At 60.3% G+C, this 115,343-nt stretch carries 88 protein-coding genes and 2 riboswitches (1 of these 90 running past the window's edge); of the genes, 43 read left to right on the top strand and 45 right to left on the bottom strand.

The window, feature by feature from the left end:
- The 4 genes in view from RE4_RS16795 to RE4_RS16780 are tightly spaced (at most 29 nt apart) and all read left to right on the top strand, a layout consistent with a single transcriptional unit that may run on beyond the window.
- On the top strand, positions 1 to 804 hold the 3' portion of the coding sequence (locus RE4_RS16795; protein ID WP_060938993.1) for an alpha-ketoacid dehydrogenase subunit beta. It extends 174 nt beyond the left edge of the window; only the last 804 of its 978 coding nucleotides appear in the window; its start codon lies off the left edge, out of view; its stop codon occupies positions 802 to 804.
- Positions 801 to 2,036 (top strand): dihydrolipoamide acetyltransferase family protein, encoded by a 1,236-nt coding sequence (locus tag RE4_RS16790; protein ID WP_020970089.1) that lies wholly within the window; start codon positions 801 to 803, stop codon positions 2,034 to 2,036. The genes RE4_RS16795 and RE4_RS16790 overlap by 4 nt, the downstream gene beginning before the upstream one ends.
- Before the next feature lie 10 nt (positions 2,037 to 2,046).
- Entirely contained in the window at positions 2,047 to 3,252 is a 1,206-nt protein-coding gene (locus RE4_RS16785; protein WP_020970090.1) for an MFS transporter, read from the top strand.
- 29 nt (positions 3,253 to 3,281) lie between these two features.
- Positions 3,282 to 3,935, top strand: a complete 654-nt coding sequence (locus tag RE4_RS16780; RefSeq protein ID WP_060938992.1) for a hypothetical protein — start codon at positions 3,282 to 3,284, stop codon at positions 3,933 to 3,935.
- A gap of 375 nt (positions 3,936 to 4,310) precedes the next feature.
- On the opposite strand, the gene RE4_RS16775 is transcribed toward RE4_RS16780, so the two are convergent.
- From RE4_RS16775 to RE4_RS16765, 3 genes are read right to left on the bottom strand one after another with little or no spacing between them, the layout of a single operon-like run.
- On the bottom strand, positions 4,311 to 5,738 hold the full coding sequence (locus RE4_RS16775; protein ID WP_020970092.1) for an NAD(P)(+) transhydrogenase (Re/Si-specific) subunit beta: 1,428 nt from the start codon (positions 5,736 to 5,738) through the stop codon (positions 4,311 to 4,313).
- Positions 5,738 to 6,061, bottom strand: coding sequence for an NAD(P) transhydrogenase subunit alpha part 2 (locus RE4_RS16770; RefSeq protein ID WP_003941319.1), 324 nt, complete (start codon positions 6,059 to 6,061; stop codon positions 5,738 to 5,740). The genes RE4_RS16775 and RE4_RS16770 overlap by 1 nt, the downstream gene beginning before the upstream one ends.
- Positions 6,061 to 7,170 carry a Re/Si-specific NAD(P)(+) transhydrogenase subunit alpha gene (locus RE4_RS16765; RefSeq protein ID WP_047889211.1) on the bottom strand — a complete coding sequence of 370 codons (1,110 nt, stop codon included), beginning with the start codon at positions 7,168 to 7,170 and terminating at the stop codon, positions 6,061 to 6,063. The genes RE4_RS16770 and RE4_RS16765 overlap by 1 nt, the downstream gene beginning before the upstream one ends.
- Before the next feature lie 273 nt (positions 7,171 to 7,443).
- Between RE4_RS16765 and RE4_RS31955 the strand changes: the two genes are divergently transcribed.
- Positions 7,444 to 7,680 carry a DUF488 family protein, N3 subclade gene (locus tag RE4_RS31955; protein WP_372448798.1) on the top strand — a complete coding sequence of 79 codons (237 nt, stop codon included), beginning with the start codon at positions 7,444 to 7,446 and terminating at the stop codon, positions 7,678 to 7,680.
- A gap of 15 nt (positions 7,681 to 7,695) precedes the next feature.
- On the opposite strand, the gene RE4_RS16760 is transcribed toward RE4_RS31955, so the two are convergent.
- A complete protein-coding gene (locus RE4_RS16760) occupies positions 7,696 to 9,234 on the bottom strand; it encodes an AMP-binding protein (RefSeq protein ID WP_060938991.1) in 1,539 nt (512 codons plus the stop codon).
- Positions 9,235 to 9,425: 191 nt separating this feature from the next.
- Here RE4_RS16760 and RE4_RS16755 point away from each other — a divergent pair, with 191 nt between their 5' ends.
- Together RE4_RS16755 and RE4_RS16750 are read left to right on the top strand one after the other, a co-directional pair.
- Positions 9,426 to 10,244, top strand: a complete 819-nt coding sequence (locus RE4_RS16755) for a maleylpyruvate isomerase family mycothiol-dependent enzyme (protein ID WP_060938990.1) — start codon at positions 9,426 to 9,428, stop codon at positions 10,242 to 10,244.
- A 34-nt stretch (positions 10,245 to 10,278) separates the two neighbouring features.
- On the top strand, positions 10,279 to 10,920 hold the full coding sequence (locus tag RE4_RS16750; protein WP_060938989.1) for a Type 1 glutamine amidotransferase-like domain-containing protein: 642 nt from the start codon (positions 10,279 to 10,281) through the stop codon (positions 10,918 to 10,920).
- Positions 10,921 to 10,959: 39 nt separating this feature from the next.
- Here RE4_RS16750 and RE4_RS16745 read toward each other — a convergent pair whose 3' ends face one another.
- Positions 10,960 to 11,286: a hypothetical protein gene (locus RE4_RS16745; protein ID WP_003941297.1), complete on the bottom strand. Its 327-nt coding sequence runs from the start codon at positions 11,284 to 11,286 to the stop codon at positions 10,960 to 10,962.
- Between the two features lie 575 nt (positions 11,287 to 11,861).
- On the opposite strand from RE4_RS16745, the gene RE4_RS16740 reads away from it, so the two are divergent.
- Together RE4_RS16740 and RE4_RS16735 are read left to right on the top strand one after the other, a co-directional pair.
- Positions 11,862 to 12,131 carry a GNAT family N-acetyltransferase gene (locus tag RE4_RS16740; protein ID WP_020908356.1) on the top strand — a complete coding sequence of 90 codons (270 nt, stop codon included), beginning with the start codon at positions 11,862 to 11,864 and terminating at the stop codon, positions 12,129 to 12,131.
- A gap of 212 nt (positions 12,132 to 12,343) precedes the next feature.
- Positions 12,344 to 13,528, top strand: a complete 1,185-nt coding sequence (locus tag RE4_RS16735; RefSeq protein ID WP_238077057.1) for an MFS transporter — start codon at positions 12,344 to 12,346, stop codon at positions 13,526 to 13,528.
- Here the strand turns inward: RE4_RS16735 and RE4_RS16730 are convergent.
- Positions 13,521 to 15,089: a carboxylesterase/lipase family protein gene (locus RE4_RS16730; RefSeq protein ID WP_060938987.1), complete on the bottom strand. Its 1,569-nt coding sequence runs from the start codon at positions 15,087 to 15,089 to the stop codon at positions 13,521 to 13,523. The two genes, RE4_RS16735 and RE4_RS16730, sit on opposite strands and share 8 nt — an antisense overlap.
- A 130-nt stretch (positions 15,090 to 15,219) precedes the next feature.
- Positions 15,220 to 15,315, top strand: a riboswitch (TPP riboswitch).
- Here RE4_RS16730 and RE4_RS16725 point away from each other — a divergent pair.
- The 7 genes from RE4_RS16725 (at position 15,303) to RE4_RS16695 (ending at position 21,765) form a co-directional block, all read left to right on the top strand.
- A complete protein-coding gene (locus tag RE4_RS16725) occupies positions 15,303 to 16,046 on the top strand; it encodes a TenA family protein (protein WP_019749242.1) in 744 nt (247 codons plus the stop codon). It overlaps the preceding riboswitch by 13 nt.
- Positions 16,046 to 17,074 carry an ABC transporter substrate-binding protein gene (locus RE4_RS16720; RefSeq protein ID WP_060939032.1) on the top strand — a complete coding sequence of 343 codons (1,029 nt, stop codon included), beginning with the start codon at positions 16,046 to 16,048 and terminating at the stop codon, positions 17,072 to 17,074. The genes RE4_RS16725 and RE4_RS16720 overlap by 1 nt, the downstream gene beginning before the upstream one ends.
- Positions 17,052 to 17,855 (top strand): ABC transporter permease, encoded by an 804-nt coding sequence (locus RE4_RS16715; RefSeq protein ID WP_060938986.1) that lies wholly within the window; start codon positions 17,052 to 17,054, stop codon positions 17,853 to 17,855. Before RE4_RS16720 ends, RE4_RS16715 begins: the two co-directional genes overlap by 23 nt.
- Positions 17,852 to 18,658, top strand: coding sequence for an ABC transporter ATP-binding protein (locus RE4_RS16710; protein ID WP_060939033.1), 807 nt, complete (start codon positions 17,852 to 17,854; stop codon positions 18,656 to 18,658). Before RE4_RS16715 ends, RE4_RS16710 begins: the two co-directional genes overlap by 4 nt.
- Before the next feature lie 342 nt (positions 18,659 to 19,000).
- Positions 19,001 to 19,558 (top strand): LysM peptidoglycan-binding domain-containing protein, encoded by a 558-nt coding sequence (locus RE4_RS16705; protein ID WP_020908363.1) that lies wholly within the window; start codon positions 19,001 to 19,003, stop codon positions 19,556 to 19,558.
- A gap of 165 nt (positions 19,559 to 19,723) precedes the next feature.
- The gene (locus tag RE4_RS16700; RefSeq protein ID WP_020970103.1) at positions 19,724 to 20,206 is read left to right on the top strand and encodes a hypothetical protein; all 483 of its coding nucleotides are present in this window, start codon (positions 19,724 to 19,726) and stop codon (positions 20,204 to 20,206) included.
- A 212-nt stretch (positions 20,207 to 20,418) separates the two neighbouring features.
- Positions 20,419 to 21,765: a T3SS (YopN, CesT) and YbjN peptide-binding chaperone 1 gene (locus RE4_RS16695; protein ID WP_060938985.1), complete on the top strand. Its 1,347-nt coding sequence runs from the start codon at positions 20,419 to 20,421 to the stop codon at positions 21,763 to 21,765.
- 20 nt (positions 21,766 to 21,785) lie between these two features.
- Here RE4_RS16695 and RE4_RS16690 read toward each other — a convergent pair whose 3' ends face one another.
- From RE4_RS16690 to RE4_RS16680, 3 genes are all read right to left on the bottom strand, one after another.
- A complete protein-coding gene (locus tag RE4_RS16690; RefSeq protein WP_060938984.1) occupies positions 21,786 to 23,153 on the bottom strand; it encodes an acetamidase/formamidase family protein in 1,368 nt (455 codons plus the stop codon).
- A gap of 113 nt (positions 23,154 to 23,266) precedes the next feature.
- Positions 23,267 to 24,385, bottom strand: coding sequence for a methyltransferase (locus RE4_RS16685; RefSeq protein ID WP_060938983.1), 1,119 nt, complete (start codon positions 24,383 to 24,385; stop codon positions 23,267 to 23,269).
- A 129-nt stretch (positions 24,386 to 24,514) separates the two neighbouring features.
- On the bottom strand, positions 24,515 to 25,630 hold the full coding sequence (locus RE4_RS16680) for a Glu/Leu/Phe/Val family dehydrogenase (protein WP_060938982.1): 1,116 nt from the start codon (positions 25,628 to 25,630) through the stop codon (positions 24,515 to 24,517).
- A 219-nt stretch (positions 25,631 to 25,849) separates the two neighbouring features.
- Here RE4_RS16680 and RE4_RS16675 point away from each other — a divergent pair, with 219 nt between their 5' ends.
- Both RE4_RS16675 and RE4_RS16670 read left to right on the top strand, forming a co-directional pair.
- A complete protein-coding gene (locus RE4_RS16675) occupies positions 25,850 to 26,362 on the top strand; it encodes an Lrp/AsnC family transcriptional regulator (RefSeq protein WP_003941343.1) in 513 nt (170 codons plus the stop codon).
- Positions 26,363 to 26,408: 46 nt separating this feature from the next.
- The gene (locus RE4_RS16670) at positions 26,409 to 26,870 is read left to right on the top strand and encodes a 6,7-dimethyl-8-ribityllumazine synthase (RefSeq protein WP_003941401.1); all 462 of its coding nucleotides are present in this window, start codon (positions 26,409 to 26,411) and stop codon (positions 26,868 to 26,870) included.
- Between the two features lie 56 nt (positions 26,871 to 26,926).
- Here RE4_RS16670 and RE4_RS16665 read toward each other — a convergent pair whose 3' ends face one another.
- The 4 genes from RE4_RS16665 to RE4_RS16650 all read right to left on the bottom strand — a co-directional run bounded on the left by RE4_RS16665 (position 26,927) and on the right by RE4_RS16650 (position 28,694).
- Positions 26,927 to 27,133, bottom strand: a complete 207-nt coding sequence (locus tag RE4_RS16665) for a hypothetical protein (RefSeq protein ID WP_238077044.1) — start codon at positions 27,131 to 27,133, stop codon at positions 26,927 to 26,929.
- Positions 27,134 to 27,261: 128 nt separating this feature from the next.
- On the bottom strand, positions 27,262 to 27,762 hold the full coding sequence (locus RE4_RS16660) for a DUF3558 domain-containing protein (protein WP_238077041.1): 501 nt from the start codon (positions 27,760 to 27,762) through the stop codon (positions 27,262 to 27,264).
- Positions 27,763 to 27,785: 23 nt separating this feature from the next.
- The gene (locus RE4_RS16655) at positions 27,786 to 28,100 is read right to left on the bottom strand and encodes a hypothetical protein (protein WP_238077037.1); all 315 of its coding nucleotides are present in this window, start codon (positions 28,098 to 28,100) and stop codon (positions 27,786 to 27,788) included.
- Positions 28,101 to 28,199: 99 nt separating this feature from the next.
- Positions 28,200 to 28,694, bottom strand: coding sequence for a DUF3558 domain-containing protein (locus RE4_RS16650; protein WP_081098387.1), 495 nt, complete (start codon positions 28,692 to 28,694; stop codon positions 28,200 to 28,202).
- Between the two features lie 213 nt (positions 28,695 to 28,907).
- Here RE4_RS16650 and RE4_RS16645 point away from each other — a divergent pair, with 213 nt between their 5' ends.
- From RE4_RS16645 to RE4_RS16635, 3 genes are all read left to right on the top strand, one after another.
- Positions 28,908 to 30,584, top strand: coding sequence for an NAD(P)/FAD-dependent oxidoreductase (locus RE4_RS16645; RefSeq protein WP_060938980.1), 1,677 nt, complete (start codon positions 28,908 to 28,910; stop codon positions 30,582 to 30,584).
- A gap of 9 nt (positions 30,585 to 30,593) precedes the next feature.
- On the top strand, positions 30,594 to 32,030 hold the full coding sequence (locus RE4_RS16640) for an ATP-binding protein (protein ID WP_060938979.1): 1,437 nt from the start codon (positions 30,594 to 30,596) through the stop codon (positions 32,028 to 32,030).
- Between the two features lie 70 nt (positions 32,031 to 32,100).
- The gene (locus tag RE4_RS16635; protein ID WP_003941317.1) at positions 32,101 to 32,454 is read left to right on the top strand and encodes a UBP-type zinc finger domain-containing protein; all 354 of its coding nucleotides are present in this window, start codon (positions 32,101 to 32,103) and stop codon (positions 32,452 to 32,454) included.
- 1 nt (position 32,455) lies between these two features.
- On the opposite strand, the gene RE4_RS16630 is transcribed toward RE4_RS16635, so the two are convergent.
- The 4 genes from RE4_RS16630 to RE4_RS16615 form a co-directional block, all read right to left on the bottom strand.
- On the bottom strand, positions 32,456 to 32,782 hold the full coding sequence (locus tag RE4_RS16630) for a hypothetical protein (protein ID WP_060938978.1): 327 nt from the start codon (positions 32,780 to 32,782) through the stop codon (positions 32,456 to 32,458).
- Between the two features lie 43 nt (positions 32,783 to 32,825).
- Positions 32,826 to 33,317, bottom strand: a complete 492-nt coding sequence (locus RE4_RS16625) for a DUF3558 domain-containing protein (protein WP_230091180.1) — start codon at positions 33,315 to 33,317, stop codon at positions 32,826 to 32,828.
- A gap of 68 nt (positions 33,318 to 33,385) precedes the next feature.
- On the bottom strand, positions 33,386 to 33,739 hold the full coding sequence (locus RE4_RS31605) for a hypothetical protein (protein ID WP_232816907.1): 354 nt from the start codon (positions 33,737 to 33,739) through the stop codon (positions 33,386 to 33,388).
- Positions 33,740 to 33,769: 30 nt separating this feature from the next.
- Positions 33,770 to 34,264 (bottom strand): DUF3558 domain-containing protein, encoded by a 495-nt coding sequence (locus RE4_RS16615; RefSeq protein ID WP_051296052.1) that lies wholly within the window; start codon positions 34,262 to 34,264, stop codon positions 33,770 to 33,772.
- Positions 34,265 to 34,440: 176 nt separating this feature from the next.
- Here RE4_RS16615 and RE4_RS16610 point away from each other — a divergent pair, with 176 nt between their 5' ends.
- Complete coding sequence (locus RE4_RS16610; RefSeq protein ID WP_060938977.1) at positions 34,441 to 35,496, top strand: 2,3-butanediol dehydrogenase; 1,056 nt, start codon at positions 34,441 to 34,443, stop codon at positions 35,494 to 35,496.
- Here RE4_RS16610 and RE4_RS16605 read toward each other — a convergent pair.
- The 3 genes from RE4_RS16605 to RE4_RS16595 form a co-directional block, all read right to left on the bottom strand.
- Positions 35,486 to 35,809 carry a 4Fe-4S dicluster domain-containing protein gene (locus RE4_RS16605; RefSeq protein WP_007726052.1) on the bottom strand — a complete coding sequence of 108 codons (324 nt, stop codon included), beginning with the start codon at positions 35,807 to 35,809 and terminating at the stop codon, positions 35,486 to 35,488. The genes RE4_RS16610 and RE4_RS16605 overlap by 11 nt on opposite strands.
- On the bottom strand, positions 35,806 to 37,395 hold the full coding sequence (locus RE4_RS16600) for an FAD-dependent oxidoreductase (protein ID WP_060938976.1): 1,590 nt from the start codon (positions 37,393 to 37,395) through the stop codon (positions 35,806 to 35,808). The genes RE4_RS16605 and RE4_RS16600 overlap by 4 nt, the downstream gene beginning before the upstream one ends.
- Before the next feature lie 124 nt (positions 37,396 to 37,519).
- Positions 37,520 to 37,765, bottom strand: coding sequence for a hypothetical protein (locus RE4_RS16595; RefSeq protein WP_020908376.1), 246 nt, complete (start codon positions 37,763 to 37,765; stop codon positions 37,520 to 37,522).
- A gap of 223 nt (positions 37,766 to 37,988) precedes the next feature.
- Here RE4_RS16595 and RE4_RS16590 point away from each other — a divergent pair, with 223 nt between their 5' ends.
- A complete protein-coding gene (locus RE4_RS16590; RefSeq protein WP_003941392.1) occupies positions 37,989 to 38,369 on the top strand; it encodes a helix-turn-helix domain-containing protein in 381 nt (126 codons plus the stop codon).
- Here the strand turns inward: RE4_RS16590 and RE4_RS16585 are convergent.
- The 5 genes from RE4_RS16585 to RE4_RS16570 all read right to left on the bottom strand — a co-directional run bounded on the left by RE4_RS16585 (position 38,366) and on the right by RE4_RS16570 (position 44,158).
- The gene (locus RE4_RS16585; protein ID WP_060938975.1) at positions 38,366 to 40,159 is read right to left on the bottom strand and encodes an AMP-dependent synthetase/ligase; all 1,794 of its coding nucleotides are present in this window, start codon (positions 40,157 to 40,159) and stop codon (positions 38,366 to 38,368) included. The genes RE4_RS16590 and RE4_RS16585 overlap by 4 nt on opposite strands.
- Complete coding sequence (locus RE4_RS16580) at positions 40,156 to 40,599, bottom strand: MarR family winged helix-turn-helix transcriptional regulator (RefSeq protein ID WP_007726042.1); 444 nt, start codon at positions 40,597 to 40,599, stop codon at positions 40,156 to 40,158. The genes RE4_RS16585 and RE4_RS16580 overlap by 4 nt, the downstream gene beginning before the upstream one ends.
- Before the next feature lie 103 nt (positions 40,600 to 40,702).
- The gene (locus RE4_RS31455) at positions 40,703 to 40,834 is read right to left on the bottom strand and encodes a putative transporter small subunit (RefSeq protein WP_003941363.1); all 132 of its coding nucleotides are present in this window, start codon (positions 40,832 to 40,834) and stop codon (positions 40,703 to 40,705) included.
- Positions 40,835 to 40,861: 27 nt separating this feature from the next.
- Positions 40,862 to 42,514: a sodium:solute symporter family protein gene (locus RE4_RS16575; protein WP_174531771.1), complete on the bottom strand. Its 1,653-nt coding sequence runs from the start codon at positions 42,512 to 42,514 to the stop codon at positions 40,862 to 40,864.
- A gap of 387 nt (positions 42,515 to 42,901) precedes the next feature.
- The gene (locus tag RE4_RS16570; protein WP_060938973.1) at positions 42,902 to 44,158 is read right to left on the bottom strand and encodes a plasmid pRiA4b ORF-3 family protein; all 1,257 of its coding nucleotides are present in this window, start codon (positions 44,156 to 44,158) and stop codon (positions 42,902 to 42,904) included.
- Between the two features lie 381 nt (positions 44,159 to 44,539).
- Between RE4_RS16570 and RE4_RS16565 the strand changes: the two genes are divergently transcribed.
- The 4 genes from RE4_RS16565 to RE4_RS16550 all read left to right on the top strand — a co-directional run bounded on the left by RE4_RS16565 (position 44,540) and on the right by RE4_RS16550 (position 54,773).
- Positions 44,540 to 45,145 carry a T3SS (YopN, CesT) and YbjN peptide-binding chaperone 1 gene (locus RE4_RS16565; protein WP_060938972.1) on the top strand — a complete coding sequence of 202 codons (606 nt, stop codon included), beginning with the start codon at positions 44,540 to 44,542 and terminating at the stop codon, positions 45,143 to 45,145.
- A gap of 675 nt (positions 45,146 to 45,820) precedes the next feature.
- On the top strand, positions 45,821 to 51,733 hold the full coding sequence (gene proA, locus RE4_RS16560; RefSeq protein WP_238077034.1) for an anti-phage protein ProA: 5,913 nt from the start codon (positions 45,821 to 45,823) through the stop codon (positions 51,731 to 51,733).
- Positions 51,734 to 51,874: 141 nt separating this feature from the next.
- Positions 51,875 to 53,755 (top strand): DNA/RNA helicase domain-containing protein, encoded by a 1,881-nt coding sequence (locus RE4_RS16555; RefSeq protein WP_367187211.1) that lies wholly within the window; start codon positions 51,875 to 51,877, stop codon positions 53,753 to 53,755.
- A gap of 106 nt (positions 53,756 to 53,861) precedes the next feature.
- The gene (locus RE4_RS16550; RefSeq protein WP_024488206.1) at positions 53,862 to 54,773 is read left to right on the top strand and encodes an HNH endonuclease; all 912 of its coding nucleotides are present in this window, start codon (positions 53,862 to 53,864) and stop codon (positions 54,771 to 54,773) included.
- A 3-nt stretch (positions 54,774 to 54,776) separates the two neighbouring features.
- Here the strand turns inward: RE4_RS16550 and RE4_RS16545 are convergent, their stop codons facing one another.
- Positions 54,777 to 55,862: an HNH endonuclease gene (locus RE4_RS16545; RefSeq protein ID WP_238077031.1), complete on the bottom strand. Its 1,086-nt coding sequence runs from the start codon at positions 55,860 to 55,862 to the stop codon at positions 54,777 to 54,779.
- 101 nt (positions 55,863 to 55,963) lie between these two features.
- Between RE4_RS16545 and RE4_RS16540 the strand changes: the two genes are divergently transcribed.
- The 8 genes from RE4_RS16540 to RE4_RS16505 all read left to right on the top strand — a co-directional run bounded on the left by RE4_RS16540 (position 55,964) and on the right by RE4_RS16505 (position 77,768).
- Positions 55,964 to 56,674, top strand: coding sequence for an 8-oxoguanine DNA glycosylase OGG fold protein (locus tag RE4_RS16540; RefSeq protein ID WP_060938968.1), 711 nt, complete (start codon positions 55,964 to 55,966; stop codon positions 56,672 to 56,674).
- A 126-nt stretch (positions 56,675 to 56,800) separates the two neighbouring features.
- The gene (locus RE4_RS16535; RefSeq protein ID WP_060939026.1) at positions 56,801 to 60,967 is read left to right on the top strand and encodes a protein kinase domain-containing protein; all 4,167 of its coding nucleotides are present in this window, start codon (positions 56,801 to 56,803) and stop codon (positions 60,965 to 60,967) included.
- On the top strand, positions 60,967 to 64,551 hold the full coding sequence (pglX, locus tag RE4_RS16530) for a BREX-2 system adenine-specific DNA-methyltransferase PglX (protein WP_060938967.1): 3,585 nt from the start codon (positions 60,967 to 60,969) through the stop codon (positions 64,549 to 64,551). Before RE4_RS16535 ends, pglX begins: the two co-directional genes overlap by 1 nt.
- A complete protein-coding gene (locus RE4_RS16525; RefSeq protein WP_238077028.1) occupies positions 64,551 to 68,462 on the top strand; it encodes a DUF6079 family protein in 3,912 nt (1,303 codons plus the stop codon). Before pglX ends, RE4_RS16525 begins: the two co-directional genes overlap by 1 nt.
- The gene (gene pglZ / locus RE4_RS16520; protein ID WP_060938966.1) at positions 68,459 to 71,260 is read left to right on the top strand and encodes a BREX-2 system phosphatase PglZ; all 2,802 of its coding nucleotides are present in this window, start codon (positions 68,459 to 68,461) and stop codon (positions 71,258 to 71,260) included. The genes RE4_RS16525 and pglZ overlap by 4 nt, the downstream gene beginning before the upstream one ends.
- Complete coding sequence (brxD, locus tag RE4_RS16515) at positions 71,257 to 72,549, top strand: BREX system ATP-binding protein BrxD (protein ID WP_024488153.1); 1,293 nt, start codon at positions 71,257 to 71,259, stop codon at positions 72,547 to 72,549. Before pglZ ends, brxD begins: the two co-directional genes overlap by 4 nt.
- Positions 72,546 to 74,645, top strand: coding sequence for a DEAD/DEAH box helicase (locus RE4_RS16510; RefSeq protein WP_024488152.1), 2,100 nt, complete (start codon positions 72,546 to 72,548; stop codon positions 74,643 to 74,645). Before brxD ends, RE4_RS16510 begins: the two co-directional genes overlap by 4 nt.
- A 93-nt stretch (positions 74,646 to 74,738) precedes the next feature.
- The gene (locus tag RE4_RS16505) at positions 74,739 to 77,768 is read left to right on the top strand and encodes an RNA-directed DNA polymerase (RefSeq protein ID WP_081098382.1); all 3,030 of its coding nucleotides are present in this window, start codon (positions 74,739 to 74,741) and stop codon (positions 77,766 to 77,768) included.
- A 216-nt stretch (positions 77,769 to 77,984) separates the two neighbouring features.
- Here the strand turns inward: RE4_RS16505 and RE4_RS16500 are convergent, their stop codons facing one another.
- The 6 genes from RE4_RS16500 to RE4_RS16475 form a co-directional block, all read right to left on the bottom strand.
- A complete protein-coding gene (locus RE4_RS16500) occupies positions 77,985 to 78,476 on the bottom strand; it encodes a hypothetical protein (RefSeq protein ID WP_060938964.1) in 492 nt (163 codons plus the stop codon).
- Complete coding sequence (locus RE4_RS16495; RefSeq protein WP_003940667.1) at positions 78,473 to 79,327, bottom strand: ParA family protein; 855 nt, start codon at positions 79,325 to 79,327, stop codon at positions 78,473 to 78,475. Before RE4_RS16495 ends, RE4_RS16500 begins: the two co-directional genes overlap by 4 nt.
- 33 nt (positions 79,328 to 79,360) lie before the next feature.
- Entirely contained in the window at positions 79,361 to 82,285 is a 2,925-nt protein-coding gene (locus RE4_RS16490) for a Z1 domain-containing protein (RefSeq protein ID WP_060938963.1), read from the bottom strand.
- Positions 82,282 to 83,799: an ATP-binding protein gene (locus tag RE4_RS16485; RefSeq protein WP_060938962.1), complete on the bottom strand. Its 1,518-nt coding sequence runs from the start codon at positions 83,797 to 83,799 to the stop codon at positions 82,282 to 82,284. Before RE4_RS16485 ends, RE4_RS16490 begins: the two co-directional genes overlap by 4 nt.
- Positions 83,792 to 85,915, bottom strand: a complete 2,124-nt coding sequence (locus tag RE4_RS16480; protein WP_238077026.1) for a hypothetical protein — start codon at positions 85,913 to 85,915, stop codon at positions 83,792 to 83,794. The genes RE4_RS16485 and RE4_RS16480 overlap by 8 nt, the downstream gene beginning before the upstream one ends.
- Before the next feature lie 109 nt (positions 85,916 to 86,024).
- Entirely contained in the window at positions 86,025 to 87,125 is a 1,101-nt protein-coding gene (locus RE4_RS16475; RefSeq protein ID WP_058227726.1) for an LLM class flavin-dependent oxidoreductase, read from the bottom strand.
- A 296-nt stretch (positions 87,126 to 87,421) separates the two neighbouring features.
- Between RE4_RS16475 and RE4_RS16470 the strand changes: the two genes are divergently transcribed.
- Entirely contained in the window at positions 87,422 to 88,423 is a 1,002-nt protein-coding gene (locus RE4_RS16470) for an MBL fold metallo-hydrolase (RefSeq protein WP_060938960.1), read from the top strand.
- 42 nt (positions 88,424 to 88,465) lie between these two features.
- Here RE4_RS16470 and RE4_RS16465 read toward each other — a convergent pair whose 3' ends face one another.
- Positions 88,466 to 89,386 carry a universal stress protein gene (locus tag RE4_RS16465; RefSeq protein WP_060938959.1) on the bottom strand — a complete coding sequence of 307 codons (921 nt, stop codon included), beginning with the start codon at positions 89,384 to 89,386 and terminating at the stop codon, positions 88,466 to 88,468.
- Entirely contained in the window at positions 89,383 to 90,828 is a 1,446-nt protein-coding gene (locus tag RE4_RS16460; protein WP_060938958.1) for an amino acid permease, read from the bottom strand. Before RE4_RS16460 ends, RE4_RS16465 begins: the two co-directional genes overlap by 4 nt.
- Positions 90,829 to 90,988: 160 nt before the next feature.
- Here RE4_RS16460 and RE4_RS16455 point away from each other — a divergent pair, with 160 nt between their 5' ends.
- The gene (locus RE4_RS16455; protein ID WP_060938957.1) at positions 90,989 to 92,782 is read left to right on the top strand and encodes an alanine racemase; all 1,794 of its coding nucleotides are present in this window, start codon (positions 90,989 to 90,991) and stop codon (positions 92,780 to 92,782) included.
- Positions 92,783 to 92,813: 31 nt separating this feature from the next.
- A complete protein-coding gene (locus tag RE4_RS16450; protein ID WP_060938956.1) occupies positions 92,814 to 93,656 on the top strand; it encodes a hypothetical protein in 843 nt (280 codons plus the stop codon).
- Here the strand turns inward: RE4_RS16450 and RE4_RS16445 are convergent, their stop codons facing one another.
- The 5 genes from RE4_RS16445 to RE4_RS16425 all read right to left on the bottom strand — a co-directional run bounded on the left by RE4_RS16445 (position 93,657) and on the right by RE4_RS16425 (position 99,852).
- A complete protein-coding gene (locus tag RE4_RS16445; protein WP_060938955.1) occupies positions 93,657 to 94,631 on the bottom strand; it encodes a TauD/TfdA dioxygenase family protein in 975 nt (324 codons plus the stop codon). It abuts the gene before it with no gap.
- 63 nt (positions 94,632 to 94,694) lie between these two features.
- Positions 94,695 to 96,395 (bottom strand): dipeptide ABC transporter ATP-binding protein, encoded by a 1,701-nt coding sequence (locus RE4_RS16440; protein ID WP_060938954.1) that lies wholly within the window; start codon positions 96,393 to 96,395, stop codon positions 94,695 to 94,697.
- Between the two features lie 33 nt (positions 96,396 to 96,428).
- Positions 96,429 to 97,283, bottom strand: coding sequence for an ABC transporter permease (locus RE4_RS16435; RefSeq protein ID WP_060938953.1), 855 nt, complete (start codon positions 97,281 to 97,283; stop codon positions 96,429 to 96,431).
- The gene (locus tag RE4_RS16430) at positions 97,280 to 98,239 is read right to left on the bottom strand and encodes an ABC transporter permease (RefSeq protein WP_020970152.1); all 960 of its coding nucleotides are present in this window, start codon (positions 98,237 to 98,239) and stop codon (positions 97,280 to 97,282) included. The genes RE4_RS16435 and RE4_RS16430 overlap by 4 nt, the downstream gene beginning before the upstream one ends.
- A gap of 8 nt (positions 98,240 to 98,247) precedes the next feature.
- A complete protein-coding gene (locus RE4_RS16425) occupies positions 98,248 to 99,852 on the bottom strand; it encodes an ABC transporter substrate-binding protein (protein ID WP_060938952.1) in 1,605 nt (534 codons plus the stop codon).
- Positions 99,853 to 100,233: 381 nt separating this feature from the next.
- Between RE4_RS16425 and RE4_RS16420 the strand changes: the two genes are divergently transcribed.
- The gene (locus RE4_RS16420; RefSeq protein ID WP_060939025.1) at positions 100,234 to 100,659 is read left to right on the top strand and encodes a nuclear transport factor 2 family protein; all 426 of its coding nucleotides are present in this window, start codon (positions 100,234 to 100,236) and stop codon (positions 100,657 to 100,659) included.
- A 3-nt stretch (positions 100,660 to 100,662) separates the two neighbouring features.
- On the opposite strand, the gene RE4_RS16415 is transcribed toward RE4_RS16420, so the two are convergent.
- A complete protein-coding gene (locus RE4_RS16415) occupies positions 100,663 to 100,896 on the bottom strand; it encodes a hypothetical protein (protein WP_019749279.1) in 234 nt (77 codons plus the stop codon).
- A 280-nt stretch (positions 100,897 to 101,176) separates the two neighbouring features.
- On the opposite strand from RE4_RS16415, the gene RE4_RS16410 reads away from it, so the two are divergent.
- Positions 101,177 to 102,670, top strand: coding sequence for a stealth family protein (locus RE4_RS16410; protein ID WP_020970156.1), 1,494 nt, complete (start codon positions 101,177 to 101,179; stop codon positions 102,668 to 102,670).
- 51 nt (positions 102,671 to 102,721) lie between these two features.
- On the opposite strand, the gene RE4_RS16405 is transcribed toward RE4_RS16410, so the two are convergent.
- From RE4_RS16405 to RE4_RS16395, 3 genes are all read right to left on the bottom strand, one after another.
- Positions 102,722 to 104,089 carry an NtaA/DmoA family FMN-dependent monooxygenase gene (locus RE4_RS16405; RefSeq protein WP_060938951.1) on the bottom strand — a complete coding sequence of 456 codons (1,368 nt, stop codon included), beginning with the start codon at positions 104,087 to 104,089 and terminating at the stop codon, positions 102,722 to 102,724.
- Positions 104,090 to 104,109: 20 nt separating this feature from the next.
- Positions 104,110 to 105,456 carry an LLM class flavin-dependent oxidoreductase gene (locus tag RE4_RS16400; RefSeq protein ID WP_155716984.1) on the bottom strand — a complete coding sequence of 449 codons (1,347 nt, stop codon included), beginning with the start codon at positions 105,454 to 105,456 and terminating at the stop codon, positions 104,110 to 104,112.
- Positions 105,439 to 105,552: riboswitch (SAM riboswitch) on the bottom strand. It overlaps the preceding gene by 18 nt.
- Positions 105,553 to 105,630: 78 nt before the next feature.
- The gene (locus RE4_RS16395; protein ID WP_060938950.1) at positions 105,631 to 106,536 is read right to left on the bottom strand and encodes a phosphodiesterase; all 906 of its coding nucleotides are present in this window, start codon (positions 106,534 to 106,536) and stop codon (positions 105,631 to 105,633) included.
- Between the two features lie 339 nt (positions 106,537 to 106,875).
- On the opposite strand from RE4_RS16395, the gene RE4_RS16390 reads away from it, so the two are divergent.
- The gene (locus RE4_RS16390; RefSeq protein WP_003940669.1) at positions 106,876 to 108,249 is read left to right on the top strand and encodes a dicarboxylate/amino acid:cation symporter; all 1,374 of its coding nucleotides are present in this window, start codon (positions 106,876 to 106,878) and stop codon (positions 108,247 to 108,249) included.
- Between the two features lie 92 nt (positions 108,250 to 108,341).
- Here RE4_RS16390 and RE4_RS16385 read toward each other — a convergent pair whose 3' ends face one another.
- Positions 108,342 to 109,460, bottom strand: a complete 1,119-nt coding sequence (locus RE4_RS16385) for an alpha/beta hydrolase (protein ID WP_060938949.1) — start codon at positions 109,458 to 109,460, stop codon at positions 108,342 to 108,344.
- 112 nt (positions 109,461 to 109,572) lie between these two features.
- Here RE4_RS16385 and RE4_RS16380 point away from each other — a divergent pair, with 112 nt between their 5' ends.
- Both RE4_RS16380 and RE4_RS16375 read left to right on the top strand, forming a co-directional pair.
- Complete coding sequence (locus RE4_RS16380) at positions 109,573 to 112,755, top strand: DEAD/DEAH box helicase (protein WP_060938948.1); 3,183 nt, start codon at positions 109,573 to 109,575, stop codon at positions 112,753 to 112,755.
- Positions 112,756 to 112,868: 113 nt separating this feature from the next.
- The gene (locus RE4_RS16375) at positions 112,869 to 113,444 is read left to right on the top strand and encodes a TerD family protein (protein ID WP_003940660.1); all 576 of its coding nucleotides are present in this window, start codon (positions 112,869 to 112,871) and stop codon (positions 113,442 to 113,444) included.
- Between the two features lie 82 nt (positions 113,445 to 113,526).
- Here the strand turns inward: RE4_RS16375 and RE4_RS16370 are convergent, their stop codons facing one another.
- On the bottom strand, positions 113,527 to 114,846 hold the full coding sequence (locus RE4_RS16370) for a plasmid pRiA4b ORF-3 family protein (protein WP_238077022.1): 1,320 nt from the start codon (positions 114,844 to 114,846) through the stop codon (positions 113,527 to 113,529).
- Positions 114,847 to 115,343: the final 497 nt, after the last annotated feature.

Here is a 115,343-nt window from a genome sequence, read left to right as displayed (position 1 = left end):
GCCGAATCAGGGATCGTGGGAACAGCTTTCGGTCTTGCCTTGCGCGGATATCGGCCTGTCTGCGAAATTCAGTTCGACGGGTTTGTCTACCCGGCTTTCGATCAGATCGTCTCGCAGGTGGCCAAGATCCACTACCGCACCCGAGGCGCTGCCTCTGCGCCACTGACGATTCGGATTCCCAGTGGCGGCGGAATCGGTGCGGTGGAACATCATTCGGAGTCGCCGGAAGCGTACTTCGCTCACACGGCGGGACTGCGGGTGGTGTACCCGAGCAATCCGATCGACGGTTTTCACATGATCCGCCAATCCATTGCGGCCGACGACCCGGTGATATTCCTCGAACCCAAACGGCGCTACTGGGATACCGCCGACGTGAATACCGATGCCGCGCCCGAGCTTCCGCTCCACCGTGCCCGCGTCGCTCGCCCTGGAGACGACGCGACAGTAGTTGCGTACGGATCCATGGTCGCCACCGCGCTCGACGCCGCGCGGATCGCCGAAGAAGAAGGCCACGATCTGGAGGTCGTGGATCTGCGTTCACTCTCCCCCATCGACTTCGACACGATCGAGGCGTCGGTGAACAAGACAGGCCGGCTGGTCGTCGTCCACGAGGCGCCGAAGTTTCTCGGCGTCGGCGCCGAAATCGCAGCACACGTCGCGGAACACTGCTTCTATCAGCTCGAGTCACCGATCCTGCGGGTCACCGGATTCGACATCCCCTACCCGCCCGCCAAGCTCGAGCGATTTCACCTTCCGGACGCCGACCGGATCCTCGCAGCACTCGACCGGACGCTGGCAGCATGAGTACCGGGCACGAATTCCGGTTGCCGGATCTCGGCGAGGGCCTGACGTCCGCCGATCTGGTCGAGTGGACGGTCGGCATCGGCGACAAGGTGAAACTCAATCAAGTTCTCGCCCAGGTAGAGACAGCCAAAGCTCTCGTCGAACTGCCGTCGCCCTACGTCGGCGTTGTCAGAGAACTCCTCGTCGAACCTGGCTCTACCGTCCCGGTCGGCACTCCGATCATCCGTATCGAGGAGCCTGCAGATTCACCGACTCCAAGTGATTCACAGTCTCCGAGCGTGCTTGTCGGATACGGACCCGCGGCCGAGAGACCGAGCCGACGACGGAACAGGATTACGCCACACTCGCAAACCGCGGCGAGTACCGAGCGTCGGCCCGCAACACCCTCGGCGCGGCGCGCGGCCCGCGAAGCCGGCATCGATCTGAGCGAAATCACCGGAAGTGGATTCGACGGTGCCGTCACGGCAGCGGACGTCGCAGACGCGCTTCGTTTGAAGGCCGCGTCGAATGGAGCTCCGCGGCCGGCCGAATCCGGTATGCAGAAACAGCCGGTCTCGTCCGGCATGCGGAAACAGATGGCGTCGGCGATGGTCGCCAGTACCCGTGCCCCTCAGGCCAGCGTCTTCCTCACCGCCGATGTCACGCCTTCGATGGAACTACTCGGCAGGCTCCGTCCCTCGGACGCATTCACCGGGCTTTCTCTCACTCCGCTGACTCTCGCGGCCAAGGCCTTGGTTACGGCGATCTCGTCGCACCCGATGGTGAACGCGCATTGGGACGAGGCCCGCGGCGACGCCGTCATCGACGATCACGTGAATCTCGGCATCGCCGTCGCCTCCGAACGTGGACTGTCCGTGCCCAACATCAAAAGCGCCGAGACGCTGAGCCTGGTCCAACTTGCACGCGCGGTGACCGAACTGACCGTCGCTGCCCGCGCGGGAGTGACCGACGTCCATCACCTGACCGGCGGAACCGTCACGATCACCAATGTCGGAGTCTTCGGCGTCGACGGGGGCATTCCGCTCCTCAATCCGGGAGAAGCCGTCATCCTTTGCCTGGGCACAGTGAGCGAGCGTCCCTGGGTAATCGAGCGCAAGATCGAAGCGCGGAGCGTCGCGACACTGACGTTGACGTTCGACCACCGGATACTCGATGGTGAGCAGGCCGCGAGATTCCTCTCATTTGTCGCACAGATGCTCGCGGACCCGGACCTGTTGCTGTCTCACCTGTAAAAAGGAACGAGTGAGCGTCAACCCCACCGACCGAGTAGTCCCCACCTCCGCCCTGGTACGCGCCCGGGCCGGCATCTTCGGCATCTTCGGCATCAACGGATTTCTGCTCGCGATGTGGGTCGTCCACATTCCGTCCATCGAACACCGTGTGGGAATCAGTCACTCGACGCTCGGCTCACTGCTTCTCCTTCTTGCTGTCGGAGCCATTGCCGGTATGCAATTGAGCGGTCCGCTCGCCGATCGATACGGCAGCAGGCGCATGGTCATCCTGGCGGGTAGCGGGCTGGCATTCGCCACTCTCGGCCCGGGATTTGCCACGAACACCTGGCAACTGGGCGCTGCACTTGTTGTATTCGGCTTCGCGAACGGCGCGTTGGACGTGTCGATGAACTCGCAGGCTGTCGAGGCCGAACAGTTGTACCGGCGCCCGATCATGGCGGCCTTTCACGGCATGTTCTCGGTCGGCGGCGTATTAGGGTCCGTCATCGGATTCGGCACTCTCGCACTGGATCTTCCGCCGTACGTCACGCTCAGCATCGCGTCGGCAATCGGCTTGCTCGCGGTCTGGTTGTGCTCGCGACCCCTGCTCCCTCTCGTCGACGTGCATGCCGAAACCGCGTCGACTACCGGAAAGACACACGGCAGATTCTCGGCTCGCGTACTTGCCCTCGGAACCCTCGCCTTTGTTCTGATGCTGGCCGAGGGAGTGGCAAACGACTGGAGCGCACTGCAGGTCAAGGAAGATCTGGGTGTCTCGAATGCCGTTGCTGCACTGTCGTTCGGTGCATTCTCCGCCATGATGACCGTCGGCCGATTCACCGCGGATCGGATCAGCGCGGCAGTCGGCCCGGTGGCAGTGGTTCGCTACGGTGCGTTGCTCTCGTCCATCGGAATGCTGACCGTCGTGGTGTCGGGCTGGCTACCACTGACGTTGCTCGGTTGGGCCCTGTTCGGCGCCGGCCTGTCGGGATGCATTCCGCAGATCTTCACAACGGCGGGAAATCTGGGCTCAGGTTCGGCCGGCACCAACATGTCTCGCGTCGTCGGCATGGGATACATCGGATTCCTCGCCGGTCCGGCAACCATCGGCTGGGTCACCACGCTTGTGCCTCTCACCACAGCAATGTTGATCCCGTTTGCATGCGTCCTGGTCGCAGCGGCTTGTGCGGGTGTCGTTCGGCGCGATTCTCCGACCGCCTACAGACCTCACAGCTGATCCTCACGATCGGCACAGACTCAACAGGGATGCTGGTACTCGTGACCGTCTCGACCTCCACCCAGCACCCCGCTCCCTCCACAACCACTCGCTTCCTCGTCTTTGCTGCGATCGCCGTCGTAGCGCTGGGCGTCTTGTATTTCGTGCGACCCACCTCGCCTGGGGTGAGCGTCCCCGAACAGGTGCGCGCACTTGCCGAGTGGACGGTAGGCCGATTCGACGTCACCGCTGTACTCGCAGCCACTACTGCTCTGGCCGTCGTCTCGATGGTCCGCGGACTGCCATACGGCATCGGCGCGATCCTGCTCCTCGGAATGGGCGCCAATCTCACCAATGCGGCATTCGGTTCCTGGCTCCCCGATGTGCCCCAGGACCTGTTGCCCAGCGGTCATGTGGCAGCGGCGACCGCGCTGTACTGCTCGGCGATCTTGATCTCCGCCCCGCAGTGGCGTCCGGTGGTCGCCGGTCTCGGATTCGTGGGGGTTGCTGCGATCGGTGCCAGCGCACTGGCCGCCGAGATGAGCGGCCTTTTCGGAGTGATAGCTGGCGTTCTGATCGCTCTGGTATGGGCCTGTGCTGCAGCCATTTTGATGGCGCGATCGCCCATCGCCGCGAAACGTGAAGCGCTACGCCCGGATACGGCAGCAATCGCGTTCTCAAGGCACCGGAGCATCCGACTTTAGTCCTAAATCTTTGTGATTCAGAGATTCTCGCCGTTAAGCCCTCCCGCGACGGCGGGGCATGACGTATGTTCTGAAATGTCCGAATCAAGTAGTTCCACAGCGAAGGAGTCTTTACCGTGAGCCTCGAAGATCTGAACCCGCTCGAACTGATCCAGAAGTTGATCGAACTACTTTCCGGCTTCTCTTCCGACCCCGAAACCCCCGAGGTCCCGTAAAACGTCGCCAGAGGCGCCTGTTCCGAGTTTCGTCTCGGACCAGGCGCCTTCGTCGTTTCAGCACAAGAAGCCGTTTCAGCACAGGAATCGTTGCAACACAGGGACACGAAAAAGGCGCCCACTCGTGGTTACGAATGGACGCCCCTTCCGAGCTCGAGCGCTACAGCGCCTTGAGTTCCTCGGTTACTTCGGAGACCGACTTCTTGGCATCACCGAAGAGCATCGAGGTGCCCTCGGCGAAGAAGAGCGGGTTCTCGATACCGGCGAAACCGGAGTTCATCGAACGCTTGAGCACGATGACCGACTTCGACTGGTCGACGTTGAGGATCGGCATTCCGTGAATCGGTGAGCTCGGATCGTTGCGCGCCGCCGGGTTGGTGACGTCGTTCGCGCCGATCACCAAGGTGACATCGGTACGAGAGAACTCGTCGTTGATGTCGTCCATTTCCTTCATCGCGTCGTACGAGACATCCGCCTCTGCGAGAAGAACGTTCATGTGACCTGGCATACGGCCGGCGACCGGGTGAATGGCGTACTTGACCTCGACGCCCTTCGACTCGAGCAATTTCGCCATGTCCTTGACCGCGTGCTGAGCCTGCGCGACGGCAAGTCCGTATCCGGGTACGACGATGACCTGGTTGGCGTAGGCCATCTGGATAGCCGCGTCGGCGGCCGAGGTCGCCTTTGCCGTGCGCACGACGCCGTCGGAGGACGGCGCTTCGCCGCCGCCACCGAAGCCGCCGGCCACGATGGCCGGGATGGACCGGTTCATGGCCTTGGCCATGAGGTTGGTCAAGATGGTGCCCGAAGCACCCACGATCATGCCGGCGACGATCATCGCCTGGTTGTTGAGCGCCAAACCTGCAGCAGCAGCTGACAAACCGGTCAGAGCGTTGAGCAGCGAGATGACGACGGGCATGTCCGCGCCGCCGATGGGCAGCACGACCATCAGTCCGAGGATGCCCGAGAGTACGAGCACGCCGACGATCCACAGTGAGCTGGTTGGGCCTTCCGGTGAGATCGCCTTGATACCGATGATTACCGAGAATGCGACGGCGGCAATGAGCAGCAGCGCATTGAGCGGCTGCTGGAGCTTACCGATTCCGATCGGACGACCAGGCAGAGTTTCCTGCAGCTTCAGGAACGCGATCACGCTGCCCCAGAAGGAGATCGATCCGATCACCGCAGCAAAGAGCGAAGCGATGACGATGTGCACCGTCGGCGACTCGCCGTGCTGGAAAGCGGTGAACCCGTCCGAGTCCAGGAATTCCGCGTACGCGATCAACGCGACCGTGCCGCCGCCGACACCGTTGAACAGTGCCACCAACTGCGGCATGGCCGTCATCTTCGTGCGCAGCGCCGGCGGGACGCCGAGCACGACACCGATGACAAGGCCGGCAGCGATGAGGATCCAGTTCCCCATCTCCGCATCACGAATGGAGATCAGAGTTGCAACGACGGCGATGAGCATGCCGACCGCGGCGATCTGGTTGCCGCGGACTGCGGTCTTCGGGCCGGTAAGGCCCATGAGGCCGTAGATGAACATCGAGAACGCGACAATGTAGAGCGCATTGACCAGGTATTCCATTACTGGTCACCATCCTTCGACACAGACTTGGCGGCCGGCTTGGCCTTGAACATCGCCAACATGCGGTCCGTGACCACAAAACCACCGACAACGTTCACGGTTCCGAAGACGAGCGCGACGAACAAGATGATCTGCAACCCGATCGAGGGATCGTGCACCTTGCCCAGGACGACCAACGCACCCAGGACGACGATGCCGTGGATGGCGTTCGTGCCGGACATCAACGGGGTGTGCAGGGTGTTCGGAACTTTGGAGATCACAGCGAAACCGACGAACCCGGACAACACCAGGATCGCGATGTTCGCCAGAAGTGATGTGTACATCAGGCGCCCTTCTCTTCACGGGTGACGCACGCACCGGCCAGAACCTCGTCGGAGAAATCAGGCGCCAATGCACCTTCGACGAGCATCAGTTCGATCAGCGCGGAAATGTTCTTCGAGTACAACTCGGACGCATGCTCAGGCATGGACGCCGGCAAATTCAGCGGAGAGCAAATGGTCACGCCGTGCTTGACGACGGTTTGACCCGGCTCGGTCAGCTCGCAGTTACCGCCGGTTTCACCCGCGAGGTCGACCACGACACTGCCCGGCTTCATGCCTTCGACCGCGGCAGCGGTGACCAGGCGCGGCGCCGGACGACCCGGAACCAGAGCAGTGGTGATCACAACGTCGAAGCCCTTGATCGCATCTTCGAGTGCCTGCTGCTGCTTCGCTCGCTCGTCGTCGGTCAACTCGCGGGCGTATCCACCCTCGCCCGCCGCATCGATTCCGAGGTCGAGCCACTGTGCACCCACCGAACGCACCTGGTCGGCGACCTCAGGACGCACGTCGTACCCGGTAGCGCGGCCACCGAGGCGCTTGGCTGTCGCCAGCGCCTGCAGACCTGCCACACCCACTCCGAGCACCAGAACGGTCGCAGGCTTCACCGTGCCTGCAGCGGTGGTGAGCATCGGGAAGAACCGCGTCGACTCCGATGCTGCCAACAGAACAGCCTTGTACCCGGACACGTTCGCCTGCGAAGACAACGCGTCCATCACCTGCGCGCGGGAGATACGAGGAATCGCCTCCACGGCGTATCCCTCGATGCCGGCGGCCTTCAACTCGGCGATGCGGTTGTCCGCATTACGCGGATTCAGGAAACCGATGAGCTTCGCGCCGGTACTGATCCGGGCGATCTCTTCTGTCGACGGGGGCGCAACCTTGACCACGACGTCAGCAGTCCACGGATCGCCGATCTTCGCGCCGGCAGCGGTGTACAACTCGTCGGGAATCAACGCCCCGAGACCGGCCCCGGACTCGACGACCACGTCGACGCCCTTGCCGATCAAAGCGGACACAATTTTCGGCACCAATGCGACCCGACGCTCACCATCACTCGATTCTCGAGGGACGCCGACCGTCGGACGCACTTGTGCGCTCTTCGATGTTTCCATTTTCCATTACCTTCTGCGGTTGGTGGTTCGCCTGCTGCGACGAGCGGCAACCAGCATGTGATGAGCGGAAGATGACCCGCTTTTGGGTGAATGGTGACTGATAGTAGCCAGAGTTACCGCGGCGTAGGGAAACCGACGACGCACTTTCTCCATCTGAATCGAGTCCGAACAGTATGTTTGGACATACCTTGAGAAGCCTACTGTGGCGCCGATCACACTCGAATGGCGGGCTATTCCACTATTTGAAACGGCCGAAAGACGAAAAGGCATGAAATGACGCGCCGAATAATCACCGTCGAGGGAGTTTACGAACCGGCTTCCGAATGTAACGCCGTCGGGCTTCTCATCGACCAACTCTGGCCGCGCGGCGTCAAACGCGAAAACCTGCAGTACGCATCGCACGGCATCGGATTCTCGACCCGTTGTTCTACTGACAGCAAGCAAGGACCTGCCATACAGCCACGCGCAGGTCCTTGCCGACTATCTCGCAGAATTACTCTGATGTCCTAGTATTTCATCGGAGGATCAACTGCTCACATATTGAGACCGCAACTTGTGCTTTACGAGCTTTCCGGTCGCGGTCCTAGGCAATTCGTCGGCAAAGTCGATGCTTCTCGGAGCTTTGAAATGTGCAACCTGGCTGCGAACGTATTCCAGCAATTCCTCGGCGACATGGGCACTCGGCTCGACTCCCTCCGCCAGTTGGACAACCGCCTTGACCTGTTCGCCCATTTCTTCATCGGGAACACCGATGACCGCCACGTCGAACACTTTCGGATGCAAGGTAAGGATGTTCTCGGACTCCTGCGGATAGATATTGACGCCACCAGAGATAATCGTGAATGCCGCACGATCGGTCAGATAAAGGAAACGCTCGGAGTCGATATAGCCGATATCTCCACTCGTTGTCCATGTCGGATGATCCGGATGCTGCGCGGCAGCCGTTTTCTCGGGGTCGTTGTGGTACCGGAATGGCAGAGTCTCCCGCTCCCAGAACACGGTACCGACCTCGCCGACCGGAAGATCACGCCCGGCGTCGTCACAGATGTGCACGATCCCCATCACTCCGTCACGACCGACGGAACCCGGATGCGCCAAGGCCTGCTCGCTGTTGATGAAGGTGGCGCCCGAACCCTCGGTCGAGGCGTAGTACTCGTGGATCACCGGCCCCCACCAGTCGATCATTGCCGTCTTCACTTCAGGCGGGCAGGGAGCAGCAGCGTGAATGGCGACCTTCACCGTCGAGACGTCGTAACGATCGCGGGCCTCCTTCGGAAGTTTCAACATTCGAACGAACATCGTCGGCACCCACTGGCTGTGTGTCACAGCGTGTTTACCGATCAACTCCAGCGCGGTTTCGGCTTCGAATGCATCCATCAAGATCACGGTTCCGCCGACCGAATTGATCACGCCACAAAAGCGCAGGGGCGCCGCGTGATAGACCGGAGCCGGGCACAAATAGACTGTGTCGGAATCGAACCCGTACATCGGCGCGAACACCGCGGTGTACGGATCCATGGTGGTGTCCACCTCGCCCTCCGGAAGGTCTCCCTTGATCCCCTTCGGCCTCCCAGTGGTTCCTGACGAATACAGCATGTCAGCCCCACGTGGCTGCGAGTCGAGTGGATCGGCGGACTGAGCATCGACCGCATCCTCGTAGTCGTCGAAACCCTCGAGGGCGCCGCCGTACACCAATCGGTGGCGCACGCGCGGAATCAGCTTCTCGTCCAACGGAACTGCTGCCGACGCCTGCCCCGACGCCACCAGAATTGTCGCCTCGCAGTCGTCGACGATGTAGGCGGTCTCCGCAGCCGTGAGATGCCAGTTCACCGCAGTGATGTAGAGACCTGATCTCAATGCTGCCCAGTACACCTCGAACGCCCGGAGATCGTTGTTCGAGATGAGAGCGACGTGGTCCCCAGGCTTGGCACCGACACTTCGGAAGTATCGCGCCAACTGCGTCGACCGTTCGTCGAGTTCCCGATAGGTGATGGACTCACCCGTCGCCGGGCGAATGACGGCGGGCTTGTCCGGCGTGGACTGGACAAAATTTCCTGGAAACACGAAGACTCCTCTGTCGGTGACGACAACGCCGCGTGAGCCTGCTTCGGCGTCGACAATCCTGGTCTACCACAGGAACTCTGCCTCCCTCGGATGTTTGGCAACACCGACTCGAAGCATGGGAATGCCCGCTCACTTATCCGGCGCGACATACAGTGAGGAGAACCGCACCGTCCGAAACAGGAGATGTCCGCATGAGTGGTTGGCCCCAGGACGCAGTAGTCGACGCGTTGACCGAGGAATGGACAGTCATCGACGCACTGCTTGCCGAACTCGACGGTGACCAGTGGTTGGCACCGTCCAACCTTCCGGGGTGGACGGTCCATGACATCGTGTCCCACCTGATCGGTACGGAATCACTGCTCGCGGGCATCAATCCGCCGTCGATCGACCTGGACGTGCACGCATTGCCTCACGTCCACAACGAGATTGCGGCGTTCAACGAGCGCTGGGTCGAAGGCCTGAGGCGGACACCGCACGCGGACTTGTTGGCCCACTATCGCGATATCACTGCCACGCGAGCCGACGCTCTTCGCTCGATGACGGGCGCAGACTGGGACGCCGAGACACAAACACCAGTCGGTCTTGCGCCCTATGGCCGGTTCATGCGCATTCGGACCTTCGACTGTTGGATGCACGAACTCGACATCAGAGATGCAGTCGGCATTCCGGGCGAGGAAGGCGGATTGCGCGCGGAGACTGCATTCGGCGAAATCACCAGCGCGCTCGGATTTGTCGTCGGGAAACGAGGAAAGGCACCCGAGGGAGCACGGATCACTTTCGAACTCGAAGGGCCACTTGCCCGTTCACTTCACATCTCGGTCGATGCGCGTGCAACGCTCGTCCCGGAGCTCGACGGTCCGGCGACCACGACCATCTCGATGAGCTCACCGCTCTTCACCCGGATTGCCGGTGGCCGCGTCCACGCGTCCGATCATCGAACCGACATCTCACTTCGCGGCGACACCACGGTGGGCGCACGCGTCGTCGACAATCTGGCGTTCACGATTTGAGAGCTGGGTGGGTAGGTCGCGAAGGTACTGAGAAGTGAAACTGTTTCTCTCGTCCTACCGTTTCGGCGACCACCGCGAGGCTTTTGTCGATCTTGTAGGCCGCGGCGCACGCATAGCGGTGATCGCCGCGGCTGCAGATTCGTGGCCCGTCAATGCCCGCAGTTCGGCAGTGACAAGCGAATTGACCCCATTGCGGGCTGCGGGCTTCACGGCAGAGGAAGTTGACGTCCGAGACTTCCTGGGTGCACCGGAAGCACTCGAAGTCCGGCTTCGCGAATTCGACTGTCTGTGGGTTCGCGGCGGAAACACGTTTGTCCTGCGAGCTCAGCTAGCCCGAAGCGGCGCAGATCGGGTCATCGAGATGCTGGTTCGTTCGGGCCTCGTGGCCTATGCGGGATACAGCGCGGGAGCGTGTCTGGCGACTCCGACTCTGATCGGGCTCGACGCGTCGGACGACCCCGCTGAAGTCACGCCTACGTGCGGTATCGACCCGATCTGGTCCGGGCTCGCGCTGGTCGACTTCGCGATAGTGCCGCACGGCGGCGATTCGTTACTCGAAGATCCGCAGGTGACCGCGCGGACGGTCGCAGCGCTGACCACTGCTGGCGCGCAATTCACCGTGCTTACTGATCAAGAGGTGATAGTCGTCGGCCGCTGCTCTGACGCAGACGGTTGATCTTGACGCAGACTGGGCAGTCGACTCGGCCCGACTGGATCAGCCGTGCTCTGCCACCGCGGTTCCGGCTGCCGGCGACTGACGCTCCAGCCTCGTCCACGCAATCTCCCAGCGCTTGACCGAGACCTCGTCGGCGTCCTCGAGAAGGGCGTCGAGGAGCAGACGCGGATTTTCGCGCCATGCCAGTTCGGCGGCATGGACCTCCGCCGCCGAGAACAACCCGGACGCCTCGAGATCGCGAATCCACTCGCAGATCTCGCCCCGGTGGATCCGTGCGATGGTCTCGTATCCCAGACCTTCGTCAAGGAAGTCGTACGAAAAAATTGCGGCAAAGTAACTGTTCGACTCGCGCTGCCCGAAAATCATGTGCGTTCCTTCCTCGAAGTTGTCCGACGAAGACTCGAAATCGAACCGTTGCGAAGCCGCGCCAAAGTTTTTTTGGCGAAGTTGTAACGCTTCTTCTATCCCCGACGATTCAAACGCTAACCCCCCAAGCGGGTCTTTGGGATCACGTCCGAGAAACGATCTGATGACCAAGGCAATACCCCTGGGGTTTCCGGGCGCTCGCACCCTTCGTCGGCACGCAATCAGCGCCCCGCTGACCTGCAATTTGCCCGTTTCAGGTCCTCCACTTAATCCATCCGAACAGACGACAAAAAACTTTGTGACGAGTCCCACATATTGGGATGTTTACGATCGCGATGCATATGTATCACCCAATTTGGGCACAAAAGTACGGGCAAATCGGCACGTACAGACCAGTTTTCTTCCTGATCCGACACGACCAAGGTCCCTTGAACGGTCGTCCAGTTGTAGTTGCGCTAAGTAACGTAACTCACGCCGGCAAGCGATATTGCGGACCGCCTGCCAGGTAGCGTGGCTCCACAGAACGCAGACGCGGCGCGCCGCAACCGGCCGCCCTTTCGAAACGGAGCCCGAAGATGACCGAGACAGTGGCGCACAACTCCGCGGAAACGCGCTTCGAGATCCGTGTCGACGGCGAACTGGCCGGTTTTGCCGAGTACTCGGACCATTCCGGTGTCCGTGATTTCCACCACACGGTGACGTACCCACAGTTTCGCGGGCGCGGGCTTGCCGCCATCGTGGTGCGTGAAGCGCTCGATCAGACCCGGAACGAGGGATTGAAGATCCTTCCGACGTGCTCGTACGTCGAGAAGTTTGTTGCAGAGAACCCCGTTTACCAGGCATAACCGAACGAGGACGGTCCGCGAAAAATCACTCGCGGACCTGCAACCCCCGCTGCTAGCGTCGATGGTGCCGTCGTCGAAACTCTCGAAATCCTGGTCGGCACCATCTCGGGGAAGGAAAGAACGTGGTCGCCTCAGCAGATCGGCGCCCACCTGCATCCGAGGACGTAGCTACCCCCAGCTATCTCCCTCTCGTCCTCGTCAATCTCGCGACGCTGTTCTCGGCGATCGGCAACGGTATCGCCATCGTCGCACTCCCCTGGCTTGTTCTCGAACGAACCGGCAGGGCTACCGACGCGGCGATAGTTGCCGGCGCAGCAGCCATTCCGTTACTCGTGTCGAGCCTGTTCTCGGGGACATTCGTCGACAAATTCGGACGCCGTCGAACGTCGATGATTTCCGACGCTCTCTCGGCGATGTCCGTAGCGGCGATCCCGATCATCGCGGCCACCGCGGGCTTGACGATCCCGGTGATCGCGGCGTTGGCCGCGCTCGGTGCGGTGTTCGACCCCGCCGGAATGGCGGCGAGGGAGTCCATGCTGCCTGCAGCAACTCGGACAGCCAAGTGGAAGCTCGATCGCACCAACAGCGTGTACGAGGCCAATTTCAACGTCGCATATCTGATCGGCCCTGGCATCGGCGGTGTCCTGATCGCAACGATCGGGGCGGTGAACACGCTCTGGGTGACGGCGGCTGGTTTTGTGTTCTCGATAGTCGTGGTTGCCTTCATCCGCCTTCCTGGCGCCGGAGTTCCAGAACACGAACATCGTCCGAAATCGATCTGGCACGGCACACTCGACGGTCTTCGGTTCGTCTGGAACAACAAACTGCTGCGCACTCTGGCGCTGATCGACATGGCCGTCGTCGCGCTCTACATGCCGGTGGAGAGTGTCGTGTTCCCGGTGTACTTCACAGAGTTGGATCAACCGGCGCAACTCGGATCGGTGCTGATGGCATTGGCGATCGGCGGCATCATCGGCTCTCTCGCCTACGCTCCGCTGGCACCGATCATGTCCCGGCGACTGATCATGATTTTTGCCGTTGCCGTTCTCGGCATAGCGATGCTTGCCATGGCGCTTCTGCCTCCGCTGTGGGTGATCCTCGTGCTCGCCGGACTGCAGGGTCTCGTCTACGGACCAGTCGGCCCGATCGCCAACTACGCCATGCAGACCCACAGCCCGGAGCACATGCGCGGACGCGTCGTCGGTGTCATGACGTCGACTGCCTACGCCGCCGGCCCGCTGGGTTACCTCGCGGTCGGCCCTCTGCTCGATCAACTCGGAATCGCGTCGACCTTTGTGGCCCTGTCGATTCCGATCATCCTGATCGCCGCAGTCTGTGCCTCCCTGCCGGTGCTTCGCGAACTGGATCGTCCGCGACACTCGACCGACGTCAGTTGAACCCCATCACGTCGTTTCCCCAGGCGACGCGCAGTCCGTGATCGGGGTCGCTGACGAGGGTGTCAGCCGAGTCGATCAACAGCGTCGACCGCCTCTCTTCCTCGTACGGCGCCCAGTGCTTCGAACCGTCGAGAGCTGCCGGCACGGCATGCCGCGCGAAGGCCAACCATCGCCGTTGAATACGGCCGGCTACCTCCATCGCAGCCTTCCGTCCACCCAGCCAGAACGTGGGGTCGACGTTCAGGGTTCCGAAATTGCCGAATACATAAGGTAATTCGGTCGCGTGGCCCGCACCGATCCGCGCCGCCTTGAGCATCGGCGTCGCGTGATCGAAGCGGTAGACCCACGTAGGGGAATGCCTGCAGTGGGCGTCGGCGATCCACAGAGTCGGCATGCGAAACGCCGCGTCCCGCGACAGTGCCAGCGCGCCACTTGGTTTCGCGTGATCAGGGTAAGCCGACATGATCTCGGCAAGTTTGGTCGCGGAGATGTCTGGGTGATCATCCGCCAGCAGTTGCAGCATGGCCTCGACCGACTGCGCGCTCACCGGCATCAGCGGAGACTTCATGAACTTGAAGATCGACGCCTCGTCCTTGTTGGAACCGATGATCAGTGGAATTCGGTGCGCGTAACCCTTCTGGAAAGCCGCAACCGGGTAGTGCGGCACCAGATCACGATCGACAACGGGTGCCATCGCCAAAGTTCCCGGAATCCGGGTCGGAATTTCGTTGACCAGGTCATCGCTTGCCTTCACGAGCAGTTCCAGATCCGTGGTCAGCAGATCGCCTGCGTCTTCAGGGTCGATCGAGAGCAGTTCGAGAAACCGCTCCGCCACGGTCTTGGCGCGCTCGGCCCCGTAGACGGAGGTCGCGGGAGGACTCTGGGCAATCGCACGATGGAACAGACCTTCGGCGCTCGGACAGGTCATGAGCGTCGTGATGGATCCTGCGCCGGAGGACTCACCGAACACCGTCACCGCACTCGGGTCACCCCCGAAGGCGTCGATGTTGTCTCGAACCCATTCGAGTGCCGCAATCTGGTCTCGCAGACCACAGTTCGATTCGAAAACGGTATCCGCGGTGGAGAATCCAGACAGGTCCAGGAATCCGAGGGCTCCGACGCGATAGTTGAAGGAGACGAGAACGACGTCACCGGTTTCAGCCAGATGACGGCCGTCGTAAATCGTTTGGGCGGCGGACCCGAGGCAGTAGGCGCCGCCGTGAATCCACACCATCACCGGTCGCGGCGTGCCGTCGGGGCGCGGGGCCCACACGTTGATCGACAAGCAGTCCTCGTCGATTTTGAAGGCCCGGTCGATCGGAACCGCCGGGCTCTGGCCCTGCGGCGCGATCGGCCCGAACTCACGACAGTCGCGCACCCCGTCCCAGGGCTCAGCGGGTTGCGGCGCGCGGAACCTCCGCGCACCCACCGGCGCTGCTGCGTATGGCATGCCCTTCCACGCGAATACTCCGCCATCCGGATACCCGCGGGCTTCTCCGCCGCGGGCACGGATCACGAGTGTTCCGTCCTCGCCGAGATTCGGTCGAACGTCGGTCTCCATGTCTGAATCCCCTCCCGACCCGCGCGTGTGGCAAACAAGACCAAACGTACCAACATAAGGCCGATGTGCGCCGACTACTCAACTGCCAGGTAGGCGCCGACGAAGCAGAGGCTCGGTGTTAAGGTCGCCTAGTTCTGACACGGGGTGCTCCGCATGGGCGGGGCTGAGAACACACCCGGGAACCTGATCAGGTAATGCTGACGAAGGGATGTCATGGCTACTACGCAGCCTGCATACAATTCTGCCGAAAACTCGGTGGCCACAGCGCCGTCGACGGATCGGTTCACCGATCGGCTCTGGGCCGAGACGAAGGTCCTCCGCGAGTCGATCGACTCACTCGAGTTCCTCGAACGCCTCGGCGACGGAACCTTGCCTCTCGACGCGTTCCGCACGTACATCGAGCAGGACAAGCTTTATCTCGAAGGGTATTCGAAAGCGTTGTCCCTGGTCGCGGCCCACGCCCCGGATCCGCAGTCGGCGGGCTTCTGGTCGAATTCCGCGTCCACGGCAGCGACAGTGGAATCTGCGCTTCACGACGGACTTCTCACCGGTGGAATTCTTCCAGCGGGATCGGGAAGGCTCGAGCATTCGCAGGCCTGCCTGGGATACGTCTCGTATCTGACGGCGACTGCGGCAACTGCGCCTTACCCGGTCTCCGCAGCGGCAGTACTCCCCTGCTTCTGGATCTACGCCGAGGTCGGCCGCGATCTTGCCGCTTCAGCGCGCGAGGTACTCGACGCCGATCCGTCGCATCCGTACGCACAGTGGGTCACGACGTACGACGCACCCGAATTCCACGAGTCGGTGGCGCAGGCCCGCGTACTGGTCGATGCTGCGGCCGAAGCAGCCACCGAGACAGAGCGTGAGGCGATGAGTGAAGCATTCCGCATCGCCAGTCGCTACGAGTTGATGTTCTGGGATTCCGCACTCCACCAGCAGCCTTGGCCGGCGTCGTGATGTCGTTTGCGGCGCTGCGCCGCACACTTGCCACGTCTGCCGCGATCGCAGCCGCATTCACAGTTCTGACCGGATGCGCCGCTGACACCGGCTCTTCCGACGGGACCATTCGGTTCGCACTCGACTGGACCCCGAACACGAACCACACCGGTTTGTACGTTGCACTCCAAGAGGGCTACTTCGAGGACGCCGGTCTGGACGTCTCGATCCTGCCGTACAACAACACCTCTCCCGACACCCTGGTCGACGCCGGCAACGCGGAGTTCGGCATCAGCACACAGAGTCAGGCCACGTTCGCCCGAGCGGCCGGCGCCGCCACGACGTCCGTCATCGCGCCACTTCAGCACCGCGCCACCGGCATCGGTGTGAAGGCGGATCGTGCGGACATCACGCGCCCGCGTGATCTCGACGGAAAGACGTACGCTGGGTTCGGCGATCCCGGCGAAGTCGAAACGCTGCAGCAGATCATCCGCAACGACGGCGGGACCGGGAACTTCACGACGGTCACGCTCGGAACGTCTGCTTACGAAGCCGTGTACTCGGGGCAGGCAGATTTCACGGTCTCCTACTTTGCGTGGGAAGGCCTCGAAGCGGAGCGAAACGGAACTCCGATGCGGTACTTCCAGTACACCGATTACGGCTTCCCCGATGCGTATTCGATCGTGATCAACGGCAACCAGCAGTGGTTGAAGGACCATCCCGACGAGGCACGCAAGTTCGTCAACGCCGTTCAACGCGGATATCAGACTGCTGCCGACAACCCGGACCAGGCCGCGCAGGATCTCATCGACGCGAACCCCGGAGCTTTCACCGACGAAGACCTCGTCCGTGACAGTCAGCGGATGCTTGCCGCCGACTACATGAAAGACGCCAACGGCGTCGTCGGTACGCAGAACCTCGAAACCTGGTCGGGTTATTCGGGATTCCTCTTCGACAACGGATTGCTCGCCGGACCGGACGGGAAGCCGTTGACCCAGAAGCCGGACTGGTCGGAGTACTTCACCAATGAGTATCTCGACGCGTCCTGACGTGAGCGGACGGCTGGTCTCGGCCATGCGGCGGGCGCTTCCCGCGCTCGCCGTGGTGGTGCTCCTCGTGGCGGCGTGGCAGATCTACGTCGAGATCAGTGGGATTCGGCCGCAAGTACTTCCGTCTCCGGGGCGCGTTCTGTCCCAGGGGTGGGACAACCGCGAGATCATCTCCGGCCACGCCTGGTCGACATTGCAGGTCACGTTGGTCGGCTTCACTGTTTCACTGGTGTTGGCCTGGATTCTTGCTGTGGTCGTGGACTTTTCGCCGTGGTTGTCACGCGCGCTGGTACCACTTTTTGTCGTCTCGCAGACCTTGCCGATCATCGCCATTGCGCCACTGATGATCATCTGGTTCGGCTTCGGGTTGCTGCCGAAGGTGTTGGTGATCGCACTTGCAACGTTCTTCCCCATGACCATCGGACTCATCGAGGGATTTGCCGCGGCCGACCGTGAAGCGGGCGCTCTCCTGCGCAGTATGGGCAGCACTCGCTGGCAGGAGTTCCGATACGTCCGCCTTCCTTCGGCGATTCCGCGATTCTTCACCGCCCTGCGTATCGGTATCACCTACGCGGTCGTGGGCGCGGTGTTCTCCGAATACGTCGGCGCTACTTCCGGTTTGGGCATTTACATGAGCACCCAGAAGAACTCCTTCCGCACCGATCTGGTGTTGGCGGCCGTACTGGTGACCGCGTTGATCAGCGTCACGCTGTACTTGCTGACGTTCGTCATCGAGCGCATCGTTGCACCATGGGCGATGAACGAAAGGTCGCGGACATGACCGACCCGACGGTCGAGGAGGCAATGGTCGAAATTCAGGACCTGACCAAGAGGTTCGACACTGCCGGAGAATCGCGTCTCGTACTCGATTCGGTGTCCTTCCGCGCCGACGCGGGCGAATTCGTGTCGGTGATCGGGCCGAGCGGCTGCGGCAAGAGCACGATCTTCAACGTCCTGGCCGGGCTCGAATCCCCGACCTCGGGTTCAGTCCGTGTAGGCACGCGCGCAACTGAATCCGAAGCAGCCGCCGAGGTGCACACCGCGTACATGCCGCAGAAGGATCTTCTGTTCCCTTGGCGCTCGGTACTGGACAACACGGCCCTCGGTTTGGAAGTGCAGGGAGTCGGCAAGAAGGAAGCACGCGAGCGTGCTCGTGAGTTGTTCCCCGCGTTCGGCCTGTCCGGATTCGAGGACGCCCGGCCGTCACAGCTGTCCGGCGGTATGCGCCAGCGAGCGGCGATGCTGCGCACCGTTGTTCAGGGCAAACCTGTCCTGCTGCTCGACGAGCCGTTCGGCGCACTGGACTCGTTGACCCGCACCGAGATGCAGGCTTGGCTGCAAGACGTGTGGCAGCAGTACCGGTGGACCGTGCTGATGATCACCCACGATATTCGTGAAGCGATCTATCTGTCCGACCGCGTGGTCGTTCTGTCTGCGCGTCCGGCAACGGTCAGGTGCGTAGTCGACGTTCCCTTGCCGAGACCACGCGAGCTGGACATGATCACCACGCCCGAGTTCGCCGACGTCGAGCGCGAACTGCTTGCCGTTCTCCACGACGAGACGCGCAAGTCGCTACGCCCCTAGCGGTTACTGAAAATGCAGTAGTTACTGATAATGCAGTAGTTACTGATAATGCAGTAGTTACTGATAATGCGCTGAGAGAGTTTCAAGTTCACCTGGAGTTCAGGAGGATGCGCACCGAAACCTGACGAGGTCACGTACCATGATCCGGCACTTTCACCCAAAACACCTTAATATCAGCAAGATCCGAACGCTCGACACGCAGTCCGTCAACGCTGCACAATTCTCCGTACTCTTCGGTAACGTACACTCGGTCGCCTACGAGACCAACGGCCAGAAGGTAACTGGACGGTAAAGCGGAATCGTGGAGGCACAGTCATCGCAACAGATTTGGAAAGGGACAGCGTGAGCACACTGCAGTCAGGTCAAAGCCTCGGAGTCGGCCAGGAACTCAAGTCCGACAACGGCGCATACACCCTCACCTTGCAGGACGACGGCAACCTGGTTCTGTCCGAGGGCGGACAGGCTGTTTGGGCCGCAGGCACCAACGGATCCGGCGCCAACCGCGCCGAGGTGCAGGCTGACGGAAACTTCGTCATCTACAAGGACTCCGACGCCGTGTGGGCATCGCAGACCGCAGGCAACGACGGTGCCTCCCTCTCGGTTCAGGACGATCGCAACGTCGTTCTGTCCGCCGGTGGAAATGCTCTGTGGTCTTCGGACACTGCAATCGAGGCTCCGGCCGCCGAGGCTGCCCCGGAGCCCGCTCCGGCACCGGAGCCCGAGCCTGCACCCGCCGCTCCGGCAGCGCAGAGCTACACCGTCGAAAGCGGCGACACCCTGTGGGCAATCGCGGAGCGTTTCTACGGTGACGGCAACCAGTACCAGCGCATCGCGGATGCAAACGGCATCCCGAACCCGGATCTCATCAACGCCGGTCAGGTACTGACGATCCCCGCCTGATTCACTGCTTGACCTGGCCCTGGGTGCCGACGTCCGCGTCGACGCCCGGGGCCTTTTGTGTTCTACGCCACACAGATTCGCGTCCCGCCCAGCAGGCCCTGATACTCCATTGCGGCATCTTTTCGCCTACAGTACTTCCGTACTGCTCCCGAAGGACAGGTGTGCATGAAAGACAGAACAGTCATGATCGGCGCTGTCGCAGTGGCCGCTCTCTCTCTGACATCAGGCCTCGTTTTCGGCGGAGCAGCCGGCGCATTCGGTTCCGGCGGCCCTGTGGTGAAGCCTCCCGCTCTGGTCTCGTCGGTTTCCGTGGAGTCCGTCGCCGGGATCGAACCGGCCGCGTTCTACAGCTCGGTTGCAGTTCCCACGGTTGTCATCCCGCCGACGCCGACCTGGCGAATCGCCGACGAGACGACTGCTCCTCGTAATCAGCCGCTGGTGGTGACCGCGACAAGCACGAGTTCCGCTACGTCCACTACGACTGCAACGAGTACGACAACACCGGTCTCGTCCACGACCACCGCGTCGGCTACCGCGACCTCGTCACCGACCGCGACAGCCACGACCACCAAGACCAGCACCACCCCAGTTGTCACGACCGGGTCCACGCCGCCCGTCGTCGAGGTCTCGCCCGTTCTCGCCGGATAGTCATCGCTCTTTCGCCTGCATACCGCCTGGCGTGACGGCGGTTACAGGCGCACTTCAGTCGCCGCTCTCAAATACCCGATCTACCTGCGACAACCTTCCTAGTCGTCACGGTTCGTGGCGCGCTGCAATCCGGTCGACCGGAAAAGGACAGCAGCATTGTCGGGACCTCGCGATACCGTATAGGTCTGAGCTTTTGCGGAAGGAGGTGGCTGATGAGCGCAATGGGCTTCGATCTCGATGTCAGTGTCGACCGGGCATGGGCAGAATTTCAACGTCGCCTCGGCGATCACATTTCCATCATGGTCGACGGCGACGTGCTTGCCGTGGAATCGTCCACCGGCGACTTCGATCCAGCTGACGGCGCAGCGCCATGTGTTCAGTTCCTCGTGTGGGACGAGAACACAGTCCGCTGCGAGGTTCCTTCCAACGACTTCCTTCATCCGCGCTATCGACTCGAAGATGCCGACGAACAAAAGTTGATCGCACTCGGCTGGAATCCGCCTTCCGAGAATCTCGACGATCCGAACAACTCCCCCGCCTTCTGCGTCGACAAGGCGCAGAACTGGGCCGATCAGCTCGCAGCGATGACTGTCGATGCGTTCCGTGATGTGTTCGGTGTGCAGCACCCGGCTTTTCTATCCAGCGATCTCACCGGCAACGAGCAGACTCCGGATTTCGATCCGTCGGTTGTCGAGTCGACAGAACTTCCGACACTCGACCCCACCGCGGCCTACATGCCCAACGACGTCGACCACCTCAAGGAGTTGGTCACTCTCGCTTTGCTTCCCATGCTCGGCACGCTTCCCGAGCGGGACAGCGACGGCGACATACCAATTCGGGTCGGTTCGACGGTCATGTTCGTCGGTCCGCTTTCCGAGTCCATGGACGTGCAGTTGTTCTCGCCGCTCGTTCAGGACATCAGCAACCGCACTCGTGCAGCCGAGGTCATCGCCGATCTCAACCGCAAATGGTCGCGCATCAAGTTCGTCTTGATCGACGACCGTCTGTCGGTGTTCCTCGAGGTGGCGGGCTCACCATTCGTTCCCAAACAACTCACCGATACGTGCGCAGCCTTGACGTCGTTCCTGCGTACCGTGGACGACGAGTTCGCCGCACGCGTCGGCGGAGACCTCTTCTTCGCGAACAAGAGCGGTGACTCCTCCTCGCTGCAGCCTGATCTGACGGCCGAGGACCTGCCCCCCGAACTCGAGACCCTGCTGCATCTCGATCTGGACGTGGCCGAGGATCTCGACGCGGTAGCCGATGTCTGCGGGCGCGATCGCGATCTGATTCTTCAGCTCCTCCACATCAGTAACGAATGGCAGATTCAGCTCCGCAGTCAGGCGGTGGACGCCCACAGTCGCGGGGACGCCGAAGAGGCTGCAGGATACGAGGATCAGGTCGGCGGGTGGGAACTCATGGTCGACCGTCTTCGGGGGGCTTTGCGACTGGTGGTCCTGCCCAATTCGCGAACCGAGACGCCGGCAAAGCCGCAACCTGAGCAGATGGGCCTGTTTGCCGATCCCTTGCAACAGAGTCTCTTCGACGATCCGTCCTGACACGACGGATCGCCTTCTCGCTATTCGAAGTGGGATTTGAAGATCTGTCCGTGGACGCCCACGGTTCGATCGACTACCTGTGAGACCGTGAAATCGGCTGCGGCAGAAAGATAGGCGTACGCCGTCGCTCGATCCATACCGCGATCATGCTCGAGGAAGTCGAGTGCGTTGACCACCGCACGTCGCATGGCACCGTTGAGGTCACTGTTCTGCCCATCGACCGAACCGTTGGGGTCGGACAGGCCGATCGGAATCCAGGCCTCCTCGGTCTCGGCGAACGGGTATCCGAATGCCACCGATGGGGCGTCACCGGAGTTCTTCTTGCACACGCTCAGTCGGAACGTGCCGCGCAGCGATCCTTCCATCGCCGTCAGCGCCGCCTCACCGTCGCCCATGGCCATGTGTGGGTCACCGACGTAGAAGAGGGCGCCTTCAGCGAATACCGGCAAATAGAAGGTTGATCCGACACCGAGATGCCTGATGTCGATGTTTCCGCCGCCCAGGGTCGGAGGAATGGAGTTCGACGACGGGGACGTCGGGTCGGCATCCGAGGAATAGGCAACTCCCATCATTCCCATGAAGGGTCGCAAGGGAAACCGCACCTTCGACTGTCCGAAAGGCATCACTCCCTTGCCGTCTTCGATCGCCGTGAAGGTGGAAACACCGCCGTACTTCAACGGGTCCTTTGTTGCGCGCCCGTCTGTGGCGACCGGCGGCATGACTTCGTCCAGAGTGATTCCCGCTGGAGCGGTTCCGTCTGCTGTGACGGCGAGAGCGCCCTTGCCATGTCTGCTCGACACAACGCCGTACGGCACGCGGGGAATGGCTTCGAGAGTCTCGATCTTGAGTACGTCTCCAGGCTGGGCGCCTTCGACGAAGACCGGGCCGGTGACGACGTGCGGTCCGTCCTTGTCGAAGTTTCGTTCGGTTCGGTTGTATTCGGCCGCAACGGCAATCGCATCTTCGAGCACGTCCTTCTCGGAAACGCCTTTGCTACCGAAGTATTCGAGAGGATTGCGCCCTTGATCCTCGAGAATTCCCTCGTGCGAGAGGGCGTCGATCGTGACGGTCTGACCCGACTTCATCCGCATCACCTCGCGGGTGTGGATGTTGGGCACATAACCCCACATGACGTCCGACGGATCCGAACTCAGATAGTGATCGCCACTGACGTTTCCGCTGCCCGGTTGCAGAATCGGAATGCCATCGGCGAACGGTAGTGCAGAGGAGGACGATCCAGCCGGCGACGCGTTCGAGTGCGCGCATCCCGAAGCCACACCGGCAACGCCTACTCCCGCACCGAGGGCAGCGACTGCCCTCATGAATCCGCGTCGGCCAAGACCTTTCGTCAGATCTTCGGCTGCGTTGCGGGCAAGAGTGTTTTCCATCGAGATTCCTCCGGAGTGCGTGACGATGTGCGACTGCGAAGAAAGCTAGACCCGATTTGTTACTCGTTCATTACCATTTCATGGCAGGGAAATGCCGTTGACTGAGAATGAATTCAGCGATGGCGAAGCCGCCACAGCGAGGTCGTCTCTCGTGCCCGGGCGGCGTGAAGCGCATCGGTTCGGTCACTGACCTTTGCGTGCGTCGGTTTGACGTCGATGCGATCGACAACAGTGAGCCCACCGGCCGCAATCAGGTCGTGTAGTTCGGATCGCGTTCGGAGACCGAGGTGTTCGGCAATGTCCGAGAGGATCAGCCACGCTTCTCCCCCGTCGTCCAGATGCGCTGCGACACCCGTCAGGAAGCCCTTCAGCATCGCTCCAGCAGGGTCGTAGACGGCGTATTCGATGGGCGAGGTGGCCTTGGCCGGAATCCAGGGAGGATTGCAGACCACCAACGGAGCGGTGCCTTCGGGGAAGAGGTCTGCTTCCACCACGTTCACCTGATCGCCGTAGCCAAGCCGCGAGAGGTTGGTGCGCGCGCATTGCAATGCCCGGGGGTCCTGGTCGGTGGCCGTCACTGTCTGAACTCCACGCCGCGCCAGGACGGCAGCAAGAACGCCGGTACCTGTTCCGATATCGAAAGCAGATTCCGTCGACGGTAGCGGAGCAGACGCGACAAGATCGACATACTCCCCGCGGACGGGTGAGAACACTCCGAAGGCGGGATGCACTCGTGCGTCGAGAGCCTCGATGAAAACACCTTTGCGGTGCCACTCGTGAGCGCCGATCGCGCCGAGGATGTCACGCAACGAGCGAACCGAAGGCTCACCGGTAATCCCGAAGGCTTCGGTCAACGCTACTTGCGCGTCCGGGGCTCGCCGGAGTGGCATCGACAGATCTGCGTCCAAGGGAATGAGCAGCATGCCGAGGATCTGCGCGCGGCGTCCTTGGGTCTGCCGGTGGAGATGGAAGGCTTTGGCTGGGTCGTCGGACGCTCGGCGCGGCTTGCGGTCGATGCGCGACGCGACGGCCTTCGACAGTTGGCGAGCGTTCTGAAAATCTCCGCGCCACAACAACGCCGTGCCTTCGCATGCCAAGCGATAGGCGTCGTCGGCCTTCATCGTGTCGTCGGCGACGACGATGCGCTTGGGCACCGGGGCGTTGCTCGTCGAACCCCAACGGGCCGATTGCTCGGCGTCGTTCTCGGTCCACACTGCGAATTGTTCAGTCATGTAAGCCCTTCCGGCGTCCGACGCATAGCGGCCGGTCTACCGGCTGATGTGGTCCAGATCTGCAAAATCTGCTCGTCTGGTGTCCACACTAGTCGGGACCGGCCGCGCTACATGACTGCGAGAGGGATGTCAGCCCTTGGCTACGCGAGCTGCCTCGGCGATCCGAGCCTCGGCGACCGCGTCAGCAGCCTCGCCGGCGAGGATCCCGTCGTTCTTCGACTTCGCGAAGATCTCGGTGACCGTGTCGAAGATCTTCTCGACCTTGAGCTTGACCTCTTCGGCCGAGTTGCCCTTCAGCTCGCCGGCAACCTGGATGAGGCCGCCGCCGTTGGCGACGTAGTCGGGGGTCCAGGTGATGCCGCGGTCGCGGAGGATGTTCTCGACCTCGGGCACGGTGAGCTGGTTGTTGGCAGCGCCGCAGACAACCTCGGCCTTGATCGAGCGTGCGGTCGTGTCGGTGAGGGTTGCGCCCATCGCACACGGTGCGTAGACGTCGAGATCGGCGTCGATGATGCTGTCGACGATGCTCACCTGCGGGAAGTCAGCCTTGACGCGGTCGAGTGCTCCGGCGTTGACGTCGGTCGCCAACACGGTTGCGCCGTCTGCGAGGAGAAGCTTGATCAGCTCGTAGCCGACCTTGCCTGTGCCCTCGACACCAACAGTCTTGCCTGCGAGCGACGGAGTGCCCCAATGCGACTGTGCCGCGGCGCGCATCGACTGGAAAACGCCGAGGGCCGTCATCGGAGCGCTGTCACCGGAACCGCCGACCGTAGCGTTGCGGCCGACGACGAAGTCGGTGTTACGACCGATGATGTCAAGATCGTTGGAGTTGGTTCCGACATCACCAGCGGTGATGTAGCGGCCGCCGAGGGTCTGGACGAATTTTGCGTAGGCGCCGAGCAATTCGTCGGTCTTGGCCGTTGCGGGGTCGCCGATGATGACAGCCTTGCCGCCGCCGAGGTCCACGCCGGCAACCGCAGCCTTGTAGGTCATTCCGCGCGAGAGGCGCAAAACGTCTGTGACTGCGGCAGATTCGTCGGAGTACGGGTAGAAGCGCGTTCCGCCGAGCGCGGGGCCGAGCGTCGTGGAGTGGATGGCGACGATGGCCTTGAGGCCGCTCGCGGGATCCTGGAAGAAGCTCACCTGCTCGTGGGGGTAATCGCGCAGGTAGTCGGCGCGATCGAACACGCCCGCAGTGTCGTCATGGGAAACAACAGAGTTCACGGGCTCGGCGGTGAGAGTCATTGTGGGATAGACCTTTCCGAAGGATAAACGGGGTGCAGTCGAAACATTGGGACGAAATGGCCGTTGGGTACTATTGGGGACAAATAACCCAAAGAGAATCCCGCTGAGCAATTCGTGGAACCAATGCTCTGCCTGAGCTACGATTTGGTCAATGCAAATCTCTTGAACTAGTCAATTCGATCATCCAGTGACCCATATCACTGAGGAGAGGTTCACAAAGTGCTCAGCATCGACAAGCTCGACGTCCAGTTGCTCGGACTGCTCAGCAAGGACTCGAGGATGAGTGTGGCCGAGTTGGCCAACTCGTTGGGCGTCGCCCGCAACACCGTCCAGTCGCGAATGAAGCGCATGGAATCCAACGGACTTCTCACCGGGTTTCGGCCGAATCTCAATCTCCCCGAGGTCGGTATCCCGATTCAGGCATTTGTCGGTCTGGAACTCGAGCAGGGCAAGATCAGCGCAGTCGCTCGGAGTCTGACCGAGTTGCCCGAGGTGATCGAAATTCACGCCACAACTGGTCGCGAGGATTTGCTCGTTCGCGTCGCCACCTCGACGCACGCGGCCCTGCAGAAGTTGGCCGAGCAGATCGTGTCACTTCCAGGCGTCACGCATTCGACCACGACCATCGCTCTGACCAATCCCCTTCCGTATCGAATTCAGCCTCTCCTCGAGCACCTCACCAATGACGCCGGATGGGGTCGTTCGACCGCCTTCCCCCGTCAGCAGGACTAGGACGGGTGGTCGCGTCGATGCTTCCCAGTGCGCTAGTTTCATGGTTATGAGTGAGATCCAGGGACAGCGCATCGCGTTCATTCAGGCGACGTGGCATCGCAACATCGTCGACCGTGCACGCGACGGATTCACCGACGCGATCGTCGAGCTCGGTTACCCCAAGGACACGGTTGATTTCTTCGAGGTACCGGGAGCTTTCGAGATCCCCCTGCACGCCCGGCGGTTGGCCAAGACCGGCCGCTACCAGGCGATCGTTGCCGCAGGTCTGGTCGTCGACGGCGGTATCTACCGGCATGACTTCGTGGCGACGGCTGTCATCGACGGTCTGATGCGCGTGCAGCTCGACACCGACGTTCCGGTCTTCTCGGTGGTCTTGACGCCGCATCACTTCCACGAGCACGCCGAGCACGTCGACTACTTCAGCACGCATTTCGTGAAGAAGGGCGCCGAGGCTGCTCGCGCGGTCGACGCCACCGTCAAGTCGTTGAAGGCCCTGCCCACCAGCTAGTCGTTACCCAAGTCTCGCTGAGTCGAATGCCATCGGCTCAGCGAGATTTTTTGTGTCTATCGAGGGGTGTCGACGCTCGCCAGTGCAGAGGCATTCGAGTCGTCGACTTCGCCGTAGCGGTCGACGCATTGCTGGAAGAAGTCCCGCATCTCGGTGACCACCTGGATGTGGCTGTTCAATGACTTCTCCAACGAATCTTCACCGCCGACGGCCTTCTTGGAGAACTTCGCGGCGAGGTCCTGCCCTGACTTGAGTGTTCCCATCCCCTTCACGTCTCCGATTCGCTCACACATGAGCACCATCGCTCGCAGCTCGTCGAGCAACGAATTACAAGCACATACAATCGGTTTCGCAACCTCGGGCTCGACAATCACAAGCCCCCTCGCCGTGCTCACCGCGGGAGGTTCCCGTCGAGGTGTTCTGCGACGTCTGCAACCAATTCACACGCCGACTCTTGGTGCGTGACCCCGGCCTTTGCTTCGACATTTACCCACACCGAACCCTGCGTTGCCGCAAAAGCCACATAGCACCCATCGGCTGCTGCATCGCTTCCTCGCTGGAACCGGATACCCGCGCGATCGCCAATCGTCATTTCAACAAACTCCGCATAATCCGGGTTTCGGGTCACCTCAATCTGGGTGTATCGGTTGGAGAGAACTGACACGAAAAACCACGTTCCCGTCCATGAGCAAATTCTCCATCCAGGCTGCTCAACTCCCGCTATATCAACTTCCTCGGTAGCCGGATCAAGCCCCACTTCTTCCAGAACCGAGTCCGGGATGTCCTTGCACGGATCGAACAAACCCTCTTGACCCGACGCAGGCTGCGGCGACCCTTGTACCGACGCGCCACACCCGGCTGCCAGTGCGCCCGCGAACAGAACGGCCACCACACTGCGGGCCTTCATCCGAAAACTCACGAGCCTGGAAGGTCCTGTCCTGCAAGCATGACTGCGTTGGAAGCATCGACACCGCTGTAGCTGTCCAGACACTTCTGAAAGAAGTCCCGCATCTCGGTGACCACCTGGATGTGGCTGTTCAACGACTTCTCCAACGAATCCTCGCCGCCGACGGCCTTCTTGGAGAATTTCGCGGCGAGGTCGATTCCAGATTGGAGCGTCCCCATCCCTTTAGCGTCCTTCACAACTTCTACGCTTCGAAGCGCTGCCGCCAGTTCATCGAGCAGCGCCTTGCAAGCCGAAGCCATCCTTGCAGCCGTGTCGAAATCCAAGGCGAAATGATCAGAACTCAGTCCAGTCATCGTTCCCATCCGGTCCACTCCGGGGCGAGTGCTCGCTCGCCCAAAATCAACATTGGTGCAAATCCAGCGCTATCTAGGCAAGGCGCCCAACAATGTGTGTGCGTACTCAGACGCGAGACCACACGTCGAGCCTTCCTGCTCTGCAATACCTTTCGTGTCGACCACGATCCAGATTGAACCCTGTTTCGCTTCCAACGCGATATAACACTTGTCGATTCTGACGTCTGAAGCTCGGTGGTACTGAACGCCACGACGCTCGTTCAAAGAGATCTCTTCAAAGCCGGTGTAGTCGGGGTTCTTCTTGGCATCGTCCACGGTGAAGCGGTTCGAGTAAATAATCAGGTAGTACCACGGTTCTGTCCACGAACAGATCTTCCAGCCGGGTTGTTCGACGCCCTCGATGTCAACTTCCTCGGTAGCCGGATCAAGCCCCACTTCTTCCAGAACTGAGTCCGGAATGTCCTTGCATGGATCGAACAAACCCTCTTGGCCGGATGCAGGCTCAGCCGCCCCCTCCACGACTGAGCTGCATCCTGCCGCAGCCCACACCAACATCCCAGCCATGAGCAGTCGCCCAACCCCCACCGACCCCCGCATGGCACCCCCTGTTGATGTGGACCCACTCTATTGGATGCATCGGAGGCTCGATCGGTTCCCGCAATCTTGAAATTCCCAGGTCACGATCGCTGGTTCACTCAGAGCGCATCTCCAGCGATTGACGCTCAGCTCAGCAGTCGCATACTGGAGAGGTTGACTACAACTTCGGGAAGGCACCGAGTGAGCGCACCGAAAGCCCCGGCCAAACCAGCGATCCTCAGCGTCGACGACGATCCTGGTGTTTCGCGTGCCGTCGTTCGAGACCTCCGCAAGCGGTACGGAGAGAAGTACCGAATCATTCGTGCGGAGTCCGGCGACCAGGCTCTCGAGACCTTGCGCGAAATGAAACTTCGCGGCGATGCAGTCGCTGTGATCGTCGCCGATTACCGCATGCCCGGTTTGAGTGGAATCGAGTTCCTCGAACAGGCAATGGACCTGTATCCCGTAGCTCGTCGCGTTCTCCTCACCGCGTACGCCGATACTGATGCTGCGATCGACGCCATCAACGTAGTCGACCTCGACCACTACCTCCTCAAGCCTTGGGATCCGCCGGAGGAGAAGCTGTACCCCGTCATCGATGCGCTGCTCGATGCCTGGGCAAGCTCGAGTCATCACCCCGCCGAGGAAACAAAGGTGATCGGCCATCGTTGGTCCGAGCGATCATCCGACGTTCGAGAGTTCTTGGCACGCAACCAACTTTCCTATCGCTGGTACATGTCGGACGAACCCGAAGGACAACGACTGCTCTCGGCTGCCGGTACCGACGAACTGCGGCTTCCCGTCGTCATCGCATCCAATGGGGATGTCCTCGTCGAGCCCACTGACGCCGAACTTGCCGACAAACTCGGGTTGAGTACTACTCTCTCCGAAGACTTTTACGATCTCGTTGTCATCGGCGGCGGCCCTGCGGGTCTGGGAGCTGCTCTGTACGGCGCTTCGGAGGGGCTTCGGACGGTTCTCATCGAACGGCGGGCGACTGGCGGTCAGGCCGGCCAGAGTTCACGAATCGAGAACTACCTGGGCTTCCCCGACGGAGTCTCCGGCGCACAGTTGGCCGATCGGGCGAGGCGCCAGGCAACCAAGTTCGGCGCCGAAGTCATCACCGCGCGAGACGTCACCGGTTTGGAAATCAACGGCTCGGCCCGCACCGTGCGTTTCGACGACGGTTCGTCGGTCGACGCCCACTCGGTCATCTTGGCGACAGGTGTTTCCTATCGCCAACTTTCGGCGCCGGGGCTCGATACATACACTGGCCGAGGGGTCTACTACGGGTCAGCTGTCACCGAAGCTGCACGGTGCAGCGAGCAGGATGTATACATAGTCGGCGGCGCCAATTCGGCAGGCCAAGCTGCGGTCTATCTCTCCCGCGGAGCTAGGTCCGTCACCATTCTCATTCGCGGCAACTCGCTCGAAGCCTCGATGTCCTACTACCTGATTCAGCAGATCGAAAAGAATCCGAAGATCACCGTGCGCACGTGCACGGAGGTAGTCGGCGCTGAGGGTGACGATCACCTCGAACGAATCACACTGCGTAACAGAGCCACCGGAGAAGAAGACACTGTCGATGCTCAGTGGTTGTTCATCTTCATCGGTGCCGCTCCCCTGACCGACTGGCTCGGAGACGTGGTGGTCCGCGACGGAAATGGCTTCGTTCTTGCCGGCCCGGACCTTCCGTCCGAAGGCGTCACACCGGACGGGTGGCCGCTCGACCGCGCACCACATCATCTCGAAACCAGTGTCCCCGGAGTTTTTGTCGCCGGGGACGTACACGCCGAATCGGCCAAGCGCGTCGCGTCGGCCGTCGGAGAGGGCGCGATGGCCGTGATGTTCGTCCACCGCTATCTCGCTCAACAATAGGGAGATTCGATGTCCATTCCTGAATGCAGCCCCGACCTGCTCCGCACCCTGTTCCTGTTCGAGAAGCTCACCGACGATCAACTCGAATCACTGTGCCAGGCAGGCCATATCACCGAGATCGATCGAGGTCAGGTCTACCTCGAAGGTGAGCCTGCCACCTGCTTCTACGTCCTCATCGAGGGCGAGGTTGTGCTGTCCAAGCTGTCGGGCGGCGAAGACATCGAGATCAACAGGACCACCCAGCGCGGCGTCTACTCGGGAGGCTGGACGGCGTATCTCGGCGATCGTGTACCGCAGGTCTACGCGGGGTCGATGCGAGTGACGACTCCTTCGACGTTTTTCGTCCTGGACGCCGACAAGTTCGGCAACGCGATGCGCGAGTGGTTTCCAATGGCGGTTCATCTACTCGAAGGTGTTTTCTTCGGCAAGAAGAACACTCAGCAGATCATCGATCAGCGAGAGCGACTCCTTGCACTCGGATCACTGTCGGCCGGGTTGACTCACGAGCTCAATAACCCTGCAGCCGCAGCGGTTCGAGCGACAGCCTCTTTGCGCGAGCGTGTCGCAGGCATGCGTCACAAACTGGGGATGGTTGCATCGGGCACCTACGACCGCGATGCCCTCGTCACTCTCATGCGACTTCAAGAGGAAGTTGCAGAGGTTGTCGCCAAGGCGCCGACGCTCACTCCCCTCGAAGCCTCGGATCGAGAGGATTCGTTGGGTGAATGGTTCGAGGATCATTCGATTCGAGAGGGTTGGGATCTGGCTCCGACCTTCGTGCAGGCTGGTCTCGATACCGCTTGGCTCGAGAATGTTGCTGCAGCCGTAGACGAGTCGGTGCTAGAAGGCGCAATTCGCTGGCTGAATTACACCATCGAATCCGAACTCCTGATGAACGAGATCGCCGACTCCACAACGAGGATTTCGACTCTCGTCGGTGCAGCCAAACAGTATTCTCAGATGGACCGCGCGCCCTTCCAGACCATCGATGTCCACGAACTACTTGACAGCACGTTGATCATGTTGGGGCAAAAGATCGGAAGCGGAATCGACGTCGTCAAGGAATACGACCTCGCGCTGCCACCGATCGACGCCTACGCCGCCGAACTCAATCAGGTGTGGACCAACCTGATCGACAATGCGGTGTCTGCCATGGACGGATCGGGAACACTCACCGTTCGGACAAGCCGCGATGGCGACCGCGTGTGCATCGAGATCTGCGACACCGGCGCCGGGATTCCCGATGACGTCATCGACAGGATCTTCGAACCCTTCTTCACGACTAAGCCTGTCGGTGAGGGAACCGGTCTCGGCCTTGATATTTCGTGGCGAATTGTGGTCGGCAAGCATCGTGGTGAGCTTCGGGTCACGTCTGAGCCCGGTAACACCCGGTTCAGAGTTTTGCTGCCCATCGCGGGCCCACCGCGGGATACGCGCGACGACTAGTCGCCCTTGCACGGCCGGTAGGCAAAGCGCACGATGAAATGACCGACTTCAGTCAGCGAGAGGGTGGACCATGACCGACGGACTTCCAGCGGGGATCGATCCGAGTGTGCCGCCCAGTGGCGCGGGATGCGTTGAATGCGATGCGAGCGGCGGTTGGTGGGTGCACCTGCGTCGATGCGCGCAATGCGGTCACGTGGGGTGTTGCGACTCCTCACCGTCACAGCACGCGAGCAAGCATGCGGCCTCGACAAAGCATCCGTTCATGCAGAGCTACGAACCCGGTGAGGATTGGTTCTGGAGCTTCGAAACCAACGAGGCGTACGACGGACCTGAATTGGCGGCGCCCACTTCACATCCCGTAGATCAGCCGACGCCGGGACCTAAGGGTCGTGTCCCAGCCGATTGGCAGCAACACATCCACTGACTCAGTTCGGTTGGTCGATCGACCTCAAAGTCGAGACGTTCGACGACTCCTGATCCAATGCGTTGTCGATGCAGGCTTGAAACTGAGCCTGCATTGCCTCCACGACCGCGATATGACTCGCCAACACATCGACGAGCGCGTCGTGGCCACCGACGGCCTTCTCCTCGAACTTAGCCTGTAGGGCCTGTGCGGATCCTAGGGTTCCAAACCCTGTCAATTGACCGAGTAGTGCGGCGGAGTTCAATGCTGCCTCGAACTGCGTGCGGAGTTCAGTGCAAGCCGCGATCAGCTCGCCGGCGACTTTGGCATCGAGATACAAATTCGACATGTGACTCCTGTATTCGAGGGTGTAGCTGCAATCAGGACCGCTGTCACGGGAGCAATGGAATCACTGTCTCGGCGATTCGTTCCACCAGCGTGCACGGCGTCTCGGGGCGCGCCACACCGACCTTGGCGCCGACGCGGATCATCGCAGTGGATTGAGAGGTCGCGAAGGCGACGTTGCAAGCAGAATCTGTTTTGTCATTGCGTTCCTGGTATTTCAGAACTTCGCGCCCGGCGATTTGGGCTCGATGAAGGTCGCGCATGACTGGATTCTGTTCGACCTCTACGAGCGAATGATCGGTCGATGTCAGAGACAAGAAGTACCACTCACCGTTCCACGAGCAAATGTTGAAACCATCGATATGCGTGTCAACGATGTCAACCTCTTTTGTTGCCGGGTCAACTCCGACTTTCTCCAATTCCTCATTGCTGAGAACCTCACACGGATCAAACATCCCAATCACATCGACAGGGAAAGCCTCGCCCTCGACCGTCGAGGAACAACCCCCAACCAACAGCGCGGCCGCGACCAAGACCACGGCACCCCTCACTCCCACAGCACTCCCCCTCATTCGCTGCCCGGACACTCCAGCGACACTTCGCTGCCTCAATTTGGCAGGTCGACCGACCTCAAAGTCGACACGTTCGACGACTCCTGATCCAATGCGTTGTCGATGCAGGCTTGAAACTGAGCCTGCATTGCCTCCACGACCGCGATATGACTCGCCAACACATCGACGAGCGCATCGTGGCCACCGACGGCCTTCTCCTCGAACTTCGTCTGAAGCGCTCGACCTGATGCGAGCGTCCCTAAACCACCAACCCAACTCAGTTTCGCAGCAGCAACAGACAAATGCTCCAACGTCATTTGGTATTCGCCGCATGCCGTAACTAGCAATCGCGCCGTGTCCGGATCCAGCGAGAACGAAACCTCGGCCCCGGAGTCCTCATTTGAACTCATGCGTAGCACCACCTTCATCAAGCGAGCGATTCATCTGGGGAGCTCCGGGAAGAGTTTGTCGGTAATCGTCGAGGCGAGGCCACACGGGTCGATTGGCGTCTCACCGAAATCTGGGGCGATCCGCACGATCAGCACCCCCTGATTGGTCGTCCAAGCTACAGAGCAAATCTGTCCGGTCGCATCGTCACGCTGCCCGAATTTGATAGCAGGGCCGCCATGAACATTCGCAGCCCTTACATCGGCATTGTTGGTGTTCGCTTCGACTTCGTCGAGAGTGTGGTCAGTTGACCAGACGCTCAGCGAAATTCCCGTCCCATCCCATGAGCAGATTTCAAATCGTGGAATCTGAACTCCAAGAATCCCGCGTTCCTCAGTCGCCGGATCAACGCCGACATACCGCAAGGCGCTGTCGCTAATGCCGCCACAAGGGTCAAATAGCCCAACAGCCTCGTCGGCTCGTACTGCATGCCCCTCGACCGTCGAGGAACAACCCCCAACCAACAGCGCGGCCGCGACCAAGACCACTGCACCCCTCACTCCCACAGCACTCCCCCTCGTTCGCGACCCGCTCACAGTATTGGACGCTCCCCAGCACCGATCGGTTCCACCCCATTGCATTCCGTTGCAACCCTTCACCCACGCCGACAATCGGCCTAACGTCGATCTACCAGGGGATTCACAACGAAGTGAGGTGCGGATCAATGAAGGCAGCACGGTTCCACGGGCAGAAAGACATCCGGATCGAAGAGATCCCTGAGCCCGAATTGCGGCCAGGAACAGTCAAGCTGAAGGTCGCATGGTGCGGAATCTGCGGCACCGATCTCCACGAGTACCTCGAGGGACCGATCTTCATCTCCGCACCCGGACACCCGCATCCACTCTCACACGAGAATGCGCCGGTCACGATGGGCCACGAGTTCTCCGGCACCGTCGAAGAGGTCGGCGAAGGTGTGACGGACGTCGAGGTCGGTGAAAATGTTGTCGTCGAGCCGTACTTCGTCTGCAACGAGTGCGCCCCGTGCAAGGCGGGCAACTACCACCTGTGTACGAAGATGGGGTTCATCGGCTTGGCCGGCGGCGGTGGCGGACTCAGCGAGAAGGTCGTCGTCGACCGTCGCTGGATCCACAAGATCGGCAACATCCCGCTCGACGAGGCAGCTCTCATCGAACCGTTGAGCGTCGCCCATCACGCAGTCGTGCGCAGTGGAGCCGAAAGCGGCAACGTCGCCATCGTGGGCGGAGCCGGTCCGATCGGACTCCTCGTTGCGGCAGTTCTCAAAGGGCTGGGTGTCACGACGATCGTCACCGAACTCAGCGAAGCCCGCAAGGCCAAGGCGCTCTCCAGTGGCGTGGCCGACTACGTCATCGATCCCACCACCGAAGACGTCAAAGCGCGCGTCCTCGAACTCAGCGGAGGCATCGGCGCAGACATCGGCTTCGAGTGCGCAGGCGTCAACGCGGTCCTCGACACCATGCTCGACACGGTCCGGCCTGCTGGAGTTGTTGTCAACGTGTCGATTTGGGGCAAGCCCGCGACCGTCGACATGCAGAAGCTGGTCCTCAAGGAAATCGATCTACGCGGAACCATCGCGTACGTACGTGACCATGAGGCGGTCATCAAGATGGTCCAGGACGGTGTCGTCGATCTGGCGCCATTCATCACCGGTCGTATTCAGCTCGAAGAATTGATCTCCGAAGGATTCACCACTCTGATCGAGCACAACGACACTGCAGTCAAGATTCTCGTCAGGTCGTAACCGGACGGGGCACCTCCGGGCCCACCGCAGTCAGCGACCCAGGTGCCCGCCCTTTGCCCCATCCGATCTTCTCTCGGTAGCGGCCGATGTGATCGTCCTCGATCACATCGGCCGTTTCCAACGGCGTGGATTGCGGATGCACATACAGCGCATCCGTCGGGCAATATGCCTCACACATGAAGCAGGTCTGGCAATCCGATTGGCGCGCAATCACCGGGACGCCCGACGGCGTCCGATCGAAAACATCTGTAGGACACACATCTACGCACTTGTCGCAGCCGATGCAGTCAGGCGCGGACACCAGCTCGATCATGACGCCACCAGTGCAGACCCGACAGATTCAGAAGTCCGGGTCCACACCGAATCCAAACCGCCGGTGAGGACGTGATGGTGCTGCGTCACATCGAGTTCGGGATAATCGTCCCGCTTGCTCATTCCCCGAGTCTCGGTCCGCGCCAACGTCGAGTGGTACATCCAGCGACCGACGGCCGTGATCGCGGCAGCCTGCCGCGCCGCCATCCGACCTGCTGGATCCGCGCCCAGATCCGCACTCACTGCACCCCACAGCGATTCGAGCTCAGCGAGCGCTGCGGATACCCGATCACCGCTGCGGAGGTAGTTCTTGTCGAAGGGAATCAGCTGCGCTTGAGCAGCTTTCACCACATCGTCGGCAGCAAACCCGGTTCGTACCGGATTACGCAATCCGACGGTTCCGGCTCCGCGAAGACCACTGGTAGACCCACGTCCGACCGACAGCGCATAGCGCGCAGCACCGGTTCCTGCCCATGAACCAGAAGACATCGCCCACGCGGCGTTGTGACTTCCCCCGCCGGTAAACCCTCCGCAGATTCGCTCTCGGGTCGCAGCGTCCCCGGCGGCAAACAGACCTGGAACGGATGACGCGCAATCGTCATCGACGACGTTGATTCCCCCAGTGCCGCGCACCGTGCCTTCAGCGAGCATGCCGACCTCGAATTTGTCGGTGAAGGGATCGATTCCGCGGCGATCGAATTGCAGGAAGAAGTTGGGTTGCCCCAGCCTCATTCGACGCTGCACCTCAGCGTCGGCCCGATCGATCTGCGCGAAGACCGGCTCGTTCCGCAACGTGCTGGCGATGACGGACCTCCCCTTCGCCGAACCGGCACCTTCGAGCACGCTTCCGTCTGCGTGAAAGAACGTCGCGTACGCGTAGTAAGCCGTCTTGGTGATCGTCGATCCGGCCGCCGCGATCCCGTACGCGTTCGAGAACTCCATGCCGGAGAACTCCGCTCCGACTTCGGCTGCCATCAATGCACCGTCACCGGTATCGACATTGGTGCCCAGCGCACCGGACAGAAACGCACAACCTCCGCTGGCGACCACTACCGCGCCTGCCGAGACGCGGTAGTCCTGATGTTCGTGACGCTGGTATCCGGCGACTCCGCGAACTCGGCCCTCGCCGTCCACCAACAACTCCAGTGCCGGCGAATGGTCGAGGATCCGCACCCCGGCTCGACGAATCCAGGTGCGCATCCGTCGCATGTATTCAGGTCCCTGCAAGCCGGTACGTATCTGCTTGCCCGTGCTGGGGTCGACGGGGAACGGATATCTACCCTCCACCGCGAGGAGATCCATGTTGGAGTAGGTCTGCTCGAGGACGCGGTCCATCCAATGGTGGTCGGCCAGATATCCGCCGAGCGCCTCACGACCGGCCTTTGCCCGCTCACGGGCAGTCGTATCCGGCTCGACGTACCAAACACCCGTTCCGGATGGGGCCGTCGCGCCACTCGTTCCGCAGTATCCCTTGTCGACCAGGACGACGTCTGCACCGGCCTTGGCCGCACGCAACGCCGCCCACGCGCCGGCGGGGCCACCACCGATCACCAATACATCGGTGGAGAGTTCGAGGACGTCCGTCACTGGCCAGCTCCTGTCAGAGGTCTACGCAACACTTCTGTTGCCGCAATATTCCTCGAACGAACTACCCAGCGCCACAGTCAGAATCACTGTGAACTCAACCAGTCACCGCCGCATCGGCAGAGCGCTACGACGCTTCCCTCTCCTCATCGGTGCACAACGCGGAGTACTTGGCGAAGGCTTCCTGCAAGGTCAGCGATTTGCGTCGCTCGGCGATGTCGCGGGGCTTTCCCTGTGCAACACATCGACGAGCATGCTCGATCACAGCTTCACGAATGACGCTGGAAATGTCCGCGCCCGTGAGCTCTTGGAGGGTCTCTAGGGCCCTCAGTTCCTCTACGTCGAATCTCACCGTTACCGATCGTCTAGCCACGCTCAGGATGTTACTTGCGGGTACACCAAATTTGGTGAGTTACATATGCGTCGAGTCGAATATCTTTGGGCGCCAAAACCTTCGAATTCCGATCTACGTGGGTATATAGTTTTCCACTCACGGCACTCATGTAATGCAACGCACACGACGCTAGCCAGCGTGCCGACGGACACTGTCGCTGTCTATGCTTGCGAAACACTGCCTTCGATCGGAGATATACCGCGTGAGCATCGACCACATCGTTTCCGCAGTCGACGGCGACGCTGCCGAGCGAATCAAAACGGCCCTGGCCGAGAGAGCCGCAACCTCGACGGACACGACCACGCTGGTGTTCGACGGCGTGAGCATCGAGATTCCGCCATCGGTCGGCGACGCCGTCGTGCAGCTCCTGACCTACCTCGCTGCCGGCGACAGCGTCGCCCTCGGGCCCGTCGCAGAACTCCTCACCACCTCGCAGGCAGCAGAGATCCTCGGCGTTTCGGACACATATGTACGTAAGCTCGCCGACGCCGGGAAACTCCCGATCGAACTACGAGGCACCCACCGCAGGTTCCGCCTCGATGACGTGATGGCTTACCGCGAGCAGTTCCCCAAACGCGCCTAGCTCTTTGCGTACATTCCTTCGATCTCCTTCGAGAACCGATCGACGACGACATTGCGCTTGATTTTGAGCGTCGCTGTCATCTCACCGTCTTCCTCGGTCAGATCGCGATCGAGAATGACGAACTTCTTGATCGACTCCGCATGCGAGACAGCAGCATTGGCGTCGTCGACAGCCTTCTGCAGCTCCGCTCGAAGGTCCTTGTCGTCACGTAGTTCGGCGACGGTCGCGCCAGAAGGCTTACCGTTCTCCGCCTTCCACTTCTCGAACACCTCGGGGTCGACGGTCAGCAGCGCCGTGATGTAGGTCTTCCCGTCGCCGACGACGACTGCCTGCGAGACGATGGAATGCGAACGGATACGGTCTTCCATCGGGCCAGGCGAGACGTTCTTGCCACCCGCCGTCACCAGAAGATCCTTCTTGCGTCCGGTGATGGAAAGGTAACCGTCGCTGTCGAGTTCACCGAGATCACCGGTTCGCATCCAGCCGTTGACGAATGTCTCTTCGGTGGCCTTGTCGTTCTTCCAGTATCCCTTGAAGACGACTCCACCGTTGAGTTCGATCTCGCCATCCTCGGCGATGCGAACCCCGTTGCCGCCCATCGGCTGTCCGACGGTTCCGATCTTCTGAGCACCCGGCACGTTGACGCAGTGCGCCGCAGTGGTTTCGGTGAGGCCATAGCCTTCGTAGATCGGAACTCCGAGCCCACGGAAGAAGTGTCCCAACTCAGGAGTGAGGGCGCCGCCGCCGGAGATCGCGAACCAGCACTCGCCGCCGAGAGCCTCACGAAGCTTCGAATACACGAGCTTGTCTGCCACTGCGTGCTTCGCCTTCAAGATCAGCGAAGGACCGCCCTTGTCGAGAGCTTGGCTGTACTCCTTGGCGGTGGCTTCGGCGAAGGCGAAGATCGCGCCGGGAATCTTTCCACCGGACTCCGCCTTGCGTGCTGCGCCGTCACGAACTTTTTCGAAGACACGCGGAACACCGAGGATGGTGTTGGGCTTGTACCGCTCGAATTGAGTTGTAATGGTGGCAAAGTCGGACCAGTGCGCCTGCGAAGCGCCAGCTTCGAACGTCGCAAGGGACACCGCGCGGGCCAGTACGTGCGCGAGCGGCAAGAAGGTCAGGACTCGGTTTCCCGGAACCGCCACCTTGCCGATCGATGCCGTGAGAATCCCGCGCACCTCGGACAGGAAGTTGCGGTGCGTGAGGATGCATCCCTTGGGACGGCCTGTGGTGCCGGAGGTGTAGACGAGTGACGCAAGATCGTCGGCCTTGATGCCCGCGAGCCGCTTCTTCAGCTCGGTGTCGTCAACGTCGGCACCCTGTGCGGTCAGCTTCTCCACAGCGCCGTCGTCGATCTGCATGACGGCTTTGAGGGTGCTTGGCGCGTCCTGGAACAGCTGCTCGTGCGCGCCGGTTTCGACGATCGCGATGACGGCCTCGGAGTCTTCGAGGATCCAGCTGACCTGCCCCTGAGACGACGAGTCGTAGATCGGAACGGTAGCCGCGCCGGCGGCCCAGATGGCGAAGTCGAACAGCGTCCACTCGTATCGGGTCGCAGAGAGGAGTGCGACGCGGTCGCCTGCCTGCACGCCAGCGGCGATGAGCCCGTTTGCGACGCCGGTGACCTGCTCGGCGAACTCTTTAGCCGTTACATCTACCCAACCCTCGCCCTTGGGTCGGGAGAACACCGTCAGATCTGGCGTGCGCTCGGCGTGAGTGAAGACGGTGTGCACCACAGACTCATTGTCGGAGATGGTGAACTGGGCTTTGGCGCTGTACTCACTCACAGGGTGTCATCTCCGTTGGTCTGCGATTCGATGCTGATTCTGAAGCGGTGGAGTGCGCGGGCGAAGTCTGCGACCTCGGACTCGGTCCAATCGTGCAGCCTGCCGGCGACTTGGTCGAGCCGACGCGCGTCGGCGGCGTCGAGGTATTTGCGGCCAGCCTCCGTGAGATGCAGCGGATTGCCCTGACGAACGGATCCCGGATCGGCATACACCCAGCCTGCCTCGATGCAGCCGCGAACTTGGCGCGAGATGGTCGAGCGGTTGACGCCGAAGACTTCGGAGATCTCCGTGGCCTTGCAGCCGTCGTTGCGGCCGATGAAGGAGAGGAAGGAATGCTGCGCGATCGACGGGTGGTCATCGGAATGCCGATCCCCCGTCATCAGCTGCCGCGTCAGGTGCACCAGCTCGTCATGAACGGCTGGTGGACCGGTGAGCGCCATTGCTCCGTCGTGTTGCACTGGGCAACTATAACGCTGCCCCTAGTCCCGATTGCAATATGACCGCCGCCACCGACAAGAAGTCCGTCGGTGACGGCGTGAAAAGTTAGACCAGATCCTCACCGTTGCGGCGAGCAGTTGCCCAATCTTTGAAGAATCCCTTGCTGATGACCCCCAAGACAACCAGCACCAACGCCGGCCAGATCAGAACGTAAATGGTCAGTAGAGCTGTACTCATTCGTATCCCTTCCACTTGTCTCGACGGTTACTTTCCGGACGCTCCCACGGCAGGAAGCTCGTCATCGTCGAAGTCTCCCGTCCGCTGCTTGATCAGTTCGAAATCGAACGTCTCACGCTGATTGACGGACATCGCAAAGCACACGACGGTACTGACGGCATAGGCCACCAAAGATCCGCTGAGCGTTGGATAGTCGTGCAGGAAGCCGATCGCGAACGGCGCGGACAGCACGATCGCCAGGCCACCGACGATCTGCGCAACCTTCAGACCGAAGAATCCAAATACCATGAGCCCCAGCACCACTCCGATGCCGACAACGGCAACGATGTCGGAGAGAATCCCGAACATCCCATCCATCGGCACCCAACTGAATCGGACGGGCAAGAAGGCAGCAAGAGCCACCAGCACCGACACAGTGAAGGCCTTGTTGGTGACCTTTCCCCAATAGAAGCTCGCGATAACCGGGAACACCAGCGCGCCCCACAGCGCGCCGACGAACACCAACAGGTCCAGAATGCTCAGTTGCAGACTTGCTAAGGAGATAGCCGCCGCCGTGGCAACAATCATCGTTACTCGGCCGATGAGCAGCATCCGTCGAGGGTTCGCATTAGCCTTGCCTGCGACGGCTTGGCCGTAAACGTCGGTCATCACGATGGACGAGAGCGCAGCAAGGTCCGAGTCCGCCGTCGATGACAGCGCGCCGATGATCATGACAAAGAAGACGGCCAGCAAAATTCCGGGCAGGTACGACGCGGCCATCTGCGGAATCAGGTTGTTGACGTCACCATCCATCGGCTCGATTCCGAGGTACAGAGCGAGAACACCCAGCATTCCGACACCGATGACCGTTGCGCCATATCCCACGGTTGCGGTGATGAAGGTGGGCTTGATCAGGTCTTCGCGGACCGCGAACAAACGTTGGGCAATGGTCTGGTTGCCGATTGCGTAGGCAAGAACTGCCGCGATGTACGGCGCGCCCTGCTCGAAGAAGGCAACGCTCGAGAAGAAGTTGCCCTGCTCAGCAGTAAGGTTGCCTGCCCCGGATTCGAAGGCTGCCGGGAACCCCGCCGCAAAGAAGATGAACGGCACCAAAACCGCTACCGCACCGAGCATTCCGATCAGCTGAACGAAGTCGGTCAACACCGAAGCGCGGAAGCCCGACCACAGCGTGTACAGCAAAACGCCCAGCGCAACGATGAACACACCCTGGATGAAGTTGAACGGCGAAAGCAACGCGATCAGCAGACCACCAGCGAGGAAGTTCGACATCAAACTGATGAGACTACCGACGATATTGGAGCCCGCGAGCATCAGCTGACTCGAGCGTCCGTGCCGCGCGTACATGACCTCAGCCAGTGTGTGGGCTTTCGGCGCTACTTTGCGAATTCGCTGGCCGAACGGATAAATGAAGAGAATCATCAACGCGCCCCATAAACCGTAGTGAATGGGGCCGGAGATTCCGTAGGTGTAGCCAGAAGTGGCGGATGCATACATCGACGACGCCCAAATCCAGGTGGCCGTCATACTCGCGGCCGAAACACCAAATCCTAACTTGTTTCCGGCGGTCATAAAACCGTCGGCATTTTCCTGCTTCTTACCAATACGAAGAGAAATAAGAAAAGTTCCACCATAAAAAGCAACAAGCAGTGAAACAATTACCAAGGTACTGAACTGGACCATGTCGGACCCCGTCACATGCCACATCCTTCGCACATAATCGGCAGAACAAAGCACAAAATCCCTGTTCAGGATCTTTGCGTTTCGTTTCTGCACGCCCTAGGAGCGACCGCCATACCAACACCGGTCACATATTCAATTGACTAGCAACACGCACTTCGTCTTTTCGGAAACCCAACCTCCACAAAATAAATCTTCTGCGCAAGCTTTTGGCTCGACCACGCAATTCAACAACTGAGAATCGACCATAGCATGATGGCAATTTCGAACAAAAACTCCAATATTTTCCACCCGAAAATATTCATGATTCCGCAGCAGAAAAATCGTGCGCTTCCAGCACATATAACAACTCCGCATCGATTGAAATCGATGCTCGATTCGAGCGCTCAGCTACATCGACAGGACCATCCTGGCAAACCGTCGGCCCCACTCGGGATCGGCGGAAACATGCTCGTCCAGCGGATTGGAGACAATCGCCCCGATCATTCGCAGGTACACGAGAGTATCTCGCACCATCCACGTCCAATCGTCATCTCCGAGTCGTGTTCCGTCTGTTGTCGACCAACCCAATGCCGTGAGGCCTTCGATCATCACTTCACTACGTTCGGACTCCGACAAGCCGGCAGCCAACGTAAGGAACAGAATTCGGCCGGCTTCCTGCGCCAACTCACCCTTTCCCAACGGCATGGCCATCACGATGTGACGCCACAGCTCGCCTTCATATGCAAGCACTGACGCGCCGAGTCGAGTCAGAATCAATGTGCCTCGGAGTTTCCGGACAAATCCCAGTGTCTTTGCTGCTTCAACGAGTACTGCTAGTTGCGAGCCGCTCCCTGCCGTGACACCGATCCACTCACTGTCCCAATCGAGTTCGTCTCGGGCAGACGCAACAAGGTCGGGAGGCAGTGACCCGAACGCCGTCAAAACAATCCCACCACCTCGCGCGGAGTTCAGCAGCCACAGCAGTTGACGGGTTGCTCCTTCACGCATCACCTCGAAGTAGTTTTCGTATCCGCCACGAAGCTCCGATTTGGCAACTGCGGCAAACAGTTTCGGTGCGGAATGAACCGACAGGCGGCGTAAGAACTTCTCGAACAACGAGCTTCCCACAGGTGGTGACTTATGCAGTGCCACTGCAATGGTGACTGCTGCATCGGACTCTGCGGGAACAAAACGTTCGGGATCGAACAGTCCGTTACTCGCCTGCCCGTTCAGGAACTCGCGATACCCGATCGGACCGCCAGAATCCTCCGGCGGGCACGCTCTCGCGCCGTCAAGACAGGATGGCTCAGAAATCGACTGGTCTTCGACAATCTGCTCGAGAACCAACGTGTGGCTCCACCTTGCGCGGGCGTTGTACTCATAACGGACGTACTCGCCTACCGCGGTAACTGCCTCGTCGAACCGGACCTCGTCCTCACCAAACTCGTCTTCCTGGTATCCGTCGCGCTCGATCACTTCTCGTGCGATATACCGATCTGGGCCGTTGTCCGTTGAATGATGGACACTCACCCACTGATGAGCGTGTTGATCTCCCCATCCCATCACCGCCTGCACAATCAAATGAAGTTGGTCCAGTTCGATATTCGACGGAACCGAAAACCGTCTCCAAATAGGCGGCGTGATGCAATCGAGTTCGATCCGCATGACAAAGTTCGCCACCTCCGGCCGTCGACGCTGATTCCGTATCTGCCTCGGCGTAAGGACCTTCATCTGGCTTTGCGCCGCTTGATATGCAGCTACCAAACGCAGATGTGAAGCTCGCCGAACTCGCTGACCCGTCATGTATGGAGGCTAGATCTACCTACCGACAGCCGAGATACTCACTGCCACAAGGCTGTCCGATTTGTCGAGACTCGCATGACGTCGCTGGTCGGCTGGTAAGTCCTGATCAGCGCGGACCTGCGCAGGCATTGTTGATCATCCACTGCGCGGACAATAGTGTGCGCCGATTACCGTAGACCTGACAGCTACCGCACGAAAACAGTGCCCAGCGCCTGCTCGGACTGGCACAGAACATGAGGATCCATGAGCGACCACGACACGACCGCCGACCAGCCACTCCACATCAACGGCGCAATTGCCTTGGTGACGGACGAGCGCGACGAGTTGGTTCGCCTGTGCGTCCAGACCCTCGCCGAACTACTGGGTAGTGAGCCTGCCACCGATGACGATGGCGACATCGTCGTACCGGTTCACGGATTTGTCGTCTACGTGACCGTCGCCGACGACGGACCCCAGATCAACGTCTGGTCCTCGGTCCTTACCGGCCTCGGCAATCCCTCGCACGCTGCGACTCGACTCATCGAACTCGCGCAGGAATGGCCGCGCCTCCGTTTCGCCTTCAGCGGTGACCACCTGCTGGTCTCCACGATGCTCGACGCGGACCCCTTCGCTCCACAACATCTGCTGAACCTGATCGACGAGGTTCACGACTTCACTCACGAACTCGACGACGATTTCGCTGAATCCTTCGGCGGAGCCCTCGACTGCGACGCGGATGACGACAGCTACGCCGGAGACTGCAATCCCGGCGGTTGCGGCGGAGACTGTGACTGTGCGTGCGGCGACAATACAGACGCCGCCGACGGCGATCTTGGTATTAGGGCAGTCACCTCGACGTCCAGCAAGTAGGCAACAAGCCACTGCCCGTACTGCGTGCGTGCATCTTTGCGATTGCAGAGATGCACGCGCGCTGACGTTTGTTGCCACTTTCCAATACCGCCGGAAGCGACAACATCCAGCCTTCGGCGGCGAACGCTATTCCAGTCGATCCCGTGAAATGCAAGCGCGGCTATCTCGTTACGGTCCGCCAGCCGTCCGCGATCGCTGGTACCAGGCGCGAACCTACGATCTGCGCATCCTCGACCGTGACACCCGGCGTTGCAGTTTCGCTCCTCGCAGCATTCATCTGGGTAGCCGAGGTATCGGAGTCAGGTAACTGTGCCTTTTGGATCGAATATTTCGGGGTCTAGACCCTAATTCTCAAGAGGCGCAGACAGGGCGAACGCGCAACGCCAAGCCTGTTCTGAAATTCGCAATCCCGCGTTCATCAGTCACAGACAATAAGAGACCTCACATGAAAAGTATGCGAAACGATAGTGGAATGTGCGGCAAAACGCCTAGACACTGCAGACCAGTCAGTGCCATGCCCTAACGTAATTAATTTGATCGTACGGAGTTGGAATCTTCGCCCGGGCAAATTGTGGAATACGATTCGGAGGAAAAGTGAACGAGCGTGAATCAGCACGGGACCGATGCCGTACGGAAGTTGATGGCATCTCCATCGAACTTCATACTCACCCCGCCGTGAACCTGGCTCTGGTCCACAACGGAGTACCGCTGGTACGGGGGCTCTCGATCACTAACAACTCCGATTCGCCCGTCGTCGATATCAAAGCAACCGTACAACTGCACGGTGCAGGCCAGGAACTCTCACCGACTCGAACTGACATCGTCGACGGTTCTCTCGCTCCCGGTCACGAGGCGTTCTGGGACGACTACACGGCCGTCGTGCCAACTGTTCCGCACCTTCGAGAACTGAACGAGAGCTACCCTGCCACCATCGCGGTCACCGTCTCACGCCTTTGGGGCGATGACATCGCGTTGAATGTGCCGATTAGAGTTCTGGCCCACAACGAGTGGTTCAATGCCCCCGAGTTCTTCGATTCACTGGCAGCCTTTGTTCAGCCCAACACCCGAGCTGTGAGCAATGTTCTCGACGCCGCGTCCGAACTTCTTGGCAACCTCACCGGTTCCACCTCACTCGAGGGGTATCAGCGCGGACCACAACGTGCTGCAGAGATCGCGGCAGCAACCTACGAAGCCCTACGCCTCCGTCAGATTCGCTATATCGATCCGCCTGCCTCGTTCGAAGGAACGGGCCAGAAGATCCGAACGACGGCACAGGTACTCGATGAACGTTTCGGAACGTGCATCGACCTAGCAGTCACCTATGCAGCATGTTTGGAAGCGGCCGGACTGCGACCGGTTATCTGGCTTGTCAAGGGACATGCGTTCGCTGGATTCATGCAAGAAGAAGCTCACCTCTCACACAGCGTCATTCTCGAGTCGAACGCGATAGCCAATCTCTTCGATTCAGGAAAAGTCGTAGCCGTCGAAGCTGCATACTACGACAGCAGCCCCGAAGGATCCTTCAAAAATGCTGTGGCACATGCTAGACGCCACTTCTCCCAGCCGGACGACCTCCATGGACTTGTCGCGATCGCCTCCGCCCGCAAGGACGGTGTGCGGCCGCTTCCAACCTTCGACGAATTCGCATCGCCAATATCCGAGCGCACCGCTGCCGGCACAATTCAGCCGGACCTCAGCCTGCCCGATAACCTTCTCACTAAACAGAATTCGGTTGACACGGTCTTCGATGCAACTGACACTTCTCCCCCACGAGTTCAGAAATGGAAGCGATCCCTGCTTGACCTCAGTACACGGAACCGTCTGCTCAATTTGAAAGAGTCACGGGAAGTCATCGATCTCCACGTCCCCATCGGCGGACTCGCGTTACTCGATGATTTGGTGCATGCAGATGTTCCCATTGAGCTCACTCCCCACGACGAACTGAGTTCGATCCACGAACTCCAGGGCGCACGCCAAGCCCAAGACATCGAGGATGCAACGGTTCTCGACTATCTACGCGACCGAAAGCGAATCTATGCGGTCGTCAAGCACGACATCTACACGGCTCGACTCAAGCACCTGCAACGCACCGCGCACACGATGTTCGAGGAGACCGGCAACGCCAATCTCTATCTGACATTCGGTGGATTGATGCACGCCACCAGCACCGGAAGGCCCGCTCGAGCTCCCCTTTTCTTGTTGCCGGTCAAGGTCACTGGTGGTTCTGGGCGAAGCCCCTTCAAGATTGTGGTCGACACATCCGGCACGTCGACTCCCAACTACTGCCTCGTCGAGTGGCTGCGGCTCAAGCACAGTGTCTCGATTCCTTCATTGGAAACGCCGCCCCTCGATGAGAGTGGAATCGACATCGATGCAGCGCTCAAGGGCATTCGCTCTGCCATGATCGAGCACAATCTGGATTTCCGCATCGATGAAACCGCTTCGCTGGCCATCTGCCAGTTCGGGACTTTCGGCATGTGGAAAGACCTCGACGATCACTGGGACATTCTCGAGCAGAGTCCCATCGTTCGTCATCTGACTCATCACGCCGGTGAGTCCTTCCGAGATTCACGGCGCCCGGACGGTACCGACATCGAAGCGGTGCCGGTTAATGAACTCGAAGTGCCCGTCCCAATCCCCGCCGATGGCTCACAGCTCCGCGCAGTGGCATTGGCAGCAGATGGTCACTCCTTCGTCCTGGAGGGTCCTCCCGGTACCGGCAAATCGCAAACCATCACCAACCTCATTGCGCACACTCTCGCTCAGGGCAAGACCGTGTTGTTCGTCGCCGAGAAGCAAGCGGCCCTCGAAGTGGTGAAGAAGCGGCTGACAAAGGTCGGCCTGGCCGAATTCACGCTGGACCTACATGGAAAGAGTCAGAGCGCTAACGCTATTCGCGCTCAGCTGAAGACCGCGATCGATCATTCTGTTCACTACAATCAGCGCGCCTGGTCAGCAAAGCTCGCTGAGTTGCGGGCCAAGCACGTCCCGCTCGACGACTATCCGTCCAAGATTCATACCGAGAACGGCGTCGAGCACACACTGTGGTCTGCCTACGACACGGTCCTCAGCCTTGGAGACGGCCCGACGGCCACAATTCCTGCGCCTTACGTTGCGTCCCCTAAGGTCAGCGTTCGCGCAGTCACCAACGCATTGCAGCAATTCGAACGTGCTGCCCGTTCGGTTACGATTAATCGCGTCAATCCGTGGACCATCGTCGGAGCGATCGATCCGGCAGCATCGGACGACTCGTTCCGCTCGGCTTCGGCGCAGATGACCTCCGCACTTGCGCTCGTTCAACAGATCCCACCTGCGTTGCGGATCATCGAGCGGATGCGGACTCCCGCCGAGATCGAGATCTTGTTACCGCAGGCTCGCCGGCAGTCGAACTGGATGATCGCCGACCCGGCCGTAGTCGAGCGCATGCAGGGTACCCAGTGGACAACGTCCCGCACTTCACTACTCAGCGAACTGACCCTGCTCCAACAGCAATGTGCGCCACTCACAGCAGTTTTCATGCCGAACTTCATCGGATCTGGTTCCGTCGACCCATTGATCACAGCGGCCGAGGAGGTCGGCAAGGGCATATTCGGCAAGAAGAAGCGGACGGAGCAGTTCATCCGCGATGTTGCGCCGGCCCTACTGCCTGGCGTGGCGATCGATCCGGACACCGCATTGCCGTTGTTGCGATCGATTTCCAGCGCACGCGAATTGACTCGACAAACTGTCGAACACATGCGAGCACTGCTTGGACCATTTGCTCCCCCGGTCTGGAATCCTTTCAACACTGATGCAGCACAGCAACTTCAGCCGGCATTCGACTTCATCGAAGCGTCCGGCGACTACATCCGCGCACACCCGGGCATGTGGCGGATCCTGGTCGAGTCCGGTCTTGTGTCCCAACAGAACATCGATGCGCTCGCAGCGGTGTCACAGGCGTGGCTCACCTGGCAGAAACTCCTCGGGTTCAGCGACGCCGAGTTCGACCGTTGGCGCGACGAGTCTCATTGGCTCTCCGCATGGGGTCGAGACTCCGAAGCCTGGAGATTTTCGATCGATGCAGACGCTGGAGCGTCTGTTCGCAAGTGGTCGACAATGTCGACCTTCCTCGAGCCACTACAAACTGCCGAGCTGAATGTCTTTGCCCATGAACTTCTCACGGGCACTATCAACTCTTCAGATGCTGAAGTCGCTTTCATCCGAGGCTTGGCAGTTGCCTCACTGAACGAACACAGAAGAACTCAGGGACTCACCAATTTCGACAAGGCCCTCAAGGATGGCGAGACACTCGACTACGCCCGAGCCTCGGCGGCTCAGCGGGAGGAACAGATCGCAGCCCTGCCCGCTGCATTGCTCGACCGACGCGCATTCAAAGCTGGCGCACTTTCTGGCGAGGTAGGGCAGCTCCGACGCCAACTCGATGCCAAGCGCGGCGGAACTACCTTCCGTCAGTTGATGACTCGCTACTCAGACCACATTCTGGCTGCAACGCCGTGCTTCTTCGTCAGCCCCACATCCTTAGCTCAGTTCGTGCCGCCGGGATCAGCCACATTCGACGTCGTTGTATTCGATGAGGCCTCGCAAGTCACTGTCCCTCAAGCGATCGGCGCATTGGGCCGCGGTCACTCGGCCGTGATCGTCGGCGATTCGCAGCAGATGCCGCCGACTGCAATCGGCCAGGTGGCCGCCAGCGATGGCGACGATGTCACTGAAGACGACGAGGTCATCCCGGAGGATCTCGAGAGCATTCTGACGGAGTCCGTTGAATCCGGGGTTCCACGGCTGTGGCTCTCCTGGCATTACCGGAGTCAAGACGAATCTCTGATCGCCTTCTCCAACCGCAAGTACTACGAGGGACGTCTCGCGAGTCTGCCTTCACCTGGCGGTGATGACACAGCTGGCGTCGAATGGCGAAGAGTACCGGGACATTTCAATCGCGAAACGAAACAACTGCACCGAACCAACATCGTCGAAGCGGAAGCGATTGTCGCTGAGATCCGCCAGCGCCTGTCGAATGCCAACCTGGCGTCCCAAAGCATCGGCGTTGTTACCTTCAACGCGCAACAACAGACCTTGGTTCTCGATTTGCTGGAGAAAACGGGAGATCCACTGGTCCTCGACCAACTACGCACCGACAAGGAAGACGGAATATTCGTCAAGAACCTCGAGAACGTGCAGGGCGACGAGCGAGACGTCATCCTCTTCACAACGGCATTCTCGAAGAAACCGGACGATTCGAAGATGCCTCTCAACTTCGGGCCGCTGACCCGTACTGGTGGCGAGAAACGATTGAACGTTGCGATAACCCGCGCCCGCCGAAAGGTTGTCATCTTCACCTCGTTCGAGCCTTCGGACATCGATCTTTCACGCACCAAGTCGGTTGGAATGGCGCATCTTCGCGGATATCTGGAACTCGCTGCACAACCTGATCGCTCCGGCAACGCCTCGTCCCAACCACGCCCCCAGAACACGTCCGATCAGATCCAGGAGTCGATCTGTGAAGCCTTGCGCCAACAGGGATACGAAGTCGAAGCAAATTACGGTCTGTCAGACTTTGTTCTGGACATAGTTCTTCGTGAACCAGAATCTGAATGTTGGCAGGTCGCAATCCTGCTCGACGGGCCGGCGTGGGCTGAGCGTCCGACGGTCGCTGACCGCGATCTGACACCACAGCTTCTCGAGTCGATGATGCATTGGGGAGCTTCAGTTCGCGTGTGGCTTCCCAATTGGATCGACAACCCCGAATCCGTTGTCCAACAAGTCAAGGAAGCGCTGACCAGATCGAAGCTCCGCATGGCCGAACGGCAAGCCCAGATCGACGCCGCAGCACTGGCTCAGGCCGAAGCCATCGCTGCCGCTGCGCTGGCTGAACTCGAAGTGTCGATATCGGCCGACTTCTCAGCCGACAACACCCGCTGGCTGAAATCGGATGAGCCCGACCACCCCGCTGAAGTGTCCGACGAACCCGTCCTGATCGGTCGGATGGCTGCAGCTGATACGCCCCCTGCCAGTCCTGTTGCCAGGGATTGGGATGGACGCGGAACCACGTATCTCGAGGCGCCCACAACAACGCTCGGACCACGCGGTGATCTCGATCGCGTGGATTCACCCTCGGTTCAGCAAACGATCCTGAGTGCCGTGCGGGAAACAGTGGACATCGAAGGCCCGATCTCGATGGACCGTTTGGCCCGTGACGTCGGCCGGCGCTTCGGTCTCGACCGTGTCTCGGCCGGGAAACGGGAGACGATCGTTCGTTGCATTCCGGCCGAGTTGATCAAAAAATCAGGACTCGGCGACTTTGTCTGGCCGAAGGAACTCAACCCGATTGGCTGGCGTGGCTACCGCACCACCCCGGCGGAGATCACGCGAAGTTTGATGGACATTGCGCCCGAGGAGATCGTGAATGCCATGATGGCGGTCTGTGGTAGCAAGTCGGATGAAGACTCCCTGCATCGTCGAACTTTGGCAGTCTTCAATCAGAAGCGACTGACCACTCCAACCCGGGAACGACTCGACGCTTGCATTCACCTCGGGCTTCAATCCGGTCAGTTGATCAAGATCGGTGAGCACTACCGCGCAGGATCGTAGCGCGGCACGAGTCGCTCAATCCGTCAGGCCGCGCTTCCGCTAATGTACTGAGCGCGGCCCGACGGACTTCCGCTGTGATTCACAGCCACGGACATGCCCCCACCCGCACGACTCGATTCGTGCTGCCTGGGGGATCTCACTGTGACCTTGCTTCGTACTTCTGCCCACAGGATTGGCGCGATGGCGAATCCTGATTCCTTGGTGGAACAGCTGTTGGAACAAATGCTGTTTCGTACCGGCCGGCGCGCAAGTGAATCGGAGCAGAAGTCGTGGAGCCGCAGCCTTCCCGTTCTAGCCAGTGATTTGATCGAAGCCGGTCTGGGCGGCGTCGAGATGTTGGTCGAGTACCACTTACCTCTCACGTCTCAGCGCGCTGATGTCGTACTGGCCGGACTACATCCGACTACCGGCCGACCGTCATATGTCGTGGTGGAACTCAAGCAATGGTCGGCCGCCCAACGATATGAAGGCAGCATTGACCTCATCGATGTGCCGGGGATGCCCGGTGGCCCCAAACTGCACCCTGTCGCACAGGTCAAGGGCTACTGCGAGTATCTGTCAGACTTCGCGAAGGCTCTTGCCGATCAGCCCGATGCGGTTGCCGGCGTGGCCTACCTCCACAACGCCACGGATCCCGCAGCCGTCGCAGAACTACGGTCGTATCCCGTCTCCCTCGGCGGCCGGTTGTTTACCGGAGCCGACCGCGGAGATATGCAATCCTTCCTCAAAACTCGACTCTCCTCTGAGTCGTCCGGACACACTGCCGGTGATACTTTGATCCGCTCCGCAGTGGCACCCTCTCAACAATTGCTCAAGGTAGCTGCCGCCGAGGTTCGCGATCGACCGCAGTTCCACCTCTTAGGTGAGCAGCAACTCGCTGTTGACCTAGTACTCCACGCGGTGGATCAAGCTCACCAACTCGATCACAAGCGAGTCATCATCGTCACCGGTGGGCCTGGCAGTGGAAAAAGTGTCGTCGCACTGTCGCTAGTCGGTGAACTCGCACGGCGTGGTCGAACGGTGTTGCACGCCACAGGTTCCCGATCGTTCACTCAAACACTGCGCAAGGTGGCGGGTGCCCGAGCCCCACGCGTGCAGAAGATGTTCAAGTACTTCAACCAGTTCATGACTGCTGATCGCAATGGTCTGGACGTGCTTGTCCTCGACGAGGCACATCGTATTCGAGAAACCTCGGTAGACCGCTACACCAAAGCCGAGCTACGAACCGAGCGTCCCCAGCTCGACGAGCTGATGGCAGCGGCCCGCGTCCCCGTTTTCCTACTCGACGAGTTCCAGGTGGTGCGCCCCGGCGAAATGGGATCGTTGGAGCAGATCGAGCGCCACGCAAAGTCACTCGGACTGGAAACGCAGCACGTTCACCTCGGCGAGCAATTCCGTTGTGGTGGTAGCGAAGAGTACGTTCTCTGGGTCAAACAGCTTCTCGGACTGGCAGAAGGTGAGCCCGTAGCCTGGGCTGGCGATCCGCAGTTCTCGGTTCGTATCGCCGACACACCGCAGGAGATGGAACATCTGCTGTCACAACAGATCGAACGTGGATACTCGGCTCGCATGACGGCCGGGTACTGCTGGCCATGGAGCAACGCCGAGAAAGATGGCACTCTCGTGGCGGACGTAGAGATCGACAACTGGTCCCGTCCCTGGAACAGCAAGAGTGACAGAAGAATCGGAGACGCACCTCCGGCCCCGCTTTGGGCTACGGAAGACGGAGGCTTCGGTCAAGTTGGATGCGTCTACACCGCGCAGGGGTTCGAATACGACTGGAACGGTGTCATTCTTGGACCTGACATTGTCTGGCGCAACGGCGCATTCACCACGGTGCGCACCGCCAACCGCGACCCGGATCTCAAAAACACGAAGAAGATCGGTGACGTACGGTTCAACCGCTTGATCCGCAACATCTACAAAGTTCTGCTCACCCGAGGCATGGTTGGAACTGTCATCTACTCGACAGACGAAGAAACTCGAAAAGCTTTGCGTTCGTTGGTGAGCGAACACCTCTGACCTTCCGTTCGAAACACACTTCTAACAGAAAACGAGCTCGGCCCGACAGGCTTCCGCCACAGGACATGCCTCCACCCGGTGCGATACCGGATAGGTGCATGACTAAATGTCCGCTTGGATAGTTCCGATAGACGGCGATAAGCTTGAGAACTGGGAGATCGCCCAAGCCAATAGCTTCTGGGACATGCCCAAGCGTTTCAATATCCAACAAGGCGACGACGTTTTCTTCTGGCTTTCCGGCGAGAAGCCCAAGGTCGCGCATGCAGGCATGGCCGGCTGGGGAATTGTGTCCTCGGGAGTGGAAGTCGTGGATCCAAGCACGCTTCCTTGGACCGATCCGAACTACGGCTACAAGTACAGGTTCCACTTCCAGCTGGTCAACACACAGAGAACCGTCGACCCCCGCTGGGGCGAGGCGCAGAAGCTGCTCGGGACCGCATTCACGGCGCAAGCTCCCCGCGAATTCCAAACCACACAGCAAGTCGATTACTTGCGATCACTATTCGCCTCCCAAACTGACCGCACCATCGGGCCGTATGCGACGACTATCACCGTCGACTCGTCTGTGGTTCCCTCACGAATCGACGACCCGTACGTCCAAGGCGAGGACATGCGCAAGCGAGCCGAGCGCTTGATCGTGATTCGCCAAGGCCAGGCTGCGTTTCGGAAATCTCTCATGGACAACTACCACGGTGCCTGCGCTATGACCGCAACCTCAGTGCCATCAGTGCTCGAAGCTGCTCATATCGACCGCTACTTTGGTGAGAACACGCATCACGTAACCAACGGGCTTCTGCTGCGTGCCGATCTCCACACGTTGTTCGATCTCCGACGCATCACCGTGGACGAGAATTTCCTTATCCGAGTCGATCCCAAGCTGACGGGCACGGAGTACGAGTCTATCGATGGCATGCCACTTCGGTTGCCCGCCAACCTAGCTCACCACCCAGATCGGGGTGCTCTCCACCGGCACCGCGAAAGCTGCTCCTGGATGCCCAATTCATCGGCCACAACCTAAACTTCAGGATGCGACGTAAATCTGCGTACGATGCCAGTCCAGGTAGGCGATGTCTGGCCGGTCGGCAGCATCGGGCAGTATCAAACGGTCTGTGAGCGGTGGCTTTCCGAGCGCCGCGCGCAGCGGGCCTTCGGTCAGCATCTCGTTCTCGACACCAGGTGCGTAGTGAAGGTTGAGTTCCTTGTCGACGGTGATCAGTCCTGTGTCAAAGGCGACGTCGTGGGTCGGGCAGGCGGTGAAACCATTCCGGTGGTCGAGGCGTTCCTTGCCGGTGCTGTCACGCCAAGGTTTTATGTGACTCGCGGTGAGAAGACGTGGACGGCGGCGTCCGCCGATATTCGCGCTGAGTCCACAAAACACGCATCGGTGCTGGTGATTACGAAGCACGCCTTCTGCGAATCGGTGCTGCCCCACTCGCACGGTGGATGTTAGCAACCGCTGCGTGGTTTCTATCGGAATATCGTCGCGCGCTTTGGACCACTTTTCGAGAGTCAGTTCCAATGACTTCTCGATCTCGCTCTCGACCAGCTCTTCCTGACCAGCGAGCCACAGTACTTCGCCGTGCTCGAGGCCAAGAAAGTCCGGCAAAGCAACTTCGTCGATTCCGTGTAGCCTGGCCGACCGCAGGATTCGCAGGTAGACGTCTTGAAGAAGCTCGCTGTCTGAGAGCATCCGCGCCGCAACTTCGACTTCGTGCCGACCCCCGTTGCTGCGACTCCCGTCGAGGTTTGCCATCTTCGCAATGAAGCTGGTCGGTGGACGCTTGAACAATCGCGCCAGGTGTTGCACAGGCATGCCTGCACGATGAGCGGACCCGCTACCGAACCTGCTGTGGTCGACCAACAAGGAAGCGCATAGCGACAGCACCACTTCGGATGGCACAAAGTTCACTTGGTTCGTTTTTGGCGGAGGAATTTGGCGTGCCAATACCGACGTCCACTGCTCTGCCAAAGCCGCTGGTGTTGGGTCGATAAACTCAGAAATCGCCAACGGCGCCAATATCCACTTCCCTCCTCGAGGTTGACTGCGACACTCATACAGTAGCCGGCGCCCGAAATCACCCACCGCCGCCGAGAGGTAACGAGTCACGACCAAACCACGACATCATGCGTATCCGGCCGTCACGGCCCATCCACAACTAAGGCGGCCGATACATGTGGCATGAATCCCCAGCTGGCATAGCTGATTTGATGAGTTCACCCAGGTTCACAGATGTTCTCGCGCCTGGTGCCGTCAATCCCAAGCAGTGGGCCAAATACAACATCCTTGTCGAATTCGACGTGATCAGCCGAGATCTCCTCTTCGATATGGCCGAAATTGCCCGCAAGTCCGATTCAGACGACGACCATCTCCGACTCTTCTGGCACGCGCTCGCATGGGGTGTAATGGGTAACTTTCGGAACGCAGGCCAGATTGCGCATTCAGCGCAAGACGAGGCCGGACGCCTACGACTAGTCCATGCCGTTCGAACGGCATCACTCGCCAGTTATGCCGGCGATAGCACGAGCGCGTACCGAGCTTTTGTGGAAACGAAGATCAACCGCCTCGGTCCCGCGTTCTTTACCAAGATTCTCTACTTCACCGGCAATCGGGAGTCCGTGGATCCCCGCTGCTTGATCTTCGACGCCCATGTCGAATCGGCCCTACCTACCATCACCGGCCAGTCGTACTCCAGCACAAAGCGCACTACAGACTATGTGCGCTATTGCGCGGACGTTCATGACTGGGCCCACAAGTACGGGACAACACCGGATGCCGTAGAGGGACGCTTGTACCAGCTCGGCCAGCTCACTGGCGACAGTCGGCGACGGTGGCTCAGCGCTGAGGTGTCGTTGCACCGAGAGGGACTGACGCCCGTCACCTTCGACAGCATCGTCGAACGGCTCGCCACCACCAGATAGAGTCCGAAATCGGCATGCGTGGCGTCGTTGCGCCGGTGCCGGTTTCGCCAGCAACGATTGATAGGCTCGTCAGCAAAGTACGCGACCGCCGTCGGCCGCAACGTACGAGAGCAGTGGGACGGTGACGTGACACAAGGAAATGACCGATGGGTTGAGGTCTCGAAGTCTGCATTTGCGCACGAAACCGAGGGTCTTCAGTTCCTTCACGACCTCATCCCCAATGCATCGCCTTATCGGGTGTGGACCAATTTCGAGTTCATGGACAACCATGGACTCTGGCATGAAATCGACGCGTTGGTGCTCGGTCGGCGCCGGTTACATCTGGTTGAGCTCAAGCATTTTGTAGGAACCCTGCGCGGTACTGAAACTAATTGGGTTCGCACATTACCGAGTGGAAAGATCCGCACCCAGAAGTCTCCACTCCTCCTTACTCGTCGCAAAGCGCAACGCCTCGCGTCGCGCATCGAAGAAGAAGCTCGCAAGGTCGCTCTAGAAAATGGCCTCAATCCCGCGAAAGTGCGCCAGGCTCTTCCCTTCACTCAAGAATCCGTATTCCTTCACGGCGCACCGTTTGATGTTGAAATGCCGGACCTTGCGAAGTCCGGTCTATTTGGTATCGATGGCCGTGAAGATCAAACCAAGCTGCCGGGTATTTCCACGAGGCTTCTCGAGCCCCCTACCGACGGTCGCCGCGTCGACGAAGATATCAGCGTCATCATCGCTCTGGCTCTCAAGAACCTCGGTATCGCGCGTCGCACGGAGCGTGATGCCGGCTCCTGGACAATTTCCGGTGCACCGCTCGCCAACGGCGATGACTGGCAGGAATGGTCAGCGAAGCACAAGGGCACCGACGAAGAGGGCCGTGCTCGCATCGTCTCGTTCCGTCCGGGCACCCCGGTTCATGCTCGCGCGGCTGCGCATCGTCGAATGCAACGCGAATATTCACTGCTGAGCTCATTACGTCACGAGTCCATCGTCGTACCCCGCGATCTGGTGCAGGACGACGACGGAAACACCGTGCTCGTCTACCCGGACATCCCGGGACTCGAGGCACTCGACTTGGCGCTCGCGACAAGGACTCTCACCGCCGAACAGCAACTCTCGGTCCTCACTCAGGTGGCTGAAGCACTGTCCTATGCCCACCGCAACCACGTAGCTCATCGTGGTCTTGGACCCAGCACCGTCTTGATCGACACCGACAAACTCGACGCGGGGTCGGTCGTGGTGAGACTGGTCGACTGGTCGTGGGCTGGCCGTGTGCACAGCGGCGAAACTCGTTCCGCCACCATGCTCGGCACGGCGCTGGCGCCGGGTGGCACCCCGACCGACGAGGTCTATCAGGCGCCGGAGGACAGGTGGGCGCCTGACGCTGACCGCACGGCTCTGGACGTGTTTTCTCTGGGCGCTTTGGCTTACTTCTTACTGTCCGGCGGCCAGGCGCCTGCCCGCGATCGCGCAGCACTCTTGGAGCGACTGCGGCAAGAACAAGGGCTTGACCTAGCAGCTTCCGGCGGACGCTTCGTGGACGAGACACTGCGCGACCTGGTGCTGCACGCAACGCATCCTTCAGTGTCAACCCGGGTGGAGACCGACAAAAAGAATGGTCAGCCAAATTTTGGCGCGCAGCAGTTCGCTACGAAGCTGGCTGCGTACCGTTCATTCCAAAACCCGTCGCCGTCGCTCCCCGAGATCGACCCGCTGAATCCTCCGACCGGTGCGCTACTTTCCGATCGTTTCGAGGTAGTTCAAATTTTGGGGGCAGGGTCCACCGCCCGCGGGATCCTCGTCGCTGATCATGACTACGACGGCCGGTTGCGGGTCCTCAAGGTCGGTCTCGACAACAGCGCAACGTCGCGGCTGCGTGAAGAGGCCGAGGTTCTCACCCAACTGGCCCAGCAGAATCCGGCGGTGCCGGGTGTGGTCGAGCTGATCGAGGGTCCACTAGAGCTCGAAGCTCAACGAACTGCTCTGCTGCTCAGCAATTGTGGTGACAAAACGCTGGCTGACGTCATCCGATATACGCCACTTGCCGAGTCGCAGCTGCGCACCTGGGGTCTCGAACTGCTCAATGCCGTGGTGGCACTCGATGCTGCCGGTATCACTCATCGTGATATCAAGCCGTCGAACCTGGGCTTGTCCCGACCGGAGCGCAAAGCCCGGGCCGCCAAAGTGCGCTTGGCTTTGTTTGATTTTTCGTTGTCCCGCGCACCGGTCGATCAGCTGGATGCCGGTACGCCTCCCTATCGAGACCCGTTCCTAGGAACTGGGATTCGCCAGGCCTACGATTCGGCAGCCGAACGCTACTCGGCCGCAGTTGTGCTGTACGAGATGGCAACTACAGCGACGCCCACCTACGGCGACGGGGTGAGCGATCCCACAGTACTCACCGACGATGTCGCGATCACGGTCGAAGACTTCACGTCGAGCGGTCTCTCGAACACCCGCGCCGAAGCACTTTCCGAGTTCTTCCGCACGGCGCTCGCACGTAGCATCAAAGACCGTTTCGATACGGCCGCGGCAATGCGTACAGCCTGGGAATCGCTGTTCAAGACTAAGCCCACAGAGCCTCGCACTCCTGCCCCTACACGCACCAAACCTGCTCAACCTGAATCAGTGCCTGCAGCCCCGCAGCCTGCAACGTATTCGTCGTTGGGAGTTCTCGCCGCCGAGTTCGCCCGCGCCGCAGGCAGTAAACGGTCAACCAGCCGCCGACAGGTGGTGGAACTTGTTCTCGGCAGCCACGAGGACAGCCCTGCTGATCCGTTTGCGACCTATCAATCCTTGGCCTTACTCGCACACGTCACGCCGGGGCGCGTCGCACAGATCTTCGGTGAATTCACCGAGATGTGGTCGAAAAATCCCCAGCTTGCAGCGACAGTGCAGTATCTCTATCGTCGTGGACAGGCGCTGCTCGAATCCTCCGGTGGCGCTTCCACTCCCGAGTTGTTGGCTCGCGAGCTTACCGGTGCATTGCATTCCGATGGCGTCGACAATTCGCAGCGCACCTCGCTCGGCGTATTGCGCCTTTTACTGGCTTCCCCTCCTCCAGCGACCGAGGGAGACGAAGGCGCCAATACCGTCCACGAACGGGTCGACACGAAGTTGCAGCTTGTGCGACGTCACGGTTCCGGCACTGTCGCGATGATTTCTACCGCCGCTGTACCCCGCAAACTCACTGCCGGGTTGGCTTCCGCGGTCGAAAAACTGATAACAGACGCGGGCATGCAGGGCTCCCTCCTGATCAGACCTGCTGACGCGGAGCTTCCGCTGCGCGCAGTTGCGTCGACGATCTTGGACATCGCTCCTAGCGACGTGGAGATACCCGGGCATACGCTGCTGCGGATCGGCACGGCCGCGTCGACCGAGGTCACTTTGTCCGCGCGCGACGAACTGCACTCCGTCGCACTGCCGATCACTGACGCACTGAAACTCGTGCTTCACGGTTTGGCCGAGAGCGATTCTTTCAGTCGCAACGAACTGGAGTCGCGCGTCACGGCACGCTTCCCGGAGCTCACCAAATCGCTGCCCCGCCGCCCGGACCTCGATGGCGTCGTTCAGACCGTGGTGCCGAACATCCGCTGGAACGAGTCGAGCAGCCGTTACGAATTCGAGAATGCAACCGGACATCTGTCGAGCGTCCCGACGTTTCACACTCGGTTGGCGCGCCCATCGATCGCGCCCGACGGTCGCGGCAGCGACATCGAGATGCTGCTCGAGACGAGCATTCGCGACCGCACCTTCCGCGCAATGGGCGTACCGATGGGGGTCTCCGATGACCTCGCGACCGCTCTCTCAACCCGGTTCAGTGCAGAACACATCGACGTCACTGACGTCGTACTTGGTCACCTCCGATCTGTAGCTGAGCACGCGGGCGCACCGTGGGATGCAATCCTCGCTGCAGATGCCGGCCCGGCCGCTGAACAGGAAAATCTGAAAGGGTTTGTTTCGCAGGCAATTCCGACGCTCGTTGCGGCAGTAAATCAGGCCGACGGACCAGTGGTTCTCACCGACCTGTCGATGCTTGCGGGCTACGACCTTCTCGCAGCGGCCTTGATGAACTGGATTGACATCACGTCGCCGCCCGCACATGCAGTGTGGGCCTTGATTCCCCAGCCTGAAGAATCCGGTGGCAGACCGGGTGCCCGCGTGGACACAACCGCGTTGACACGAATGAGTCCTGAGCAGTTTGTCCAGGTGGATAGGAACGGACTCAGCGCACTACTCGCTGCAGCCGAATCGTCCACAGAATCCGACCACACCGCCTCGGAACGCAATGAGAAGGAGCATGTCTGATGGCATTGGCCACGATCGCCGGAAACCAACTGACGACCGCGCTGAAGCCGCAACTGGCCCTGCTGGTTGACGATATGCGGACGCGTCTCACCGCTGACAGCACAGAGCTGGAGCGTTGGCGCACTACTCACCAGGCTGCTGTGCAGGAAAAGCGCACCGCTGTGTCCTGGACGGATTGGTCCGAAGATCAACTCACCCAGGCCGCTGTCGGCTGGCTACTCACCAGCGTGTTCGTGCGCTTCTGCGAAGACAACCTGCTGCTCGGTGACGCTGCAGTCTGGATCACGCATCCGGATTCAATGCTGCGCCAACGAGCTGTAGACGCCGAAACCTCCTTCTACCGTGAGCATCCCGACTACTCCTACCGCGAGTGGTTGGAACAATCCTTCGAGGCACTGCGCCAGTACCCTGCCACACAATCTCTCGTCGACGGACATGCCGCCCTCAACATCACCACCCCGTCCTCGGACGCGGTGCATCAGCTGCTCGCATTCTGGCGCCGCACCGAAGACGATGGCGAGTTGATGTGGACGTTCCGCGACGACCAACTCTCCACCCGCTTCCTCGGCGACCTCTACCAGGATCTTTCGGACTTCGCGAAGAAGAAGTACGCCCTGCTCCAAACCCCCGAATTTGTAGAAGAATTCATCCTCGACCAGACCATGGAGCCCGCACTCAAGGACCGCCCGCTTGAGGGTTTCAAGATCATCGATCCCACCTGCGGTTCCGGCCACTTCCTACTCGGCGCGTTCGCTCGTCTGGTTGAGCGTTGGCATCATCACGCCCCCGGACTGGAACTGCGAACCCGTGTCGACAACGCGTTGGCCTCGGTTTACGGCGTGGACTTGAACCCGTTTGCAGTGGCGATCGCGAAGTTTCGCCTGATCGTTGCGGCGTTGCAGGCTTGTGGCGAAACATCATTGGTGAATGCACCCAAGTTCACATTGAACCTCGCCAACGGCGATTCACTGCTCCACGGCCCCGAACAAGGAGCTGATGCATTCGACTTTGGCGATCTGTCGTTCGACAAGGATGCAGCTACATCTGGGTTCACCTACAGCACTGAAGACGCAGGCTTACTACGCAAGATCCTTGCACCCGGCCAGTATGACGCCGTCGTCGGTAACCCGCCCTACATCGTCGTCAGCGACAAAGCGCTCAACGCTCGATACCGAGAGATTTACCACTTCTGCAAGGGCACCTATGCACTTACGGTTCCGTTCATGGAGAAGTTCTTCGACCTTGCCAGATCGGGAGATCGGGCCGGATGGGTCGGCCAGATCACCTCGAACTCCTTCATGAAACGCGAATTCGGCGCTCCTATCATCGAACAATTTCTTGCGCGAAAGGATCTCAGGCTCGTTGCGGATACATCCGGGGCCTACATTCCGGGTCACGGAACGCCGACCGTCATTATTACTGGGCGTAACCATCCGAACATCCATGACACAACCCGCGCAGTCCTCGGCATTCAGGGTGAACCAGGAGCGCCCGACAATCCCGCGAAGGGCAAGGTATGGACCTCACTCGTCGAACATGTCAGCCTGCCTGCCTACGAGGACCAGTGGATCTCAGTCGTCAATCTTCCGCGCGAGAACCTACGCCTCCATCCGTGGAGTCTGAGCGGTGGTGGTGCCGTCGAGACGCTCTCAACTATTGAATCGGCCCGAACTGAGACGCTCGGCGATCGCACCAGCACAATTGGAAGAACCACCCACACTGGACTCGACGATGCCTTCTACGTAACACCTGAGGCTGCGAAGACCCGTCAATACATGGCCGATACGATGCCAATCGCGCTCGGCGAGGATGTACGTGACTATCTTGTATCCCCCACCCTTGTCACCCTTTTCCCGTACAACGCGGAAGGCGACCCATGTGAGCCGAATAGAAGAGCGCAGCAAGTCCTATGGCTAAATCGCACGGCTCTCAGCCGACGCGTCGACTTCAAACAATCGCTTACCGAGCGCGGTCTCCGGTGGTTCGATCACTCCATGTTTTTCAAGAAGCGCTATCGAGTGCCACTCGGAATTGCTTTCGCTTTTGTTGCGACGCATAACCATTTTGTGCTTGACCGCGGTGGCAAGGTGTTCAAGCAGTCCGCGCCGGTGATCAAGCTGCCGGAGGGTGCGACCGAGGACGATCACCTTCGACTGCTGGGTACTCTCAACAGTTCGACCGCATGCTTCTGGCTGAAGCAGAACAGCCACGACAAGGGCAACGGCGGTATCGGTGGCGGGATCGCATCAGAGGAGTGGGAGCGGTTCTTCGAATTCACGGGGACCACGCTAAAGGATTTTCCGCTACCCGTGCATGCACCACTTGAACGCGGACGAAGGATTGACCAACTCTCACAGCACCTCAGCACGCACGAGCCTGCGGCTGCGATCGCTCGAAATGGGGCCACAGCGAGCATCATTGACACGGCACGCGCAGAACATGGCCGTATCCGCGCAATGATGATCGCCGAGCAAGACGAACTCGACTGGGAAGTTTACCGATACTACGGTCTCATCGACGACGAACTGTTCCTCCAAGCCGGCGATCCGCCTGGACTCGAATTGGGTCAGCGGGCCTTCGAGATTGCACTTGCTCGCAAGACTGCCTCCAGCGAAGACAAGTCGGAATGGTTCACGCGCCACGGTTCAACTCCAACCGCCGATATCCCCGCGCACCTACCCGCCGAGTACCGTGAACTTCTTGAGAAGCGCCTGGCTGCAATCGAATCCAACCCCTTCATCCGATTGCTCGAACGTCCTGAATATAAGCGTCGCTGGGCTGGCGACTCGTGGGATACCAAGCTCCAGCAAGCACTGAAGGATTGGATTCTCGACAAACTCGAAGAACCGTCACTCTGGTTCACCACACAAGGCGCACCACAGAGTCTGTCGGTGGCTGAACTTGCTGGGTATGTCGAGAAGAACGCCGAATTCATTGAGGCGCTGGATCTGTGGGCCGGCAAGAAGGACGCACCCGTTACCGAAACCCTCGTCAAACTTCTCTCCGACGAGGCCGTACCCTACCTCGCCGCATTGCGCTACAAGGATTCCGGGCTTCGCAAGCGCGCCGAGTGGGAACGAGTCTGGGCGCTACAGCGTGACGAGGACGCCGGCTTGATCAAGGCCACCGATATTCCAGTCCCGCCGAAGTACACGGGTGCCGATTTCGTCAAACAGTCCTACTGGTCACACCGTGGCAAGCTCGATGTACCCAAGGAACGATTCATTTCGTACCCCGGCGCGGGCCGCGCCACCGATCCAACACCGCTGCTCGGCTGGGCCGGTTGGAATCACGCTCAGCAGGGCATTGCTCTCGCCACCATCTACGCCTATCGCGAGTCTGAGGGTACGGCGCTCACCGAACTGGTACCGGTGGTCGCGGGTATCGCCGAGGTTCTGCCGTGGGTCAAGCAGTGGCACACCGGAGTTGACCCCACTTTCGGGATCGACCTGGCCGAGTATCTCACCGGACAGCTCCACGAAAAAGCTTCCGCTGTCGGCATTCCCGTCGGCGACCTCTCAGCCTGGCGTCCCGCCAAAACCACTCGAGCCCGCAAGGCTGCTCCCAGAAAGGCTGCGCAGTGATGTTCCCCGGCAACTCCGCATCATCCGCCCGAACTCTGCGGGAGACTTTCGCGATCTCGGAATCGCACGGCACCAATGACTACGTTCTCCGCCTGTCCGACTCTGTCGCCGAAGATCGGTTGGCCGCGACCGTCGACTCGTATGTCGTCACCCCTGCCATTGCCGAAGCCTTCAATCAGGCGTTGTCCGTGGTCGAAGAGTCGCTGCGGACCGGGGAGAACAAGTCTGCGTACCTCAACGGATCGTTCGGCTCCGGTAAGTCACACTTCATGGCTGTGCTGCACGGCGTTCTGGGTCACGCGCCGAAGGCTCTATCGATTCCTGAGCTGCAACCGATTATTGCTCAGCACCAAGCAATTTCGAATGCCAAACTCCTACGTTTGACGTTCCACTTCCTGGATTCTCAGACCATCGAATCGGCCTTGTTCGATCAGTACCTGCGTCAGATCGCTGCCTTGCACCCGAACGCCTTGCCGCCCGTGCTGCACTCGGCCGGTGGACTGTTCGCCGATGCCGATAATCGTCGTGCAGAGGTGGGCGAGGCCAAGTTCTTCGCAGCGCTCAACGGTGTGGACGGCGGGCAGCCGTCGGGCGCCGTGAACTGGGCAGCTCTGGGGCAGTCGACCGGAATGTGGTCTGCCGAAAGTTATTCAGCAGCAACCGCCCCCGGTGCGGATCCGGCGGAACGCTCCCGTTTGCAGCAGGCACTGATCGCCTCGTACTTCACTAGCTACTCCCGCAATACTGACTGGCTTCCCCTCGAAGACGGGCTCGCCGTCATCGCCGACCACGCGAAGTCGGTGGGCTATGACGGTGTTGTCTTGATGCTCGACGAGTTGGTGTTGTGGTTGACCTTCCTCATCACAGAACGCGACAAGTTCAATGCAGAAGTTCAGAAGATCACGAAGCTGGTAGAGACCAGCCGCGGCCGGCTTGCAGTTCCGATCTCCTCGTTCATCGCGCGGCAGCATGACCTTGCAAAGTGGGTTGCTACCGGATCCGAATCCGGCGCAACTCAGCAGGCCCTCGAACAAGCTTTTGCGCATCAAGCGGGCCGGTTCGGCAATGTCGAGCTTGGTGACGAGAACCTCCCGTTCATCGCAAAGAAGCGACTGCTGCGTCCCCTCGACTCGGCGGCCCAGGCTGCTCTGGACAATGCCTTTGCGCATCTAGACCGCAACCCGAAGGTCTGGGATGTACTCCTTGATGGCGTCAACACCGACGGGCAGTACCGCGGTTCCGATTCCGATGCGTTCAAGCTGACCTACCCGTTCTCCCCCGCTCTGATCGCAACACTGCGGGCGTTGTCGGGGCAGATGCAGCGTGAACGGACGGCGCTGAAGGTCATGCAGCAGATGCTGCAGGACAACGCTGATCGTCTGACTGTCGACAACGTCATTCCCGTCGGGGAGGCATTCGACTACATCATCGACAGTGCAAACTCGACGCCGATCAACGATGCTGCTGCAAGCACATTCAAGACCGCGCGCACACTCTGGACCGAGAAGCTGCGTCCGTTGTTGTTCCGCACCGCCGGTATCGAAGAAACAACCGCCGACGATGCCGTACCACCAGGGTTGCGCGCAGATATCCGGATCGCAAAGACATTGCTGATGTCAGCGGTCGCGCCAAACGTCCCGGCGCTCAAACAGATCGATGCCAGCCGCCTCGCGTCGCTCAATCACGGCAGCGTTGTCAGTATCATTCCCGGTGATCAGATCGGCCAGATCACTAACAAGGTCAAGCAGTGGGCTGCGGAGATCCCTGAGCTGTCCGTCACTGCTGATGCGAACCCCATCATTTCCGTCACTCTCGAGTCTGTCGACTACGAGCGCATCATCACTCGCGCGCAAGCTGAGGACACGGACGGCCGGCGCCGGGAACTGATGCGTACCCTGCTCTCCGAGCACTTCGGTGTTGTCGGCGTCGATCACACCGTTGATAATGCGTTGCTGCGCAACAAGGTTTGGCGGGGAACCGAGCGCCCCGTCGAGGTGGTGTTCGGTAACGTCCGCGATCGCGGGTATCTTCCCGACGAATCATTCCGGCCCACCACCGCCGGCGCATTGCGGCTGGTCGTAGATCTTCCGTTCGACGATTCCGGGCACACCACGTCCGAAGACCACGACCGTATCGAGGCGCTGCTGCGCACTGGCCAGGACCGCTTCACGGTGGCCTGGTTGCCCAGCTTCTTCTCCGAGAAGGTCACGCGACAGTTGGGTTTGCTCGTCATCCTCAACTATGTGCTCGCGGGTGATCGTTGGGCGTCGTACGCGAATGAGCTGTCCGAAGCGGACCGCGCCGCTGCCCGCTCGATCTTGCAGCAACAGCAGTCGCAGGTGCTCGGGCAATTGAGCAACGCGATCCAGGTGTCTTACGGAGTCGCCAGTGGTGCCCAGTTCCCCGAAGGACAGCCCCCCTTACGTTCTCTGCACGCCGGTTTCGCAGTGCAGCCGCCGATCGGAAACACACTTGGCGAAGCCGTCGACCGTCTGATCACGGACGCCTTCGACGCGCTCTATCCGGATCACCCGGAATTCACGCCCGTCGACAAGGTGATCAGCCGCCGCGAACTCAACACTGTGTTGACACGGTTGCGTGAGGCACAGTCTCAGATGGACGGTCGGTTCCCGCTCGAACGTAGCGAACGGGACGTCGCCCGCCGGGTCGTCGAGCCGCTCGGTATCGCGAAAACCAATGAGACGCACTTGATCTTCGGGCCTGAACAGTTCACGGCGTGGTGTACCCGCATCACCCAGGAACTCTCTCGCTTGGCGATCGACGAGCAGTCCGACGTCGATATCGAGGTGTTGCGGACCGCCATCGCTGCGAGTGGACCCAAGCGCGGCCTGACGTCCGACATGATCGATCTGGTTGCCGGGGCGTGGGCTGCGCAAACCAAGCGCTCCTGGTTCCTGCACTCGAGCCCGATCGACGAGCCCTCGATAGGCGATATCCGCCGGGGCACCGCGCTGCGTCTGGAACCGTTGCCGGATCAATACGAATGGCACAAGGCGATCACGCGGTGGAAGACCTGGACCGGTCTGGTAGTCAACGAATATTTGACTGCTACGAACCTTGCCGCGTTCGCGGACAATGTGCGCTCGTATGCGCGCACTACGTTCGTTGGCCGCAGTCAGTTCGTCAACGCACTCGGGGAGGCCTACAGCTACCTTGGAATCGATCCGGAGAAGGGCCGGTCCGCACTGGCTGCCGATCTGGCCGAGCTGTTCGAGACGCGATTGACTCACGTCGACAACCTCGGTCTTGTAGCCGCGATCGCTGATGCGCCATTACGCGGCACAGACGTCGAGGCGTCCAAGTCACTTACTTCTGCCGCCGCGATTGAGCAGGCTCTCATCCGCTACCCGCTCGGTCGGTGGGACGTGCTCCGCGATGCAGCCACTTCGGATACTGACGAGGGTTCCGCGAGCGCACGTGTCATTTTGTCCAAACTGCAGCAGGCATTCGAATCGCACGAGGCAGTGCAGAGCCTTCCTCCCGCTCTCGCGAGTGCCGCCGGTGACCGCGATACCTGGCTCGAAGAAGCTGCAATAAGAGGACGAAAAAAGCGAAACGATGCGGATACGGAACGCGAAGAGCAGGAGAGCAAACGTCGGGAGCTAGAAGTTCAACGCGAACTCGAACGCCAACGTCAGGAACTAGAACGCGAGCGTCGGGAGCTAGAACACCAACGTGAGTTCGAACGTCAACGCCAGGAACTAGAACGCCAGCGCGAACTTGAGCGCGAACGTGAGGAGCGAGAGCGGAAGCCAGTTGGTGGAACCACCGAGACCATCACAGTCGCGGACACTACCGCTGCGTCCGCTGTTGAGGCTCAGCTCCGAAAGATGCTCGACAATTACCCGGACGCAAAAATTACCGTGACTATTACAAGGCTCGAATCGTGACAGTTCCAACGCGGCTCCCGGAGGCGGATGTGGCCGGCATCCGCACCGCGATCGGTCAGTTCCGTGCAAGCCGGCATCGCCGCGGGGTTATTGCGCTCGCCGCGGCGCCCGTGTGGTCTGGTGCCGACGCCTTCCAGCTCGACGGCCAGAGCGTGAAGATCCGAGTTGGTCCGAGTGTGCTCGCGATTCGTGACGCGCTGACCGAGCGACACCACTTCGATTGGGTTGTGATCCTGACAGATCGGGAGTCGGCCGAACTGCCCGCTGGAGTTGTCGATCATTTGGTCTCGGGCCGGCTGTCCAATCTGGATCCATGGCCCGCGCTAAGAGAGAAGTTCCGGGCAAACCGACAAGAGTTCAATCTGCTCTCCCTCGACAACGACGCCGCCCGCTCCGCGTTGCGCGAACTTGGTGATTCGGTGCCGCCCGCCCCGGGTGGTGTCCTGACCAACGACCACCTGTTCGGGGCCCTCGCCCAACGTAATTTCGGGCTGACTGCCAGCGAGGTCACTCCTCATCATGTGTCTCTGTGGTCAATGAATACCGAACGGACCAAAGAGTTTTCAGCGTGGCGTGACCGGACCGCGCCGGTCTTGGTCGAACAGTTCTATCTCTGGCTCGAACGCACCCTCGGCCCCCTCGGTCGCTCAATGACGATCGTGTGGCGCACCAGTGGGCCAGCGCAATTGGTTCCCCTCGGGCTCGTCGCCGCGCTGATCGACGATTCCGCCGCCGCATCCGCAGCCTTCCCCACGTCGATCGACGTGACCGTCAAAGTGCGAACCCTTCTCGAAGTCGAGCTCGGTCACCACACTTTGACGGAGCAGCAGCTCTCCGCCTGGGGCAATACGGCAGCCCTCGCTGTTACCGGCGCCGACGTTCCGGATGATGTCCTGCGCCGGGCCGAGCAGCTGGTGGTCCGTTTGCAGGCGACGTCGTTAGTTGGTCGATCGGACGTCCTGTCGTCCGCGCGCCCGCCTCGTATCGCCCGATTCGCAGCAGCTCTTGCTGCCGCCGAACAGAACCCGGATCTCACGGCAGTGGAAAATGCGTGGGCTGACGTAGTCGCACATCGTGAATCGCGAGTGGACTCCTCCGACGCACCACGCGACGTCCGGGTAGGCGCCGCTGCCCTACGGCTACTGCGGTGGACGCGCCGCGATGCCCAACGACCGTCGACACTCGCCGGGTGGCTGACGTACTACCGCAGCGAATTGTCTTGGGTGGACGGTGCCGTCAACGATGCCTTCGTCGGTGCCGACGACCCGACCCTCGCGGCGGCGGCACATCGGATCATCACGACTGTGCGCGCCCGTCGCGGAGAGCAAGACCGACAGTTCGCGACTCTGGTCTCGTCCAGCGGCACTCATCACCTGAACGGCCCCGGCGCCCCCATATACATCGAGGACATCCTCGACCGCGTGGTCCTGCCGCTCACAGTTGCTGCGCCGGGTGCCAGCGCGCTCAGCACGGCCACTCGATCTCCGGTACTGCTCGTCATCGCCGACGGAATGGGTGCCACCGCAGCCAACGAGGTTGTTGCCGACGCACTCCGTCGCTATCGCCCCCAATGGCAAGAATGCACCCTGGTCTCCGAGGAACCGAACAGTGCAGCTCTCGCTGCCCTGCCGACCGTTACCGAATTCTCCCGCTGCACACTGCTATCCGGCGCACTCCAACGTGGCGGACAGTCTGAGGAACGCCGAGGATTCGCCTCGTGGCTGCAATCGCACGCATTGCGCGGCGCGGGTCAGGTGCTCTTCCATAAAGCGGACCTGGAAGCAGTCTCGCGCGGCAACGCGCTCGCGCAGGACGTGCGTACCGCAGTCGAAAACACAAAAGACCGACCCGTCATTGCCTGTGTCCTCAATGACATCGATGACGCCCTCGATCGGTCCGATCCGATCGGCACCACTTGGACCACGGCGGGTTTCAAGCATCTCGATGCGCTCTTGTCTGCTGCGGCAGCAGTCGGTCGCACCATTGTCCTTGTCAGCGACCACGGTCATGTCGTCGAGCGTCGTGAGCAGCCGAGTGTGCAGCGCGGTCAGCAGGTTTCGGCTCGATACCGTCTAGCAGCGGGCGCCGATGCAGCCTCCGTGCCAATTGACGAAGTCCTGGTCGAAGGTCCGCGTGTACTCACCGACAGCCACAGCGCGGTCCTCGCGGTAGACGAGCAACTCCGGTACACCGGGATGAAAGCCGGCTACCACGGCGGCGCCACGCTAGCCGAAGCTGTCATTCCCATCTCGATCCTCGTCAACGGTGCCGTACCGCCACACCTTGGCCTCGAGGTGTCTCCTTCCCCGGTACCCGCCTGGTGGGAACCGAGCCGCACAGCAGTTGTTCTGCAGACACCGGTCACCGCTGCACCGGCTATTGCGTCGAAGCGGAAGAAAACGGTTGCGCCGAAGCTGTCACCACAATCCGATGCGCTGTTCGATGTCGGCACTCCCGCCGCGACAGTGGCTGCTTCACCCGTCGTTTCCGGCGGGCGCGACAAGGTGGAAGAACTACTCGGGACCGCACTGTTTGCACAGCAGTACAAGACATTCGGACGCAACCTCGAAAAAGCTGCCATCGAGACTCTTCTCCGTGAGACGATTGCCGGCAACGGAGTGTTATCACTCGGACGCGCTGCCGAAATACTCGGCGTACCTTCGACACGCGCCAGTAGAGCATTGTCGGTCGTGGCCCAGATCTTGAACACCGACGGCGTCGTAGTTCTCAGTGTCAACGGCACCGAACTGGAAGTGGAGGCTGCCCTGATGTTCGAGCAGTTCGGAGTCCCCCAGTGACCGCCCTGTCACCGGTTCGTCGCCGCGAGATCCTCCAGTCTCTACGCCAGGGCACCGTGCCTGACGGCAATCTCGACGTCCTCGCTGTCGGTATCGACCGCTTCGCCACCACCATCGACGAGGATCTCGACGCCGTTGCCTCGGGGGGAGCGATCTTCAAAGCCGTACGCGGCGAGTACGGTTCGGGTAAGACGTTCTTCTCCCGGTGGGTCGAGCAACGCGCGATGCAACGTGGTCTCGCCGTCGCCGAAGTTCAGATCAGCGAACTCGAAACCCCGCTGCACAAGCTCGAGACCGTGTATCGACGGACTATCGAAGAGTTGCGGACCTCGGCCTTCGCCAAGAGCGCGTTTCGCAATGTCATCGATGCTTGGCTGTACGGGATCGAAGAAGACGCAGCCACCGCTGCCGGTGCCGACGAAGCCACTGCCGAGCAAATCGCGGCGCTACTCGAACAGCGCCTCGCCAGCGTCGCCACCGCCACCCCGGTGTATCCGATGGTCTTGCGCGCCTACCGCGATGCCGTCGACCGTGACGATGCCGCAACCGCCGATGCTCTCATCGCGTGGCTCGGTGGCCAACCACATGTCGGTGCCGCTGCGAAACGTGTAGCCGGCGTGCGTCAGGACGTCGACCATTTTCTCGCGATGGGATTTCTGCAAGGACTCCTTGCAGTCCTCAAAGGCGCACGACACCCGGGCCTCGTTCTGGTGATCGATGAAGTTGAAACATTGCAGCGAATGCGCTCGGACAGCCGCGCAAAGGCCCTTAATGCATTGCGGCAGTGGATCGATGAGCTCGACTCCGGCCGCTACCCCGGCCTCTACCTGATCATCACCGGAACACCAGCGTTCTACGACGGACGACTGGGGGTGCAGGCATTGCCCCCGCTCGCGCAGCGTCTACAGACAGACTTCGGGACGGACGCACGATTCGACAATCCTCGCGCTCCCCAAATCAGGCTCACCGGGTTCGATCTTGATCGCCTCGTCGAAGTCGGCATCCGCGTTCGTGACGTCTACGCCGATGGATCGTCTGAGTCGGACCGAATCCGCACGTTGGTCGACGACGCTTACCTGCGCGACCTTGCCGATGCTGTTGCCGGCGAGCTCGGTGGGAAAGTCGGGGTGTCCCCACGCATCTTCCTCAAGAAGCTTGTCGCGGACGTACTGGACCGAGTCGATCAATTCGCCGACTTTGATCCACGCCAACACTATTCGCTAACCATCGCCGACAGCGAGAAGGCCGAAATCGTTCAGGCCACCAGCGCTGATGAGGTCGAACTGTGACTGCCGGTTTCGACCGACTCGATCCGGTTATCCAGCACCACATTGTCAATTCACTCGGGTGGCCCGGATTGCGTCCTCTGCAGGACGAATCGGTCGCGCCCATCAGCACCGGATCAGACGCAATTCTGTTGGCACCTACCGCGGGCGGCAAAACGGAAGCTGCAATGTTCCCGTTGCTGACGCGTATGCAGACGGAGCGCTGGACCGGGATCTCTGTTCTCTACATCTGCCCGCTCAAGGCACTGCTCAACAACCTTCAACCACGCATCGCGGGTTACGCCGAGTGGATGGGACGCGACGCCTCAACTTGGCACGGTGACGTGACATCCTCCGCCCGCGGCCGTATAAAGCGCGACCGCCCGGATGTTTTGTTGACGACGCCCGAATCCCTCGAATCAATGTTGGTTTCTGAAGGTGTCGATGCAGCTGAGGTACTCGGCGGTGTCCAGGCAGTTGTCGTCGATGAAGTTCATGCGTTCGCGGGTGACGATCGCGGGTGGCATCTACTCGCCGTACTAGCCCGCCTCGAAACATTGTTGGGCCGCAAGCTTCAGCGTGTCGGGATGTCAGCCACCGTCGGGAATCCAGATCAGCTGTTGAGCTGGTTGCAAGGCGGCTCGGTTCGTGCCGGTCTCGTGATCGCGCCATCGCTTGACGGCGACGCTGTCGTACCCGACATTACCGTCGACTCAGTGGGCAGCGTCGAGAATGCCTCCAAAGTAATTGCCACACTGCACAAAGGCGAGAAGCGGCTAGTGTTCGTCGACTCGCGACGACTGGCTGAGGAACTCGGCAAGTCTCTGCGAGAGCGCGGAATCACGACCTTCGTTTCCCACTCGTCGCTCTCTGCTGCGGAGCGCCGAGAGTCTGAGGAAGCCTTTGCCGAAGCGCGCGATTGTGTAATCGTCGCAACGTCCACTCTCGAGCTCGGCATCGATGTCGGAGATCTTGACCGCGTCATCCAGATCAACGCGCCTCGCACGGTCTCGTCTTTTCTGCAACGACTAGGTCGGACTGGGCGGAGGCCTGGTTCCACCCGTAACTGCCTGTTCCTGTGCATCACGGAAGAAGCAGTCCTCGACGCTCTCGGCATGTTGCAGTGCTGGTCATCGGGATGGGTCGAGCCAGTTCTCCCCACCCCCGAGCCTCGGCACATTGTGGCGCAACAGATTCTTGCATCGGCCTTGCAGACCAGGCGGGTACCACTCACCGATTGGCAACAGGGCTGGGGTTCACTCCCTCTCTTTGATGACACTGCCCCCGAGATCATGTCTCACCTCCTCTCCGAAGGGTTCCTCGAACAGGACTCCGGAACCGCATTCATCGGGCTCGAAGCCGAGAAGCACTTCGGCCGCAGACACTTCATGGAACTCCTCGCCGTATTCACCGCCGCACCGGAGTTCAAGGTGCTCGCCGGGCGCGACGAAATCGGATCAGTAGAAACTGCATTGCTGACCGATGAAGTAGAAGGGCGTCGAATCTTGTTGTTGAGTGGACGTTCTTGGGCGGTCACCCATATCGATTGGAAACGGCGATTCTGCTACGTCGAGGCCACGGAGATCGCAGGAAAGGCCAAATGGAGCTCGATCCCCGATGGTCCCTCCTTTGAAATCGCGCGTGGGATGAGGGAGGTTCTCCTCGGCTCGCTTCCGCAAGGTGTCACCCTCACCCGTCGTGCGGTGACGACGATCGACGGCATCCGTGACGTCCGATCTGGCACCGTCACCGAAGGATCATTCGTCATCGCCCGGGACGAGCGTGAAGACTGGCGCTGGTGGACCTGGGCAGGCGCGAAGGCGAACCGAACCTTGGGCGCTTGGATTCCGGACCTGATCGTCCCGCGCCAGATGTCGCGGGCAGACTGCGTACGCCTGCACCGAGACCTAAGCGTTCAAGACATCCGTGACGGACTTGCAGCTGCCCGCGCACATGACGCCCCGCGACCTCTACCTGCCGTCGACAAAGGTGCGCTGCGAGGGCTGAAATTCTCCGTCGCACTGCCGGAGCATTTGGCCCGGCAAACAATGTCTAGCAGACTGGTCAACTCGACCGGTGCTCAATTATCACTCAGATCAAATGTACAACTCACGCCGTAGATATAAGTCCGGTGCGAACTGAAGATCTCAGTCCGATCGATCATGATCCATCTGCATTCCCACCCGAACACCGCGACAAAATGAAGAAGGCCAATGAACTTCACTCTCACAGACCTCGGAATGGCTTATCGAATGGCTAAGGTCGATCTATACTACACAACCAATCCCCCTATACTTAAAATTGCGGAGTACGAAGAAGATCTTGTACACAATCTCCTATCGCTCCTATACAGGTTAAATTCACCGTCTGACGATTGGGTTGAAGATCCAGATTATTTGGGGGGTCGCACCTTCTTCCCGAAAAGCTTAAAAATATCCCCACCCGACGCTAGCAATGTAGTCCATTCAAACCCAGCACGGATTTGGGGCATTTCCATTGAGAATTCTGAATCAGCGCCCATCGCAGAATTTCGACTGTCTGCGATGTGCAGTATTGACTTCCACATTATATCTACATTGTGGATGATGAGAGTTGGAAAGAAATTTGATAAGTGCCTAAGTGCCACCGCATACGGAAATCGACTTCGGAAGGTCACTCCGAACGCCATAGAGGACTTATCTCTAGGATCTTTCAATCCGTATACAACACCTTTTGGTAAGTGGCGGGACGACGGACTCAAAAGTATGACGGAAGCACTTGAGGAAGATAAAGAGATTGTTGCGATCACAGCAGACGTAACTACCTTCTATCACCAGCTCGATCCAAGTTTTATGACCGATAAGAACTTCGTTCATAAAACACTAGGAATCAATCTAACAGCGAAAGAAACAAAACTAAACAGAGTCTTCATAAAGTCTATCCACGCCTGGACGCGAATGGTAGAGTTTCCGCGAGGACTGCCGGTCGGCCTCCCCGCATCAGCTGTGATTGCCAATATGGCACTGATTGAGCTCGATCGAACGATCGAAGAAGAGATAGTTCCGATCTACTACGGCCGATACGTCGACGACATTATTTTGGTGATTGAAAATCGCAGCAAAATGGCCACCTCATCTCAGATCTGGAATTGGATCATATCTCGATCTGACCGAAAGCTCGTGTGGGATGAAGCCGAAGCTGGGTCCATCTCATATACTGCGGAATACCTAGAAGGTAGCGACATAAGATTCTCAAACAGGAAGAACAAGATCTTTTTCATGGAAGGCGATTCCGGAAAAGTTCTAATATCTTCGATTAGAAACTCAATTTATGAACGCGCAAGTGAATGGCGAAGTCTACCTGTGTTGCCATCAAATCCAGAAAAAGTTGCCACCGATATGGTAGCCGCCACACAATCCGACGGTGAATCCGCAGATAATCTGCGAAAGACCGACTCGGTCTCTATGAGACGAGCCGGATTCGCCTTGAAACTCAGAGATATCGAAGCTTACGAGCGCGACCTTGAACCCAAGGACTGGATTGATCATCGCCGCGCCTTCTACCGTGCGTTTATTGACCACGTTCTTGTCTTACCAAATTTCTTCGATCTAGCCGGATACCTCCCTCGGATTATCCAACTGGCTACTAGCTGCAAGGATTTCGAAGAAGTTGGCCTGATAATAAGATCGCTGAACAATATCGTTAACATGATTGCCGCCGACTGCAAAATTATTGCAAGCTCCGATGCCCATCAGACGATTGATGGCCAAGCAATAATTTCCGAATGGACAACTAGACTCTTCAGCACAATTTACGAAAACATTGCTTCGGCCTTTCCTGGTCACCTCAGCAGTTCTGAGGCTAAAAATTGGAATCGTCACATAGAGGAACCGACAAAATCGGACCCTAGATTTCCTAGCCTATCAATTCAAGCGATAGAACTAGTTCACAAAAGTCTCTTCTACCGCGATCTTGCGCACGCACCTTACCGTTTCTCCTTTTTGCCCGAGGAATTCGTCGCTCGGCGCGGAATCGAACGGGAATTCTTCGCCCATCCCTTCGATCGTGTGGCGCCTTTTAAATTGTCCACGTTGATGAAATTATTGAAAAAAGAGTCAATTGCCGGACTACAAACAATGTCAGAATGGAATCATAGCAACCCGGAACTATTTCATTCAGGTATTGCATTCCCTACGCGCCCCTTCAGCTTCGCAGAGCTTTTTATCATCGCGGGATCGCCATTTTCTAAAGAGTCGAATGCCAAATTGATCAAAGTTATTGGCGCCCTCCGCGGATGGAAACCAACTGGAATGATGCCGAACGTAAGCGAAAATGATCCTCATCTTCTCAAGATTCAATCGGGATCAGTTTCGACCAAAAAGAGGATCGCTATAAGTAGCTGGAAGACCGAATACGATAGCTGGATCGCTGCTGCGATGAAACTCTCCGATCCAGATGTAGACCGGTATCGACGATTGAACTCATTAATAAATGAAGTAATATCAAGAGGTAGCGAGATTGATTATCTCATACTCCCCGAACTAGCCTTGCCGTCGAAGTGGTTCATTAGAATAGCCCAGAAGCTGCACGACAGAGGAATTAACCTGATTACAGGAATGGAGTATTTCCACTCGAAGAATAAGAACGGAGAGAAAGTCGTTCACAACCAAGTCTGGGCCGCATTGGGACACGACGGTCTTGGATTTCCCTCGACAATGATTGTTAGACAAGATAAGCAGCGCGCCGCCCTCCACGAAGAGCAAACATTGCATTCGTATGCAGGATTGAGACTGGAACCAAAGATTCAAACAGATAGCCCGACTGTAATACAAAACGGAAACTTTTCATTCGCGATGCTTATTTGTAGCGAGTTGACAAACATCAACTATCGCTCCGATCTTCGAGGAAAAGTTGACGCACTGTTTGTTCCCGAATGGAATAGAGACATAACAACATTCGTATCGCTCATAGAATCGGCATCGCTCGATATTCATGCATACATAATTCAATGCAATGATGGCGCTTATGGCGACAGCCGTATACGCGCGCCATACAGCGAAACATGGAGGCGCGATATCGTGAAGGTCAAAGGCGGCGTTCACGATTATGTAGTCGTGGGAGAAATTGATATCGAATCACTACGTCAATTTCATTCGCATCACCGATCACCTGCAAAGCCATTTAAACCTGTCCCGGACGGATTCTCTCTCTCGCCGGGACGACGGTCCCTACCTCGGAGCGGTAAGGACCGAACTAGTCCATAGTCAACGATTTCAAACCTGGTGACGTGATGTGGGTTGAGCTACCTATCGATCAACCCACACGCGATCACGAGGCACTTAGGCCTGACGTCTCGACATCGACAACTACCCAGCGATGATCACCAGGCAGTCGATAGCTCTCTGCTTGGCGAAACGTGCTGGTCATTGAAATCCCTCCGTCGACAACAGTTGATGGACAAATCCCGAATCCGGCTACCCCTACCGGAACGCACTCCCCTTCGAGGTCAACACTTTCACCCGCTCGACGGTCCAGACCGCCAGCACATCAACCTTCCGTTTACGGCCTGTCTCCTTGTGCGTATCCATTTCCTGTTCCGCGATGATGTCCTTGATACCGTCTGCGTCGAGTGCCGAAAGACGCTCCAAGAGAACCTCTTCCCCATCGAGCTTGAAGACCTCGAACGGGTCGAAAGCCCCCGGCTCCCGTTTCACCTTCGGGGCAGCAGCACGACGACGCGGCGCCGGTGCAGAAGCAGGTACCACAGCGGCGGATCCATCCGACGGAACTGCAAAAGCGCTTTCGATTGCCTTCGCGAAGCGCGGGGTGCGGGCAGCTTCCTCCGCGACTACCTGAACCAGCTTGGCCAGCAACACCGATGCCGAGGCATTCGTCGCCGCCAGCTTCAAGAGCGCGGCACCGGTCTCCTGCACCTGCACGCGACGACGCGCCTCATCGATACCCGCACTCATAGCTTCGCCTGTGCTTCCGTGAGAATGTTCTGCGTGATCGCACGCATCTGATCGAACTGACCTGCGTTGCCGTACTTCACTTTCAAAGTGCTGTACGGGTGAAACTCCGCCGACGCGGCAATCTGATTCGACTCCGCTAGATACTCCGGCAATACGTGTGGGACGTTGGGATCGCGCCGAAGGTTCCGCACAGTCGTGCGGTGCACCGCCGAGTTGGACTTGTACTTGGTGATCACCAACCCGAGTTCGAAGAGTTCACGGCCGAGTTCTTTGCCGAACTTCGCGATGTGCGTCTGGATCTGCGGAATGCCGTACGTGGAGAGCACATCCGGGATCGTGGGGATCACGTAGCCGTCAGCCATGGCCAATCCGTTGAGTGTGATCGGCCCGAGATTCGGCGGGCAATCGATCAGAACGTAGTCGTAATACGGCATCACCGGTGCGACGGCGTCTCGCAACAATTCGACCGGCTTGGTAGAGTTCCGATCAGCAACCCGAAGGGCACTGATCTCCTCCTGCAATTCGATCAAATCGAGCGATGACGGAAGCAGATCCACACCCGTCACTCGCTTGACCGGAGAAACTCCGCGCTGAATCGAAGCCTCGAGATCGAAGTTCGACGTGCCATCGACGGCGTCCCGGAAAATGGTTGCGCTGGTCAGCCCTTGCTTGTTGAGTTCGAGCCAGTGATCCTCACTGATCATCATCGTCGTCAGATTGATCTGCGCATCGAGGTCGATCAACAGCACGCGCTGACCGAATTCGAGCGACATGAACTCGGCCAACCCCGCGGTGATCGTCGTCTTACCGACGCCGCCCTTGAGGTTGATTGTCGCAATCGTCTTAGCCATCAGAACCCATTCCTGTCTCCCACCACAACACACCTAGTTCGCATCGACGATCGCCCCTGTCCCTGACTGCTTCACCCGAAAACCGATTCGCCCCAACGGCTCCGCCGCGTGCGGAAGCGCGTACGAGAACAACGTCGCAAAATCGCGCGAGTCCACGGGACCAGCCTGTGCCCGTTTCAACTGACGCGGAGCCGGATCGTTCGCAAATACCAGAATCAATGCACCGCGAGTCTTCCGATGAAGAGCACCGGCAAGCGGTCCACCGTTCTTCTTCGGGCTGCCCGCAATGTGCTCGATCGCATCGCGCTCACGAACGGCAGTACCGGTGAAACCTGTTCGGTACTCGCGTTCCTGGCGTTTGCGATTGACGATCGGAAGTTTCTCGTGCCAACCCTTGATCTCGATCGGCTCCCGGGTCTTGGGGTACGGAAGCAGAACTGCGAAGTCTTCGAGCAATCCGGATTCGATTGCGGTCGAGAGCGCTTCGCGGTGGGGACCGAAATCCCACCCGTTCGCCCACTCGAACTGGTCGACGGCCTCTAACACCACATGGGCAGGGACGATGCCGTATCGCGCAGTGAACGATCGCGAAACGTCATCCTTGTCAACGAAATTGAAGGACCCTGTTTCGTCCAACGACTTCAATAATGGTGCAACCGCGTCGAAGTGCCGAGCGTTGATCGAACCGTCGCCTCGCGGGGGCTGCATCGTGAAGCTGAAACTTTCACCACCCATGCCTCGATAAACCAGATCGGCGTTGAACATCTTGTTTCGAGCCGTTGGCCTGAGCCACGGCAGCTGCTGAAACACCATCGGCGGCACATCGCGTGGAGTGACCCACGGTTCGCCCTTCCCGTTCACGCCGCTGAACCTGGTGAGCTCGTTCCGGAACTCCTGCTCATCCCGAACGATCGCCTCGAACGCCTTGTACATGTCGTAGTCCGCGCCGGCGGGTCCGCCAACCGTGCGGCCGATGAACAGGCGCACCAAGTCTCGGTACCCGGGGCGGAATCCGAACCAGCGTCCCATCTGCATCAACGTGTCAGCTTGGCCCGTGCGACGCGTGTAATAAGTGATGGTCAGGCCCTCGACTGTGAAGCCGCGACTCAGCTTTGTTCCGCCGACAAGGATCTTCCATACTCCCCGTTCCTGGAAGTCGAGGGAATCCTGTTTGTAGTCCTTCTCGGCCGCCCCGTTGACCACGATGACGGGGCTGGTTCCCTCGGAAATCTTGTCGTAGGCGGCGCCGATGAACTCCTCCAGCTCACCGAACGAGCTGGGATTAGCCAACTCGCTACCACGCGCAGCACTCACCACAGCAAAGTCCCCGGCCCAGAGCTTTTCCAGCCTTGAGAGACTCTTAGCCTGGCTGTACCCCGCCGACTTCCACAAGGCCTTGAAATCATTGGCCACAGCGTCGTGCTCGGCCTGCTTCACCGATTCGTGCACCAACATCGTGTGGTGCCGATACTGCTTGGCGCCCTTCGATTCCCGGAAAAGCTTGATCGCCCCGGTCAGGACAAACGAGTCGAGGGCCCGCAGTTGCTCGGCAGAACGATCCTCGTCGCACTCGGCCCGGAGATCCCGTACGTACGCTTTCTGGTTCGAATTGGCCGGAGTCTTGTCGTCGTCTTCGAGATCGTCGAGATCGTGGAAGTCCGCACCACCCATGTATGGGCCGGGCCGCTCGAGACTGACGATGAAGTCCGAAGGAAAGACGTTGACGCTGTCCTCCGGATCGACAAACACATTGGCAAAAGGTGTTGCGGTGTAACCGATGTACTGGGCACGCTTGAGTAGACCGAGGATCTCAGCGATCTGACCGTTGATCGCCGTCCGCTCGATCTGCTCGGTTTTCATCTTCTTCGGATCGATCGTGTTCACCGATGCCTGATCGGCTTCGTCGTCGATGATCAGGGCAGGGATCTGATCGAGCTCGGTCGGGACTTTCTTCAGATCGGCCACCAGCTTCTTGAGGCTGGAGACGTTCTTCTTCACGACCGCGATACGAATATTGCTCGGGTACAGATTCTTCGGATCATTGAGTGGAAGAGAGTGATCCACGGTTTCGAAGTGCAGTGCGCTCAAGCCCGCGAGCAGACTCTTGTAGTCAAAGGTCGAGGTGGTGAGCCGACGGATAGCCGGGATTTCGTTCGTCTTGTTCGGATCGATTTCGTGTTCGAGAAAGTTCCCGTCCCGCCAGTCCTCGTCGTTGGCGTAGTCGTCGTCCACACCGGCACTGATGTTTTGACGACCGACCAATTCCATGTCGAGGCGTCGCTGAGTCTGGCTCCGGAGAATCTCGATCGTGCCGGTCAGAACGATGACCAAGCGGTACCCAGCGTCGATCGCCTTGGCTACTACGCCACTGAAATTCGCCGTCTTTCCGCTCTGGACGTAGCCGACCACCAAACCTTTGGACTGATACGGCTCCGGCCTGGTTGGGTCGGCGAGTCGATGCACAACCTCGGTCGTTGCGATGTCCAGCTTTCCGATTGTTGCTTCGTCCCAGTTCTTGTCGGCTAGAACTCGCTTGTAAGCCCGCCAATAGAAGTCGTGCTCGCGCCGGCGCTCGGAGGTGTACCAGGGGTCCCACGGCTGCTGAGCCGCAATGACAACGGGCCCACCTTCGCGAGGGAAGCGTGCATCCATCTCGGCGTGCGCGTCTACCGGCAGTCCCAACAGGTCGTAGATCCGAGCTCGCCGTTCCGGGCTCTGCGGGGTAGTCGAACCTACCCATGTCTCTACGCTTTCCGCATCCCACTGCCGCAGACGCGAGGTGAGCGCCGTTCGTACACCGACCGCACTGTCGTCGAGGAACACATCGATGACGTCCGCGATGGTCAGGCCCTCCGGATAGCTCGCTCGCAGGCGCGCGTTGACCGGGTAGAGCACGTTCTCGGGCGGAAACCCGTCACCGAGTTCACGTGCAACCGCACGGAATACTTCATCACTCACTGCACTACCTGCTCCCGGTGCGCTGCCACTGCGGAAATCAACACTTCCTGCCACGCCTGCAACTTTTCCCTCTGACGAGCGCCGATTCTCGTTCCTTCGAACATCTCACTCACCAACAGGAAGACAAGAGTCTTGAGCACCGGAGCATCAGCCGGGTCAAGGCTGCGGCGTCCGAGCAGATCACGCCGAAAACGCGCATTGATCCACAAAGTACGAGTCTTGAGGTCGACTTCGAAGAACTGATCACGCGCCAAAGCTCGCCAACCCACGGCAACAGGATCATCGCCGACACTGAATTCGAAGGCGTCGCTGAAGGAATCGAGCACGTCTTCCGGAAAGCCGGATGCCGGCTCGATGACGCTGATCGGCCGAGGTGCAGAACTTCGGGCTGCCCGCACCGCGCGCTCGGCGTCGCTCAAATACGAGCGGAATCCACCGTTCCCCTCCGTGAAGACGGCCCCGTCGACGGCAGCCGACGCAGTGGCATCAAGCGTCACCCCCGATTTCTCGGGATTGATTGTGATGTGCTGCAGCAGAGAATCGTTCAGATCGACGGCAATTCGTGCCAATCCGTAATCCGGTCGGCCCCGCACTATCGCGTTCCATCCACCGATCTGCAGGAGTCGATCGTGCCGATAGAAGTAGAGCCCCTGCTGGTCGCGGCCGGGGGCGCCGTGGATACGGAATTCCGGTGCATTACTCCGAGCGGGCCACACGTGAGCTTCGGCGGTTACTGTGGCACCGGCGATCGACACGGTAAGTGTCCGAGGGTAGTTGAGGTCACCGGTGCGCGGATACCGGAACGGGTCGATGGCGCTGACCTTGCGCAGCGCGCCAGCGCGTCCCGCTTCGACGTCGAAGACATCGACAGTCAGAGCAATCCGGCCGGATTCGATGAGACGGTGAAATACGACGCCGAGATGACTGCGCACGTCGTTGATGGTCTGTTCGAGCCAGCTGGTCTGCTCGTCCGCGTGTGCGGACATGAGAAAGGTTGTGATGCCGCGCCATTCGACAACAGTTCCAGTGTCGAACGGAAAGCGAGGCATGACTGCGTCGAAGAATTCGGCGGCTTGCCGGTCCTCGATCACCGAAACTGACTGACGCCCCTGCACTGAGGCGGAGTCGATCTCGCGGCCCTGCGTCGGGTGGCCCGACTTTCGAGACCACACTCGTAGCAAACGAGCCTGACTCAACGACGCTGCCTTCATCCCCACACCGAAATGACCCAGGTCCTCGGCGGCATAGTCGCGTCGACGGCCGTAGGTCATCGCAGCATCGATGGTGTCACTGCCCATGCCGGAACCGTTGTCGATCACCATCATCGACACGATCCGTGTGCCGTCCTGAACGAACCTGATCAGCACGTGGGAGGCCGCGGCGTCGAGGCTGTTGTCGATCAGATCGGCGAGCGCTGTCGCGATGGTGTGGTGCAAGCCAATGGCGCCGGCGAGGGACTCGTCCGCCGCAAGGATCTTGGTGCCCACTATGCGGGTGCCCGCGAGGTCAGTCATGAGATGCATCCTTACTGTCTGCCTCGTCGATTTCGGATGCTTCGCCGCGCCTCCACGCCGCCTCCAAGAAGTCCAGAATCACGTCCTCACCACGATCTTCGTACGCGCGCAGTATCTTTCGTGGACGGTCTTCGCCGTCCAGACACACGGCTTCGGCAAGGATCCGCACCACATGTCTCTCGGCAGTTCGCAATGGCTCGCGATTGCCAACCTCTGCGAGTGCCTGACGTAGTGGGTCGATGTCAGAGTGGACGATCGCCGGTCGAACCACGCGGAAGGTTCCGTCTTGCCACAGCTCGAGCAGCACGTCTTCGCCCTCGACAGCGGAGAGTTCACGCAGGAATCGGCGGATAGTGCCGAACGTCGGCTGCGCTCCGGTCCACCGAACTGCTTGAACGCCGAGGTGGCTCTCCAACTCGATGGTCTCGCCGCGAACACAGCCCGCAGCGACCGCAACACCGGCGGGCACCGCAAACCCGGAACCCCGTAGATGATCGGAGGTCACGGTCAGTCGATACCGCCACGTACTACCTGACCGGTACAGGCGGCGAGTCAACTCTGGCGTCTTCGCAGTTTTACGTGTCCGCTTGCGCCGGACGATCCCGTCACCACCAATGTTGAACTCACTGGTTCCTTCAGCCTCTCCCGAAGAAACCGATTCCTCCCCAACGGAATCCGCGCTTCCCCAGGCGTGCAGCCGCCACACTGCGCCGTCGAGCGCCACGCGATCGTCGGCCTCGAGCGCGCGCTCGATCGACCGGTCACTGCGATCGGACTTCAGCAACTCCACAAGCTCGACGGCGGACTTCGGCGATCCGACGGCTTCGAGCGCGCCGACTGCCAGATCGGAGATCCGACGCGCACGCGTCAGCGCAGACTCCGCCACTACGACGACCCCGCACCACGCAAGCCACTTCTCCAGTTCGCCGCGTGACATCGACACCACTTCGGCGACGTCGTCGAGTGGAACCACACCGTTGGGGGACTCAAAGTCTTCCAGCAAGGTCTGAGTGCGTTTCTTGGCCTCCGCGACGCCCGGAGCGGCAGCCCAACCGTCAGTCACCTCGAAGTAGTCGTCGAGACGGTCCAGAACCAACCACAGCGGAACTCCGTAACCAGGCACCTCCGCCGCGATGCTCGGATGCACGTCGAGGAGGCGATCAAGCGAAGCTACCGGCTGAATCTCGACGCGCAGGCTGCCAAGCAGGTTCCCCACCGCCGTCCCGAATCCGCACGCCGCGTTGAGTTTGGCTTTCACGTCGGCCTCGATCTGCCCGACTCGCCCCGAGCCCACTCCGAGCTTGGCTCCGATCGCTCCCCTGCGCTGCGGAACTCGCGCCACGATCCGCTCACGCAACACCAACGACTCCCGCTCATCCAGCTGCGAGAAGAGATTGTCGATCTCGTCCATCGCGTCGGTACGGTCGGTGTCGGGCAAGTCGTTTGGCGTCAGAGCCGAGATCCGGGCGGCAACTTCCTGAATCGAGGCCGGAGATTCATCGTCGATCTCGACGGTGACGAGTGGTCTGCTGTCCTGGCCTCGGACCCGTCGCCACATTGCCAGCTGAGCGAGATCGTCGAGCAGCGCTGTGATCGCGGGTGGGGCAACTGCTTCCTCAGCGGTCTCGACGCGGGCGAGCGGAGTCGTCATGACCGCACAGACCAACAGGTTGAGCACTATGTCGTGCACCGTCTGTTCGCTAGTTCCGCGCACGCCGAAGATCTCAGCGGTCGTGTGCGTCAGTAGACCGCCGATTGCTTTGTCGGTGGTGAGCCGTGACAACGCCGTCACTGCGCGAGTATCGAGACTCAACACCTCCAGCGGGAGATCTTCACCAAGGAGCGGAAAGCTCTCGTGTAATACCGCTGCCGCGTGGTGAGCGATGTAGAGGGACGCCAGCTCGGAGAGAACCTTCTCGAGATCGACCTCGAGAACAGTGAACGACGGCGCTTCGCTGAACCACCAATCAGGCGACGGGGCCAGCGGCTCGAGCAGCGCAGCACGATCGGATACGTAGTCGTCCAACCAAGGAAACAGATCGACCCACAGCGTCTGACTCAGCTCGTTCGCGGGAAGCGAGTTCACACCCAATGTCAACGCACTACTCCCACTCACGGATACCTTCATTGCAGTCAAAACCGACCGCGATGTCGGTAACAAGTTACTGCAGCTCGTGAGCGGTCGCAGCGCCGGACCTGCTTACCCGACAGTCAGGCTTCTCCGCTCAATCGACGGCAGTGAAACCCTTCGCCCGATCTTTGTCGGCCGAGGTCCACAGCGTCGTCGACAGTTCTGCCTTCACCAGCGGGATCACCTCCTCCGCAAATCGGCGCAGCGTGTCCTTCTGCTGCTCGAAGTCGAGCACGTGATTGACCGACACCGATTGGAAATCGTGGCCGTAGCTCTGGTGGTAATCGAGGATCTTCTCGGCGACTCGCTCCGAGGACCCGACCAACGCCGGCCCGCGGTCGACGGCTTCCTCGATCGTCCGGAAGCTCGTCGACTTTCCGACCGCTTTGGGGTCGTGCTTGCGTTTGTCAGCTTGTGCAACGGCGCCCTCGTAGATCGGACGGAACTCTTCGATGGCCTGCTCGGTGGTATCGGCGAGGAACAATCCGCCCGAACCCGATCCGACGTACGCCTTGGACGGGTCGTGCCCGTACGCCAGGTACTGCTCGCGGTAGTGGTCGATCAGCACCTTGTAGTTCTCACGAGGCTGGAAGGCGTTGGCGGTGACGATGGGGTCGCCCCACTTGGCCGCGAGTTCGACGGCCTCGAACGAGGTAGCCGATCCATGCCAGATACGGAACGGGCCGTCGAAAGGACGCGGTAGCGTCGTCGCGTCCTCGAGCGATGGTCGGTGAGTTCCCACCCACTTGACGTTCTCCTCGCTGATCAGCAGTTTGAGGAGTTCGTAGTTCTCGGTGAGGTATTCGTACTGCTTGGCGATATCCAGGCCGAGGAGCGGGTATTGAAGGACCTCGTTGCCCTTGCCGATCACAATCTCGAGACGTCCCCGGCTCAGCTGATCGATGGTTCCGAAATCTTCGGCGACTCGAATCGGGTCGAGTAGCGACAGAACGGTGACACCCGTCGAGAGCAGGATTCTGTCTGTGGCCTGCGCAATTGCCCCCAAAACGACGGTTGGCGCCGACGAAAGAACCGGCCCGGCGTGGCGCTCACCCACCGAGAACGAATCGATACCCAGTTCTTCGGCGAGAACCGCCAGTTCGACGACGCGGTTGAGCCGGTCGGACGGGGCAACTTCCTCGCCGGTCACTGGATGGGGTGGGTTGAAAATGATGTCCAGAACCTGAAAACGCATGACCCGTCTTTCTCGATAACCACACAGCACGCCTGTCCCTCGGAGGCTAGTGCGCGACTGCTCGACGGATCCGCGATCCGAGGACGCGCCCAACGCAACGAATTCGCGAAACACGCTATTCAGCAGTATCTTTCGCCTCAATGAGACCATTCAGTCGATAAAACTCTCACCGATCCGAAGTCGACCGAAAACATGCCGAACTCCCGCCAGGCAGGACCTGTGTCACCGACCAATCGAGCGCACGGTAAACATGAAGTACTAAGAGTGCGTTCCCTTATCGTTAAGAGGTACTTGATATGAACGGTGCGGCAGCCATCGGTGATGGCATATTTCAGATTCCTGTCCCGATCACGGACAACCCGCTCGGGCACACGCTCGTCTACGCCATGGAATCCCCCGGCGGACTGATCTTGGTCGACGCTGGTTGGGGTGACGACAACGGCTGGCAGGGCCTAAACGCAGGGCTCGCCGAGATCGGGCATTCGGTGACCGACATCGAGGGCGTCGTGGTCACGCACTTCCATCCGGACCACACTGGACTGTGCGGCCGGGTCCGCGAGGCATCCGGCGCCTGGATCGCGATGCACGAGGACGACCACTACCTGTTCGATCAGATGTCGACTGCACGCGACGACGAATGGATGGCCTACCAGCTCGAGAACATGGAACGCGCTGGAGCCCCCAAAGCCGACCGTGATGCATTCAAATTAACGGCCGCAGGCGAGTCTCCAGTAGGCCCCGAGTCGGCCCCCGACCGCCTTCTCGCGGACGACGAGATCATCGCACTCACCGGCCGCGGCCTCCGCGTTGTCTACACCCCCGGCCACACGCCTGGTCACGTCTGCTTCTACCTCGACGACGCCGACATCATGTTCACCGGCGACCACGTCCTGCAGAAGACGACACCACACGTCGGCAACTTCGTGTACCCCCTCGACGAACGCGACGCCCTCGCCGATTTCCTCGACTCGCTCGCACGAGTGCAGAACATGAACATCACCCGCGGTCTCGGCGCTCACGGCATTCCGATCGACGACGTCGGAGGTCGCGCCGGCGAGCTGATCGAGCATCACCAGGAGCGACTCGATCACCTGCTCCAGGAGTTCGCCGACGACAAGCTCACGGTGTGGGACGTCGCGGCAAAGATGAAGTGGTACAAGCCGTGGGCCGAGATCTCCCCGATGGGAAAGACGATGGCGCTCTCCGAGGGCGCAGCTCACCTTCGCCATCTGGTTGCCCGAGAGCAGGTCTCTCAGGTTCCCGGCTCCGAGCCCGCGCTCTTCGCTCGCTCCGTCTGAAAGATCAGGGCCGACAAGCACTCCGCTCGTCGGCCCTGATCTCTATTCCGCTTCGGCCTGATCGACTATTCGGGTCGACGCCGATCGCGGGACCACCACCACCGGAACCGGTGAGTACCGCACGATCTTCGCTGCCCGACTGCCGAGGAAGACCCGGGCCAGTGGACCTGCCTTGCTCGAGCCGACTGTCAGAACGTCACCTCGATCCCACTCGACGCCCTCGAGCGCCTCGGCCCAGTTACGACCATGGCTGATAACCGATTCCATGACGTCGGGCATTTCGGGCAGTGCACGCACGCGCTCGAAGGCAGCGTTCGTCTCACGCTCGACCACCTCGGCCCACTCGGAGATGACCGGTGAATCCCCCTCGGTCCCGAGCGTTGTCGTGTACTGCGTGTTCGCACGAACTGCAAACGCCGCCAATCTGAGTCCGGCATCGACACGCGCAGCCACGGTCGCGGCGGCGAGCACCAGATCGTCTTGATCGGGTGTGCCCGAGTATGCGGCAGTGACGCGGCGGACCACCTCACCGGGCTTGGTTCGAAATCCCCTCGGCGCCAGCGCGACCGGAACGTCGGAGCTGTGCAGCAAGCGTGAGGTGACACTGCCGAGAGCGACGTGACCGAACACCCCGGCTGTGGACGAGTCCAGGACGATCATCTTGGCTTCGTGCTCGTGAACGAGATCGAGCAGGCCACTCGACGTCGACTGAGCCTCATGTACGACATAGGTCACGTCGACGTCGGAGGGCATGTCTGCCCGCGCTTTCGCCAGCGCCGCTTCGGCTTCGGCTCGCAACTGCTGGTGGTATTCGGCGTCGACACGCGCCATTCCGGGCGGTGGCGGCGAGGGAATCACCGCGCAGATCACCAACGGTTCACCGGACGAGCGCGCCAACAGCGTTGCAAGATGGACGGTTCCGGAACTGTCACCGTCGGGTGCGTATCCCGCGAGCAGCGTCATGACTCGGACTCCGATCCCAATTCGGCGCGGTTCTTCGCACCGAGGCGCGAGTGCTTCATACCGTAGGCGAAGTACCAGATGATCGCGACGGTCACCCAGACGAGGAACACGTAGATCGTGACGGTTCGGAGGTCCTTGATGATCCACAGGCAGCCCAGGATCGAGAGGATCGGCGTCACCGGATAGCCGGGAACTTTGAAGCTGCGCGGCAGGTCCGGGTCACTGCGCCGTAGGATGATGACCCCGATCGAGACCACGAGGAAGGCCACCAGGGTTCCGATACTGGTCATTTCGGCGAGGAAGTTGATGGGAATGAAACCGGCCAGAATGCTGATGACGACGCAGACGATGATGGTGTTGGGCACCGGCGTCAGAGTCCGCGGGTTCACCTTGTGGAAGATCGACGGAATCATGCCGTCGCGTGACATCGCGAACAGGATGCGGGTCTGACCGTAGATGACCACGAGCGTGACGCTGCAGATCGAGATCACCGCACCGGCGGCCAGAAGTGTTCCCGGCCAGGTAGATCCGGTCACCTGTTCGAGGATGGCGGACAGCCCGGCTTCCTGACCTTCGAACGATGCGGAATCCTGTGCACCGATCGCCACGGCGACAACGGCGATGTAGATCGCGGTGACGGACACGAGCGCAATGAGGATCGCGAGAGGGAGATTGCGACGAGGGTTCTTCACTTCTTCGCCGGCAGTGGACACGGCGTCGAGGCCGATGTACGAGAAGAAGATGATTCCGGCGGCGGACATGACGCCACTGAATCCGAACGGTGCGAAGTCGGCGAAGTGATTGCTGTTCCATCCGGCGATGCCGACCACGATGAAGAGCAGCAGAATTGCGAGTTTGATTGAGACCATGATGGCGTTGGCCTTGGCCGATTCACTGGCGCCGCGAATGAGCAGAACACCGCACAGGCACACCAGGATCACTGCGGGCAGATTGATGATGCCGCCCTGCTCCGGCGCTTGTGACAGCGCGTCGGGGATCTGGAACCCGAAGAGGTTGCCAAGTAGCTGGTTCAAGTACTGCGACCATCCAACGGACACCGCCGCGGCCGAGACTCCGTATTCGAGAAGCAGACACGCGCCGACGGCCATGGCCGGAAGCTCTCCGAGCGTCGCGTAAGCGTAGGAATACGACGAGCCCGACGCCGGGACAGCTCCGGCCAACTCCGCGTAACAGATCGCCGTGAGTCCCGCGACGATACCGGCAACAACGAAGGAGATGATCACTGCCGGACCGGCGACCGGGACTGCCTGCGAGAGGACGAAGAAGATACCGGTGCCGATCGTGGCGCCGATGCCGAACATGGACAACTGCGCCAAACCGATACTGCGGGTCAGCTCGCCGCCGTTGGTATCTGCACCGGTCTCCTGGTCTATCTGCAAAGCCGGCTTGCGCCGAAGTACGTGTTTGACGAGAGTAGCCATCGACGCTCCTCTAGAGTGCCTGGTAGGAAACTGTTGTATCCTCATACTGCACGCAAGTGTCCTGCGACACAACAGTTGGAGCAAAGTTGTCCAGCTCACGCCAACCGTCCGGTCTGGAAAGCCCGGATCGTGAACCGCCTTCGGAGAAAACGGGGAGATCATGACCGGACCGACCATCACCGTCGACCTGCGTCGTATCGAACAGAATGCGCGCGTCCTCGTCGAGGCGTCCAGCGCTCACGGTATATCGGTGGCCGGTGTCAGCAAATCTACGTGCGGATCCCCCAAAGTGGCACGAGCAATGGTCCGCGGCGGCGTCACGCAGATCGCCGACTCCCGCCTGGACAACCTGGCCCGCATTCGCCGCGACGGCATCACCGTTCCCCTGATGCTGATTCGCGCACCGTCGCTCAACGAGATCGACGACACGATCCGCTACGCGGACATCAGCCTCAACTCCGAGTTGACGACGATTGCTGCTCTGGGCAGAGCAGCACAAACGCGAGGAGTCGTCCACGACATCGTGCTGATGATCGACCTCGGAGATCTCCGCGAAGGGATCCTGCCGGCGGAGGCGTTGGACGTAGTCGCTGAAATCCTTCCCATCGAGGGCATCAGACTGATCGGAATCGGCGCGAACCTCGCGTGTGTCGGTGGCATCCAACCTACCGTCGACAACCTGTCGAATCTGGTCTACCTAGCCGACGAAATCACGAAGCGGTTCTCGATCGAACTGCCGATCGTTTCCGGCGGCAATACGTTCTCGCTACCACTACTCGAGACGGGCACGATGCCCGAGGGGATCAACCATCTGCGTTTGGGCGCCAGCATCGTACTGGCCGAATCACCTACTCCCCCAGGACTGTACGAACTGCTGAACAGCGATGCTTTCACCCTCACCGCGGACATCATCGAGGCCAAGGTCAAGCCGTCGCGGCCGTATGGAGTCTCAGGGGAAGACGCATTCGGCCGACGCCCCGTCTTCGACAACGAGGACAAGCCGAGCCGACGCCTGATCTTGTCCATCGGCCGCGAAGACATCTCGCCGGAAGGCTTGACCCCGATCGATCCGCGCCTGAAGGTGATCAGCGCCAGTAGCGATCACCTCCTCGTCGACGCCGGAGAAACAGGCGACGAATACCGACTGGGTGGCACCGTCGACTTCACGATCGATTACGGCGCGCTCTTGATGGCGATGACATCGCCCTACGTCGAAAAGCGCTACGTCCTGGGCACCGAACCGATCGATGCCAATGCGAGCGTCGAATTGATCGACCTCGAAACTAGCGGGCTGGCAAGCCATCTCCTCGATCACGGTCTACGCGAAGACATGTCCGGAATCGGTTTCAGCTGCATTCAAGGAGAGAACGCCGCCGCGGATCTCACGACGTTGCCGCTGTGGCTCACTGCCGAGGCCTGGCAGAACACCATAATTCCGATCGCCACCGAACCCGGAACCGATTTGGGTGCAATTATTTTCGCCTCCCACGGCGATATCGAACAATTGCTGTCGTCGGCGGCGGATCTGCACGGCCCCAGCTTGGAGAACACCGTCTTGGTGGGCGTCAAAAACGCCACGGTCGATCACAAGCGCGCACTCGACGAGTACGGGGTATTGCTGGTGACGATCGACGAGATCGATCGCCGTGGCATGGCGACCTTGATGCCTCGCGTCCTCGCCGCGGCGGGTCAGGGTGTGAACGGCGTCCACGTCCACTTCGACCTGGACATCATCGACGGGCGTGTTCTCGGCGTCGACGACACGACGCATCTGGGCGGACTCACATTCCGAGAAGCGCACCTCGCCGCCGAATTCATCAGCGAGACCGGCCTGACGAGATCGATTTCGATCGGCAGCGTTGCGGGAGCGGATTCCGATCCTCTCGGCCGTCAGGCGACCTTCGTCGACGGACTGGTTGCATCGCTGCTCGGGCGCAAGGTGGTCAAAGCCTGACGTTGTCGGCAGCCCTTGCGAGAATCGTTCGATGATCACGCGGAGCTCCGGTCAGCACGTATTCATCGCACTCGGCACGCCGTGGCTCGATGCCGTGGTCGCGTTTCTCGAACCCCGTGCCCGTGTCGATCCCTGGATCATGCGCGGAAAGATGGCCATCGGCGACCTGCTGATCACTGTTCTCGACACCACTCCTCGCACGCTGCTCTGCATCGAGACCGTGGCTGCGCCCTTCGACGGCACGTCGCGGATGGAAGTCGATGAACGCCCGTACGAACTCCACGGTTTGCCCACCGTTCCAGAACTCGAACAACGATGGTCCATCACGTTTCCCACGGATCCTGGGCCGGTCGACGACGCACTGGCCGACCGGATTCTCACGGCCGGCCAGTCACACTATGCGCACTACTTCGGCGACATCGACACGCTGGATCCGACGTCCACAGCTGCCCACGCCCGAACGTTGATGAACGAGCGGGGCAACTGCACAGGTTGCAGCTCACCGATGCCGTTGCGAAAGTTCAACAGCAGCGATCGCCTTCACTTTCATTCCGCATCACGGATCTTCAGGCAGGCTGAACCTGGTGACGACTACCCAGCCGTCCTGTGCCGCAAATGCACCGGAAGGATGGCCACGTCCGGGCACACCAACTTCATCGACTACATGCTGGCGAAAAATCCACCGTGTCCGCACTGCGGTGCACACAGAACCGCTCGGTGTTCCCCGGGGATGCCGGTCCATCCATTCGATCACCTACCGTGGCTCGCCGGAACAGGCTGCGTCGTGGGACCGGACACCCCGGAATGGACGTGCCGAGCATGCAATCACTCATGGGGACAAATGTTCCCGCCGGATCACCCGCAGCACGACTGATCAGTTCGCGGCAAAGCCGGGAAGCCGGTCGATGTCTGCAACGATCGAGAACTCGGATGCATCGCCCTTGATGATGCGGCTCTGCTCACCGTGGACGTCGACGGGAACGTCACCGGCCAACGTCACGCGATGCACGCTGCGCGCCTGTGTCCCGTAATCGGAAATCCCGTAATGCTGGGTTGCCTGGTTGTCCCAGATCGCCAGATCGCCGGGAGCCCATGACCACCGAACAGTGTTTTCCAACTTGATGATTCGTGCCTGCAGAAGCTGGTAGAGAGCAACCGACTCCGACGGCTTCAGTCCGACGAACTCCTTGACGAAGTGACCGAGAAGCAGAGTCTTCTCCCCTGTCGCAGGATGAACCCGAACCACCGGATGCTCCGTCTCGTAGATTTCGCGAGTGAATTCGGAGTAGTTCGTCACGCGCTGAGCGTCGCCTTGCTTCACCTTGTCGATAATCTCGGCGTAGTCGTATGCATTGGTGTGGACAGCGCGCAGATTCTCGACCAATACCTTGAGCGAATGCGGCAGTTGGTTGTACGCAGCCGTGGTAGACGCCCACGTGGTGGCTCCGCCGTACTCGGGAATTGTGGTCGCGCGCAGGATCGATGCCTTCGGGATGCGATCGATGAAAGTGACGTCGGTGTGCCAGCTGCTGGCAGCGCCGTCGAGCACCAACAGCTTGTTGTCCTTGGACTTGAGAGTGGGATGCGTGGTGGTCTGGCTGCCGAGGGTTCCGGCGAATTCGTACTGCGACGTGTCGTCGAGATGCTGCTGCCCACGGAAGAACACAACCTTGTGCGCTGCCAGCGCATAGTTGATCGCGTAGGCAGTCTCTTCGGACAGATCCCCAGAGAGGTGTACGCCGTCGATGCGGGCGCCGATCAGCTCACCGACCTTGTGGACAGTGATTCCGCCGGCAGCGTAGATCTGCTCCGGGGTCTGAGTGACGCGTTCGAGTTCGGTGATGGACATGTCAAGCTCCTATGAGTCTGCAAAAGGCTGAGTGGTGGTAATGCTGTTTGATGTCGAGACGGGTCAAACGGCAACAGTCAGGTCGGGAACCAGTGATTCCCGTTCCCGCCCGGCGCGCTGACGACGCGGATCTGGAACAGGCACCGCGGCAACCAACTGTTGTGTGTAGTCCTGCCGTGGCGAGCTGAATACCTCTGCAGCGGGGCCCTCTTCGACCAACTCCCCGCTGCGCAGTACCGCTACCCGGTCGGCTACCTGATTGACGACTGCAAGATCGTGGCTGATGAACAGACATGCGAAGTTGTATTCCTCCCTGAGATCGGCAAAGAGTGAAAGAACATCGGCTTGGACGGAAACATCCAGAGCGCTGGTCGGCTCATCGGCCACCAGCAGTCTCGGTCCGAGGGCAAGTGCTCGAGCCAGCGCAACACGCTGGCGTTGACCACCGGAAAGTTCTCCTGGTGCCCGGTGAGCAAAAGACTTCGGTAAGCGAACTGATTCGAGTAACTCCCCCACCCGGTTTCGCAGCAGTGCTCCGGTGGCAAAGCGATGGACTTCGAGTGGCTCGCCGACGCTTTGTCCGACCGTCCGACACGGATCGAGAGATGCCGCAGGGTCCTGATGAATCAAGGCCATGCCCTTGCGGAGGCCCCGAAGATTCGCGGCGGAGATCTTTCCGAGATCGGTTCCGTCGAAAGCAACGATGCCGCTACTGGCCCTGATAACACCGAGCGCAGCCCGGCCGAGAGTGGTCTTCCCTGATCCCGATTCACCGACCAGTCCGACAACCTCGCCGGCCTGAACCGTCAGGCTCACCTGATCGACCGCACGAAACTCTTTGTTGCCCAGCCTCGCCGGGTACACGATGGAGGCCGCGTCGAACCGCAGGATCGGCGGGACTTGCGCGTCGCCTTCGCTATCGACCAGAGCAACCACAGGCTTCGGCTGGTCGACCTCCGGCAGACGTGGCACGGCCGCAAGCAAAGCCTGTGTGTACGACTCACGCGGCGTCGCAAAGAGATCGAAAACGGACTGCTGCTCGACGACCCTGCCCGATCGCATCACCAGCACGCGATCTGCGATGTCCGCAACGACACCCATGTTGTGTGTGATGAGCAGTATTGCAGTGCCCGAACGATCACGCAGATTACGCAGGAGTTGCAGAATCTCGGCCTGCACGGTGACGTCGAGCGCAGTAGTCGGTTCGTCGGCGATGAGTAAATCAGGAGAACCCGACAACGCCAGCGCGATGACAACCCGCTGCTTCTGTCCACCCGAGAGTTGATGCGGATACCAGTCGACCCGACGCTCCGGTTCCGGAATCTCCACCATCCGTAGAAGATCGATTGCGCGAACTCTGGCGTCGGCACGCGAGATCTTGCCGTGTGCCCGCAGCGCCTGCGCGATCTGCCAACCCACCTTCTGCACTGGATTCAGTGCAGTCTGAGGCTCCTGGAAAACCATCGCGGCCCGAGTCCCCCGCAATTGATTGAGCGTCGCCTCGTCGGCACCGAGCACCTGCTGGCCACCGAGTTGGATCAACCCGCGGGCCTGCGCGCCGTCCGGTAACAACCCGAGAACAGCGCGTGCGGTCAACGACTTACCGGATCCGGACTCGCCGACCAACGCCAATATCTCACCGAAACCCAATTCGAGGTTGACGTGGTCGACCACAGTTGTCGACGAGCCACGGGAACCTTCGGCATCGAACTCGATCACCAGATCCCGGATGGCGAGAACTGCCTGTGCGGGTGATGCATTCATGACTACGTCCTTGAAGTGGTGGCGGTGGCGGTTTCAGATTCGGCGGGCCTTGCCCAGTCCCTGGGCGGTCAGCAGGAAGCTCAGGACCAGCGCCGAGACGATCACCAACGGTCCGATCGCGTAGGCCGGATTGGCATCGAGGTTCGGAATGGCGCCCGCGATGATCGAACCGAGAGACGGATCCGGCGGGCGCACGCCGATTCCGAGAAAGCTCATCGCACTTTCGGCGAACACCGCAACCGACATGGAGAGCGCAATCTGCACACCCAGCGGTTCTACGGCGTTGGGCAGCACATGCTTACGCAGTACCCACCACCGCCCCGCACCGATTACCTCGGCCGACTCCACGAACGGGAGTTCACGCACCTTCAACACCGTCGTTCGCACCAGGCGCCCGAACAAGGGTATTTCAGCAGCCACGATCACCGCGATCACCGGCGCTACTCCCGGCCCCGTGATCGCGACCAACGTGATCGCCAGAATCAACAGCGGGAAGGCAAGAATCACATCGAAGATCCGCTGTGCGATGACATCTGCCACCGAATTGATACTCGACACCAGGCCGGCGAGCGAACCGATGATCGCGCCCACTGGCACCGCGACGAGCACGATGACAAGGTTGATCCGGATTCCGTAGAGCGAACGAGCGAAGACGTCACGGTTGACCTGATCTGTTCCGAACCAGTGCTGTGCACTGGCCCCCAACAGATTTGCACCCTCGATCTGCTCGTTGGGCCCGTAGTGAGTCAACAGTGGAGCAGCAATTCCCGCTACTGCGATGACCACCAGGATCAACACACCCGCCAACCCCTGACCGTGCGTCAGAGCAGCGCGCACAGGACGAGATCGCCGAACCCTTTCGTCAACAGACTGATCGGCCACCGTCATTGCTGCCCTCCGATTCTGATTCGTGGGTCGAGGTAGGCATGCACGATGTCGGTCAGAAGTTGGATCAGAACGAAGATCGTGACCGACAGCAGGAGCAGCACCTGCACCACCGGGTAATCCCGCCGACCGATTCCCTGCTCGATCAATTGGCCGATGCCAGGCCAGGCAAAGATCGCCTCAACCAGTACGGCTCCGCCGAGAAGGTGCCCGGTCTGAATTCCGAGCACGGTGAGCATGGTTGGCAGTGCATTGCGTAATGCACTGCGTGTAACCAAGTTCCACCGTGGCACACCTGCTGCGCGAGCGGTGATCACGTACTGCTGCGCCATCTCGGTGCGCAGCGCTTCGGACAGGAACCTGGTGAGAGCGGCCGCGACAGGAAGTGCGAGGCACAGTGACGGCAGCAGCAGGTACTGGAACGTGATGTCGGGACGAGCGAGATACCCACCTGGTGGAACACCACCGGATGGCAGAACCGGAATCAGCACCGCGAAGACGAGAACCAGGAGGACACCGGTCACGAAGTTGGGCAGAGCAACCGAGAGAGTGTTGAGAAGGTTCACCACCGAGGTCAGCCATTTCTTCGGCCACACCACCACCGCAACACTGAGCACCAGACTCAACACGACGGCCAGCAGCAACGCACTTCCCGCCAGAACTGCGGTGTTCCCCAACCCCGCCAGCACCAGATCGGAAATCTGGCCCCCGAGAACGAACGAACGCCCGAGATCCAATGTCAGTACGTCGCCGATCCAGGTCAGGTACTGCGCGGGAATCGACTTGTCGAGACCGAGCGAATGACGAATGGCTGCAATCGCTTCCGGAGTTGCATCGGGGCCGGCGAGAGCCAACGCGGGGTCGCCAGGCACTAGACGCATCACCGAGAAGATCAATATCGACGCGAGGAAGAGAACCACCACCGCCGACGGTAGTCGCCCCGCAATGTAACGAATCATCGAATCCCCTACGCCAGGAATGTGTTGGCGAATTGTGGCTGGCGACCCTTTGTCCAGGCCAGACCACGAACGGTCTCGGCCGCCGATACCTGCGGCACGACAACACCGATCTCGATCAAGAACAACTCGTTCAACAGTTGCGTGCCCAATTCGGCATACAGTTTCTTTGCCTCATCGCTCGAACCGTCGGGAACCTGCCACGCACCCTCCGCTGCGGCGGAATACGCCGGCGAACTGAACTTCGAGGCATTGTGTGCAGCGTTGAACGGGTAGGCGCTGACCGTCAGGGTTGACGGAACATATTGCGCAAAAGTGTGATTGGTCAGCCAAAGTCCTTTGAACTCAGCGCCGATCAACTGCTTGACGAAGATGGATGCCTCGACAGGATCCAATTCGACGCGGATCCCTGCCTCGGCGAGATTGGCCTGCACGATCTGCGCGGCGGCTTCGAAATCCGGGCTCGCTCCTGTGTAGGTCAACGGAATGGTCGGCAGTGCACCCAGATCGCCGACCAGGGCGCGCGCCTTGTCGACATCGCGAGTGTAGGTCGCATTCTTGGCAGCGTCGTAGGCGGGCGACGACTTCGGCCACGGCAGATTGACCGCATACCCCGTATCGCGATACACCTCACTCATGATGCGGTCACGATCGATCGCGTAGGCCAACGCCTTTCGTGCCCGCACATCGGTCAGCCCGTCGGCGGTGACGTTTGCGCCCAGGTATATCTGTAATTCCGCACCCTCAATCGAGGTTGTCACGAACCCGCTGGTCTTGGCCAAGTTCTGTGAGTCACGGAAGGGCAACGACGCCGGAGCAACAAGAGAGACCTGTCCGGACTTCAGCGATGTCAGGCGCGCTTGGGCGTCCGGAACGATCCGCGCTTCCACGTGATCGAGGTACGGCCGCTCGGCGACCCAGTAGTTCGGGTTCCGATCGAAGGAGATGGAACTGTTCGGGGTGCGTGAGGTGAATACGAAAGGGCCCGTACCAACGAAGGATTCACCGGTCACCGCCTTGTCGAACGTTTCGGGGTCGAAAATCGGCGCTAGATCGAGAAGATCGAAGATGTTCCCGGTTCGGTGTGCGAGGGTGAGAACCAGCGTATTGGGATCCGAAGAGTCGAAGCCGGCGATGGCGGCCGCCGTACTCCTGAGCTGGGCCGAGAATTTCGGGTCCGCATAGGTGCGCAGCGAGAACTCCGCATCAGCGGAGGTGAAGCGCCGGCCGGAGTGGAAGGTGACGTCATCGCGCAGATTGAGCGTGAGAGTAAGCCCGTCGTCGGACAGCTTCCAGGCCTTGGCCAGAACTGGCTGTGGCACTACCGAATCGAGTGGATAGCGGGTCAGGGTCTCGTACACGAGCCCGGATATCGTGACACCGGCAACGGTGGTGCTGGTCAAAAGTGCCGCAGGGCTGACGTCGTCCGGTATCGCCAGTGTGAGCGTCCCACCTCGAACCGGCTCAACTGATTCACCTGCGTCCGAGCGTTGTTCGCCGACTGCAGAGGAGCACGCGGCCAGTGAGCCGCTACCGAAGATGGCGAATGCGGCGATCGCACTGCCACGGAAGAAGGCACGGCGGTCGAGACCGGCCGTCGAAAGAGACGAGTTCACGGAGGTGTTGTCCTTCGTAATAGGTGCGCAGCTGTGCACTCTCAGGGCACACGCTTGCGAGAATGGGAAAGAGTGTCGTTCCGACATGCTCACTCCCGGGAATTCAGAAAAGCGAGCTGCTACGACAGTCGTTGTGGCGCTGAAGAAGTCAGAGCCGACATCGAGGAGCGACGGACACGGTGTGAAACCTCCCGGTCGGAATTAAGGCTTTTGCCTTCAGGGGATACTCAACCATTTCCCCTGATATCGGGGAAATAGTTGAACTCACGGTGATCTGAATTTCTCTCAACTGCTGCCACTGACTGGGACGCCTCGGTGTTCGGTCAGTCCACGGGCAATATCCTGCGATCCAACACAGCACCCACACGTACGGAGAACAGCATGCAACCCGAGAGCCTTGCCGAACAGATTCGTTCAACGCTCGCTCGGATCGCGCATCTTGCCGATACCGGCTCTGTCGAGGACTACGTGGAGCAGTTCACCCGCGAGGCCGAATGGAACATGCCGGCCAATCCCGATCGCGGTATCCCCGCACAGGTACGACGTGGCCGTGAAGAAATTGCTGCTGGAGTAGTCGAGCGCAGGGCGGCCGGAATTCAAGGGCCTGGCACGTTCACGCGTCACGTCACCACGGCGATCGCCGTGGACGTGACCTCGGAAACTACAGCCCGCGCGGATGCGGTGTGGACGTTCTACGTCGACACGACCACCTCGCCCAAGCTCAGCGGCGTCGGGAGCTACGCCGATGAGTTCGAACTCGAAGACGGGCGGTGGCGACTGTCGCGACGAGTGATCTCGCGCGGCTGACGTTCAGTCTTCTTCGCCGGTGATCAACTCACACCAGTCTTCGACCTGATCGATCCCCTCTTCCGTCCATTCCGGGCTCATGTCTTCCAGTGCATCGAAGACCACCTCGCAGGTCAGCACCTCCGGTGAACCCTCCGACCCCGCCGTCTCGGCGCCTTCAGCAGAAGCTGTGGCAACTGGGCCGGCGGCCAGCGCAACAGCCATCGCGCCTGTTCCGACCATCGCTTTCACACGCATCGGTTCTCCTCCTTCACTCTGGCTTCGGTCCTCGGGGTACCCGACTCGCCCCGCCCTACCCATCGCCGTCACTCATGTCCGACTTTCGGCGCCGACGGCATAGACTGAGCTCGTCGCCACCACGCTCTCGCAGCGTCGGGGGCGACAGATACACAGCTGGATCAGAATCGGAAGGCATCCCATTACAGAATCTCCCGCTCCGCACGACATCTACTTCGTACCCCCGGAGCAGGACAGCCCCAATCCCGTGGAACCGGCGTCGGCCGCGTCACGCGCACGGATGGGCGAGCTACCCGAGACCGTCCGATTCAAGAATCGTTTTGCCCTCGCGATCACGACCACCACGCCGCTCGAAGCGATGGTCGAAGATCTCCTCTTCATCCGCGACATCCTCGACGCCGCAGGAATCGAGTATCTACTCGTCCGCGGAAACGACGAGCGCCCCGTGATCGCGGTGAGCTGGACCGAGCGCAAAAACCTGCGGCAGGCACTTGTCGAGGGATGCGCCAACGCACCCTTCTATTCCAAAACCGTCGACGCGAAGAAGAGCCCAGCGCTCCTTGTCGCGGACGGTGCCCTGTCGAAAACCAACAAGTCACGGATCTTCCGCTTGTTCCGTCCGCGGGTTCACGTCGCAAGCGGCATGAACTACGGCGCGAACATCGGCGTTCAAATCGAATTGTGGTCGATTTCCGACGAAGAAATCGTCCTACCCGTCGAGAACTCACTGACACGACGAACCGTCCTCCCCGAAGAAGCTGTCCGAGGAACCGTCGAGCGATTCGGCCGGATCTGGCCGACTATCGAGAACATGTTCGCCGATCATGCCTCCGATATCAGCTTCGATATCGATCTGGTCTTTTCCTGGGTCGACGGCTCTTCCAAGGAGTTTCAGGCTCAGCGCGCCAAGCGCATGCAGAACTACATCGTCGGAGAGGGCGACGAATCAGAAGCGCGCTTCCGTCAGATCGACGAGCTCAAATACGCGCTTCGATCCATCCACATGTACGCGCCGTGGATCCGGCGGATCTTCGTCGCAACCGATTCCGATCGTCCGGACTGGCTTGCCGACGATCCGCGAGTCACGTTCATGCCCAGCGAAAAGTTCTTCGCCGATCCAAGTGTGTTGCCCACCCACAATTCTCAAGCTGTCGAGTGCCAGCTGCACCATATTCCGGGTCTGGCAGAGCATTTCCTCTACTCCAATGACGACATGTTCTTCGGTCGCCCCGTCGGCCCGGACATGTTCTTCTCCCCCGGTGGGATCAGCATGTTCATCGAGGCCGACACCAGAATCGGATTGGGACACAACGACAACGACCGCAGCGGGTTCGAGAATGCGGCTCGCGTCAACCGCCGGCTACTCCAGGACCGCTTCGGTCTGATGACCACCAGGCATCTGGAGCACGCAGCGACGCCACTACGCAAAAGCGTGATGGCCGAGATGGAACGCGAGTTCGCCGAAGACTTCGCCGCAACTGCAGCAAGCACCTTCCGCGCGAGTTCCAATATCTCGGTGACCAATTCGCTGTATCACTACTACACACTGATGAGTGGACGGTCGGTGGTACAGAAGTCCGCAGCCGTCAAGTACGTCGATACGACGGTCAAAGCCGGGTTGCGCGACATGGACTCACTGCTCGCCAAGCGCTCCATGGACTTCTTCTGCCTCAACGACGGCAGCGCTCCGGAGATCGATCTGGAACTTCGCACACGCAAGATCACGGAGTTTCTGGAGAGCTATTACCCCATCCCGGCGCCCTGGGAAGCCTAGACAAAACAAGGGCCCAGCCGATTTCGGCTGGGCCCTTGCTACTTCGGTCGATCAGCGTGCTGTCGCACGCTCCCGCTGCGCCGGGATGGGCAGTCCGAGATTGTTACGCAACGTCGTTCCTTCGTAGTCACTGCGGAGAACACCTCGATCCTGCAGCAGCGGCACCACGTCGTCGACGAACTCGTCGAGGCCGGTCGGCACGAGGTGCGACCCGAGGATGAATCCGTCCGAACCGTCGTTGCTGACAAACGAATCTATTTTCTCGGCAACCTGCTGCGGTGTACCGACGATCGGTCCACGCTCGAACTGATCGATCACCACTTCGCGCAGATTCAACTTCTTGCTCTCGGCTACCGCGCGCAGTTTTGCGACGGTCGCGAAACGATCTTGGTGAATGAAGGCGCGGCCCTGGATGATCGGCGGAGCCTCGGGATCCGGAGCGATATCGGGTAGTGGTCCTTCGGGGTCGTACTTCGACAGATCGAGATTCCAGATCTGTTCGAGCAGAACCAAAGCGGTCTGGCCGGTGACCTGCTGGTCGCGAATCTCTCGGTACTTCTCGATCGCATCTGCCTCCGAGGTGCCGAGAACAAAACTCGCCGACGGCAGGATCTTGATGTCACCCGGGTCACGTCCGGCCGCGACGGCACGTGCTTTGATATCGCGATAGAAATCGGCCGCCTCGGGCAACTGACCGTACGGTGAGAAGATCGCGTCGGCATTGCCGGCAGCAAAATCGCGCCCCTGCGGCGACACCCCGGCCTGCAGAATAACCGGGCGCCCTTGCGGGCTACGCGGCACTGTGAATCGGCCGTTCACGTCGAAATGCGATCCATGAAAAGCGAATTCACCGGCATCCGGTCGCGAGAGAAAGCGCCCTGATGCCTTGTCGGCCACGATGTCGTCGCTTCGCCACGAATCCCACAGTTCACGCACCAGCGCTACGGTCTCCTCCGCACGCTCGTATCGTTGCGCGCGGTCGAGGTATCCGCCGCGGCGAAAGTTCTGGCCGGTGAATGCGTCGAACGAGGTGACGACGTTCCAGGCGGCACGCCCTCCGGACAACTGATCGAGCGTCGCGAATTGGCGGGCCAGTTCGTACGGCTCGTTGAACGTGGCATTGATGGTGCCGGCCAATCCGAGGTGTTCGGTTACCGCCGCCAACGATGCAAGGACCGTGAAGGTGTCCGGCCTACCGATGATGTCTTGGTCGAAAATCTGTCCCGCACGCTCACGAAGGGCGAGGCCTTCGGCGAGGAAGAAGAAGTCGAACTTCCCACGCTCGGCGGTTCGAGCGGTGTGCTCGAAAGTATCGAACTCTATCTGGCTGCCCGCCTGCGGATGCCACCACGCAGTGTGATGGTTGACGCCGCCGAGGTAGGCACCCAGGATGACCTGCTTACGCTTCTGAGAACTCATGAGAATCTATTCCTCGTCTGTCAGGCGGCCGGAGTACCGGCGGCGTAGCGGTTGGGAACGTCGATGGGTAGACCAAGGAGTCCGCGAAGATTCGTCCGCGGATATTCGGTGCGGAATACGCTGCGTCGCTGCAGTTCAGGCACCAGCTCACCTGCGATGGCGTCGAGGTCGTCCACGAGGACGCCCGGCCGCAACCGGAAGCCGTCGATTCCCAACTGCTGCCACCGGAGCAGGAGATCCGCCAACTCCGCAGCAGAGCCGGTGAAGGTCAGCGCGTCCGAACGGTATTCGGCGCCGGCCTGCGCGTCGAGACGAGCGAGCCGTTCCTTTCCGGTTTCTTCCGGCGTATCGAAGAAGACGACGATGTCGGTGAAGACCCGAAGAGGTTCGCCGGTGCGCTGCACGTGTTCTTCGGCTGCTCGCACTTCACCCAGGATTGCCGTGACCTGCTCGTCGTCGAACGGCGTCACGAACACCAGATCGGCCGTCCGCGCCGCCAGCTCGTACGCGACCCGCTGATGTGCCAACGCGGTAACGACGGGATGCCCCTGCGGCGGGCGCGGAGTCACCGACGGTCCACGGACCGAGAGGTACTTTCCCTCGAAGTCGATGTAGTGCAACTTGTCTCGGTCGATGAACCGGCGCTGCTCCACATCGCGGATCTCGGCGCCGTCCTCCCAGCTGTCCCAGAGTCGCCGGATTACGTCAGCCGCCTCCGCAGCTTCGTCGAACAGGTCGCGCACGAAGTCCGGGAGGACGCCTGAAACGATCGACTGACGGTCGGCATCGGTGAGCGCTGGGATGTCGCGACGCCCGAACTGTGCTGCCTCGGATTCCGACGCCGAAACCTTCACCTGCCATCCGGCGCGACCGCGCGAGGTGTAATCCAGCGTGGCAACGGCTTTGGACACGTGAAACGGCTCGGTGTGAATGGTGGTGATGGTCGGGATCAAGCCGATGTTGCTCGTGATCGGTGCCAGTCGGGCGGCCACGAGATGTGCGTCGAGCCGAGCGCGCACCCGATCAACCGCGTCGTCGACGGGCTCGAGTGGGTTGGCCGGCACCGAGAGACTGTCCTCGATGGTGACGAAATCGAGCAGACCACGCTCGGCGGTCGTCACCACGTCAGTCCAATACGACGCGCTGAACAGCTCACTCGGGCGCGAGTGTGGCTCTCGCCAGGCTGCAGGGTGCCAACCGGCACCGTCCAGCGCTACGGCGAGATGCAACGGAGCAAGATGAGAAGAGGGGGTGGAGGTCATCGGCGCATACTCCTGTTCGAGAACTACTCGGGAGCGCACAGTGCCGACCGCAGAAACCGTCAGCACCCGACTGACGGTTCTCGTGGCGACTGCCGCTTGCGACACGCACCGCGCGTATCGCCAGGTGTGATTCCGGGGCACCCCATCGGCATGAAGGGTTGCCGTCCAGCTAGCCGGTCCTTGTTGCTGGAGCTCTGCACCTACCTCGACGGTAGTGAGTACGCGACAGCCCGGCAATCACCCAGAACTGCGCCGGGGTGCCGGAAACCGCCTGCCACCTCAGATGATCGAGCGTGCCGCCTTTTCGCTCTCGAGGATTCGAATACCGGCAGCGCTGAGCCTCCGGGCTCCCTCGGCCGCGGCGACAGGCTCACCGACCGTCACGTGCGCGCCGAGTGGAACGACCGAATGAACAATTGTCTCGTCGTAGACGTGCACCAGGTTGCACCCCTGAGCCCCGTCACGACCACGCTGACCACCGACTTCCACGTTCAAGTCCTGGGTGTAACACGTCGACGACGCCACGGACACCGGAATGCCGGCGAACGTCGCCGTCGTCGAATAGTGCAGATGCCCAGCAAGAATCGCCCGGACGTCGCTGCCACGCAAGACGTCTGCCAACCGGGACTGATCGCGCAACTCCACCAGAACCGCGAGATCCTGAATGCACGGAACCGGCGGATGATGCAGCGCCAGAATTGTTCCGTCGGGCGCGGGCACCGCCAATTCTGAGCGTAGCCAATCCAATTGACGATCCGAGATCTCACCGTAGTGGTGACCGGGAACCGACGAATCCAGGGTGATCACCCGCAGTCCGTCAAGGTCGTAGACGTTGTCGACGGGATGATCGGTGGCGTCCTCGCCCAACAGCAGAGACCTGAAAGTAGAGCGGTCGTCGTGGTTGCCCATCGCCCAGATGACCTGCGCATCGATCTCGGCCGCCACGGGTTCCACGATGGCTTTCAATTCCGCGTATGCGTCGGGGTGTCCCTGGTCGGTCAGGTCGCCGGTGAATATCAGTGCATCCGGGCGTGCGCCCGAGGCCACGATCCCGCTGAGCACTTCCCGCAATCTCGTCGACGCATCCACGGCGTCGTACAACTCCCCCTGAGCCACCAGATGCGTGTCACTGAGGTGCACCAGGAAATGCTTCGGACGCGGGTACTCGGCATTCCGAACGCTCATCGGTCTCTCGCTTCCGCTTGCCGACGCTTAGGCGCCGGTGCGGCACCTACTGATCGTCGAGACTAGTCAACCGACCAACAGTGACTGATCGGGGCACGCCCGACGAACACGAAGCGAACTCCCGCGGCGACCCTCGGGATCGAGTAGTTGAAGCTGCGAGTAGTGTGTGGACAGTGTTGTTCCTGACCAGTCGGCGTTACGTCGACCTTCGCCTGCAGGCGAGCGCAATGTGTACGCGCTCGCTCTGACCTGACGCGTACCAGGAAACATTTCTTCGAATCTGCCCGGCCTCTGGTGCCGCGCTGCGTTTCGCTCCCTTGATTTTCGAAAGGCATAGTCATGCCCAGCTCCACCTCCACCGGCGTGCCGGAAAAGTCCACGTCCCGTTTTCCGTCCTGGGCGACGGCATTCGGACCGCAGATCGTCGCCGGTCTCGTACTCGGCGTCATCATCGGTCTCGTCGCCCGGGCAATGCCTGATGCAGCCGACGGCAACGTCAACTGGTTGGTCGGCACCGTGCAGACCATCGGTTCGAGTTACGTCAAGCTGCTCACCGTTGCGGTGATCCCGCTGGTGTTCACCGCCATTGTCAGCTCCATCGCCAACCTGCGCCAGGTCGCCAATGCAGCTCGCCTGGCCGTGCAGACCTTGCTCTGGTTCGCGATCACCGCTTTCATCGCTGTGATCATCGGCATCATCGTCGGCCTGATCACCGATCCCGGTTCACGGACCGACGTCGCCGCCGAAGCCGCGAAGGAACCCAAGAGCTCCGGCTCGTGGTGGGCGTTCATCACCGGACTGGTTCCGAACAACTTCCTGGGGCTGGGCGCAAAGACTTCCGTCGCCGAAGGCGTGGCGACTACATCGCTGAGCTTCAACGTCCTGCAGTTGCTCGTCATCGCCGGCGCAATCGGCATTGCTGCACTCAAGATCGGTCCCAAGGCTGCGCCGTTCCTCGAGTTCAACGCTTCGCTGCTCGCGATCGTCCAGAAGGTCCTGTGGTGGATCATCCGCCTCGCCCCGATCGGCACCGCCGCGCTGATCGCCAACGCTGTCGCCACCTACGGCTGGGATGCGATCGGCTCGCTGGGCGTCTTCACCGCCGCCATCTACATCGGTCTGGCCATTGTCTTCTTCGTGGTCTACCCCATCCTGATTGCCGCACACGGTCTCTCGGTTCGAAGCTTCTTCTCCGGTGTCTGGCCCGCAACTCAGCTCGGGTTCGTCTCGCGCTCGTCGATCGGCACCCTGCCGCTGACCGAACGCGTCACCGAACGCAACCTCGGTGTTCCGCGTGAGTACGCCTCGTTCGCCGTTCCGCTCGGTGCCACCACGAAGATGGACGGTTGCGCCGCAATCTATCCCGCGATCGCGGCAATCTTCGTCGCCGGCTTCTACGACGTTCCGCTGACCTTCACCGATTACCTGCTGATCGTCGTCGTTTCGGTCATCGGCTCGGCAGCAACGGCCGGAACTACGGGTGCGACAGTCATGCTCACACTCACACTCTCCACCCTGGGTCTTCCCTTGGCCGGCGTCGGACTGCTCCTCGCAGTCGAACCGATCGTCGACATGGGCCGTACCGCAGTCAACGTCACCGGCCAGGCACTGGTCCCGGTCATCGTCGCAAAGCGTGAGGGAATCCTCGACAAGGAGCGCTTCGACGCTCCCCGCAACGGTGATCCCTTCGCCGAGGAACTTGTCGACGCGTAACCCTCGCTGACAGCAGCAGCGTCCCCGCACCCGAGCAATACGGTGCGGGGACGCTGCTTTTCGACCGGAACTGCACAGACTGTTGTCGACCGTCAGACGCCCAATGCCCGGGACAGAGTCGGCCACGCCTTGGGCAGTCGTTCACGCCAATATGCCCACGCGTGTGTGCCGTTCGGCTCGTAATCCACCTGCGCCGGAATCTTCAGCTCCTGCAAACGTGCGTCGAACATCTTGGTGCAGGCATGCGCAGCAACTTCGATGCCGCCGCCGATCACCAAACGCTCGAGCAGTTCAGGAGTCTGCAGCGTTTCGTCAGATCCGGGACGACCATTTGCCGTCGACACGTAGATTTCCTTGCCACGCAGCTTCTCTGCGTTGATCAACGAATCGTGTGCCTCCCACTCGGGGCCTCCTGGCACACCCCAGATGTTGGCCGGATCTCCGCTTCGAGAAGAAATCGTGGCCTGGACGGCAGTTCGGCCGAGCGGATCCATCGTGGAATAACAGCCACTGAACACGGCAACGCCGCGATACATGTCCGGAAAGCGTTGGGCGAGCATCATTGCACCCATTGCGCCCATGGAATTGCCGGCAATCGCGTTGATTCCGTTGGTCTTGAGTCGCGCGTCGATCAGCGGTGGCAACTCCTCGGTGATGAAGGTTTCCCACTTGTGCAGTCCCAGCCGCGGATCCGGATTCTCCCAGTCCGAGTACAGGCTCGCGATCCCACCGTTGAGCATCACGACGTTGACGTTCTTGTCGGCGAAGAACGCCGGGGCGCCGCCGATCGTCATCCATCCGCTGCTCTTCTCTCCGGCGTCGACGCCCTCGAGCATGTACAGCGCTGGGCGCGGAACCGAATTGTCCGCGGGTAGCAAGATCTCGACGCCGACCTCGCGTCGAAGTGCAGGCGACGCCACCGTCAGCCTGACTGCCTGCGGTGCGGTCACCTTCTCGCCGACGATGGCCGGGACGACGATGTCGTCGCGCAGCTCCGGCTTGGGGCCCGGATCCTCCTGAAGCGGTCCTGGGATCGTCGACCCCGAACTCACGCTGCCCTCGACGCTGCCCGGACTTCCCGAGCTTCCCGAGCTCCCGGAACTCGGCGCTGCCGTCGACAGTCCGCCCAACTGCAAAGAAAGTGCACAAACGGCCAAACACACCGCACCTGTGCGCGCAGATCGGATCCACGCACGCCGCTCAGTCCTCATGAAACTCCCAAACCAGTCAAAGATGTTTCCGTGAACATACCGTGCAGTTCGGACTTTCTTGGACAAACGACCACGACAAGATCTGTCGGTCGCCGCTACTAGGCTGGCCCCCGTGCAACCGGATTCAGTCAGGGCCCTCGACCTCGACCGAATTCGCGCTGTCGCGGGCACAACCACCTACGAACGCGGACTTGTCTACCTGCGCCAGAATGCAGTCGAATCCATCGGATGGAACGACACCGCTGACACCTTGACCGGCGCTGTATCGGGAACTGCGCGAGAGCCGTACACCTGCACGATTTCGGTAAGTCGCAGCGCGGCCGGTACAGCAATGTTCACGCGTGGCCTCTGCACGTGTCCCGTGCGGATGAACTGCAAGCACGTAGTCGCGTTGGTGCTCGCAGCGGTTGCCGAGGCGAACAAGACTCCACAACACCTCGGATGGGACAGCGCGCTCGAGGAGTTGCTCCGACCAGACCCGGCCGGCCGCACTACACGTGGACTTGGCATTCAATTCACCACCCGAACCAAGGGCGCATCGACAAGGCTCATCGTCAAACCCGTACAACCAGGAGCGAGAGGGTGGATCTCCGGCGGGCTCGCCTGGAACAAGCTCGGAAGCACTTTTCAGTTTCCCTCGGATCACCTCCGGGTTCTACGCGACATACATCTCCTCCACAGCGCCGGCAATTACTACAGAAATCAAAATGCCGCGGAAATCGATCTTGCCGGGTTCGCGAGCCCGCAACTCTGGTCTCTTCTTCGTGAGGCGATCACCGTGGGCGTTTCACTCGTTCACTCGAAGGCCGGCCTCGGCAACATCTCCCTACTCGACGATGCCAGCATCTGCCTCGACGTCCACGGTGCAGAAGACAACAACCTCCGCCTGACGCCCCGAATTCAGGCCGGTGGGCACATCGTCACTCATACCGACTGGGGACTGGTCGGCACGCCGGCACATGGCGTCTTCGCGCTCGACGCCGCCAACGCGATCACTCTCGCACCACTGCACACGCCGATAACCCACCAACTGAGGCAATTGATCGACTCCGGAAAATCGGTCGACATACCCGCCGAGCATCGGGATGCATTCACTTCGCGGTTCGTGTTCAAACTCGGAAACCTCGCTCCCGTCATATCTTCCGACGGCGCCTACAACCCACCGACTGTGTCCGGTCCTCGGCTACAACTGGTCGCCACGTACGCGGACAACCACCGCATCGACATCGAATCGGCATGGAAGTACACAGTCGATGCCGACGAACTGATCATTTCTACCGCGGACACAACCACCGACGAGTCCGAGATCCGCAACCACGTTGCCGAAGATGCCATCGCCAAGAGCCTCGGTGCGGCCGCGGCGAAGGCCACTCTCGCGGGAACGTTGGCCGGCCTCGATTCCATGCAGTTCACACTCGACCTCCTCCCCCAACTCGCATCGCACGACGAAGTCGACCTCACCGTCGCGGGCACTCCCGCCGACTATCGGCCCGCAGACGACGCTGTCGTGATCGGCCTCAGCACGTCAGCCACCGACGGGAGCAGCGGATCCGACTGGTTCGACCTCGACGTCACCGTCGACGTTGCGGGACAAGGCGTTCCGTTCACCACGCTGTTCTCCGCCCTGAGCAAGGGTGAGACTCACATACTGCTGCCGGACGGCGCCTTCTTCCGACTCGACGCACCTGACCTTCTCGGTCTACACCGACTCATCACCGAAGCGCGGTCGCTGCTCGATCGACCAACCGGCAAACTCGCGATCAGCAAGTTTCAAGCCGGGCTGTGGGAAGAATTGACGGCGCTCGGAAGAGTCGAACATCAGGCAGCAGCTTGGAAGAAGCAAATCGCAGGATTGCTCGGCAGTTCGGGCATCGATCCCGTCGACGTCCCCGACACGTTGACGGCAACACTGCGCCCCTATCAGGTCGACGGATTCCGCTGGCTCAACTTCCTCCGGCAGCACAGCCTGGGCGGCATACTCGCCGACGACATGGGCCTGGGCAAGACCCTGCAAACTCTCGCAATGATCTGCACTGCACGGCAATCGAATCCAGCGGCGCCGCCCTTTCTGATCGTTGCTCCCACCAGCGTGGTCTCCAATTGGAAATCCGAGGTGGCCAAGTTTGCACCAACCCTCCACACCGCTGTCATCACGGATACTCTGCGGCGCAGAAGAACCGACCTGGCAACACTCGTCGACGGGGCGGACATCGTCGTGACGTCGTACGCTCTCTTTCGCCTCGACACCGATGCGTATTCGGCGGGCGTCTGGTCCGGACTGGTACTCGACGAAGCCCAATTCGCCAAGAACCACAAGTCCAAGGTCCACAAGTGTGCGACGGCAGTGAACGCACCGTTCAAACTCGCGATCACCGGCACTCCCATGGAAAACAATCTCATGGAGTTGTGGTCGCTCCTCGCGATCACTGCACCAGGACTGTTCCCCAGTCCCACCACCTTCACCGACGTCTACCGCAACCCGATCGAAAAGGAAGGCGACACAGAGCGATTGGCGCAACTTCGGCGGCGCGTCAAACCGCTGATGGTTCGGCGCACCAAGGAACAGGTGGCTGCAGACTTGCCGCCGAAGCAGGAACAGATACTCGAGATCGAGTTGCATCCGAGCCATCGCGCGATCTACGACACCCATCTGCAACGCGAACGGCAGAAGATTCTCGGACTGCTCGACGACGTCGACAAGAACCGATTCACGATCCTGCAATCGCTGACGGTGCTACGCCAACTCAGTCTCGACGTCTCGCTGGTCGACGAGGAAAGCGGACCTGTCCCCTCAGCCAAGGTCGACGCTCTCGTCGAGCAATTGGACGACGTCATTGCGGGCGGACACCGTGCGTTGATCTTCAGCCAATTCACCGGGTTCCTCGGTTCTGTCCGCAAACGACTCGAAGCGGAAAAAATTCCGTACAGCTATCTCGACGGTTCGACGCGCAATCGCGGTGAAGTGTTGGAGGAGTTCAAGTCTGGCGTAGCCCCCGTATTCATGATCAGCCTCAAGGCTGGTGGCTTCGGCCTCAACCTCACCGAGGCCGACTACTGCTTCATTCTCGACCCTTGGTGGAACCCGGCCGCCGAGGCACAAGCGGTCGATCGCACTCACCGCATCGGGCAGACACGAAACGTCATGGTCTACCGTCTCATTGCCAAAGACACGATCGAAGAGAAGGTCATGGCGCTCAAAGCCAAGAAGTCGGCATTGTTCTCGAATGTCATGGACGCCGAAGGGACACTCGGCACCGGACTCGACGCCGAGGATCTTCGCGCGCTGTTCGAGTGAGGTAGCTATTCGGTCGAACCGCACCTACCCGCTCACGGTAATGTGAGTCGAGAACGGACAACACAGAACTCCCGAACGAAGAAATCCACTTCGTTCGAACGAGAGGAACCTGAATGGGCGTCACACTTGCCAAGGGCGGCAACGTATCTCTGTCGAAAGCCGCACCCAACCTCACCAAGGTCGCAGTCGGTCTCGGCTGGGATGCACGCAGCACCAGTGGTGCCGACTTCGACCTCGACGCCAGCGCGTTGGTCACCGGCCCGGAACGCAAGGTTCTTTCCGACCTGCACTTCGTCTTCTACAACAACCTTCGCTCGCCCGACGGATCCATCGAGCACACCGGCGACAACCTCACCGGTGAAGGTGACGGCGACGACGAAGTCATCAACGTCGACCTCCCGGCTGTACCGCCCAACGTCACCAACATCTTCTTCCCCGTCTCGATCCACGACGCCGATGCCCGACTCCAGTCCTTCGGGCAGGTCACCAACGCCTACATCCGCGTCGTAGATCTGTCGAATGGATCCGAGCTCGCACGCTATGACCTCTCGGAAGATGCTTCCACCGAGACCGCCATGCTTTTCGGTGAGCTCTACCGCCACAACGGCGAGTGGAAGTTCCGCGCAGTTGGACAGGGCTACGCATCCGGACTCGCCGGCATCGCCCGCGACTACGGCGTCAATATCTGATCTCTACCAGGACACGAAACGGGGTTCGATTCGGCATTGCCGGATCGAACCCCGTTTCGGTTGTCTGCATCGAACGCGCGAGTTAACGCTGCAGGATCGCCCTAGCGAGGTGACCTGCCCAGGGAGAGTCCTCTTTGGTGCCGAACTTCCCCAGCTCGTACCCCGTAGCGCCGATCAAACCGAGCACCTCTACGGTGCTCCCGGACGTGTCACGTTTGGAAGTCTGAGCGCCGGACATGAGGATGCTTGACGACCGAATCGACTCCAGTGCTCCCGCGACGAAGCGATGACGATCTGCCGGCGACAAACCAGCGGCTACGGCGAGGAGGACAAGAAGTTCCACTGCTCTCTGCGAGCCGCCCGGCGCGACCGGAACGCTGTCGACGATCACCGACCACATGATTGATGCGTCCCGCTGCGCTGACTGTCCCCGCTTCGTCAGCACAATCTGCCCTTTGCGCTTTCGCACCAGGCCAAACCTCTTGAGTACTGCGAAGAGTGATCGCCCCTTGGGAAGGTTGACAGGTCCTAGTTCGGGTTCGTCGAGCATCGCGTCGACCGTCGTGAAGAAGTCATCAGCGTCGACCCCTTCGACACCGATCAGCGTCAAGACCGCTTGAAGGCGTTGGCCCGCCTCGACGTGGACCAACTCTCCGATTGCCGACTCATCGTCAATGCCGGCTCGGGCGAGGACCGCGCGCAGTTCCGGGACTCGCGACGGTTCCAGGCATTCGACGAGCATTGCGGTGTCGTACGGCGCAACGATCTCGTCCGGTCGAGGTATATGAAGCCGATTGTTGACCTCAGCGATCTCGAATCGTGTCGGCTCGAATTCGGTTTGCGGCCATTCGAGGGTCCATTCGTGGGAGCGCAACTTCTCCGAAGCGAGGACACCGAGGAGCTGCTCGTACTCGTCAGGCCCGACGCATTCCTCCGGCGGACACGCACCGCGACCCGCGGCACACACAATTTGGAATCCGTCGGGCAGTACTTCCGAAGATTCAAGTGTCAGCGTGTGACTCCAGTTTCCGAAGCGTCCATAGCGATATCTAAGTTCATCGCCGGGCGAGGCCATGACCTCGTCCAGACGTACCGCAGACTCTACGATCGCCACTCGTCCGGCGAGGCGCTGCTCGGCGTTGCTTCCGGAAGCTACATACTCTTCGACCTCGCCGGGAAATCGGGTTCCTGACTTGGACCACGCGTGCGAATGACGGTCACTCCACCCCATTGCCCGTTGAACGACCGAATGCAGGTCATCCAGATTCAGATCCGACGCGACGAGGATTCGTCGCCAGATCTGAGTGGAAACATTGTCGACGCTGATACGTATCGCGTATTGCGCCGGTACCGCGCGCCTCTTCGAACGTAACGATCGCGCAATCTGAATGCCCCCACGCACTCCGCCAGCTTCTTGTACAAACCTTTGCAGTTCTTCAGGTTCCGTCGGAACGAGTCGCAAATGCGACACCCGCGAGCTGCTCAACCCCACCATGACACTCAGCCTAGGCCAAAGTACTAGGGACAAAGGCACAAAATCGGAGAGTACTTCGCACCTATGAGAGGGTTCACAATCTGTACCTTGGCTAACCAGTCGCTACGTGCGTCGGCGCTGGCATCTTCCTCACCCAATTCCTGCCCTGATCGTGCCCTGATCGTGCGAACGGTACGTTCGGTCGATCTGAGGCGACGAAAGTGTCGTTCGCTCGATCCCGGACGCGGTGGTCAGTCGGCGGCGTGCCCGCCCCTTGATCGTGCGAACGGTACGCTGGGTCGGTCTGAGGCGACGAAAGTACCGTTCGCTCGAAGTCGGGGGTGCTTTCGGGGGGTGTTTTGGTTGGGTGTTTTGGGTACGAGAAAGCCCCCCAACCATCACTGGTTGGGGGGCTTCTCAAGTTG

It is taken from the genome of Rhodococcus erythropolis NBRC 15567, assembly GCF_001552595.1.
Lineage (GTDB): Bacteria > Actinomycetota > Actinomycetes > Mycobacteriales > Mycobacteriaceae > Rhodococcus_F > Rhodococcus_F erythropolis.
Note: the sequence above shows the minus strand (reverse complement) of the source record. Positions and strands in the feature narration are given on the sequence as shown.

Coding starts and splice junctions, on each gene's coding strand:
- RE4_RS16720 (WP_060939032.1), top strand. CDS start 16,046: ATGTCGTTTGCGGCGCTGCGCCGCACACTTGCCACGTCTGCCGCGATC.
- RE4_RS16410 (WP_020970156.1), top strand. CDS start 101,177: ATGGGCGAGCTACCCGAGACCGTCCGATTCAAGAATCGTTTTGCCCTC.
- RE4_RS16670 (WP_003941401.1), top strand. CDS start 26,409: ATGAGTGAGATCCAGGGACAGCGCATCGCGTTCATTCAGGCGACGTGG.
- RE4_RS16640 (WP_060938979.1), top strand. CDS start 30,594: ATGTCCATTCCTGAATGCAGCCCCGACCTGCTCCGCACCCTGTTCCTG.
- RE4_RS16570 (WP_060938973.1), bottom strand. CDS start 44,158: ATGCGGATCGAACTCGATTGCATCACGCCGCCTATTTGGAGACGGTTT.
- RE4_RS16385 (WP_060938949.1), bottom strand. CDS start 109,460: ATGAGGACTGAGCGGCGTGCGTGGATCCGATCTGCGCGCACAGGTGCG.
- RE4_RS16730 (WP_060938987.1), bottom strand. CDS start 15,089: ATGGAGACCGACGTTCGACCGAATCTCGGCGAGGACGGAACACTCGTG.
- RE4_RS16605 (WP_007726052.1), bottom strand. CDS start 35,809: ATGATCGAGCTGGTGTCCGCGCCTGACTGCATCGGCTGCGACAAGTGC.
- RE4_RS16550 (WP_024488206.1), top strand. CDS start 53,862: ATGTCCGCTTGGATAGTTCCGATAGACGGCGATAAGCTTGAGAACTGG.
- RE4_RS16635 (WP_003941317.1), top strand. CDS start 32,101: ATGACCGACGGACTTCCAGCGGGGATCGATCCGAGTGTGCCGCCCAGT.
- RE4_RS16695 (WP_060938985.1), top strand. CDS start 20,419: ATGAGCGCAATGGGCTTCGATCTCGATGTCAGTGTCGACCGGGCATGG.
- RE4_RS16405 (WP_060938951.1), bottom strand. CDS start 104,089: ATGAGTTCTCAGAAGCGTAAGCAGGTCATCCTGGGTGCCTACCTCGGC.
- RE4_RS16465 (WP_060938959.1), bottom strand. CDS start 89,386: ATGACGCTGCTCGCGGGATACGCACCCGACGGTGACAGTTCCGGAACC.
- RE4_RS16770 (WP_003941319.1), bottom strand. CDS start 6,061: ATGTACACATCACTTCTGGCGAACATCGCGATCCTGGTGTTGTCCGGG.
- RE4_RS16505 (WP_081098382.1), top strand. CDS start 74,739: ATGAACTTCACTCTCACAGACCTCGGAATGGCTTATCGAATGGCTAAG.
- RE4_RS31605 (WP_232816907.1), bottom strand. CDS start 33,739: ATGAGTTCAAATGAGGACTCCGGGGCCGAGGTTTCGTTCTCGCTGGAT.
- RE4_RS16565 (WP_060938972.1), top strand. CDS start 44,540: ATGAGCGACCACGACACGACCGCCGACCAGCCACTCCACATCAACGGC.
- RE4_RS16485 (WP_060938962.1), bottom strand. CDS start 83,799: ATGACTGACCTCGCGGGCACCCGCATAGTGGGCACCAAGATCCTTGCG.
- RE4_RS16665 (WP_238077044.1), bottom strand. CDS start 27,133: ATGGGAACACTCAAGTCAGGGCAGGACCTCGCCGCGAAGTTCTCCAAG.
- RE4_RS16460 (WP_060938958.1), bottom strand. CDS start 90,828: ATGGCTACTCTCGTCAAACACGTACTTCGGCGCAAGCCGGCTTTGCAG.
- RE4_RS16500 (WP_060938964.1), bottom strand. CDS start 78,476: ATGAGTGCGGGTATCGATGAGGCGCGTCGTCGCGTGCAGGTGCAGGAG.
- RE4_RS16745 (WP_003941297.1), bottom strand. CDS start 11,286: ATGATTTTCGGGCAGCGCGAGTCGAACAGTTACTTTGCCGCAATTTTT.
- RE4_RS16650 (WP_081098387.1), bottom strand. CDS start 28,694: ATGGCTGGGATGTTGGTGTGGGCTGCGGCAGGATGCAGCTCAGTCGTG.
- RE4_RS16755 (WP_060938990.1), top strand. CDS start 9,426: ATGAGTGGTTGGCCCCAGGACGCAGTAGTCGACGCGTTGACCGAGGAA.
- RE4_RS16780 (WP_060938992.1), top strand. CDS start 3,282: ATGCTGGTACTCGTGACCGTCTCGACCTCCACCCAGCACCCCGCTCCC.
- RE4_RS16610 (WP_060938977.1), top strand. CDS start 34,441: ATGAAGGCAGCACGGTTCCACGGGCAGAAAGACATCCGGATCGAAGAG.
- RE4_RS16525 (WP_238077028.1), top strand. CDS start 64,551: ATGTTCCCCGGCAACTCCGCATCATCCGCCCGAACTCTGCGGGAGACT.
- RE4_RS16740 (WP_020908356.1), top strand. CDS start 11,862: ATGACCGAGACAGTGGCGCACAACTCCGCGGAAACGCGCTTCGAGATC.
- RE4_RS16450 (WP_060938956.1), top strand. CDS start 92,814: ATGATCACGCGGAGCTCCGGTCAGCACGTATTCATCGCACTCGGCACG.
- RE4_RS16375 (WP_003940660.1), top strand. CDS start 112,869: ATGGGCGTCACACTTGCCAAGGGCGGCAACGTATCTCTGTCGAAAGCC.
- RE4_RS16790 (WP_020970089.1), top strand. CDS start 801: ATGAGTACCGGGCACGAATTCCGGTTGCCGGATCTCGGCGAGGGCCTG.
- RE4_RS16440 (WP_060938954.1), bottom strand. CDS start 96,395: ATGAATGCATCACCCGCACAGGCAGTTCTCGCCATCCGGGATCTGGTG.
- RE4_RS16710 (WP_060939033.1), top strand. CDS start 17,852: ATGACCGACCCGACGGTCGAGGAGGCAATGGTCGAAATTCAGGACCTG.
- RE4_RS16495 (WP_003940667.1), bottom strand. CDS start 79,327: ATGGCTAAGACGATTGCGACAATCAACCTCAAGGGCGGCGTCGGTAAG.
- RE4_RS16415 (WP_019749279.1), bottom strand. CDS start 100,896: ATGCGTGTGAAAGCGATGGTCGGAACAGGCGCGATGGCTGTTGCGCTG.
- RE4_RS16690 (WP_060938984.1), bottom strand. CDS start 23,153: ATGGAAAACACTCTTGCCCGCAACGCAGCCGAAGATCTGACGAAAGGT.
- RE4_RS16435 (WP_060938953.1), bottom strand. CDS start 97,283: ATGACGGTGGCCGATCAGTCTGTTGACGAAAGGGTTCGGCGATCTCGT.
- RE4_RS31955 (WP_372448798.1), top strand. CDS start 7,444: ATGACGCGCCGAATAATCACCGTCGAGGGAGTTTACGAACCGGCTTCC.
- RE4_RS16575 (WP_174531771.1), bottom strand. CDS start 42,514: ATGGTCCAGTTCAGTACCTTGGTAATTGTTTCACTGCTTGTTGCTTTT.
- RE4_RS16700 (WP_020970103.1), top strand. CDS start 19,724: ATGAAAGACAGAACAGTCATGATCGGCGCTGTCGCAGTGGCCGCTCTC.
- RE4_RS31455 (WP_003941363.1), bottom strand. CDS start 40,834: ATGAGTACAGCTCTACTGACCATTTACGTTCTGATCTGGCCGGCGTTG.
- RE4_RS16775 (WP_020970092.1), bottom strand. CDS start 5,738: ATGGAATACCTGGTCAATGCGCTCTACATTGTCGCGTTCTCGATGTTC.
- RE4_RS16475 (WP_058227726.1), bottom strand. CDS start 87,125: ATGCGTTTTCAGGTTCTGGACATCATTTTCAACCCACCCCATCCAGTG.
- RE4_RS16430 (WP_020970152.1), bottom strand. CDS start 98,239: ATGATTCGTTACATTGCGGGGCGACTACCGTCGGCGGTGGTGGTTCTC.
- RE4_RS16765 (WP_047889211.1), bottom strand. CDS start 7,170: ATGGAAACATCGAAGAGCGCACAAGTGCGTCCGACGGTCGGCGTCCCT.
- RE4_RS16470 (WP_060938960.1), top strand. CDS start 87,422: ATGAACGGTGCGGCAGCCATCGGTGATGGCATATTTCAGATTCCTGTC.
- RE4_RS16390 (WP_003940669.1), top strand. CDS start 106,876: ATGCCCAGCTCCACCTCCACCGGCGTGCCGGAAAAGTCCACGTCCCGT.
- RE4_RS16680 (WP_060938982.1), bottom strand. CDS start 25,630: ATGACTCTCACCGCCGAGCCCGTGAACTCTGTTGTTTCCCATGACGAC.
- RE4_RS16395 (WP_060938950.1), bottom strand. CDS start 106,536: ATGAGCGTTCGGAATGCCGAGTACCCGCGTCCGAAGCATTTCCTGGTG.
- RE4_RS16540 (WP_060938968.1), top strand. CDS start 55,964: ATGAGTTCACCCAGGTTCACAGATGTTCTCGCGCCTGGTGCCGTCAAT.
- RE4_RS16725 (WP_019749242.1), top strand. CDS start 15,303: ATGGCTACTACGCAGCCTGCATACAATTCTGCCGAAAACTCGGTGGCC.
- RE4_RS16420 (WP_060939025.1), top strand. CDS start 100,234: ATGCAACCCGAGAGCCTTGCCGAACAGATTCGTTCAACGCTCGCTCGG.
- RE4_RS16630 (WP_060938978.1), bottom strand. CDS start 32,782: ATGTCGAATTTGTATCTCGATGCCAAAGTCGCCGGCGAGCTGATCGCG.
- RE4_RS16715 (WP_060938986.1), top strand. CDS start 17,052: ATGAGTATCTCGACGCGTCCTGACGTGAGCGGACGGCTGGTCTCGGCC.
- RE4_RS16445 (WP_060938955.1), bottom strand. CDS start 94,631: ATGTCCATCACCGAACTCGAACGCGTCACTCAGACCCCGGAGCAGATC.
- RE4_RS16455 (WP_060938957.1), top strand. CDS start 90,989: ATGACCGGACCGACCATCACCGTCGACCTGCGTCGTATCGAACAGAAT.
- RE4_RS16580 (WP_007726042.1), bottom strand. CDS start 40,599: ATGGCGCTCACCGGTCCACCAGCCGTTCATGACGAGCTGGTGCACCTG.
- pglX (WP_060938967.1), top strand. CDS start 60,967: ATGGCATTGGCCACGATCGCCGGAAACCAACTGACGACCGCGCTGAAG.
- RE4_RS16685 (WP_060938983.1), bottom strand. CDS start 24,385: ATGACTGAACAATTCGCAGTGTGGACCGAGAACGACGCCGAGCAATCG.